100 protein-coding genes, 1 tRNA gene and 1 pseudogene (1 of these 102 running past the window's edge) are annotated in these 115343 nt (G+C 40.1%); 36 read left to right on the forward strand and 66 right to left on the reverse strand.

The features are described 5' to 3' along the window. Positions 1–28: 28 nt before the first annotated feature. A tRNA-Val gene (locus L2740_RS13285) sits at positions 29–104 on the forward strand. A gap of 129 nt (positions 105–233) precedes the next feature. After that, a complete protein-coding gene (locus L2740_RS13290; RefSeq protein WP_248468542.1) occupies positions 234–461 on the forward strand; it encodes a hypothetical protein in 228 nt (75 codons plus the stop codon). 354 nt (positions 462–815) lie between these two features. Here L2740_RS13290 and L2740_RS13295 read toward each other — a convergent pair whose 3' ends face one another. Next, the gene (locus L2740_RS13295) at positions 816–2039 is read right to left on the reverse strand and encodes an MFS transporter (RefSeq protein ID WP_248950645.1); all 1224 of its coding nucleotides are present in this window, start codon (positions 2037–2039) and stop codon (positions 816–818) included. A 205-nt stretch (positions 2040–2244) separates the two neighbouring features. Between L2740_RS13295 and L2740_RS13300 the strand changes: the two genes are divergently transcribed. Beyond that, positions 2245–3126, forward strand: coding sequence for a LysR family transcriptional regulator (locus tag L2740_RS13300; RefSeq protein ID WP_248950646.1), 882 nt, complete (start codon positions 2245–2247; stop codon positions 3124–3126). On the opposite strand, the gene maiA is transcribed toward L2740_RS13300, so the two are convergent. From maiA to phhA, 5 genes are all read right to left on the reverse strand, one after another. Continuing rightward, positions 3123–3773, reverse strand: a complete 651-nt coding sequence (gene maiA, locus L2740_RS13305) for a maleylacetoacetate isomerase (RefSeq protein WP_248950829.1) — start codon at positions 3771–3773, stop codon at positions 3123–3125. The two genes, L2740_RS13300 and maiA, sit on opposite strands and share 4 nt — an antisense overlap. Positions 3774–3887: 114 nt before the next feature. Continuing rightward, positions 3888–4874: a fumarylacetoacetate hydrolase family protein gene (locus L2740_RS13310; protein ID WP_248950647.1), complete on the reverse strand. Its 987-nt coding sequence runs from the start codon at positions 4872–4874 to the stop codon at positions 3888–3890. Between the two features lie 257 nt (positions 4875–5131). Continuing rightward, the gene (gene tyrR, locus L2740_RS13315) at positions 5132–6679 is read right to left on the reverse strand and encodes a transcriptional regulator TyrR (RefSeq protein WP_248950648.1); all 1548 of its coding nucleotides are present in this window, start codon (positions 6677–6679) and stop codon (positions 5132–5134) included. A gap of 298 nt (positions 6680–6977) precedes the next feature. After that, positions 6978–7316, reverse strand: a complete 339-nt coding sequence (locus L2740_RS13320; RefSeq protein WP_248950649.1) for a 4a-hydroxytetrahydrobiopterin dehydratase — start codon at positions 7314–7316, stop codon at positions 6978–6980. A gap of 97 nt (positions 7317–7413) precedes the next feature. Continuing rightward, on the reverse strand, positions 7414–8205 hold the full coding sequence (phhA, locus tag L2740_RS13325) for a phenylalanine 4-monooxygenase (protein ID WP_248950650.1): 792 nt from the start codon (positions 8203–8205) through the stop codon (positions 7414–7416). Between the two features lie 534 nt (positions 8206–8739). On the opposite strand from phhA, the gene galU reads away from it, so the two are divergent. The 4 genes from galU (at position 8740) to L2740_RS13345 (ending at position 11910) form a co-directional block, all read left to right on the forward strand. Further along, positions 8740–9648: a UTP--glucose-1-phosphate uridylyltransferase GalU gene (gene galU / locus L2740_RS13330; RefSeq protein ID WP_248950651.1), complete on the forward strand. Its 909-nt coding sequence runs from the start codon at positions 8740–8742 to the stop codon at positions 9646–9648. Between the two features lie 36 nt (positions 9649–9684). Beyond that, complete coding sequence (gene galE / locus L2740_RS13335) at positions 9685–10707, forward strand: UDP-glucose 4-epimerase GalE (protein WP_248950652.1); 1023 nt, start codon at positions 9685–9687, stop codon at positions 10705–10707. Between the two features lie 116 nt (positions 10708–10823). Further along, on the forward strand, positions 10824–11315 hold the full coding sequence (gene napF / locus L2740_RS13340) for a ferredoxin-type protein NapF (RefSeq protein WP_248950653.1): 492 nt from the start codon (positions 10824–10826) through the stop codon (positions 11313–11315). A gap of 169 nt (positions 11316–11484) precedes the next feature. Next, complete coding sequence (locus tag L2740_RS13345) at positions 11485–11910, forward strand: bactofilin family protein (protein WP_248950654.1); 426 nt, start codon at positions 11485–11487, stop codon at positions 11908–11910. 76 nt (positions 11911–11986) lie between these two features. On the opposite strand, the gene L2740_RS13350 is transcribed toward L2740_RS13345, so the two are convergent. The 6 genes from L2740_RS13350 to L2740_RS13375 form a co-directional block, all read right to left on the reverse strand. Beyond that, on the reverse strand, positions 11987–12664 hold the full coding sequence (locus L2740_RS13350; RefSeq protein WP_248950830.1) for a DUF2982 domain-containing protein: 678 nt from the start codon (positions 12662–12664) through the stop codon (positions 11987–11989). Positions 12665–12710: 46 nt separating this feature from the next. Continuing rightward, positions 12711–13508, reverse strand: coding sequence for a YdcF family protein (locus tag L2740_RS13355; protein WP_248950655.1), 798 nt, complete (start codon positions 13506–13508; stop codon positions 12711–12713). 101 nt (positions 13509–13609) lie between these two features. Further along, positions 13610–14506 (reverse strand): fructokinase, encoded by an 897-nt coding sequence (gene mak / locus L2740_RS13360; RefSeq protein ID WP_248950656.1) that lies wholly within the window; start codon positions 14504–14506, stop codon positions 13610–13612. Positions 14507–14675: 169 nt separating this feature from the next. Next, positions 14676–15476, reverse strand: a complete 801-nt coding sequence (gene cysQ / locus L2740_RS13365) for a 3'(2'),5'-bisphosphate nucleotidase CysQ (RefSeq protein WP_248950657.1) — start codon at positions 15474–15476, stop codon at positions 14676–14678. 240 nt (positions 15477–15716) lie between these two features. Then, complete coding sequence (locus tag L2740_RS13370; RefSeq protein ID WP_248950658.1) at positions 15717–16682, reverse strand: glycoside hydrolase family 16 protein; 966 nt, start codon at positions 16680–16682, stop codon at positions 15717–15719. A gap of 108 nt (positions 16683–16790) precedes the next feature. Continuing rightward, positions 16791–19502: a glycoside hydrolase family 3 protein gene (locus L2740_RS13375; RefSeq protein ID WP_248950659.1), complete on the reverse strand. Its 2712-nt coding sequence runs from the start codon at positions 19500–19502 to the stop codon at positions 16791–16793. 272 nt (positions 19503–19774) lie between these two features. Between L2740_RS13375 and L2740_RS13380 the strand changes: the two genes are divergently transcribed. Then, on the forward strand, positions 19775–21241 hold the full coding sequence (locus L2740_RS13380; RefSeq protein WP_248950660.1) for a capsule assembly Wzi family protein: 1467 nt from the start codon (positions 19775–19777) through the stop codon (positions 21239–21241). A 96-nt stretch (positions 21242–21337) separates the two neighbouring features. On the opposite strand, the gene rfbD (L2740_RS13385) is transcribed toward L2740_RS13380, so the two are convergent. The 4 genes from rfbD (L2740_RS13385) to L2740_RS13400 form a co-directional block, all read right to left on the reverse strand. Continuing rightward, positions 21338–22414, reverse strand: a complete 1077-nt coding sequence (gene rfbD, locus L2740_RS13385; RefSeq protein ID WP_248950661.1) for a dTDP-4-dehydrorhamnose reductase — start codon at positions 22412–22414, stop codon at positions 21338–21340. A gap of 22 nt (positions 22415–22436) precedes the next feature. Further along, complete coding sequence (locus tag L2740_RS13390) at positions 22437–23186, reverse strand: phosphatase (protein WP_248950662.1); 750 nt, start codon at positions 23184–23186, stop codon at positions 22437–22439. A 105-nt stretch (positions 23187–23291) separates the two neighbouring features. Next, positions 23292–24815 carry a sigma-54-dependent transcriptional regulator gene (locus tag L2740_RS13395; protein WP_248950663.1) on the reverse strand — a complete coding sequence of 508 codons (1524 nt, stop codon included), beginning with the start codon at positions 24813–24815 and terminating at the stop codon, positions 23292–23294. Positions 24816–24922: 107 nt separating this feature from the next. Then, positions 24923–25282 (reverse strand): Hpt domain-containing protein, encoded by a 360-nt coding sequence (locus L2740_RS13400; protein ID WP_248950664.1) that lies wholly within the window; start codon positions 25280–25282, stop codon positions 24923–24925. A 586-nt stretch (positions 25283–25868) separates the two neighbouring features. Between L2740_RS13400 and L2740_RS13405 the strand changes: the two genes are divergently transcribed. The 12 genes from L2740_RS13405 (at position 25869) to L2740_RS13460 (ending at position 41463) form a co-directional block, all read left to right on the forward strand. Next, positions 25869–27167: a SpoIIE family protein phosphatase gene (locus L2740_RS13405; protein ID WP_248950665.1), complete on the forward strand. Its 1299-nt coding sequence runs from the start codon at positions 25869–25871 to the stop codon at positions 27165–27167. Positions 27168–27248: 81 nt separating this feature from the next. Next, positions 27249–27638 (forward strand): ATP-binding protein, encoded by a 390-nt coding sequence (locus tag L2740_RS13410; protein WP_248950666.1) that lies wholly within the window; start codon positions 27249–27251, stop codon positions 27636–27638. A gap of 497 nt (positions 27639–28135) precedes the next feature. Continuing rightward, complete coding sequence (locus L2740_RS13415; RefSeq protein ID WP_248950667.1) at positions 28136–28495, forward strand: STAS domain-containing protein; 360 nt, start codon at positions 28136–28138, stop codon at positions 28493–28495. A gap of 67 nt (positions 28496–28562) precedes the next feature. Next, positions 28563–29843 carry a polysaccharide biosynthesis/export family protein gene (locus tag L2740_RS13420; protein WP_338056258.1) on the forward strand — a complete coding sequence of 427 codons (1281 nt, stop codon included), beginning with the start codon at positions 28563–28565 and terminating at the stop codon, positions 29841–29843. A gap of 16 nt (positions 29844–29859) precedes the next feature. Then, on the forward strand, positions 29860–31269 hold the full coding sequence (locus L2740_RS13425) for a GumC domain-containing protein (protein WP_248950668.1): 1410 nt from the start codon (positions 29860–29862) through the stop codon (positions 31267–31269). After that, complete coding sequence (locus tag L2740_RS13430; RefSeq protein WP_248950669.1) at positions 31227–32540, forward strand: O-antigen ligase domain-containing protein; 1314 nt, start codon at positions 31227–31229, stop codon at positions 32538–32540. Before L2740_RS13425 ends, L2740_RS13430 begins: the two co-directional genes overlap by 43 nt. Before the next feature lie 405 nt (positions 32541–32945). Further along, positions 32946–34436 (forward strand): oligosaccharide flippase family protein, encoded by a 1491-nt coding sequence (locus tag L2740_RS13435; RefSeq protein WP_248950670.1) that lies wholly within the window; start codon positions 32946–32948, stop codon positions 34434–34436. 38 nt (positions 34437–34474) lie between these two features. Beyond that, positions 34475–35548 (forward strand): glycosyltransferase family 2 protein, encoded by a 1074-nt coding sequence (locus tag L2740_RS13440; RefSeq protein WP_248950671.1) that lies wholly within the window; start codon positions 34475–34477, stop codon positions 35546–35548. 327 nt (positions 35549–35875) lie between these two features. Next, a complete protein-coding gene (locus tag L2740_RS13445) occupies positions 35876–38020 on the forward strand; it encodes a WecB/TagA/CpsF family glycosyltransferase (RefSeq protein WP_248950672.1) in 2145 nt (714 codons plus the stop codon). A 10-nt stretch (positions 38021–38030) separates the two neighbouring features. Continuing rightward, entirely contained in the window at positions 38031–39575 is a 1545-nt protein-coding gene (locus L2740_RS13450) for a sugar phosphate nucleotidyltransferase (protein WP_248950673.1), read from the forward strand. A 77-nt stretch (positions 39576–39652) separates the two neighbouring features. Continuing rightward, a complete protein-coding gene (locus tag L2740_RS13455) occupies positions 39653–40111 on the forward strand; it encodes an adenylyltransferase/cytidyltransferase family protein (RefSeq protein ID WP_248950674.1) in 459 nt (152 codons plus the stop codon). A 14-nt stretch (positions 40112–40125) separates the two neighbouring features. Beyond that, positions 40126–41463, forward strand: a complete 1338-nt coding sequence (locus tag L2740_RS13460) for a CDP-glycerol glycerophosphotransferase family protein (RefSeq protein WP_248950675.1) — start codon at positions 40126–40128, stop codon at positions 41461–41463. A gap of 34 nt (positions 41464–41497) precedes the next feature. Here the strand turns inward: L2740_RS13460 and rfbC (L2740_RS13465) are convergent, their stop codons facing one another. From rfbC (L2740_RS13465) to L2740_RS13485, 5 genes are all read right to left on the reverse strand, one after another. Further along, positions 41498–42037: a dTDP-4-dehydrorhamnose 3,5-epimerase gene (gene rfbC, locus L2740_RS13465; protein WP_248950676.1), complete on the reverse strand. Its 540-nt coding sequence runs from the start codon at positions 42035–42037 to the stop codon at positions 41498–41500. A 65-nt stretch (positions 42038–42102) separates the two neighbouring features. Further along, positions 42103–43143: a dTDP-glucose 4,6-dehydratase gene (gene rfbB / locus L2740_RS13470; protein ID WP_248950677.1), complete on the reverse strand. Its 1041-nt coding sequence runs from the start codon at positions 43141–43143 to the stop codon at positions 42103–42105. Positions 43144–43158: 15 nt separating this feature from the next. Continuing rightward, entirely contained in the window at positions 43159–44055 is an 897-nt protein-coding gene (gene rfbA / locus L2740_RS13475; protein WP_248950678.1) for a glucose-1-phosphate thymidylyltransferase RfbA, read from the reverse strand. Positions 44056–44232: 177 nt separating this feature from the next. Next, positions 44233–46176, reverse strand: coding sequence for a polysaccharide biosynthesis protein (locus L2740_RS13480; RefSeq protein ID WP_248950679.1), 1944 nt, complete (start codon positions 46174–46176; stop codon positions 44233–44235). A gap of 762 nt (positions 46177–46938) precedes the next feature. After that, positions 46939–47301 carry a helix-turn-helix domain-containing protein gene (locus L2740_RS13485; RefSeq protein ID WP_248950680.1) on the reverse strand — a complete coding sequence of 121 codons (363 nt, stop codon included), beginning with the start codon at positions 47299–47301 and terminating at the stop codon, positions 46939–46941. A gap of 1894 nt (positions 47302–49195) precedes the next feature. On the opposite strand from L2740_RS13485, the pseudogene L2740_RS13490 reads away from it, so the two are divergent. From L2740_RS13490 to hepT, 5 genes and pseudogenes are all read left to right on the forward strand, one after another. Beyond that, positions 49196–49351 (forward strand): annotated as a pseudogene (locus L2740_RS13490) (type II toxin -antitoxin system TacA 1-like antitoxin); the annotation flags it as partial. A 122-nt stretch (positions 49352–49473) separates the two neighbouring features. Then, positions 49474–49722, forward strand: a complete 249-nt coding sequence (locus tag L2740_RS13495) for a type II toxin-antitoxin system Phd/YefM family antitoxin (RefSeq protein WP_239891619.1) — start codon at positions 49474–49476, stop codon at positions 49720–49722. Further along, positions 49712–49996 (forward strand): type II toxin-antitoxin system RelE family toxin, encoded by a 285-nt coding sequence (locus L2740_RS13500; protein ID WP_248950682.1) that lies wholly within the window; start codon positions 49712–49714, stop codon positions 49994–49996. The genes L2740_RS13495 and L2740_RS13500 overlap by 11 nt, the downstream gene beginning before the upstream one ends. 455 nt (positions 49997–50451) lie before the next feature. Further along, a complete protein-coding gene (gene mntA / locus L2740_RS13505) occupies positions 50452–50874 on the forward strand; it encodes a type VII toxin-antitoxin system MntA family adenylyltransferase antitoxin (RefSeq protein WP_248950683.1) in 423 nt (140 codons plus the stop codon). Beyond that, the gene (gene hepT / locus L2740_RS13510; RefSeq protein WP_248950684.1) at positions 50867–51271 is read left to right on the forward strand and encodes a type VII toxin-antitoxin system HepT family RNase toxin; all 405 of its coding nucleotides are present in this window, start codon (positions 50867–50869) and stop codon (positions 51269–51271) included. The genes mntA and hepT overlap by 8 nt, the downstream gene beginning before the upstream one ends. Before the next feature lie 373 nt (positions 51272–51644). Here the strand turns inward: hepT and L2740_RS13515 are convergent, their stop codons facing one another. Both L2740_RS13515 and L2740_RS13520 read right to left on the reverse strand, forming a co-directional pair. Continuing rightward, positions 51645–52034 carry a hypothetical protein gene (locus L2740_RS13515; protein WP_248950685.1) on the reverse strand — a complete coding sequence of 130 codons (390 nt, stop codon included), beginning with the start codon at positions 52032–52034 and terminating at the stop codon, positions 51645–51647. Positions 52035–52344: 310 nt separating this feature from the next. Next, the gene (locus L2740_RS13520) at positions 52345–54033 is read right to left on the reverse strand and encodes a hypothetical protein (RefSeq protein WP_248950686.1); all 1689 of its coding nucleotides are present in this window, start codon (positions 54031–54033) and stop codon (positions 52345–52347) included. A gap of 1351 nt (positions 54034–55384) precedes the next feature. On the opposite strand from L2740_RS13520, the gene L2740_RS13525 reads away from it, so the two are divergent. The 8 genes from L2740_RS13525 (at position 55385) to L2740_RS21510 (ending at position 66852) form a co-directional block, all read left to right on the forward strand. Next, entirely contained in the window at positions 55385–55942 is a 558-nt protein-coding gene (locus L2740_RS13525) for a hypothetical protein (protein WP_248950687.1), read from the forward strand. After that, entirely contained in the window at positions 55939–56250 is a 312-nt protein-coding gene (locus L2740_RS13530; RefSeq protein ID WP_248950688.1) for a hypothetical protein, read from the forward strand. The genes L2740_RS13525 and L2740_RS13530 overlap by 4 nt, the downstream gene beginning before the upstream one ends. 57 nt (positions 56251–56307) lie before the next feature. After that, positions 56308–57525 (forward strand): site-specific integrase, encoded by a 1218-nt coding sequence (locus tag L2740_RS13535; RefSeq protein WP_248950689.1) that lies wholly within the window; start codon positions 56308–56310, stop codon positions 57523–57525. A 1-nt stretch (position 57526) separates the two neighbouring features. Beyond that, a complete protein-coding gene (locus tag L2740_RS13540; RefSeq protein WP_248950690.1) occupies positions 57527–60517 on the forward strand; it encodes a site-specific integrase in 2991 nt (996 codons plus the stop codon). 12 nt (positions 60518–60529) lie between these two features. Then, on the forward strand, positions 60530–61786 hold the full coding sequence (locus L2740_RS13545) for a hypothetical protein (RefSeq protein WP_248950691.1): 1257 nt from the start codon (positions 60530–60532) through the stop codon (positions 61784–61786). Positions 61787–62654: 868 nt separating this feature from the next. Next, complete coding sequence (locus L2740_RS13550; protein WP_248950692.1) at positions 62655–63821, forward strand: Arm DNA-binding domain-containing protein; 1167 nt, start codon at positions 62655–62657, stop codon at positions 63819–63821. A 160-nt stretch (positions 63822–63981) separates the two neighbouring features. Beyond that, entirely contained in the window at positions 63982–65694 is a 1713-nt protein-coding gene (locus tag L2740_RS13555) for a formate--tetrahydrofolate ligase (RefSeq protein WP_248950693.1), read from the forward strand. Positions 65695–66696: 1002 nt separating this feature from the next. Beyond that, positions 66697–66852 carry an integrase core domain-containing protein gene (locus L2740_RS21510; RefSeq protein ID WP_420833533.1) on the forward strand — a complete coding sequence of 52 codons (156 nt, stop codon included), beginning with the start codon at positions 66697–66699 and terminating at the stop codon, positions 66850–66852. 184 nt (positions 66853–67036) lie between these two features. Here L2740_RS21510 and L2740_RS13560 read toward each other — a convergent pair whose 3' ends face one another. From L2740_RS13560 to rfaH, 34 genes are all read right to left on the reverse strand, one after another. Further along, positions 67037–67585 (reverse strand): sugar transferase, encoded by a 549-nt coding sequence (locus L2740_RS13560; protein WP_248950694.1) that lies wholly within the window; start codon positions 67583–67585, stop codon positions 67037–67039. Positions 67586–67594: 9 nt separating this feature from the next. Next, positions 67595–68536, reverse strand: a complete 942-nt coding sequence (locus L2740_RS13565) for a UDP-glucose 4-epimerase family protein (protein WP_248950695.1) — start codon at positions 68534–68536, stop codon at positions 67595–67597. Beyond that, positions 68533–69273, reverse strand: coding sequence for a glycosyltransferase family 2 protein (locus L2740_RS13570; RefSeq protein ID WP_248950696.1), 741 nt, complete (start codon positions 69271–69273; stop codon positions 68533–68535). The genes L2740_RS13565 and L2740_RS13570 overlap by 4 nt, the downstream gene beginning before the upstream one ends. 46 nt (positions 69274–69319) lie before the next feature. After that, entirely contained in the window at positions 69320–70744 is a 1425-nt protein-coding gene (locus L2740_RS13575) for a mannose-1-phosphate guanylyltransferase/mannose-6-phosphate isomerase (RefSeq protein ID WP_248950697.1), read from the reverse strand. A gap of 35 nt (positions 70745–70779) precedes the next feature. Then, positions 70780–72192 carry a phosphomannomutase gene (locus tag L2740_RS13580; protein WP_275974244.1) on the reverse strand — a complete coding sequence of 471 codons (1413 nt, stop codon included), beginning with the start codon at positions 72190–72192 and terminating at the stop codon, positions 70780–70782. Positions 72193–72214: 22 nt separating this feature from the next. Continuing rightward, entirely contained in the window at positions 72215–72688 is a 474-nt protein-coding gene (locus tag L2740_RS13585) for a GDP-mannose mannosyl hydrolase (RefSeq protein ID WP_248950699.1), read from the reverse strand. A 59-nt stretch (positions 72689–72747) separates the two neighbouring features. Continuing rightward, positions 72748–73713 carry a GDP-L-fucose synthase gene (gene fcl / locus L2740_RS13590; protein ID WP_248950700.1) on the reverse strand — a complete coding sequence of 322 codons (966 nt, stop codon included), beginning with the start codon at positions 73711–73713 and terminating at the stop codon, positions 72748–72750. 1 nt (position 73714) lies between these two features. Continuing rightward, on the reverse strand, positions 73715–74824 hold the full coding sequence (gene gmd, locus L2740_RS13595; protein WP_248950701.1) for a GDP-mannose 4,6-dehydratase: 1110 nt from the start codon (positions 74822–74824) through the stop codon (positions 73715–73717). Further along, on the reverse strand, positions 74825–75511 hold the full coding sequence (locus L2740_RS13600) for a glycosyltransferase family 2 protein (protein ID WP_248950702.1): 687 nt from the start codon (positions 75509–75511) through the stop codon (positions 74825–74827). It abuts the gene before it with no gap. A 143-nt stretch (positions 75512–75654) separates the two neighbouring features. Then, the gene (locus L2740_RS13605) at positions 75655–76521 is read right to left on the reverse strand and encodes a glycosyltransferase family 2 protein (protein WP_248950703.1); all 867 of its coding nucleotides are present in this window, start codon (positions 76519–76521) and stop codon (positions 75655–75657) included. Positions 76522–76534: 13 nt separating this feature from the next. Further along, a complete protein-coding gene (locus L2740_RS13610; protein WP_248950704.1) occupies positions 76535–77638 on the reverse strand; it encodes a hypothetical protein in 1104 nt (367 codons plus the stop codon). A gap of 70 nt (positions 77639–77708) precedes the next feature. Then, a complete protein-coding gene (gene rfbC / locus L2740_RS13615; protein WP_248950705.1) occupies positions 77709–78257 on the reverse strand; it encodes a dTDP-4-dehydrorhamnose 3,5-epimerase in 549 nt (182 codons plus the stop codon). A 4-nt stretch (positions 78258–78261) separates the two neighbouring features. Further along, the gene (rfbD, locus tag L2740_RS13620; RefSeq protein WP_248950706.1) at positions 78262–79143 is read right to left on the reverse strand and encodes a dTDP-4-dehydrorhamnose reductase; all 882 of its coding nucleotides are present in this window, start codon (positions 79141–79143) and stop codon (positions 78262–78264) included. Beyond that, positions 79143–80036: a glucose-1-phosphate thymidylyltransferase RfbA gene (gene rfbA / locus L2740_RS13625; protein WP_248950707.1), complete on the reverse strand. Its 894-nt coding sequence runs from the start codon at positions 80034–80036 to the stop codon at positions 79143–79145. Before rfbA (L2740_RS13625) ends, rfbD (L2740_RS13620) begins: the two co-directional genes overlap by 1 nt. Next, positions 80036–81142 (reverse strand): dTDP-glucose 4,6-dehydratase, encoded by a 1107-nt coding sequence (rfbB, locus tag L2740_RS13630; protein ID WP_248950708.1) that lies wholly within the window; start codon positions 81140–81142, stop codon positions 80036–80038. Before rfbB (L2740_RS13630) ends, rfbA (L2740_RS13625) begins: the two co-directional genes overlap by 1 nt. Before the next feature lie 40 nt (positions 81143–81182). After that, positions 81183–82763 (reverse strand): capsular polysaccharide export protein, LipB/KpsS family, encoded by a 1581-nt coding sequence (locus L2740_RS13635; RefSeq protein WP_248950709.1) that lies wholly within the window; start codon positions 82761–82763, stop codon positions 81183–81185. A gap of 3 nt (positions 82764–82766) precedes the next feature. Continuing rightward, positions 82767–83348 carry a serine acetyltransferase gene (locus tag L2740_RS13640; RefSeq protein ID WP_248950710.1) on the reverse strand — a complete coding sequence of 194 codons (582 nt, stop codon included), beginning with the start codon at positions 83346–83348 and terminating at the stop codon, positions 82767–82769. Then, complete coding sequence (gene rffA, locus L2740_RS13645; RefSeq protein WP_248950711.1) at positions 83341–84489, reverse strand: dTDP-4-amino-4,6-dideoxygalactose transaminase; 1149 nt, start codon at positions 84487–84489, stop codon at positions 83341–83343. The genes L2740_RS13640 and rffA overlap by 8 nt, the downstream gene beginning before the upstream one ends. A gap of 4 nt (positions 84490–84493) precedes the next feature. Next, complete coding sequence (locus L2740_RS13650; RefSeq protein ID WP_248950712.1) at positions 84494–85054, reverse strand: acyltransferase; 561 nt, start codon at positions 85052–85054, stop codon at positions 84494–84496. A 1-nt stretch (position 85055) separates the two neighbouring features. Continuing rightward, the gene (locus L2740_RS13655; protein ID WP_248950713.1) at positions 85056–86156 is read right to left on the reverse strand and encodes a TDP-N-acetylfucosamine:lipid II N-acetylfucosaminyltransferase family protein; all 1101 of its coding nucleotides are present in this window, start codon (positions 86154–86156) and stop codon (positions 85056–85058) included. A gap of 45 nt (positions 86157–86201) precedes the next feature. Further along, positions 86202–87446, reverse strand: a complete 1245-nt coding sequence (locus L2740_RS13660; RefSeq protein ID WP_248950714.1) for a lipopolysaccharide biosynthesis protein — start codon at positions 87444–87446, stop codon at positions 86202–86204. 59 nt (positions 87447–87505) lie between these two features. After that, positions 87506–88195 (reverse strand): acylneuraminate cytidylyltransferase family protein, encoded by a 690-nt coding sequence (locus tag L2740_RS13665; RefSeq protein ID WP_248950715.1) that lies wholly within the window; start codon positions 88193–88195, stop codon positions 87506–87508. Then, on the reverse strand, positions 88188–89234 hold the full coding sequence (locus L2740_RS13670; RefSeq protein WP_248950716.1) for a nucleotidyltransferase family protein: 1047 nt from the start codon (positions 89232–89234) through the stop codon (positions 88188–88190). The genes L2740_RS13665 and L2740_RS13670 overlap by 8 nt, the downstream gene beginning before the upstream one ends. Position 89235: 1 nt before the next feature. Further along, positions 89236–89865 carry a NeuD/PglB/VioB family sugar acetyltransferase gene (locus L2740_RS13675; RefSeq protein WP_248950717.1) on the reverse strand — a complete coding sequence of 210 codons (630 nt, stop codon included), beginning with the start codon at positions 89863–89865 and terminating at the stop codon, positions 89236–89238. Beyond that, a complete protein-coding gene (neuB, locus tag L2740_RS13680) occupies positions 89858–90931 on the reverse strand; it encodes an N-acetylneuraminate synthase (protein WP_248950718.1) in 1074 nt (357 codons plus the stop codon). The genes L2740_RS13675 and neuB overlap by 8 nt, the downstream gene beginning before the upstream one ends. After that, positions 90928–91596, reverse strand: a complete 669-nt coding sequence (locus tag L2740_RS13685) for a PIG-L deacetylase family protein (protein ID WP_248950719.1) — start codon at positions 91594–91596, stop codon at positions 90928–90930. The genes neuB and L2740_RS13685 overlap by 4 nt, the downstream gene beginning before the upstream one ends. Then, entirely contained in the window at positions 91593–92480 is an 888-nt protein-coding gene (locus tag L2740_RS13690; protein WP_248950720.1) for a formyltransferase family protein, read from the reverse strand. Before L2740_RS13690 ends, L2740_RS13685 begins: the two co-directional genes overlap by 4 nt. A 7-nt stretch (positions 92481–92487) precedes the next feature. Beyond that, a complete protein-coding gene (gene neuC / locus L2740_RS13695) occupies positions 92488–93648 on the reverse strand; it encodes a UDP-N-acetylglucosamine 2-epimerase (protein ID WP_248950721.1) in 1161 nt (386 codons plus the stop codon). Further along, the gene (locus L2740_RS13700; protein WP_248950722.1) at positions 93649–94797 is read right to left on the reverse strand and encodes a LegC family aminotransferase; all 1149 of its coding nucleotides are present in this window, start codon (positions 94795–94797) and stop codon (positions 93649–93651) included. A gap of 66 nt (positions 94798–94863) precedes the next feature. Further along, entirely contained in the window at positions 94864–96054 is a 1191-nt protein-coding gene (locus tag L2740_RS13705) for a UDP-N-acetylglucosamine 4,6-dehydratase (RefSeq protein ID WP_248950723.1), read from the reverse strand. Positions 96055–96268: 214 nt separating this feature from the next. Continuing rightward, on the reverse strand, positions 96269–97231 hold the full coding sequence (locus tag L2740_RS13710; protein ID WP_248950724.1) for a Wzz/FepE/Etk N-terminal domain-containing protein: 963 nt from the start codon (positions 97229–97231) through the stop codon (positions 96269–96271). Between the two features lie 96 nt (positions 97232–97327). Continuing rightward, positions 97328–97684 (reverse strand): four helix bundle protein, encoded by a 357-nt coding sequence (locus L2740_RS13715; protein WP_248950725.1) that lies wholly within the window; start codon positions 97682–97684, stop codon positions 97328–97330. Between the two features lie 159 nt (positions 97685–97843). After that, positions 97844–100600, reverse strand: coding sequence for an SLBB domain-containing protein (locus L2740_RS13720; protein ID WP_248950726.1), 2757 nt, complete (start codon positions 100598–100600; stop codon positions 97844–97846). Between the two features lie 1002 nt (positions 100601–101602). Further along, positions 101603–102121, reverse strand: coding sequence for a transcription/translation regulatory transformer protein RfaH (rfaH, locus tag L2740_RS13725; RefSeq protein WP_248950727.1), 519 nt, complete (start codon positions 102119–102121; stop codon positions 101603–101605). 428 nt (positions 102122–102549) lie between these two features. On the opposite strand from rfaH, the gene L2740_RS13730 reads away from it, so the two are divergent. Next, the gene (locus L2740_RS13730) at positions 102550–104058 is read left to right on the forward strand and encodes a peptide MFS transporter (RefSeq protein ID WP_248950728.1); all 1509 of its coding nucleotides are present in this window, start codon (positions 102550–102552) and stop codon (positions 104056–104058) included. 255 nt (positions 104059–104313) lie between these two features. Here L2740_RS13730 and L2740_RS13735 read toward each other — a convergent pair whose 3' ends face one another. Then, entirely contained in the window at positions 104314–105420 is a 1107-nt protein-coding gene (locus tag L2740_RS13735) for a response regulator (RefSeq protein ID WP_248950729.1), read from the reverse strand. 94 nt (positions 105421–105514) lie between these two features. Beyond that, positions 105515–106315 carry an MlaA family lipoprotein gene (locus tag L2740_RS13740; RefSeq protein ID WP_248950730.1) on the reverse strand — a complete coding sequence of 267 codons (801 nt, stop codon included), beginning with the start codon at positions 106313–106315 and terminating at the stop codon, positions 105515–105517. 445 nt (positions 106316–106760) lie between these two features. Between L2740_RS13740 and L2740_RS13745 the strand changes: the two genes are divergently transcribed. Continuing rightward, positions 106761–108392 carry a hypothetical protein gene (locus L2740_RS13745; RefSeq protein WP_248950731.1) on the forward strand — a complete coding sequence of 544 codons (1632 nt, stop codon included), beginning with the start codon at positions 106761–106763 and terminating at the stop codon, positions 108390–108392. 1 nt (position 108393) lies between these two features. Next, entirely contained in the window at positions 108394–108702 is a 309-nt protein-coding gene (locus L2740_RS13750; RefSeq protein WP_248950732.1) for an EscU/YscU/HrcU family type III secretion system export apparatus switch protein, read from the forward strand. A 62-nt stretch (positions 108703–108764) separates the two neighbouring features. Here the strand turns inward: L2740_RS13750 and L2740_RS13755 are convergent, their stop codons facing one another. The 7 genes from L2740_RS13755 to L2740_RS13785 form a co-directional block, all read right to left on the reverse strand. Further along, positions 108765–109172, reverse strand: a complete 408-nt coding sequence (locus L2740_RS13755) for a DUF2802 domain-containing protein (RefSeq protein ID WP_248950733.1) — start codon at positions 109170–109172, stop codon at positions 108765–108767. Between the two features lie 149 nt (positions 109173–109321). Next, positions 109322–109813: a chemotaxis protein CheW gene (locus tag L2740_RS13760; RefSeq protein ID WP_248468603.1), complete on the reverse strand. Its 492-nt coding sequence runs from the start codon at positions 109811–109813 to the stop codon at positions 109322–109324. A gap of 241 nt (positions 109814–110054) precedes the next feature. Next, positions 110055–111047: a chemotaxis protein CheW gene (locus tag L2740_RS13765; protein WP_248950734.1), complete on the reverse strand. Its 993-nt coding sequence runs from the start codon at positions 111045–111047 to the stop codon at positions 110055–110057. Beyond that, complete coding sequence (locus tag L2740_RS13770) at positions 111031–111822, reverse strand: ParA family protein (protein WP_248950735.1); 792 nt, start codon at positions 111820–111822, stop codon at positions 111031–111033. Before L2740_RS13770 ends, L2740_RS13765 begins: the two co-directional genes overlap by 17 nt. Positions 111823–111909: 87 nt before the next feature. After that, a complete protein-coding gene (locus L2740_RS13775; RefSeq protein WP_248950736.1) occupies positions 111910–112593 on the reverse strand; it encodes a hypothetical protein in 684 nt (227 codons plus the stop codon). After that, positions 112586–113737 carry a protein-glutamate methylesterase/protein-glutamine glutaminase gene (locus tag L2740_RS13780; RefSeq protein WP_248950737.1) on the reverse strand — a complete coding sequence of 384 codons (1152 nt, stop codon included), beginning with the start codon at positions 113735–113737 and terminating at the stop codon, positions 112586–112588. The genes L2740_RS13775 and L2740_RS13780 overlap by 8 nt, the downstream gene beginning before the upstream one ends. A gap of 92 nt (positions 113738–113829) precedes the next feature. Further along, positions 113830–115343, reverse strand: partial view of a chemotaxis protein CheA gene (locus tag L2740_RS13785; RefSeq protein ID WP_248950738.1) — the 3' portion only. The gene runs 754 nt beyond the window's last position; only the last 1514 of its 2268 coding nucleotides appear in the window; its start codon lies beyond the right edge, outside the window; it ends in the stop codon at positions 113830–113832.

A 115343-nucleotide genomic window follows, 5' to 3' on the forward strand; every position in this document is an offset into this window, starting at 1 on the left:
TAAAGAATTAAAACATTATGAAATCCCAGGTCGATTAGCTCAGCTGGGAGAGCACCTCCCTTACAAGGAGGGGGTCACTGGTTCGAGCCCAGTATCGACCACCATTCTTTTTCTAAGAATGATCAAACTCCTAATCTAGCTTTAGTAAAATCAATCTTTTTACACCCGAATATTTTGTCAGTTAATTCTGTCTCAACTATGCTTTTAGAATCACTCATTACTGGAAAAACGCTATGGCAGATGTCAGTCAATCCGCATCCTTAGCCAGTATCGCAGCATATTTGAAACTCACTTATCAATACGATCAAGAAACGGCTCTGGTTGAAGCAAAGTCGGTTATGCATAATCTGGTTAAAATGCGTCAGAAAGGATTTATTACTGGTTGGTATTTTGATGAGAACGGCCAGTTAGAACTTTTACCTAGCGATTATGTAATGCACCAGATCGCACCGAATAAGTAATACACAAATAAACCGAAGCGATATAATATAAACGCAATATCGCTTCAAGTGCCGAACAGGCTATACATGCTTTCCACGAGATACCAATCCCATCTTTCTGTAATATCCTTTGCCTCCAAGCAAAAACTAACGTTCAGAAATTCAAGTTATTCGTTGCTTTAACAGCGACCATCCATGGCCTCTTAAATCTTAAACGAAATTGGTCATTTTAAGGCCGCGAAAGTCGTCTACTTCTGCGTTTAAGGGAATAACTACTATCCAAGCTATTCGCCTTGAATTAGTTTGCCAAAACTCACTCTGAATAGATCAAATTTCCATACTGATTAGTATTCAGAACTTGTCACTAAATAAACATCAAGCAGTGACTAATGGCTCGGCATCAGGTTTGGCATGTAATACTTTAACGATCACGAACGACATAAGTGTTAAAGCAAGTAGCGAAGCCAACACTACCCCACTCCATCCCCACTGATGCCAAAACGGTAGTAAGTATGGTCCACCAACCGCGGCACCTAAATAATAGCTGCACAAATACAGTGATGTGGCTTTAGCTCTATGATGTTCAGCTCTATTCGCCACCCACGCATTACAACTACTATGCAATAAGAAAAAACCAAATGCTGACAGCAAGAACCCTACGTAGATTGACAACAAGGTATCCTGAATCGTTAATAGACTGCCAGCAAACATCAACAATGTCGCACCTTTAAAAACCCCATTTAGACCATGACTAGTCACCCATTTAGCAGAGTGATACGAAGCATAGGTACCGCTTAAGTAACAGAGAAAAATCAAGGTCACTTCAAACCGCCCCATATTAAAAGGCGCCTGCATAAGATGTAACTGGATATAGCTAAACTGATTAACCATAACCATAAAAGCGATACCGCCAACTAAATAAATTAGCCTCATCTTTGCATCACCTAAGTGAAGGCAAAAACCATTAAAATCTGTTCTTCTGAAAAAGCGTTTTTTTGAGATGTTTTCCGGCTTACAAAAATGACTTACAGGCAACAAATAGTAGGCAAGCGCGGTCCCTATTAAAGTAATACCTGTTAGTAATAACATGGCTTGTTGCCAATCAAGGTATTGTGCCATCACTCCACCAAGTAAACGCCCTGCTATGCCACCTAAGCTGTTCGCAGCAATATAGATAGCACCAGCCTTTAATAAACCGTGCCCGGCGAGTTCATCTTTAAAGTATGCCATCGCCATAGCAGGAACAGATGCAAGTAAAACCCCTTGCACCAATCTTAAGCTAAGCAGCTGATTAAAATCAGCAATAAAGTAAGCAAACACATCAGTGACACATAATAAAATCAAGCTCACTAAAATGGGCTTTTTACGACCGACTCTATCTGACATCACAGCAAAAATTAACAATGAAAATGCCATCGTAAAGCTAGTTGCTGATAGCAATAAGGTGGCATGACTCATTGTGATCTCAAAAGAGGTGGAGATCAGCGGTAACATACCCTGAACAAGATATAAATTGATGAAAATAACCATAGATGCAAGTGATAGCCCGGCGATCAATCTAGCTTCACTGCGTTTAAGTGGTTGTATTACGGCCTTCATGTAAAAATTCTGTTTAGTTTAGATAACTGAGAGCATAACAAGAGCCTGATCATAATTATAATAACTAGAAAGCGGTTAACCCATAATTTTTTGTTATGCTAAATCAAAATGATTGCTATATCTTTAGATTAATCTACCCCATATAAAACACCCGCGATTAGTTGAATCCAACCGCGCGGCCAGTAAAAGGTAATGGCTCAGAATTATGGATATTAAACAGCTCAAATATCTAGACACATTAGTGCAAACAGGCAATTTTACTAAAGCAGCCGAGCGTCTCAATATTGCCCAGCCAGCATTAAGCCAGAGTATTAAAAGGTTAGAGCAGGAATTGGGGGTGACACTTGTTGATAGAGGCGCCAATCGCATCACCAAATCCCTTTCTTTAACCGCTGAGGGACAAGCATTACATCAGCACGCAAAACTGATTATTAATCAACTCGCGCAGGCTGAGGCGCATATAAAAGCAATGGCCAATCTGACTAAAGGTGAAGTGCGCCTCGCGGTGCCTGGAATGCTAGGCTCTTTTTACTTACCGAGCCGGTTAATGGCTTTTCGCCATAAGTATCCCGATCTCAAATTATCACTTTTTGAGGGCGGCACTCGAGATACCCTGCGTATGCTACAACAAGAAGAAGTCGACATCGCGATCATTACCGCTAAAGATTTAACTGATGAATTTGATAGTCATTTATTACTAAAAGAACAAATGGTAGTGGCTGTAGGTAAACATCACCCGCTGGCAAAATGCACTAGCGTTTCCTTAGAGGCTTTTTTCGAACATGAATTAGTACTGTTTAAGCAAGGATACTTTCATAGGGAGTGGATGTTAAAGCAAGCAGAACGTTTAGGACTTGAAGTCAATATTGCTTTTGAAACCAATCTAATCAATCTGATAAAACAAGTTGTGGCACAGGAATACGGTATAACCAGTGTGCTTGAAATGGCGATTGAGTCACACGATAATATCTGTACTAAACCCTTTTCTCCCCCGGTATTTTTAGACTTACACATAGCGTGGAAAAAACAACGCCCTATCGATCAAGCCGATAAGGCATTTGTGTCATTTCTATTGCAAAACCGCTAAGTTGCGTCTGCTTGGCGCTCAGGTGTCGCTTCAGCAAAGGCTTTTAGGCTTAAGCAATGTTCATTCACTCGCTGAATATTCGGATAAGCTGTCATATCTACATTAAAGCGTTTTGCATTATAGACTTGAGGCACTAAGCAGAGATCTGCCAAAGTAGGCTCATCGCCAAAACAACACTTGCCGCTATGCCTCTCAAGCATTTTTTCTAGGGCTGTAAAACCTTCATTTATCCAGTGGTGATACCAAACAGCTTTAGTGTCAGGCTCAATAGATAATTCATTTGCCAAATATTGCAGAACTTTTAGGTTATTTAGCGGGTGCACTTCACAAGCTACCAGCATTGCCATTGAACGAACAATTGATTTTTCATACATATCTGATGGTAAGAGAGCAACTTGAGGAAAAGCCTCTTCCAGATACTCTAAAATAGCCAATGACTGAGTTAATACCTGCTGCTGATCGCCTTGCTCAATAACAAGGCTAGGTACTAGTTCTTGTGCATTTAAATTAGCGTAAGCTTGGCTATGCTGCTCCCCCCCATCTTTAACTAAATGCACAGATATATGTTCAGCTGTTAACGACTTTAAGTTTAGCGCGATTCGCACTCGATATGCAGCGCTTGAACGCCAATAGCCATAAAGTTTCATATTAGTTGTTGGCATTATCTTAATCCTTTAAAACGGTTTAGCTTTATCTAAAAGTTATAAAAAAGGCTAACCCAAGAGGTCAGCCTTCTAGCAATTACCAGCCTAACTTAGGACTTACACTTTATATTCGACAACTTGCTGATCGATTGAGCCGAAAATACTGTTGTTCTCTTCATCAAGCATTTCGATACGCACACGATCACCAAAACGCATAAATGAAGTCGAAGGTTTACCGTCAGCAATGGTTTCCAGCATACGTGTTTCAGCAAGGCAGCTAGAGCCCGCACTACGATCGTAGTTTGAAATCGTACCTGAGCCAATAATCGCACCAGCGCCTAGCGGACGCGTTTTAGCAACATGAGATACCAACTGACTAAAGTTGAATGTCATATCAACACCCGCATTAGGGCGACCAAATAGCTCACTATTAAGATGAGTAATTAAAGGCAAATGTACTTTGCTATCTTGCCACTTATCATTTAGCTCATCCGGTGTTACCGCTACAGGAGAAAAGCTACTCGATGGTTTTGCTTGGAAAAAGCCAAAACCTTTGGCTAACTCACCAGGGATCAGGTTACGCAGTGAGACATCATTCACAAGCATCAATAACTTAATATGCTGCTCCGCGTTATCAGCGCTAACACCCATTGGCACATCGTCAGTGATCACAGCAATTTCAGATTCGAAATCGATGCCCCACTCTTCACTTGCTAACGGAATATCGGCTTTAGGTGCAATAAAGCAATCTGATCCACCTTGGTATACTAGCGGGTCAGTCCAAAATGTCTCTGGCATCTCGGCACCACGGGCTTTACGTACTAGCTCAACATGGTTTACGTATGCGCTGCCGTCTGCCCACTGGTAAGCACGTGGTAACGGTGATAAGCACTTTGATTCATCAAAATCAACGGCGTTATCCATCAAGCCTTTATTAAGCGCATCGTAAAGTTCGACAAGCTGAGGGTTCAAAAGATCCCATGCATCAATAAGCTGCTGCATAGTATGCGCGATTGCAGGTACCGCAACCGCTTTAGTCAAGTCCTTGCTAACTAACATTAATTGACCGTCACGACGACCATTATCATAACTTGCTAACTTCATACTTACTCCTAATCGTTTGTAACCAAGCAATCAATCTAATTCTATTTTTTGATGACAGCAGGTATATCAATCTGGGTCGAAATTTGCCATAGAATGACACCACTTATCGGGATACGAAATAGCGTGAGCTGAATCACATTCATCAGACTTAACCATAGTTTTGTAAATAAAAGATTACAGTCTAAACAATTGTCGAGCTACACGCTGTTTTACGTCCAAAGTTGCTTATCTATACAGCAACCATCGGCAAGCTAGTTTTACACTTCTTTTTGTTTACTGATCTTATATTCACGCAGTTTGTTGGCAATTGCAGTGTGAGACACCCCAAGTTTTTTAGCCAATTGCCGCGTACTTGGGTAAGCTGGATAAAGCCTACGCAATAGGCTCGATTCAAATTGCTTCATTGCTTGCTCGAGACTGCCTTCAAATTGATGGTCAAAGTAACCAAAACCTTCGGCATAAGATGGCAGTTTTAACTGCTCGACCGTTAACTCTGCACTACCATCCCACATAGATACCGCTCTAAAAATGGCGTTCTTTAATTGGCGAACATTACCCGGCCAAGCGTAACCTAAAAGGTGTTCACGGCACTCGCCAGAAATACGGCGAATAGGAATGGATAATTGCTGACTATAATGCTCTAAGAACATTTCAGTTAACGGAATAATATCAACTTTCCGCTCCCGCAGAGATGGAACATGGAAACTTAATACATGAATACGGTAATAAAGATCTTCTCTAAATTCACCGCTTTGACATAACTCGGCTAGATTTTTTTGGGTAGAACAAATGATACGTACATCGCTGCGGATCTCTTCATCACCGCCTACCCGTCTGAATGTGCCATCTTGTAAAAACCGTAATAGTTTTACTTGAGCAGACTTTGACATTTCGGCGATTTCATCAAGAAATACAGTGCCACCTTTAGCTTCTTCAATAAAACCGCGTTTAATAACATTGCCGTTATTAACAAAACCAAAAAGCTCTTCTTCTGCAGCGCTATCAGGCATTGCCGCACAGTTAATAGCAATAAACGGCTGCTCACGTCGCATGCTTGCATCGTGACATGCGCGCGACATTAACTCTTTACCCGTGCCGGTTTCACCTGTGATAAGTAATGGCGCATCGAGTTGTGCCATTCTTCGTGCTTGCACCAACACTTCTTTCATTTTGTCACTGGTTGCCAAGACATTCTCAAAACCACTCGACTGGTTCTGCAATGCATTAAACTGTTTACCTAAGCGCGCGGGCGACTTTAGTGATACCACTGCACCAGCCAAAATAGGTGTGTCACTGCCGCTATCCGGTAAGTAAATTGGTAACATCTCAGCAAGGTATTCATTTTCGCCAATATTGACACGAGTAGCTTGAGCTAAGACAGTTGATTCACTTAACCAACGGCCAAAATTAAATCCTTGTACCCAATGGTTTATCGACTCATCTAGGATCTCATGCTCAGCCATACCAATAGTGTGCAACGCCGACTCATTGACAATACGCACACGCCCTTTCACATCGAGGGAAAAGACTGAATCAGGTAAAGTTTTTAATAAGGTCTTTAAGGCGTAATGTTCCTGCTCTGATGGCATAAAAGAAACCGTTCTGACATCATGAACGCCTTCTACTTTACGAATAAGTGGCAATAATTCACTGAGCGTGTCAAAACTTACTTCAGCAAATTGTAGGTACAGAAAGCCTTGATTACTTGCATCGATAGCAAACAAGTTAATCCCATAGCCTTCCATAATAGTTAAGATATCTTTAGCTAGACCGACACGATCTAAACAGCTGACTTCCAAGCGCATACTATTGCAATTCCCTTTTTTAGATACTCGTTATTGGGACAAAACAATCGACAGGTGGGACATGCCTTGCTTACCGTTCGCAGCGACACTTTTACTGGCACCTGTAATTTGCCTATACGTTAGAAGTTTATTTTAGTTGTGGCAAGGCTTGTTTACAGGGGATTTGTAACATTAAGAAAATAAAAGCGTGTTAGTCAGGCCAACACGCTCAATTAATGCAGTTTATTCATCTATCAACATTGAGCAAAATTGCGCAGCAATGCTGTTAATAATATAGGAAAAAGCATAAACCTAGTGATTACGAATAAAGCGTGTCTGTTTTAGCCGCCATAATAAAATCGTTCTTGTGTAAGCCTTTTATTGAGTGAGACCACCAAGTCACCGTCACCTTGCCCCACTCTGTTAATATTCCTGGGTGATGAAAATCTGCTTCAGCAAGCTCAGCTAATTTATTAGTAAACTCCATCGCCAACTTAAAGTTCTTAAATTTATAAACTCGCTCCAACTGCATAATGCCGTCACGCACTTCTACGCCCCAATCAGGGATCATTTTCACAAGCTGTGCCAGTTCTTCATCGCTAACCTTTGGAGCATCTGCTTGGCAAGCTTCACATTTCATTTGCGCTAATTCTGTCATCTTTTATTCCTTTACTTGTTCGTTTACTTAACTGTAAAAAGAGGTTGTAATTACGAGTCAAACCACTCAATCTCATCCACTCTAAAAAACTAAATTTTTAACCCGCTTTTGCTGGAAACGCAGCTTCAAACAACCCTAACTGCTGTGCCTTGGTCACTGCAGCCATAATGTCCATTTCAGCAATCTCGTCTAACTGGCCAATATTATCGATGGCATAGTAAATAGGTTGCATGATATCAATGCGGTAAGGCGTTCTAAGTACATCAATTAAATCAAAAGGCCGAATTTCTGGCTCATCTCCCATAACATATAAGGTTTCACCAGGTGAGCTCAAAATACCGCCACCGTATATGCTAAGGTCATTGTTTTTGTTACGTAGCACACCAAACTCAACCGTAAACCAATAAAGTCTTGCCAAGAATACACGTTGCTCTTTGGTCGCTGCTAACCCTAGCTGGCCGTAAAGATGTGAAAAGTGAGCAAAAGAAGGATTCGTCAGCAGCGGACAATGACCAAAGACTTCATGAAATATATCAGGTTCTTGTAAGTAATCGAACTCCTCACGACTTCTAATAAAGGTCGCTACGGGAAATGATTTATTCGCCAGCAATTCAAAAAATTTACCGAATGAAATTAAAGCAGGTACAGCAGCGGTCTTCCAACCCGTTGTTTGAAGTAATACCTCATCAATTTCTGGTAACTGCGGGATCCTGTCGGTAGGCAAAGCCAATTTATCTAAACCTTGTAAATACTCAGGGCATGCTCGCCCAGGTAGATTAACTAACTGACGCGCATAAAGTTCAGACCAGATATCATTTTCGGCTTTTGGGTAATCAATACACCCATTGCTATCAGGCTCATATGCTATGTAATTTTGTTGCTTACTCATAGTACTAAACAGTTATCCTAAACATGGATGTAAATTCTGTATCCATAGTTAACCAAGCCTACAAAATTGTTAAGTAGATCACGTTTTATAGTTTAAGCCTTTGGTGCTAATAAGTGTAATTAAAATGATACAGGCCAATATCGAGTTACCTGTAAACTCATATAAATAAGGCATTTTATATGTATTACAAAATTTACAACAAAACGTAGACATAAAGCGTAAGCCCATACTTCTGATAAAGACTGCCTGCTCACCGAGCCTCAATATGATGAACTCATGCTAGCAAGCCCTGATTTAACAAATATAAAGTCATCCCATGACACAACTAATTTAGATAAAACCAACTGATACAGCACTCGGCTTTGTCACCTAACCAACGGATTTACCGTCACACAGTATAAATTTCCTACTCCAATTGAAGAAAAACACCACATTCGGCTCATAGCGAATCAAATCTTGCCCAATACAAATGCTTTTCGGTATACAATGATGAATTATTTGCCGACTCCTCGATTAGGAACGAATAGGACTAGAATGAAACAACATAAAATTCGCAAAGCAGTCATCCCAGTAGCAGGTTTAGGGACGCGTATGCTTCCTGCAACTAAAGCTATCCCAAAAGAGATGCTACCAGTTATGGATAAACCGCTGATTCAATATGTTGTTAATGAAGCAATTGCTGCAGGGATTAAAGAAATTGTTTTAGTGACTCACGCAAGTAAAAACTCAGTAGAAAATCATTTCGATACCAGCTTTGAGTTAGAAACGCAGCTCGAGCGTCGTGTAAAGCGCCAACTTCTAGCCGAAGTACAAGGTATTTGCCCAGAAGACGTGACTATTATCAGTGTGCGTCAATCTCAAGCTAAAGGACTAGGTCACGCTATTTTATGCGCTAAAAGCATTATCGGTGATGCACCATTTGCAGTGCTTTTACCTGATGTATTAGTTGACAGTGCCGCTAGCGATCTCACTCAAGATAACTTAGCGCACATGGTTAAGCTGTATGATGAAACTGAAATTGGCCAAATTATGGTTGAAGGTGTACCTCATGAAATGGTTAATCAATACGGTATTGCCGACATCAATGGCGAAGAATTACAACCAGGTGAATCGCTACCATTAAGCCAACTGGTAGAAAAACCAAGTATTGATGCAGCACCATCAAACCTTGCCGTGGTTGGCCGCTATGTTTTACCTGCTGAAATTTGGGGTTACTTAGCGAAAACTCCGGCAGGTGCAGGCGATGAGATTCAATTAACTGACGCAATTGCTATGCTAATGGAAAACCAAACCGTTAACGCCTATTACATGCAAGGCAAGAGTCATGATTGCGGTAATAAACTAGGTTATATGCAAGCCAATGTTGAGCATGCACTGCGTCACAGCGAAATTGGTGAAGAATTTGCTGAGTACTTAAAAGCAATCGTTAAAACACTTAACTAATTACTTTTAAAAACCAACGAATTACAGGATACCATTATGACCATATTAGTAACCGGCGGCGCTGGCTATATTGGCACTCACACAGTTGTAGAGCTTCTTAATAACGGCAATGATGTTGTTATTCTAGATAACTTGAGCAACTCTTGCGTTACCGCTCTTGAGCGTGTTGAAAAAATTACCGGGAAATCAGTCACGTTTTATCAAGGTGATGTACTAAATCGAGCTTTTTTACAAAAACTGTTCACTGACCACGAAATCAAGTCTGTTATTCATTTCGCTGGCTTAAAAGCCGTTGGTGAATCAGTTGAGCAACCGCTGCGTTATTATGAAAATAACGTCACTGGCACAATCGTTTTATGTGAAGTGATGAGCGAGTTCAATGTTAAAAACTTAGTGTTTAGCTCATCGGCTACTGTATACGGCGATCCTGCAAGCCTACCTATTACCGAAGATTTTCCAACAGGTGCAACTAACCCATATGGGCAATCTAAACTAATGGTCGAGCACATCCTAAGCGATCTATACCACTCGGATAACAGTTGGAATATTGCACGTCTACGTTACTTTAACCCTGTTGGTGCCCATCACAGTGGTTTAATCGGTGAAGATCCAAATGATATTCCAAACAACTTAATGCCTTTTATCACCCAAGTTGCAGTAGGAAAAAGAGAGCAATTGAGTGTATTTGGTAGTGATTACGATACCGTTGATGGTACAGGGGTGAGAGATTATATCCATGTGGTAGATCTTGCTATTGGCCACTTAAGAGCATTAGATAAACTACAAACGCAATGTGGTTTAGTCACATATAATTTAGGAACCGGTCAAGGCTATAGTGTACTAGAAATGGTTGCTGCGTTTGAAAAAGCAAGCAACACTCAGATCCAGTATCAACTAGTTGCCAGAAGACCGGGTGATATTGCTGCATGTTACGCCAACCCTGATAAAGCTCAGCAAGAGCTAGGCTGGCAAGCTAGCCATACCATTGACGACATGGCGCAAAGCAGCTGGCACTGGCAGTCAAATAACCCTAACGGCTATAAAGCTGACTACGAGTAATTGTTTAATGTTTCGGCATTAGTGACTGATAGCAGTTAAAGAGTTATCTATATGACATATGGAACGCTAGGGAGTTTAACTATACCCTCCCTTTCGTTCTTGTTTAGAGGATTACAATGAGCAGTATTAATCAAAGTAGAAGGCGTCTTTTTAGTCGTAAAAAGGCTCAAGCGATTCATCTACCATGGGTTGATCCTAACATTGAATTTACCGACCTTTGTACCCGCTGTAATAAATGCATTGAAACCTGTGAAACACAAATCCTTATCAAAGGGGATGGAGGTTTCCCTGAAGTAGACTTTTCAATTGATGAATGCACTTTTTGCCAAAAATGTATCCAAGTCTGCGCAGAACCTCTCTTCGATCTTTCCACCTTACAAGCATGGAAAGCTAAAGCCAAAATCTTAGATACATGCATGGCACATCAAGGTATTTGGTGCCAAAGCTGCAAAGATGCCTGTGATAGCCGAGCAATCAGTTTTAGTCTAGCAATAGGTCAAGCCCCGCTACCCAATATTGATATTGAAGCTTGCACTGGCTGCGGAGCCTGCGTATCCCCCTGCCCTAGTAATGCGATTCGTATTCAAGAAACCGAATCCACCTCATAATCAGCCACAAACGTTAGCTCTAAATATTCATTCGCTTGGGCAATATCATTCGTTTTTCATCACAACTGCACGCGCCAAAATTATGGCAACCAGCGCCAATTTAAAGTGGTTTTGTTCTGTAGAAAATAGAGGTAACATCTATGCAACTTAGTCTGGTTAAGGCAGAAAAATGTTTAGAAAAAAAAGAAGCGGCGGACTTACCTTTATCGCGCAAAGCTCTACATTTACCGGTGATACCGAATTTACTGCAGAAGCACTTATCGCTGGCACTTTAAAGGGTAATGTTTCCTCTAGCCACAATATAACCATAGAGCAGGATGGGCTTATTGAAGGCAAGCTCCACTGTATTGAGCTGCGAGTATCAGGGACTTTTAAAGGAAAACTTAACTGTGAAAAGCTCAATATTACCAGTACAGGTCTAGTTGATGGCGAAGTGAACTGCCAATCAATGGAGATATTTGAAGGCGGTCAATTCATAGGTATGCGAGTGAGAGACGAAATTGCATTTTTGCCCTCAAACAAAGAAAAAAAGCCGGAAATAAAGCAATCAATTAGCAACGACAAAATTGAAGATGCTGAGTTAACCGCAAGCTAACTTCATGACAAAATCCTCTACATAATAGCCTCCTCTCAAGAGGCTATTATTATCACTAAACTATTTGCCCAAAAGACTAAGCTACCACCACAGCGGCTTGCTTAGATTTATTCATCAACGCAATAAATTCATCTACCGGTCTATCTAATGCGTCTGTTGAAATATAAAGATGATAACCAAGATGGTTGCCCAATAATTTACTACGATGGCCAAACATCGCTAACACGCCTTTAAAACGATCATTATCTTCAATAAAAGGCGTAAATTCGGCGCTCATTTGATTTTCAAGCACTGATAAATCTTCATCTTGTGTCGATGCCGTCATTAATAATGGACGTTGTTCAGTAAGCAGCCCAGCAGCAAGTCTCAGCGATATCGTTTCTAAAACTGGACTCATGTGTTTTATCTTTACCCCAATATAGGGCAAAGACACAGTATCAATTCCTTGAGTTACACGTGGCTGATCCATGCGTTGTACATTATCCCATGAAACACTGACTTGACCACGGCGATGAAAATAGGTGAAGCCTTCATCTGAAAGCTTTAGTGATACTTCTGGCTCCGCAAGCTTGGAAAAACCTAACACCAAAGCGATTATTCCTAAAGCAAAACAAATAATCCCAGGTGCAAAGAACTCACTACCCAATAAAAAAAGACTCACACCACACACCACACCTATACAACCGAAAACACTGAAGGTGATTCCGTTTCTTTTAATCACAGGTTTAATCAAAATCTCATTATCTTTCAATATTCTGCACTCTACTTATTGAGATAAAATCCTTAATTCATCGAATATATCAAAATGACGACAATGTGCTTTCATCATTATCCACATTACTGCTCGCTTCCGTTACTGTTCTACCTTGATGTTTAATCTTAAACCAAGCTAAGCCTAAATACTCGTGAATCGCCCGCTGCGAATTTAACAAACTCATGGCATCAAAGCGCCACCAGTAAGATCTTCTTTGTGCAAAATCAGTCGGCGCAGCTGAGACATTTAGATCTTCATTTTCAAAAATAGCCATTGCCCTCGGCATGTGACTTGCTGACGTCACTAACCTAAAAGGAGCATCTGCCACTTCCCAGCGCATAAACTGCGCTTCCTCAATGGTATCTTTAGCGAGAGGAAACTTGATGATCACGCTCGGATCAACACCTAACTCAACAGCAGCATCAAACATAACATCCGCGTGGGAGCGTGTTGCAAGTCCACCACTCCAACCACTAACGACCAATTTACAATCTTGTCCTAACGACAGTTGTCTAAGCCCTTCTGTGAGCCGCGCTAATGCTGTTGTTGAGAGTTGCTGAACCGCAGTTAAACTTGGGTTTTCATCATGACCGCTGCCTAAAACTATCACCAGACAACCTTGCTCTATAGGTGAATTGTTCACGGCATAACTGTTTTCAAGTGGCTTCAATAGCGCATTACTGCCGCTGCCACTGCTTAATATGATTAAAAGACTAGCAGCCATAACTAATAACAGGCGACTGCGCTGACGATTGCGGATAACGATAAAAGCCAATAGTAAAATAAATAATACTAACGGTATCGGCATAAATAGCTGAGAAACAATTTTTTTTAACCAGAACATAAAAATGGAGGCCCAAAGCGATAAATATCAAAGCAAGTGTAGCATGCATTGATATCGGTAATTTGCTGCTTTATCTCGATAAAGGCTTAATTTGCAAGGTTTCAGCTTTGCCAAAGCCAAGCCGCGCCACGAACACCGGAAGAACCACCATACATATTTTGTACAACAGGCGTACGGCACTCCCCGCCAACAACATATTTTGGCAGAGCTTTTGGCAATAGCTGATATATCTCATCGATATTAGAGATCCCACCACCAAGAACAATCATATCTGGGTCGAGAATATTAATAACATGAGCTAAAGAACGTGCCAGTCGGTCGATATAGCGTTCAAATACTAATCTCGCTAGCTTTTCACCTGCTTCGATTTTTAGCGAAAGCTCCATACCACTCTCAGCCTGGCCACCAGCAAGTTTGTAGTCACGAACTAACCCAGTACCTGACACAAAGGTTTCAATACAATCATTATTGCCGCAAAAACAATGAGTTGAGTTTAGTTCACTCGTATCCATCCAAGGTAGTGGATTATGACCCCACTCACCAGCAATACGGTTTTGGCCACCATGCACTTTGCCATTAATTGCAATCCCTGCGCCGCAACCAGTACCTAAGATCACACCAAATACAATAAACTCGCCTGCTGCAGCACCATCAATTGCCTCTGATACTGCAAAACAATTCGCATCATTAGCGACCTTAACTTCACGACTTAATCGCCTACCTAAATCGATATCAAGCGGATGACCGTTTATCCATGTCGAATTAGCATTTTTAACCAAACCAGAAAAAGGTGAAACAACGCCTGGGATACCTATGCCCACAGTACCTGTTTGATTAAGTATTGACTCAGCTTCAAAGACTAACGCCTCAATAACATCAAGCGTTGCAACATACTCTTTAGGGGTTGCTACACGTTTACGAAAAAGCTCTTCGCCCTGCTCGTTAAGAGCAACCACTTCAGTTTTGGTTCCACCTAGATCAATACCGATCCTTAACATTGTCTCATCCTTAAGTGTTACTCAATATCAAGTAAACCTGTAGCTTTAAGCCGATTTATCATCATTTGTGACTGTATATCTATTTACTTGTGCATTCAGCAATCAAAGGTATTAGCCTGAGGAAGCGGTTAACGATGATAAAATGACATTTAGCAGTCAAACATCGCCCTTAATCACTGGCTCGCCAATGCGGAGCGTAAGCAATAAAATACGGATTCAATATATCTTCTTTTTGGTTGTAATCAAGACGCTTGCCGGTATCAAATTGTACAACTTTACCACCAGCACTTTCTAAAACAGCTTGCGCGGCTGCAGTATCCCATTCACTCGTTAACCCTAAGCGCGGATAAATGTCAGCTTCTCCCTCAGCTAACAAACAAAACTTAAGCGAACTCCCCACACTTTTCATTTGATGTTCACCAATATCTTGCAAATACGCCTCTAGCCCTGGGCTAATATGCGAACGACTACCGACAATTCGTGGTGCTCCGTCATAATCGCTTTTAGCACCACAAAGTTGCTGCTTAGTTCCAGCCTGCTCAACCCAAGCTCCACGTTCTAATGCCCCATAAAAACATTTATCCAAGACGGGCGCGTATACAACACCTGCCACGGCTCTATCTTCAACAATGAAAGCAATATTTACGGTAAACTCACCGTTACGCTTAATAAACTCTTTGGTACCATCAAGGGGATCAATCAGCCAATAGGCAGGCCAGTGTCGTCTTTCATTCCAGTCAATATCTGTCGACTCTTCAGACATCACAGGAATATCAGGAGTTAGCAGCTTCAATCGTTTAACTATCACTTCATGACTCGCAAGATCTGCTGCAGTAACAGGACTCGCATCATCTTTAGTCTCAACGCCAAATTCATCACTAGCATAAACAGTCATAATCTGCTCGCCAGCTTCAATTGCAATAGCAACTGCGGACTCTAACCATTCTTGTTTAAACATAGGAGTAATCATTAAAGCTCTCTTAAATATTTATAGGTAGTCAGATCTATTATGCCAGTAGTTAATAGTTAAAATTAATAACCAATTGTTCATTCAATGACTAAAAAAAACTAAGCTTAATCAATTGCAAACATCTCATAATCAAACAGCAGCCTAAATCTAGCTTTTAATTATTCAGGAGGAGTATTAAACGATAAATGCCAGTGTTTAACTAAGAGGCTCCGTGCCTGTGATTAAGTTAGCACCAGCTTGCTAGTTTTGTTTTTGGTAAACACGTACATAATCAACCAACAACGTCTGAGGAAACGCCTCCAGATCAACTCCTTTATCATTGGCATTTTCAGCCCAATCACCACCAACGGCTAAATTTAGCAGCAAATGGAATCGTTTATTAAAAGGCGCATCTTGTTTGGCTAAGACATGCTGCTCTTTTATAATGATTTTCGTAAACCAAGTCTTTGAGGTTTGGGTGGCATAATGAATGTTATCAACATACCAGCGGATCTCATCTGGCTGCCATTCCAATGCGTATAGATGAAAACCAGCTGCAGGACTTTGCCCATTAGGCAACTGAAATGATTGACCAGAGTAAACATTATTTGGCCAAGGCTGACCATAATGCAGTGTTCCGTGTATTCGTGTTTCAAGCTCACCTTTCAAGGCACCTACTCTATCTGAAGCCGTACCTAAGTTAATCGCTTCTACAATGTCTATTTCACCTGAACCGGACCATTCCCCATAGTGCCAATCAGTGGGTAACATCCATACTGCTCCCCAAGTTCCCTGACCTTTAGGAAATTTTGCCCGCACCTCAAACCGACCATATGACCAATCACCTTTATATACAGTGCGCATTCGAGCAGAGGTAAAGGGTTTACTGACAGAAACATCACTGCGCTGGTAAAGCAAATGGTCATCTTTAAGAGCTGGCCCGGAAAACGACTCTAGCCGCGCGACAATATGCAAATGTCCATTGTTAACGAAGGCATTTTCAGCGCGGTCTGTATAGCACTGGTGCTCATTATTACCACCACCATAACAGTTGTACTCAAAGCTCCATTTAGTAAGGTCGATGTGTTTGTCATTGAACTCATCTTGCCAAACCAGTTGCCAATCACTGCTCATTGCAGAAACGTTGGTTTCGTTTACTTGAGCAGCAGAGTTATTATGGAAAGCAGCAAAAGCATATCCAAGTACAGTAATAAAAAATAGCCACAAGAAATAGCGTAAATAAGCTCTGATATCTTGCCTCAGCCTCATGCAAAATTAAAAATAAGCGCTCATAGTCAAGCAGTTATAAACACGAAATAGAAACACAAATAGGACCTACAACACATTAGTACACAGAATATTTACTGGCTGGTCGGCTCTAGTCTCATGCTCGTGTTTATGCTCATAGTCATCTCCTTTCTTTCCCCAAGAGGCTGCTTTCATTTGTAGAACTGCGATATCCATGACTAATTGACCTTTAGTTTTAAGGCTAAATGGCGAACTAATATCAGCAAAATGCATCCCCTGTTGAATAAAACAGTTAGAGTCAACATTCATCGTCTGCCAGCCTTTGCCGTTGATACTTTTCAATGCTTGAGTGATATCAACAGCCTTTTGGCCATATTTATCACTTTGCATAATTAACTGCACTTGAGTGCTCGGTAATTTATCTAGCTTAACTGCAAAACTCAGCATACTCTCTTGCTCAGAATAAGAACGTAGATCTCGTGGGAAAGCACTTTTAAAGCTCAGCTTAGCTTTAGCATTCCCCTCAAAGTCTATTGTTAACGCATCACCTTGTGTCTGATAAGTCGCTAAGGTAAGCATTACACCTTTGACTCGCTTTGCTTTATCACTGCTCTCCCTATCACTTAACTTTCTGTCACTTAACTTCCTGTCACTTTTCTGCTCATCGTGGTTAGATAATTGCGGCTTCATATTCAGCCTCCAGGGCTGATATGTTTTACTGTCATAAATAATTAAAGGAGCTAAAGCCTCTGCTGCAACATACTTTTCTTCAAGTTCAGGCAGGTTTACACTCTTTTGATCATTGCCTTGATAACCTTTTTGATAATCGCCTTGATAGCGTAAGCCGTATCCATAGGTAAATAACGGTTTATAGTCAGCATCATTGAGATTAAGCCGCGTTTGTTCGGGATGATTGGGCCAAGAGAACGATAACTTGCCTAAAAAATCATACTGAACATTATCGGCGCTATCCCTAAACAATACTTGAGCAATACCATCGCCCTCACTTCCCGGTAGCCAGCTAGCCACAAATGCATCTGATGCATTAAGCTCTGCATTTACCCATAGCGGGCGGCCACTAATAAAAACTGAAATAACCGGTATACCTGCGGCTTTAAGCCTTCTCAGCAAGGCTAAATCACGCTTATCGCCCCTTTGATATTCAAGATTATCTAAATCTCCGTAACCTTCAGCATAAGGCTCTTCACCAAATACCACTATCGCCACATCCGGCTTAATTGCATAACGACCATTCACACTCAGAAACGCCTTACCACCAGCTTGATTAACTTGCGCTTTGATCCCTGAAAATATCGATGTTGCATTAGGGAAATCACTATTTTGATTACTGCTCCCTTGCCAACTAACCGACCAACCACCTGCTTGCTTCGCTAAGTTATCAGCGCCATCTCCTGCAACCATCACAATCTGTTTGCCTGACAAGGGCAATAAATTGTTGTTATTTTTAAGAAGTACTAAGGACTCTCGAACCGCTTGCCTTGCTAGATCACGGTGTTCATTCGCACCGATAAGCTCCACTTGATTAGCATACTGACGATTTGCAGGACTTGGCTTGGTAAATAGATCAGCGCGGAACTTCACTCTCAGCACCCGGCTTACCGCATCGTCGAGCCTTTGCATGGTAATTTCGCCACTTTTGACTTGCGCAACTAAGTTATCAAAAAGCGGCTTCCAGCTTTTACTTGGTGCCATAAAAATGTCAATTCCAGCGTTAAATGCCTGAGGACAGCTTTCATTGCTACATCCAGCAACCTGACCATGGCCATTCCAGTCACCGACTACGATACCGTCAAATCCTAGCCTTTCCTTGAGCACTTGAGTCAGTAAATATTCACTGCCGTGAATTTTGACACCTTGCCAGCTATTAAATGATGCCATTACCACTTGAGCGCCGGCGCTTAATCCCGAAATGTATCCCTGAGCATGAATATCAAATAAAGCTTGCTCGGAATCAAGGTTATCGCCTTGGTCGACTCCATTATGCGTGCCACCGTCACCTAAAAAATGTTTTGTGGTAGCAATCACCCGCGACTCAGATAAGAAATCGTCATTTACGTCCCCTTGTAAACCTTTAACTATGGCGCTGGCATAAGACTTAACGATATTGGGATCTTCTGAATAACTCTCATAAGTTCTTCCCCAGCGATCATCTCTTGCAACAGCAACTGTAGGTGCAAATACCCAATCTATACCAGTTACCTTAACTTCCTTGGCTGTAACCTTTGCAATCTGCTCTATTAATTTAGCGTTATTAGCAGCGCCTAAACCGATATTATGTGGAAACAAAGTCGCGCCAATGACATTATTATGCCCATGCACAGCGTCTGTGCCCCACATAGTTGGAATGCTCGAACCGTCGAGCTCATCATCAATAGATGCTTGATACATGGCTTCAGCAAATGTCACCCAATCATTAATTGACAGATGTTTATTACCATTAGGAAATGAGCCACCGCCATTAAGATATGATCCAAAACCGTACTCGCGCATATCCTCAAGGGTAAAGTCACCAATTTCTGGTTGAATCACCTGCGCAACCTTTTGTCTTAAGGTCATTTCACCCACTAAATCCGCGACCTTTTGCTCAAGCTCTATATCCGGTTTAACCTCAAAGTTGAGTTCAGGCCATATGCTGATGTTTTGGCTTAAGCTATCGCTAGTCACAGACGGCTCTGAATGTCCTGAGCTGCAGCCGCAAACGAGTAACAAGGCGCAACAAAGTAGCTTAGTTTTACGTAAGAAAGAGCAAGACTGAAAGGCAAAAACAGCAGTTAACATGTCAACATTCCTTGTAAACAGTTATATGGGGTCATCATGGTGGCCCCAATTGCAACTAACAGATAAATACTACTGTTAAAAATAGAACATACTTTGCTAACTCGCATAAAAATAAAGACTTTTAAGCCTCAATTAATTCTGCCGTCAATAAATTATCTCCTTTATAAATCAAATTCTTGATATGTCACATTTTGTGGCAAATTAACGACTCAACCGACTATCCGCTAACAGTGAAATCCTCTAAAATGCGCCCAATAACCAAAGGGAATACCATGAAACTCAAATTATTATCTGGATTATTACTACTCGCGAGTCAATCAGTGCATGCTGCTTGGTGGGTAGAGCCAACTGACTTAGCACTAAGAGCCGATATTCAGCTATTATCTGATACAGGCGTTATTGTGCAGCCGATTACAACCTACCCGCTAATGTGGGATGGTTTAAAGCAAGATATGGATAAAGCTGATCAAAGCACTCTGTCAAATGCTCAGCGCGACGCGTTTGATCGAGTAACTCAGGCTTACTTGCAAGATCACCGTGGTATGAGCGCAAAAATAAAGCTTGCTGGCGGCTCAGATACCACACGTTTTATTGGTTTTGGCCAAGACTACCGTGATAAGGCTGAAGCTGAAGTCTCTGCTGAAATCACTAAAGATTGGTTTAGCGGGCGTTTATCAACCAGTTATCACTATGATCCTATTGACGGTAATAGTACCCGTTTAGATGATAGTTTTGCCGCCGTTATGCTAGGTAACTGGATTGTTAGCGCTGGTGCGCAGCAAAAATACTGGGGACCAGGCTGGGATAGCGGATTAATTCAAACCACCAATGCTAGACCTATGCCTGGGGTGACCTTTTCACGTAACAACAGCCAAGCATTTGAGACTCCTTGGTTAAACTGGATTGGCCCATGGACATTTACCACAGCATTTAGCCAAATGGAAAGTGGACGCCATGTTCCTGATGCAAAACATTGGGGAGCCCGAGGAACACTAAGACCCATTTCACAACTTGAAGTCGGTTTTTCATGGACCATGCAATGGGGCGGTGAAGGCTATGGTAATAGCTTAGGTGATTGGTGGGATGGTCTGTTTAATGGTGGCATGAGTGAAGGCGACGTGACAAACGGCCAAGAAAATATGCTAGCCGGTTATGACTTCCGCTGGTCTGATACAGCGTTCGGTATTCCTTACGGCATTTACTATGAGCGCATTCATGAAGACTATCACAATGGTAAAAACAAGCTGATTAACTCTGCCAATATGGGTGGTGTTGACTTTGTTTTAGCCAATATTAATACCCGTGTTTTTGTTGAGTATTCAGATACCCAAGTTGCTTGCGGCATAGATTCAAGTTATTACAACTGCTTGTATGAACATGGTTTTTATCAAGATGGCTACCGTTATTACGGTAAAAGCTTAGGTAGCACCTATGACAATGACGCAACGACTTTCGTTGTTGGCGGTATTACTCAGTTAGGTGGCGGTCAAAATATCACTAACAAGTTCCGTTGGTTAAGACTAAACACTGACGGCACAGATACAGGAAATCCTTCTGGTGGCAACCCTGTATCACCGGGTGAATACGAGCGCGTTTATCAGTTTGATACCAGTTACCATAGACCACTATATCAAGGTACCTTGAAGGTGGGTGGCACAGTTGGTTACAGTAAGTATGTAACATCAGGTGGCAACGACTGGGATACAACTATTTATGCAGGCTGGGAACGCAGTTTCTAGCAATAGCTCGGCAAGCTAACCAACTAAAAGGCAAACCTCAGCACGAGGTTTGCCTTTTGTGTTTTATATCTTTTCAACTGCCAAGACAGCAATTATTTATAAATTTAACAAAGCTTGATACTTCAGCATGGCTTGCAGCTGTTGCGGCCATGGGGCTGTCAACATACTGTGTTCACTGACCATTAATTGGCTATTTATTTTGGCTGCACATAAAGCACTTTGAACAGGCCTAGTCGCTAGCCTAGCTTGATGCCAAGATTGCCATATTTCACTAGTTATCGGTTCAAGCTCGCAAGTAAGACTTGCTCTATGACTAGAATGAATCGCACACATCAGCTTTTGGATCTGCTTAGTCAATTCAAACCAAGTACAGCTTTCAGCTGCTGCATAATGATATAGCTCGGCATTGTTTAGTAAGTGACTTGCAACATCATTGCGTCGTGCAGGTGCAGGCATTTTGCTAGCAGCAGATACTTCCGAGTCAGCCTTTTGTTTAATGAGTTTAAAAATAACGACTGCCAGCGCTTCACACCATGTTGGACTGCCTGTCTGATCATCAATAATAGCTAGCCGCTCCTTGGTCGCCAATAGTCTCTGCATAGTTGTTACAAAATTAGTCCCCCAACAGCTGTATAACCATGAGGTACGAATAATCATCGCATCAGAGCCTAAGACTTCAGCTACCGCACGCTCGCCATTAAGCTTACTTTGACCATAGACAGATAGAGGTGATGGCAGATCTTGCTCCGTATAAGCAGTAGATAAAGCTCCATCGAACACGAAATCTGTCGAGATATGGACCAACTTGATGTTGCGAGCCTTACACTCAAGAGCCAATAATTTAGGCCCTTGTTCATTGATAGCTATCGCCTGAGTTGGCTTCTGCTCTGCATTATCAACCGCATTATATGCCGCACAATTAATCACAACATCTGGTGCAAACTCATCAAATGCGCTCTGAATAGACTCTTGACAACAAATATTCAGTTGCTCTTTAACAAAGCCTTTTACGTTATCGTCAACTTCAATACACTCTGTGATTTCAGGTAACATATCGAGCAATAACTGCTGGGATGTATTACATGTATTAAGCCTAGCATCAGTCGCGACCTGAACTACCGACAATAAAGCCTGTGCCAGTTGCCCACCTGCACCTGTAATTAACACTCGCACTTAGCAAGCTCCCTAAACATTGTTATTCCTCAACCAGCACAGAATAAGCATCAAGAGCACCATGACCACGAGCCGACAAAAAAGATAACAAGGCTTCAGGGGAGCGATTAAGTAAACGGTCTTGCGGAAATTCTGCCTGCTCAACGATGCTAATTGCTTGTTCAAAATCACCTAAGCTATACGCGATATGGGAATCAGAGCCCATCACTAATAATCCACCAGCTTTTTTTACTGCTTTGGCAATCGCTAAACAGTTATGCTCACTGCCTTTACGCGATGTTAAAAATGAGGAGTTATTAATTTCAAGGGCGACATTGTATTCTGCAGCAGCCTTAGCAACAGCTTCAATATCTATCGGATAAGCTGGGTTACCAGGATGAGTGATAATATCAACGTTGCCGCTTTTTATGCAGTTGAGCAATGCCTGGGTATGAGTTGCTTTATCAACAGGTGCAAAAACAGGCTCGTGAAATCCCGCTAGAACAATATCTAATTCAGCTAAGTAATCGCCGAAGAAATCTATTTCACCTTGTTCATTTTTTATATTCGCTTCAATGCCACGTAACACTCCAACCCCATCAACAACTCTTGGGATCACCCGCAAATTAACAAAATGCCAAAAATGCGGAGCGTCAGCCATATCAGGGCCATGATCTGTTGTAGCAAATAACTTAATGCCTTTTTGTTTAGCCATTGCAATATATTCTTGCAAGGTACTATAGGCATGGGTGGAAGCAACGGTATGAGTATGGGTATCAACAAGGTATTTCATTTTGACCTCATTTCTAACGCAAAAAGGAGTAGCGCTAAGTCTACTCCTTTGATCAATATAGCTCTATCACTTACCTAAAACATAAGCATATTTTTATCAGCCTATTTAGCTAGTGGTTAAACTATTTTCCAACTCTTCCCATGTTTGACGTTTACGGTAAATCGTTGAGGCACTAATATCCAGTAATGCCGCAGCTTTAGGAACATTCCCATCACAGCGTGCAATCGCACCTTCAATGGTGCGCTTTTCGGTTAACCATAATGGTTCTATCTCATTATCTTTGCCACCAACAGCATTTTCATCAAGCTTTTGTTGAGAGGAGCCATAAGCGCTACCTTGCTCAATGCTACCCATAAATGAGGAACTCTCTTTGGGTTGAGATTGAGACTGGTATTGATTTTGGGGTTGCAGTTCAGGCTGAGGTTTACTGTGAGCCTGTTTTGTTTCAACTGCAGTTAACTGTAGCGGCAACATATCCAGTTCTACCAGTTCTCCATCATTTAGCACGACAACCTGACGGATCACATTTTGCAATTGCCTCACATTCCCTGGCCAAGCGTAATTTTTTAAGCATTGCTTAGCATCAGAGCTAAAGCCTTTGAACTTCTTACCTTCTTCTTTGTTGTACTCTTTAAGTAGGTTAGCAGCGAGCAGCAGAATATCTTTACCACGTACACGTAACGGCGGTAATTCAATAGGGATAACATGTAATCGATAAAACAAATCTTCTCTAAAACGCCCAGCTTTGACTTCTTCCCATGGGATCCTGTTTGTGGCACTGACAAATCGAACATCGACTTTTTCTTCTTTAGTGCCACCAACACGCTGGAACACACCAGTTTGAATAAAGCGGAGTAACTTGCTTTGTAACTCAAGATCCATTTCGCAAATTTCATCAAGAAACAAAGTACCGTTATGCGCTCGAGTAGCTGCGCCATCTCGGTTTGCAACCGCGCCAGTAAAGGCGCCTTTGGTGTGGCCAAAAATCTCACTCTCAATTAAGTCTTTAGGAATAGACGCGCAGTTTAGTGCAACAAAAGGGCCATCACATCGATACCCTGCATGGTGAATAGCATTGGCACATACTTCTTTACCTGTACCACTTTCGCCAACAATAAATGCCGACGCTTTACTGTTGGCAACACAATCAATCGTTTTATAAACGGTTTGCATTGCTAAAGACTCGCCCACAAATCCCATAAAGCGTGGTTTAGGCAAACTGCTTTCGTACTTAGCAACTAAATTGACCAATTGGCGTTGTTTTAGGGCATTACGAACCGTAATAGAAAGGCGCTTAGCATCAAAAGGTTTAACCAGAAAATCGAAGGCTCCTGAACGCATTGCATCCACAGCGATATCGATAGTGCCATGAGCGGTGATCATAATAACGGTAACATCAGGGTATTCTTTCTGCACAACCGCTAAAATATCCATCCCTGACATATCAGGCAATTGAATATCAAGTACCAGTAGATCAGGTTGCCATTGCTTCAATTCGTTTAAAGCATCTTCACCATGATTAACGTGAGTAACCCTACCTCCATCTGCGCGCAAATACTCCGTGTAAAGCGCACCTAAAGACATGCTGTCTTCTACAAGTAATGTGGTAAATGAGCTTGTTATATCCATATAAATCAGCCTATTGATAAATACATCTGATGTTCAATGAGTTGTATTATGGGTTTAGGGCACACAACATTGAACCTGCGTTAGCTAATAGTAGCAGTAAACCGTATTCAGCCTTGTGGCGCAAGACGTTGAGAATAAAAGCTAAGAGTTTTAGTGCCAACGTCGTTTACAACCCTAAGTTGCTCTATCACTGTGCTAAAATCATGTGCTTTAGCTGCATGCTCAAGTATTTCGGCTTGAGATGAAAACTCAATTGCACCGAAACTTGCAGAACTACTCTTCAAGGTATGAGCCTGAATTTCCACTTCAGCAAAATCAACAGCGTTAGCAGACTCAGCAGCTTGCAACACCTGGGTTAAAACTTGCAAACGTTCTTCGACTTCGGTTGTATAAACAATCAACATCCTTTGTATTGATTCTTCGCCCAGCATGCTAGTTAACTCATTTAAAATGGTTTCATCTATCATGTTTAACTACTCCTCGACTGTCTATGTGCTGTTATCCATAAACTATCTACCTGATTATGTATACAATTTTTGATAACAGCCCAATAAGCAATGTTGATTCTGTTTACTCGATTGAACATCCCCTAATTGTGCTTACGGTTTTATTCGTATCGTTGTAATAAGTTTAGCTTTCAAATCTGTTAGTTGCCGTAATTCCTCAAAATAACTGATTTGGTTGTTAGTCGCTATCTAGCAGCTTAACAACAATGCCTAATAGCTAATGGGTATGCAGAGTGACTCATAAAAACATTTTCATTTTGCGAATCAAATTGCACCTTGTCGCATTAATCAAAATTTACCAAACACATGCGGTATGGCGTCACAAATAAAAAGCTAATAAAAACAGATGACAAACGACAACACCTCTGTATGGCACACACTTTGCTCATATCTCGAATTGTAACGCCCCATATCGAGATGCCCGGTATCGAGACGTCCAGTATTGAAACGCCGATACCGATACATCGCGTATTGAGATCCAGCCATTGGTCTAACTCTATAGTTAGCGCTAAATGAACTGATTCAATTATAAAAAGTGAGCCAGCATATGTCATTAACTCAAAACCTGAGGCAACAATGCACTCAACAGCAGACTATCGTAGTCGTAGAGGACTGTGACAGCGAGCGTCTACTACTCGCAAATTTATTGAGATCATTGAATCATAAGGTAAGCAGCTTTTGTAACGCAAAAGATGCCCTTAATTACCTAAGAACTCATCAAGTTGATATGTTAATTACCGACTGGATGATGCCAAACATGAGCGGAATTGAACTCTGTAAAGCTATAAAGTCAAACAACAATCCGCCCTACACGATTTTACTCACAGGTAAGAATGAAAATGACAGCATTATTGAAGGATTAAACTCAGGAGCCGATGACTTTATTTCTAAGCCTTTTCACGCAGGAGTGTTAAAAGTAAGGGTTTTGGCTGGACTTAGAATAATACAAATGCAGCAGCAATTAACTATTCATAACCAAACGTTAAACTTGCTACTTGCTAAAGAACAAGAATACCTTAAAACGTTAAAACAAGATCTGCAGAGTGCTGCTCAGTTGCAACAGGCATTGCTACCACAAAACAACCAGCTTAATCAGGGCTGGCGAGTCAACACCACCTTTAAACCAGCGCAAGAGTTAGCTGGCGATCTGTTCCAGTGCTTTGAAATAGATGAACATCGTATTGGCTTTTATCTACTTGATGTCAGTGGTCATGGCACCGCCGCATCAATGCTAAGTTTTACCTTAGCCCATTATTTATCCCCAAACCAAAATGCTTGGCAAACAGGAGATATCTGCGGCTTAGTTAATCTGCTAAATCAACAATTTGACGATCCACAACAAGCTGGGCGTTTTGCTACTTTGCTCATAGGCATAATCAATACCAAGCTAAATACCGTTGAGTTAGTGAATGCAGGCCATCCAGCGCCTATTGTTGTAACAGAGCAAGCAGCTCACTTTCTTGATGCTAATAGCCTGGTAAATGATGAGCTTAACTGCAGCGCCGCTAGCAATACCGAGATTCGTCAACATAGCGCCAATAACCAATTACCTATTGGGTTAGATCCTCAATATCTGTATCAAAGCTATTGCGTTAATTTACCGAAACAGAGCCAACTATTACTCTACTCTGACGGGATTTATGAATGCCGCAACAGCAAATTTGGATGCTTTGGTCTGCAAAAATTACTGAAAAATATTAATGAGGCTAGAGAATTACCTGCCGAACAACTACTGCATTTTTTAAGCTATAGCGCCGATTTGTGGCAAGAAAAACAAGCCCAAGATGATATTTCTCTGATGCTGATCTCGAGTTGCCCGCAGCCTACTAATACTCGGCAGCATTAATAGTGGGACTTTAGCAGAGAGAAGATACTAAAGAGGCGCCTATATTTTCTAATAAAACAGGTAATAAAAGGATTAGTAAACATGAATAGCTTACAACTTAACCTAGATAGAAACGTGATGCAGAGTCACTCAATTAGCAAAGAGATCGATCAATTTATGCAGCAAAACCAAGTTGGCGATGGCACACGGTTTAAGATTATTACCTGCACATTAGAGGCTATCGCCAATGTGTTTGAACATGCAACTCCGCCCCTAAAACGCATGATAGTTATCCTACACTGTGACAGCCATAAAGTGATTGTAGATTTACTTGATAACTCGCCCCACAAAACGGTTCTACAACCCACATCATGCCCAGCAACAAATGCATCGTCTGGCCGCGGCCTCTGGATAATCAACAACTGGATGGATAGCGTGCGCAGTCAGCAAACCGTTGCTGGCACACACTTACAATTAACTCTAGCGATATAATTGCTGCTACGCACAATTAAGCATTAAGCTATTCTTCTTGGATAAAAAATGATACCTGCTTGAAATTGAAAAAAGTAAATAGGTAAAAGCTAAAACAGATAAAGTAGATAAAGTAGATAAAGTCAGCGTTTATAAATGCACTGAGCTAAAACGGTACTCAACGCGAATTCCAACCTTGCAAAAGGTGTACTCGACTCTCAATACTCTCAATACTCTCAATACTCTCAATACATCTAATATTGAGACTTCTATATCCCTAAGTTTTTAATTTTAGCAAAAAAATCTAATCGAAACTCAAACAGGTTTTACGCTTATCCATTTTGCATCGCAAATTCAAAATGCCTTTGCAGCAGTTCAAAATATACACATCAAAATAGAATTAAAAGATAACAAACAACAACTTAAAAGTTGGCCTTGTAATTGCTTCCTATTAACTATCAGAACGAAAATTTCAGTCCATCAAGCAAAATGCCTTTGGCGTTTTTAAGGATAGCAATATGACCTTCTCTCAATTACCACAGTATAACGCATGCAAAGTCACGCTACCGCTAGAGGTCGTTATGACACAGACTCCGACTCTCAGAGCGGCGATTCTTCAGAAAATTAATGCAGGTATGACTCAATTAGTCATTGACCTGCACCAAGTTGAATACATCGACTCAAGCGGCCTTTCAGTGCTTATTTCTGCATTAAAGCGCATTGAGCAGCTTGATGGCGATATTGTGCTGCTATCACCAACAGCTGGTGTGAGATCGTTAATCGAGCTAACTCGCCTGCATCAAATTTTCGCTATTTATGAAGATGAAGCAGCTGCAATTGAGTACATCTGTAACGAAACAGAGGAAGAGCTACTTTAATCAGTACCACTGTTCTGTAATAAATCGTCACTTATGTCGTCGCATTAGTAAACGAGAGGATAAGGCTATGAACCCCAATCACAGCATCCTAACAAAGCTAAGTTATAAACAGATAGCCGCAGCAGTTAAAACGACAATCGCTATGCTGCCGTTAATCATGCTATCTGCTTGTGTCACGCCACACGCACCAGAGCAAAAAGCTGTGTGTGATGCCGAAAATAATGATATGACACAATGCCACTTCTACGACCGTGATACCCCCTATTTACGCAGTAAAACAGATAAAAGACAGCCGCAATCACAAACACTAACCAATATGACTGGTAACACTTACCTGATGCACACAGGTCAAGCTCAGCAATCTCTGCATCTGCCGCAAAATATTCGCCTTTCTGTGGGAGACAGGTTGAAAGTGCGCGTACTCAACGGGGAAGAGTTTAGCGGAACAGTTGAGGTGAATAATGATGGCTATATCTACCTGCCCTATCTCGCGCCTATTCATGCTAAAGGCCTAGATGTTCAAGCTTTATCAACTAAGATTAAGCAGCACCTTGTAGATGAGCAATTTATGCTTGCAAACAGCGTAAAGCTAAGCATTACGCCACTCAAATGGGCGCCGGTGCAAATAACCGTTTCAGGCGGTGTATTTGAACCAGGGCAACATCAAATAAACCAAAAATCAGATACTGAAATCATCGATGATGACGGTGATCATAGTGGTGACCAAGCCGATAGACGCAGCATAGCTGCAGCACTGAGAGCATCAGGTGGAGTACGTCCAGATGCCAATATCTCAGAAATAATGGTCATTCGTGAACAACATAGCTTCACCCTTGATCTGTCAGGCGTGATCCATGGCTTTCCAGTGCCTAGTATGACCTTAATGTCTGGCGATCATATCCATGTACCTCAGCATGATTACTTCGATGACGCCCTAGCCCGCCCATCACAGATTACTGCCCCGGGTATTCGAGTCTTTTTATCAAACTTAACTCAACCCGCAAGTAGTAACTCACAATCAGCTGTCGATACTGATGCCACACGTTTTCCCTATGGTACTCGTTTACTTAATGGGGCTATCGCAGCTAACTGTGTCGGCGGAGCACAATCAACTAACGCCAGCAGACATCTTTTATTGATCACCAAAAATCCACTAACAGCACAAGTTGATGTCATTGAAAGGTCAATGGATGAGCTTATCAGGCATTCATGGGAAACCGGCATGAATCCGATTTTAATGCCCGGCGATGGTATCGCTTGTTACGACTCTCGCGTAACCAATATTCGAGAAATTGCTCGCTCAATTACCGAAGTATTAGTTCCCGCAACATTATTGGAATTACTTTAAGTAATAGGGGGCGAACATGAAATCAAAACACGCCTATAGGCCACTTCTTTGGCTTCAACGCTACTTTGTTAATGGTAGTCAACTAAGCGTAAAACAAAGACAACAAGCATACTTACGTGCAACCCTATTACTAATACTGCTTATTTGGTTATTAGTGCTGTTGTTTATCTTTGCAAGCCCTAATCGATACGTGAGCCAATGGACACTCATTTTACCAGGCTCAGGTACTGGCGCTAATGTTACTCTCGATAGTGTTGGTCAAGCTAATAGCTCTACAACATCGCCTTATACCAGTAGTGCCATTGACCCTAGAATTAACTACAAAACTATCGCCAGTAGCAAATCATTACTGGCAAGTGCAGCCAAAACGCTGCAATTAACAGCGGGAGAATTTGGTAACCCTAAACTCAAGCTGCCTAATCAAACTGGTATTATGCAATTTAGTATCAAAGCACAATCAGCAAAGGCTGCCCAACAGAAAGCCTGGGCGCATTATCACAGTTTGCAGGCCATATTATCTGAGCTTAGAAGCGATGAAATCGAGCAGCGTGAAGATGCCATTCGTGTTGGGATGGCAAGCTTTGCCAATAAAGTCAGCCATACTCAAGAGAAACTCTTAGAATTCCAATCTGAACATGGTTTAGTGTCGCTAGAACAATTTAAAGAACTTGCTTTAACAATGGAAAGGTTAAGACACAATAAAGTTAACTTAGTGTCTGAGTTACAAGGGGTTAAAGCAAGTCAAAAAATGCTCGAGATCCACCTTTCACTCACGCCAAAACAGGCCGCTGGGCTATTAACTCTAAAAAACGATCAACTGTTTCAACAGTTACTTATAAGCTACACCCGTGTGACCGCCTCTTTGGCTGAATATCGCAGTCGCTTTGGTAAGCGTCACCCTAAAGTGGTGACCTATCGCGATGAACAAACATCAATTTTAAGTGCATTAAGCAAGCGCTGTAAAACGCTATTAGGCTATACAGACAAACGCCTCATGCTAATGCTATCTGCCGATGATTTGGATGGCAGAGCCCAACTCATGCAGCAATTACTGACGCTAAATACCGAAGCGGAGGGGTTAAGGCACCAAATAGACACACTTACTCAGCAGATCCATGACTGGAACCATAGATTTACTGATAGTAATGATGATGCCGCAAAGCTTGAAGATCTGCAGCGTGAACACCAAGTTGCAACCGCAGTATTTACCTCTGCTTTAGCCAAAATGGACATAGGTAAGGCCGACATCTACGCCGCTTATCCGTTACTACAACTTATGGCTGCGCCGAGTTTGGCTGAAGAGCCAGACAACTTATTAGTACTGCTGGCGCTGGTGGGCGGTATTGCCGCTTCAATTTCAATTATTGCAGGGATGGGGATGCTATGGATCCGCAAACCTATACTCCAGAAAATTCTGACGAAGTAATCGTCTGGCGTGCCATAACGGGTACTTACCTGTTTTGGCTAGTAGGCGCAATGTACCTTATTGCGCCCGTCATTGCCTGGATCTTATTACTAAGAATGGTTAAGCGCCGCATGGTGGATAAAGTGATGTATCCATTAAGCAAAGCGCAAACCACTTGGGTTATCGCAATGGCTGTAATGTTACTTGCGCTGGTCATTGGCCACTTAACTCACGAGCTTGGCGCGGCTAAACTGATAAAATCTAGCATAGGTTGGGCAAAAGGCTGGGCGCTACTGGCTATATTTCCACTACTGGGCTCGCTCAATATTCGCCCACAACTCATGTATCGTGCTTGCTGTATTGTGTGTAAACACACACTGTTGTTATTACCAATATTCATTCTCGCTTGGGGTATCGGCGCTCCGAGTACTCTCTATACTTCACCGCTAAGCATTATTGGTGGGCCGGGGCCAGAGTTTTTTAGTGTTAGCTTGTATGAAATCGACCCCGCTAGCGGTTTGCCACGCTGGCGTTTATTTACCCCTTGGGCACCAGCCTTAGGTATGGTCGGTAACTTATTCTTTATATTTGCAATTCAAGAGCAATCAAAGCGTTATAAGTTCTACGGTATACTAGGTAGCCTGTCTATGGTGCTGCTCTCTCAATCTCGTCTGGCATTAGTCTGTTACCTATTATTAGGGTCTTGGTTTATGTTTATCCGCCTACACCGTAGCCCTTGGTTATACTTTATCGCCAGCCCAATTCTATTGTTATTCGGCATATTTGGTATTGAAGTCGTAGAGAAAATCCAACTGAGTATCGACGCCTTTAAAAGCGCTAGAGCGGGCTCTACGCGAGTAAGGCAAGAACTCGCCAATATCGCCATTGAGCGTTGGAGCAATGAAGCTATATATTGGGGCCACGGTATTGTGGAACGTGGCCCTCACCTTGTTGAGTACATGCCTATTGGCTCGCATCATACTTGGTATGGTTTACTATTTGTAAAAGGTATTTTTGGCGCAATTGCGCTTGCTCTGCCAATGCTTGTTAGCCTACTTTCACTTATCGGCAATGTATTTAGCTCGAAGTTATCAGCCACTGCTGTCGCCATTTTATTACAACTATTTATATACACCTTTGGCGAAAATTTAGAGATCTTAGCCTATCTGTTTTGGCCAGGATTAATCGTTATTGGTATTGCCCATAAAGCGCGGGTAAATCCCCAAATCACAAGTTCAAGTAAACCACAGAGTTCTGCTATATTGCTGCCCCATGACATACCTGCTAGTTAGACTGCTTGAGCTACAGAGCTTAAGCGGTAACGCTTTCCATCTTTTACTTCTCTATTTAGCAACAAATAGCGTTGAGTCAGTCCTTCTATCAAACTTAATACCTATATTGCATTAAACAGTACTCAATGTATGTGAATAGCTATCTGACTCGCATTTTGCAATACCAATTTGCAATTAACTTAATGACCAAGAAAACAGTCGCACAACTGCGCTTTACACAAACAATAAAGCACATATTTTCATAGTCTTATTTAAAATTGCATTAATCTGAAAACTTGGCATGAACTCTGTATTAAATCTAATCAACAACGCTAATACACAAATTTACTCACTCATTAAAACCGAAGCAAAAATGCAGTAAGTACTAGAGTCACTATCTCAATAGAAACTAATTACGGAGGATATATGCAAAGCTTAATGCAATACCAGCATGCCCTGACTACATCCTTCAGCAGCGCCCTAGGCAAAAGTCTTTTTTGGCTAGGCTCAGCACAAGTACTTGGTCGTATTGTTCGCTTAGCATCAAGTATTATTATTGCCCGTTTGTTGACTCCGGAGATCTTCGGTCAAGTCGCCATTATTCTCACTTGTTTTGAAATCATCTGTACACCAACCCGCAGGATCTCATCTGCAGCCTTAATAAAAATGGATGATGAACAACTGAAACACTCTTTGCATGCTGCTAGCCAAGTTAATTGGCTGGCAGCAATTATCGCCTTCGTTGCCATGAGCTTACTCAGCTGGCCGCTTGCCATCTATTTTGATGACATGCAGCTAATACTTCCTATGATACTTATGGCAACAAGCTATTTATTACTACCACTAGGTATGCTTTACGCTGCAATCAACTTGCGCGCTAACAAAATGCGTATTGTTGGCCGTGCAGTACTTTGGCAAACATTATTTGATGGCTTACTCACCGCCACATTCGCTTTACTCGGGTTAGGGATCTGGGCAATTATTTTGCCAAAGATCATTGTGATATTTATTTGGATTGGGGTTCATAGATATCGCAATCCCCTACCCGAGACTTTATCAAACGCTAAAGCTTTATCAGACGCGAAACCATTGGACTCAATGCCTTTGCAGCCTGCACAGTCAGAACCTGTATCGACAACATCTGAAAATGCCACCAGCAATAAACGCCTTTCAACTGCAGTTTGGTACAAACGATTGCTACCATCAGTCAACTTATTCACTCTGCTTATTTCACCGCGCGCTAGGGCAATATTGAGTTTTGGCTTTCAGGTAGGCCTTAGTGATCTGGCCATCGTTCTTAGGCAGAATATTGACTATATCTTAGTGGGCTATTTTCTTGGAATTGAAGCCCTAGGTGTTTACTTCTTCGCTTTTAATGCAAGCCTTGGGATCAGCTTAGGGTTAGTACAAAGCTATGGCACCGCGCTGTATTCCCACTTATGCCAAAGTTCAAATAAACAAAATCAAGCACAAGCACTAAAGACTCATGAGCCCGCTAACAAGAGTAGCGATACTCAACAAAAGTATGTTCAATCGCTCAAGTTCATTATGTTACTTACTTTGCCCATTATCGGTATTCAGGCTTTGTTTGCGCCTATTTATGTTCCTTTTGTGTATGGACAAAAGTGGCTCGATGCCGGCGCGCTACCAATCTTTATTTTGCTGTGTTTAAGCGGCCTAGTTCGCCCGCTGGGCGAAGCAGCTAGCCAATACTTAATTAGTATCGGCAAAAGCCAATTTAATCTCGCCTGCAATAGTGCATTTACCTTGGTGTTAATCATGTCGATTTCGCTTGCAAGTCAGTTCGGATTACAAGCCGTTGCTTTAAGTGTTCTGCTGGTTCATTTAGCTTTAATGCCAGCACTCACCCTTTATTTACATTCAACCTTTACGACTTTGTCAAAGCCTAATCACTAGTTAACCACAGCCCAATTAAGCATCATCAGGAGGCTATTATGAACAACCACCAGTGCCCTAATCAGCCCGTTACCGTCTCTGTTGTTATGCCAATTTATGATGTAGAGGCATTTGTCACTCAGGCTATCGCGTCAGTATTAGCGCAAAGTTTCACTCATTTTGAATTACTGTTAGTCAACGATTGCTCACCTGATAATAGCTTAGCTCTATGCCAACAATTTGATGATCCTAGGATCCAGATTATCAATCATGCACAAAATCAGGGGCTTTCTGCAGCCAGAAATACCGGCATTCGTCATGCTAAAGGTCGATATGTCGCTTTTATTGATTCTGACGATATGTGGCATAGCGAAAAGCTACAGCAGCATGTGGCACACCTAGATGCAGCTCCAGAGGTTGGGATCAGTTTCTCACGCTCTCTTTTTATGGATTATAACGGCGACAAAACTCAGTTTTACCAAATGCCGCAGCTTAATAGTATTGATGCCAAGCACTTGTTGTGCAGAAATCCAGTCGGCAATGGCTCAGCACCAGTATTACGTAAAGAGACCTTAAGCGATATCCAGTATCGCGGTACAGCAGGTCACCTTTGCTACTTTGACGAAGCGTTCCGACAATCAGAAGATATTGAGTGTTGGTTAAGAATTATCACAACAACTCATTGGCAAATAGAAGGGATCCCCGCTCCATTAACGTTCTACCGCCTCAATGAACAAGGCTTATCCGCAGATCTGGTTAAGCAATATCAGTCGTGGGAAAAAATGATCGATAAAGCCCGTGGATATGCCCCCCGCTTAGTTGAGCAATACGAGAAAAAAGCGCGTGCTTTTCAGTTACGTTATATTGCTAGGCAGGCTATTCGTAATAAAAATGGTCAGCAAGCAGTAAAACACCTCCATCAAGCGCTAATGACATGCCCAAGTATTCTACAAGCAGAAACAGGGCGAACGCTAGCGACTATGGCTGCAGCTTATTCGCTAAAGTTATTGCCTTTATCTATTTATAATCAAGTCGAATCAGCGGCGCAATCGCTATTGGGGCGAATACAAGGTGCTCTCATAAGTAAGGATGGAGTGAGCGATAATTTGTTAAAACATAAACCCAATGCTTAAAAGCTAGCAGTTAAGTAAACAGATTAATGCTATCAACTAATAGTTAATAACCCCTTTCAGCGTCGCATAGTTAGCTCGCGACTTAGCCTAATCCTTTTTAAACACTATTTGCAGCCTGCCTTGCAAGTTGCAAATAGCCTCTCTATTTGTTTCAAAACATCCAGTATTACAACCAACAAAATAAGCTAATAAACTGTATTTAAATGAATTTAAAAACTGGCAAGCTATATGCATTTCTATATTTGAAAACATTTATACAAGTCCCGTTATAACTAGGCAGAAATAATAAAGCCGTAATCGTTCGCTGAATAAATGGAAGGAAAGATTATGCCAAATAACCCAACTGGTAAGATTAGAACACCATTTAGCATTTGCTGCTTTGACAGTGTAAGCGGGATTATTTCATTAGTTATCGTCAGCCCCTTGATGGTCTATGGCTATTTAAGAAGCCTATTTATCTCAAACTGTGCATTTGAAAGTGTTTATATCAAAGGTAGTTCAACGCAGGTCATTGAACTGCTGCAATTTAGCTACAACGGCTGGTACAAAAAGCTGCCGATACTGCTCAACTTAATCAAAGGTGATATCGCTATTATTGGCGCCCCGACAGAATTTGTCTTAACCGATATCAATACTGCTCCTGTTTCAGATAAACAAAAGCCTAACCAAAATATCAAGCCTGGTTTGATGTCGATGGAGCAGCTTAATGCACTTACAGGTTTACATTTTGAAGACAGCGCTAACGCCTTAACTAAAGCCCACAGCAACTTGGCTCGTTATCTAATGGCAATTGTGAGAAGCCTTGTACTACGTGCCGCTATGGCGCTATTTTTTAGTCATACACCGAAGTCGAGTAAATCCATTTCACTGTTTGGGATCTCGCTTAACAACTGGACCATGCAACAACTGCTGGATGAGATCTTACTGCAATGCCAAAAAAGTTCGGCAAGTGCCGTTTCACTGAATGTTGAGTTACCTAGATCCAAAGCATCTAGTGCTAATACTCCAAGTAATCAATCTGCAGGCATGCAGCAATACGCTTTTATCAATGCGGACTGCCTAAATATCAGCACTCAAAATGAACACTATCGTCAATGTCTACAACAAAGCCAGCGCATATTTGCCGACGGTATCGGGTTAAGAGTCGCCTGCTTAAGTAAAGGTGAAGCATTACGTGCAAATTTAAATGGTACAGATCTGTTTCCTCGACTATGCCAACTTGCGGCACAGCAGGAGTTATCAATTTATATGCTCGGTGGCGCAGCAGATGTGGCACAAACTGCTGCGCAAAATATGCAAGCATGCTATCCAAATCTTAAGATAGCGGGTACTCATCACGGTTATTTCAACACTGCAGCAAACAGTCAAGATAATCAACAAGTCATACAAGCAATAAACAGCGTCAATGCCGACATACTATTAGTCGCAATGGGCGCACCAACTCAAGAGCTTTGGCTTGCGCAAAACAAATCTCAACTTAACTGCGCGATCGGTATAGGTGTTGGCGGGCTATTTGATTTTTATTCAAATCGGATTAAACGCGCACCGTTGTGGCTAAGGCAAATGGGGTTGGAGTGGACTTTTAGGTTACTGCAAGAGCCCACAAGAATGTGGAAACGCTACATCATTGGCAACCCGGTATTTTTGTACCGTGTATGGCGTGAAAACCGTCAACTTAAAAAGCGTATAACCCAACAAAGTACGCCGCAAAAAACCAATACTCAGCAAGGAACGCCCTTAACCGATGCGCAGCTAACCACCCAGTTACAGGCGCAACTTGGCAAGGCCAACAGACGCCAAGCCGAACTACCTAGTTTTGATTGTAAACGTGCCAATGTACGTCGAGCGCAATTTGATTTGGCGATGCGCTGCAGTAAAGCAGCAAAACGTAGCTTAGATCTCGTTGGAGCCGCAATCTTACTCTTATTACTCAGCCCCATTTTTGCTCTAACCGCAATAGCAATAAAAGTGAGTTCTCGCGGCCCAGTACTTTATAGCCAACCTCGTTGTGGTCTATACAACCGCCCATTTACCATGTGGAAGTTTCGTTCTATGTACCAAGATGCCGATAAGCGACTTACAGCACTCGCCAGCAATAACGAAATGAATGGCGGCGTAATTTTTAAGATGAAAGCCGATCCAAGAATTACATTTATTGGTCGCTGTATACGCAAAACCTCAATTGATGAATTACCACAACTGTGGAATGTACTAAAAGGCGAGATGTCGCTTGTTGGGCCACGCCCAGCACTTATCTCAGAGGTCGAACAATACAAACAGCATCACCGTAATAGGCTCGCAGTCAAACCTGGCATTACCTGTATTTGGCAAGTATCAGGCCGCTCAACCATTCCATTTGAGCAACAAGTAGAACTTGATATTGAGTATATCTACAAACAATCGTTAGTTGCCGATCTATGGCTACTGCTTAAAACGATTCCGGCGGTGATTTTTGCCCGCGGTGCATACTAAGGAGCGTCCTATGCAAGCAGTGGTATTTGCAAACCGTAATGGCGAAGAATTAATGCCTTTAAATGGCTTTTACTGCCCAGCATTGCTGCCAGTTAGCAATAAAAGTGTTATTGAGTACACCTTAGAGGACTTAGCTGAGGCAGGAGTAAAACAGGTCAAGCTTGTTGTCTCTAATCAAGTTAGCCAACTCAAAGCATTAATTGGTAGCGGCGAGCGTTGGGGCCTAAGCGTAGATTACTTTTTAAGTCGTGATCAAGAACTTGCATCTGAAGTGCTCAAACGAATGTCGCTTGATAAGTCTCAATCTATCTTATTGGCTCGGGCTGATATTCTACGTAGCCCAAGCATTAAGTCATTTGTTGCTTTCAGCCTACAAATGCCCGCTAGTTTAGTTATCGCAAAAATCAATAATCAAAATGCAGGGCTAATGATGCTGCCGGCGGCAGCTGACTACACCAGTGCAATGAATTGGCCGTTGATCCCAAGTGAGCGACTCATTGAAAAAACACATTGCGATAGTGTAACCCAAGTGCTTCACGGTGACTGTTTTATGCTGGACAGTATAGATAACTACGTGCAGGCAAACTATTCAATGGCAATAGCTAAAGTGATTGGTAGCAGTCCGCAAGGTCGATTTTTAAGTGCGGCTAGCCAAGGTTGTGGTTTTTATATCGGTGCAAAAACTAAAACAGGCCAACTAAGAAATCAACATGCTTGGGGGGTGATCGGTGAGAATAGCTGGATTGATGAAAGCGCTACTATGCAGCAAAACATAGTGGTGGGAAGAAACTGTTTAGTCGACAAAAACTGTACTCTTAAAAACTGCATTATTTTAGATGACAGCTATGTTGGTCAAAACCTAAATGTAAGCAATGCGATAATCTGCAACTCATTACTGATCTCAGTTAATACTGGCGGCTATATCAAGCTTGATGACAAAAGCCTGCTAGCAAGAAACCAAAATTCTCTTGTTGATAACACTGAAGTCAGTGCAAGCGAGCAATCCATCGCTCTTGTCATGTTGGTCAGCGCTTTACTATTTAGCCCTTTATTATTCGTCGCGGCATTACTACATAACCGTAAGCAGCCGTTATATAAAGAATTAGTAACAGTTGATGCAAAAACATATTCAAGCTGGCGTCTAAATTTAGGCTCGCCATTTATCAGCCGCCTACCTCAACTAATACTCGTAGTGCGCGGCAAACTGAACTTGCTGGGTTGTAATCCATTTAAGCGTTCAACACAAACAAAGGATAACGAGCACAAGCAACAATCCAGTCAAGTTGCATCAGAGAGTAACGAAAAAATTCAGCCTCTTGATAACAGCCTGTTTAATCCGAGTCCGTTGGTTCTCCCCCCTGAGCAGTCAGCTCCTTTCGGGGTATATGGTCCACTGCAGTTGCAAGATAGCCGCTCCATTCCAGAAGAAGAGCAACAACTTATTGAAGCTGAATTTACTCAGCTCACCATCAAACAACAGCTAATTAAGCTGATAACAACCCTATCACCCACGAAATCAGCAAAACACGCTAAAACACAGCCACACATTAGTTAAACTTAAACGAAAATAACATTACCTAACAATGGGTTAGTCAATGCAAATGAAAAAATAGCGCACAGGAGAATATCGTTATGAAGACTATTATCACTTACGGTACATTCGATCTATTCCATTACGGTCACGTTCGCTTGTTTAAACGCCTCAGAGCATTAGGCGATAAGTTGATTGTGGCAGTGTCGACTGATGAATTTAACGCCAAAAAAGGCAAAGCAGCTTTTTTTAGTTACCTGCAGCGCAGTGAGATTGTCGAAGCATGCCAATACGTTGATATGGTAGTACCTGAAAGCAGCTGGGATCAAAAAGCCAAAGATATTTGCCGTTACGATGTAAGCGTATTTGGGATGGGAGATGATTGGCGCGGCGAATTTGACGAACTGCGCTTGTTATGTGACGTTGTCTATTTAGACAGAACTGGTGAGATCTCATCGACTGAAATCAAAAACAGTTTAGCTAAAAAGCCACGTGTGCAACAAGAAAGCATACAGGACACAAATAAGCCCTGTGCGCCAAATAACAAAGCAAACAAATAACAAAGAACCGAATAATGGCATTAACACTAAGACATAAATTAAAAGTAACAGATTACTTAAAGGCCTGCGTAAGAAAGCTGATTTATACCTTAGTGGCTGTTTTTCCTCGAAGTAACCATAAAGCCGTATTTGGTAGCTATAAAGATAGCTTTAGCGACAACAGCAAATACCTATACTTACACTGGCAGCATACTCAATTTATCCGCACCATTTGGATTAGCGGTAATAAAGACGTTGTACGCCAACGGAAAAAGTCTGGCCAAGAAGCCTATTATCGCTGGTCTCTAAAAGGGATATTCCATTGCCTCAGTGCAAAGTATTATTTTTACAACAGCTATATTGGCGACATTAACCAATGGCTTGCTAACGGTGCAACTAAAGTAAACTTGTGGCACGGTTTACCAATGAAAAAAATTGAGTTTGATATCAATAACGGACCAATGACAGAGGTGTTTAACCCTCAAGGAAAGTTGAATCAACTCAAGCAATGGTTAGTCAGCCACCAGCAATTAATCAAACCGGACTTAATGCTGAGCCCTAGCCCATTAATGGATGACATTTTCAGTAGTGCTTTTAGGCTTAACTCAATCAACAACGTTAGTGTTACAGGCTTTAGTTCCCAAAACAGTGCGCATTCAATAAAGGAGGCTTCAAACAAAAATCAAGGCTCTGTGTTAGTGCGCTCGGGGAGTCCACGAACCGACTACTATCACCAGCATCCTGAGCAGAAAATTGATTTACGTTACTTAATAAATGATTCTGTGACTGGCATAAATTCAGGTTTAGCTACACAGCCACAATACATTCTTTATGCGCCATCATGGCGGGATAATAAGCAGCAAAAAAATCCATATTTACACGCTTTTGACTGGCAACAATTATCAGACCATCTTGTACAAAATAATCAAATTTTACTGCTGCGATTACACCCTAATGAGCTTGCATTAGCTGCTGACTTTGTCGACTTTCCCAATATCGTCAACCTCTCTCATCTGGAAGATGTTTACGGTATTTTAGGGCAAATACATCTACTGATCACCGATTATTCATCGCTATTTATCGATGTATTGCCGCTCGGGACTGCAGTTTGTTTTTACCGCTTTGACGAGCAAGATTACCTACAAGATTGTCGAAACATGTACGACTACACTAATAAGCTGCCAAGTTTCGCGCCTATATGTAAAAGCTTTAACCACTTACTTGAGTGTCTTCAGCCTCAAGCAATTAGTAGCCAAACAGAGCTGTATACACAAACATATCACGAGGTAAGCCAGTTATTTTGGGGTAAAGGTATGATAAATCGAGTGAGTGCTTTTAGCGCATTAGAAGCAGCGCTAAAGCAACAAAGATAGAGCTAACTAAAAACAATTAGAAAACCATAGAGAATTAAGCCATTGCAGCTCTATCTTTATCAGACAATATAGGCTCAATGCCCTGCTCTATCGGCCAATCAATAGCAAGCTCAGGATCATTCCAGGCAAGCGTTTGTTCAAACTCAGGCGCATAGTAATCGGTACACTTATAAATGATGTCGGCATAATCACTCAAGGTATAAAAACCATGAGCAAAGCCTGGCGGAATATACATCTGCAACTTATTTTCAGCCGATAATACCTGCGAGAAGCATCGACCATATGTTTTTGAGTCTTTGCGAATATCCACTGCAACATCAAAAATACTCCCCGCTGTAACCCTAATTAGCTTACCTTGGGCTTGTTGTACTTGATAATGCAAGCCACGTAACACATGTTTTTGCGAACGGCTCATGTTCTCTTGTACAAAAAATGGGCAAACGTACCCAGCCTGAGTAAACAAAGATTCAAACTCAGATTGACGAAAGGTTTCCATAAAAAAGCCACGATCATCGCCAAAGACTTGCGGCTCAAACAACAGCACATCAGGAATTGAACTAGGTATTATTTTCATAGGAATTGCTAATTTTCATCTCGGAATAAATCGACACTATTGCCATACTTAGCATTATGGTTTTTTTACAATTTTGGAGCATCGAAACTAGAAATGTACCACTCTACAGTTTTTCGCAGCCCTGACTCAAACGACTCTATAGGCTTCCACCCCAACTCTTTTTGAATTTTTGTAGAGTCAATTGCATATCTTCTATCGTGTCCAGGCCTATCAGCTACATAAGTAATCAATTCTTTAAATCCGCGAATATTACTTTGAGACTTTAATGAATTAGGACTACTTGGTACTAATTCCTCTAACAAATCACAGATAGCATTAACGACATCTATATTGTGTTTTTCGCAACTTCCACCAATGTTATATGTTTGCCCAACTGCACCATTAACTAATACGCAATAAAGGGCTTTTACGTGGTCTTCAACAAATAACCAGTCTCGAACTTGCAAACCATTACCATAAACAGGAATAGGTTTACCTTGTAGCGCATTGAGTATCGTTTGCGGGATAAGCTTTTCTCTATGTTGAAAAGGACCATAATTATTAGAGCAGTTACTCACAACTACAGGTAATCCATAAGTTCTATGCCAAGCACGAACTAAATGATCTGATGCAGCTTTGCTCGCTGAATAAGGAGAACTAGGATCATAGCGGCTTTCTTCAGAAAACAGCCCTTCATCTTCTAAATCGCCATAGACTTCATCTGTAGAAATATGATGAAAACGAAAACACTCTTTTTGTGCAGTACTGATAGAGGCGCAATATTCACGAGCGACTTCAAGTAACGTATATGTGCCCATAATATTGGTTTGCATAAACTCAGCAGAACCATTGATTGAGCGATCAACGTGACTTTCTGCAGCTAGGTGCATAATACAATCAGGTTGATACTCTTTTAACAGTCTAACCATTAAAGCACGATCGCAAATATCACCATGAATGAAAGAATAGCGCTCTAAAGATGTTAACTCTGCTAAGCTATTTTCATTGCTAGCATAGGTAAGTTTATCAAGATTAATCACTCTATTATCTGTGTGATCAATCAAAAAACGTATCAATGCCGACCCAATAAAACCTGAGCCGCCCGTGACTAATATGATTTTACTCATCACAAAATCTCATCACTAATCTTCTACCAAATTAAGCAAATATTGCCCATAACTATTGTGAACCATTGATTTTGCTATTCGAACAATATCAGCACTAGATAACCAACCACTTCTCCAGCCAATCTCTTCTAAACACGCGACTTTTAAACCTTGAACTGTTTCAATCGTTTGCACAAAAGATGATGCTTGCTGCAAGCTATCAAATGTACCTGTATCTAACCAAGCAAATCCACGACCTAACTTTTCAACCTTTAGTTGGCCCAACAGCAGATAAGCTTGGTTGATATCAGTGATCTCTAACTCTTTTCGGGCTGATGGTTTTAAGTTCTTTGCAATACTTACCACTTTGCTATCGTAAAAATACAACCCCGTTACAGCCCAATTTGATTGAGGCTTTAGAGGCTTTTCTTCAATAGACCGCGCCTTAAAGTCTTTATCAAATTCAACAACCCCAAATCTTTCAGCTTGATCAACTTGGTAAGCAAAAATAGTAGAACCTGTTTCACGCTTTCTTGCTGTATTTAATAACTGACTAAACCCTTGCCCATAAAAAACGTTATCCCCCAAAATCAGGCAAACATTATCATCGCCAATAAAGTCTTCAGCGATAATGAATGCTTGGGCTATCCCTTCTGGCTTTTCTTGAACAGCAAACAACAAATTAATACCAAAGTCACTACCATCGCCAAGTAGCCTTTTAAATAAAGGTAATTCTTCAGGTGCAGTGATGATTAGGATCTCCCTAATCCCCGCCAACATCAAAACAGATAACGGATAGTAGATCATGGGTTTGTCGTAAACGGGTAATAGCTGCTTCGATACGCCACGGGTGATTGGATACAGACGAGATCCTGCACCGCCAGCTAATACAATCCCTTTGGTAGCAGTTTGGTTACTAGTAATATTTTTCAAAAGAAACACCAACCAATAAGCACAATTAAACCATATGCCAACAATTATTAGCTAAGCCGAAAATTAATTTATGACCCATATTAAAATTTCAATAAAGTAATTCAGGTAAAATGAAGTATGGCTTAAAAACAAGAAAACCAGCTCAACGAGCTGGCTTTCAGAGATCAGGCTATCTAGTTAAGAGACTATTGACACAACTTTTTTATTTTCAGTTTCTAATTCAACTTCGTTTGTGCGTTGTTGCCAAACTAAGTCACAGATCCCATCTGTTGGGTTGAAGCCAGTCGGAGCACTAAGCAAAATATCTCTAATCGCTTCATGTTGGAACTGATGACATGCTGAGTCTAATTTATTAAGGATAACCTCAAGCTCCTGCCAAGGTAGGTATTGTTCATTAGCTGTCATGATGCGCTCATGATCCGTACCTGTCACATCATCACCGATCAATAACTCCTCATATAGCTTCTCGCCTGGACGAAGACCACTGTACTCGATACTGATATCACCTTCAGGATTAATATCATCTTTAACTTCAAATCCGCTCAAGCGGATCATTTTTGCAGCAAGGTCGACGATCTTAACAGAGCTTCCCATATCTAGAACAAATACATCCCCACCTTTACCCATTGCACCAGCTTGAATAACTAATTGTGAAGCCTCTGGTATCGTCATGAAGAAACGGGTGATTTCTGGATGTGTTACCGTTACAGGACCACCAGCTGCAATCTGCTTTCTGAACAATGGAACAACAGAGCCTGATGAACCCAGCACGTTACCAAAACGAACCATACAAAAACGTGTTGAATGTGATTCATTCGCCAGAGCTTGTAACGCTAGTTCTGCTAAACGCTTAGTCGTACCCATTACGTTAGTTGGACGAACCGCTTTATCGGTAGAGATCAGAACAAATGTCTCTACTTTAGCCGCTACCGCAGCTTGAGCAGTATAGAGAGTACCAAACACATTGTTTCTAACGCCTTCGACTACGTTATGCTCAACTAGTGGAACGTGCTTGTAGGCTGCAGCATGGTAAACCGTTTGCACCTCAAAAGCTTCCATTACAGCTTTAATGCGATTCTTTCGCTGAACTGAACCTAACATTGGATAAATTTCAACATCAAGCGCTAAACTCGCAGCCAAAGCAGCAAGCTCTCGTTCAATTGAATATAAACCAAACTCTGATAGCTCAAATAACACCAGCTTTTTAGGTGATTGCTTAATGATCTGACGACACAGCTCAGAACCAATAGAGCCACCTGCACCAGTAACCATAACGACTTTGCCTTTAATATTAGCAGTCATTAAATCTTCTCGAGGCCTAACACTATCACGACCTAGCAGATCATCAATTTCAACTTCTTTAATATCGGTGTAAAGCTTATTACCGCTAACTAAGTCAGCCATAGCTGGCAAAGTAAGTACTTGTACTGCTAGTTGTTCTAAAGATAACAAAATCTCTTTTCTACGAGATCTTGAAGCACTTGGCAGTGCTAATAGCACTTTAGTTGCCTGCTTCTCTCTGATCAATTTGCGCATAATCGATGGCGAGTGCACGTGTACGCCTTGGATCACTGTTCCATGAAGTGTTGTATCGTCATCGACAAAAGCGAAAGGATAGTATTCATGGCTTTGGACTAAAGCTGTAACTAGTTGGCGACCACTTACACCAGCACCATAAATTATCACGGGTTCACCGACGCGCTTCATTCCTGTGCCAACAAAAGCACGCACCATAGTGCGCGTACCGCCAATAAAAACGATAGAAAATGCGGCGTAGATAATAGGTACCGTTCTAGGAAGTTGAGATTCAAAATAGTAGGCAAATAAAACTAAGCTTATGGTTGAAACGAGCACACCCAACAAAATTGCCGTCAGTGCTTGTAATCCCATATAACGCAATACCGCACGATATAGACCGAGTTTAGCAAAACCAAGAATACTAATCGGAACCACACTGACAGCAAGTAACCAGTAGCTACCATTTGCTAATGCGTTAATATCGTCAACACGCACGAGTACTGCGCCCCAAAACGCTATGACTAAGAATAAAGAGTCGATTAAGACACTAACAATTCGTTTTTCCACTCGCTTTAGCGAAAACAAACACTGCAAAAAATCCATTTTTTGATCCATTTGGCTCTGAGGCTTCATAAAATACGACTACTTAATAACTGAAGAAATAATGATATAACGGGGCGGATAATAGCATATTTCAATACCAAAGTGCTGTAAGCTCTCAACTAAAAATGACCCACTTAGCTAAAAAAGTCGCAACCTAAGTTAGGCAAGAATCGCGGGGAAGTAAACAGTACACTTTTCCAACGATGATTGGGGATCCGCTATCCTCTGGTTCACTTGCTATAATACCAATAAACTCAAACCTCTGCGCTGACAAGCTAATAACCTCTTTGCTAAGCGAAACGCTGAAGTATGAAGCGCCCATAGGTAACAACATAAACATTAATTTAAGCAAATAGCGATATATCTATGAATTAGTATAGGCCTTATTATAGCAACACCGTGCTGGTTACATACAATATGAGCCAATCGCCTACACAGCTTAGAGAAGAAGTCTTACTATTTCAGCTGCTTTAATGAGGAGTAATCTCGACCGCTTGAATGATTAAACGTAGTCAAAACCACTTTTTGATTTAACTTGAAGCTCATATTCGCAGAGCTTTAGAAAATAAGCATACACAAGGCTCACCACTTATCGACTTTTCGTCTATCAGCATGTTGAACCATTTGCGTTTAATTTTCGCTTGGTTAATCAAAATCGTCCTAGATTAAGGCAACTTAAGGACATGTGTACTCTTGCTCAATATGACATAAAACATGTTATCCCGATTCAACCGAATAGCGTTAATGACATCAGTCTCCAAGTTATTCGATATATTTGAACTCTTTAAATAGTTCACCTTTTATGAAATTGTCACGCGGTAAAATAGCGGCATATAAACCAACACCTCTTAACACCCTGTTGAGCACATAAACATTCGCTTTTGACCTATCACTTTCTATTTCGGAGAGTATTTTTCTAGTGACACCGACCATCCGCGCATATTGCTCTTGGTTAAGCGACAACAGTTCAACCCGTAAAAACCTCAGAGCCTGTCCAGTTGTTTTTGTCCCTGTTAGCAAATCCCGACTCACAGCTAACATCAGTGCATCTTTTTCATTAGGGCCCATTTTTGAACGTTTAGCACTCAAAGTAGGGCGCCCTGCATTACCCGATGACTTTTCCATTGTTAACAACACTCTCATCAATCATTTTCTAATTTATACATCCGAAATGCGGTACTCTCGCACAATTTGTGGGATCCCACTTTCATATATGAACGAGTTGTTAAGCCCTCAATTGCCGGCGAGCAAAATGAAAGTGCTTATGGGTAAAACAAATATGTCGAGTCAGTGTAAAACGTCTTCAAATTATATTATACCCCTCCACATTATTGTTCCCATAACCGCGCATTAATTGACAACAAATCGAATTACTGAGTCATTTTAAGAACATTAAGTCAGTTTCTATAGATTTAATGAACCTAAAATAGCTCATTAAATATTGTGAACACGCACTCAAAATAGCGCTAAGGCGTTTTGACTATGCCTGATTTGAAAAGCAGCGCATTATAAGCGTGCAATAAAAACACCATTATTTCCCTTTAAGCTCTGGGAGCTTAGCAAACTCCAGTGCTTAAAACTGAACAGTCTTTAACTATAGAACCATCTGAGGCTATGTTGACTAACATATAAAATAACTTTATTTATCCCATGTGACGTTTTAATTCAGATCAACTAGTCATGTTGCTTTGTTAACGACCCAAAATCAGGCTCTTGTACCGATAGAAGAGGTATCAAGCATACTTTGCCTATACTCTAATGACTTAGCTGATAGTCGCCGCAACAAAGTCCCCAGTTCAAGCCAGCTCGCTCGGAGGAAGCCTCAATGCGGACTTTGCCCTGGTAAATCCAGGTTATTTTGTTTGCTCCCATATCCACATAGACTGTCTTTTGATTCGATTAAACACTCTATTCGGATCACAGTATGATGCGATTAGAAGGGGATCAAATCATCAAAAGTCTGCCCATTGACAGGTTAACAGTTGTCACCCGCAACAAAGCACACCGTAATCAATTGAAATAAATAACAATTAAAAACTAAATGGTTATACATTATTAGTTATATGTGCTCCCTCTGTGTCGATATTTAATAACTTAATCTCCCCCTCAACAAGTAATAACCCAGCGACTACCTGAAGTAACCATCGCATCAAGGTGCAACAAAGTATTACTAAGAGTAACCATCAAGTTGCTACTGCGAGCTTTTACTAAAAACAATGCGCATTGCTACGACCTATAGTAAGAACAAACCGTTGAGAAGGTCACGGTATGGCGTACAAATATTATTGATGGGGGGTGCAGTGGTGAACTAAAATTGCCAAAGGAATAGCCAAAATTATCCTGAATAACTTTGCCACCAGAAAGTGCATTACTTGGTGTTACGTTCACCACTGGAACTGCTACAGCGGCAGGAGATGCCTTTCAAGATAGCGAGAGTTTCGATTGGTAATGCAGGTAAATGGTTAGCGCTATTCTACCGCACTCAGCAAATGCCAATATTACCCTTTAAATTTAAGGATTTTCTGCGCCCCGCCCCATCTGCATGAGACTGAAAACGGTCAATATCACTGCCTTTTGAGACAGTGTTAACTGAGATGAAAAAGCGATAACACTCACGCTAACTGCCGCTTGTAGAGCTGACAATGTCCGTGAACAACAGCAGAAAAGCACTATTTAGGCAGGGATGGCTCATCGAGTTAGGTTTTAATTTTGATGCGCCTTTTTAGTCGTCAGCATGGCTATTGTTTGCGAACGCATGCTTAGCCATTATTGCCGACCCGTCCCCTCTCGGCGGTGTCAACATCATGACCGAATGTCGAGCAGACTTCCTGAAGTAACAGCAGTGTCTTTACCATACTAAAAATTATCTGAACTCCGAACCCGACCATTTTACGAGTCTCAAGATCAAATCGAAATCATTACCTTTTAAGTCCATAACCTTTCCGTACAAGTTGAATGTAATCATTATTTGAATGATTGTTTCTGATGTTACGAAATACGTCCGTACATAGGAGGAATGATGGCAACAGCACGTTTAGATCTCCGTCTTGATGAAGAAATAAAAGCAAAAGCTAAAAAAGCATCTGCATTGCTTGGTATGAAATGTTTAACTGAATATATCGTTAGGCTTACGAACGAGGATGCAACACGCGTAATTGAAGAGCACGAAAGTATCGTTCCTAAACAAACCTAATAATAAACCTACAATGTCGAATGTAATAAACTGCTGGGTTCGCTTTGTCCAAAAAGCAATGACACGCTATAATGACCGAATAAACAACCTAATTAGAGACCGCTATGACGACAAGAATTTTAGCTGATGTAGCAGCAAGTATTACCGAGTTTAAAGCTAATCCAATGAAAGTTGCCTCAAGTGCATATGGTGAAGCAGTTGCTGTTCTGAACAGAAATGAGCCAGCATTTTATTGTGTACCAGCAGAAGCTTATGAGTTATTGATGGATCGTCTTGAAGATTTAGAATTGTTATCTCTTGCTGCGGAGCGAGAAAATGAAGAAACGATTTCGGTAAACATCCATGACTTATAAGCTAGATTTCAAAAAGAGCGCATATAAAGAGTGGAGTAAGCTAGGTGCAACGCTTCGTGAACAATTTAAGAAAAAATTAATTGAATGCTTAGAAAACCCTCACATTCAGGCATCTAAACTATCAGGAGCTGATAATTTATACCAAATCAAACTAAGACAGTCAGGCTACCGCTTAGTATACAAAGTCGAAGATAATGTAATCACAGTCACCGTCTTAGCTGTTGGTAAAAGAGAGCGCAGTGACGTTTACAAGAAAGCGATGCACAGGAATTGACTATAGCGTGTTATCGCCCCAATCTGCGTAATAGAAATCCACATCAAAATCATCAAGTACAATATCGTAGGCTTCAGCCTTTAGGTCTCTGTAGTGATAAACGACCTAAAAAGAAGTCACGGGGAATTCGGCCCGGCTTGAAATTTGTCCCTGCGCCTTTCGTTGCTTGCTCCCTAGCCCTCTCTTGCTGGATAGTTATCTACACACTCAAAACGGTAGGATTGATATTCGCTCATGCTAACCTGCTAGTGCTATGTATTAAATTGAAAGGTCTGAGCTACTGCACGCTTTACCTTCTTAGTCTTTTCTGTCAGTGTGGCGTTCCGTCAACCGTAAGCCAAAGGCCGTTCCGCTTTTCCGTCTTCGCTTACTCGGCTTTAACTTCTTAGCTTCAACCCACTGTGATACACTTAATTGAGCAAAACCATAAAGTCACATGGGCATTTTTTATAATTATGTTTAATTTAAATAAAACATTTTTGATTAATTCTATTCTCACTAAAGTCCCAGATGTAAAACTTATCTATTTATTTGGTTCCTTCGCTAGTGGTGAACAACATTCTGAAAGTGATTTAGATATTGCTATATTGCCAGCTAAGGCACTAGATAACCTTGACCGTTGGCAAATTGCGCAAACATTAGCATGTGAACTCAATATCGATGTCGATTTAATTGATTTAAATACCGCATCAACCGTATTGTGCCAACAGGTTATTACTCAGGGAAAATTGCTATGGGGAAGCCAGAATGATGATAATTATTTTACGGTTAAAACCATGTCCATGTACCAACACCTGCAAGCGGAAAGAAGTATGATATTAGCCGATTTCACTTCTAATAAAGTGGCGCATAGCAGTAAGGGAACAACTAATGAATGATATTCTCATCAATAAAATAGCCACGATCAAACGCTGTCTAAAACGTATAAATGATGTGTATGGTGATGGAACGTTATTTAAGCAAGATTTTACACTACAAGACAGTGTGATACTCAACCTACAACGTAGTTGTGAAGCTTGCATTGATATAGCCAATCATTTAAACCGCCAACATCAATACGGTATCCCGCAAAGCAGCCGAGATAGCTTAACCTTGTTAGCACAAAACAATGTACTGAACGAAGAGTTAGCTAATAACCTAAAAAAAATGGTGGGTCTAAGAAATATAGCGGTACACGACTATCAAGAGCTTAACCTTGACATTGTGATTCATGTTATCAAGCATCATTTAAGTGACTTCGAAGGCTTTATTGAAGCAATTAAAAGAAGGTCTTAGATTCTAGGAGGAGTAGATCTAGCCACTACATTTTAACCAGGCAACATAAATACAGAACACTAAATTTTGCTAATATTTAGTGACTAGATTATGTGATACCAAACTTTGGCGGCAAAGCAGGGAGAGGAGCCTTACTTTTTCGATTAGAGCCTGCCCTAGAAGAGCGACTTGCATTAGCAGGGAACTTGTTCTCAATTATCTTTTGAACGTACCGAAGTTGGCGGGCCGCTTTTTCAGCCTTAAGCTCTTCATAGCTATCACTCATCATAAGCCCCTAATTATTCGTTCGCTTAAATTATACTCAGCACAGTTCATTCGAAGCAAACTCCTAGACTTAACGTAAGCGAGTTACCGTTCTCCAGACGATAACCGATTACGCATTAATAAGCCCATCAATGTACGCTTGAAGGCGTTGCAAGCATTGACGATCACCATTACAAATGAAATCAATTGGCAGCATCCCATTAAAGGGTGAAGCATGATTAACCATGCTCATAAAGCCGTAGACGTTTTTTTGATTACTAAATGCTACGCGCAACCCAGCATGTATATTCAAAATATAACTAACTCTTTCGACTTGCTCGTCACTAAAGCTCATCTCTTCAAAACTCGAAGCTTCAACACTCAAAGCATCAAAATTTTCAGGTAATTTAAGTAAGGCTTGAATTTGCTGCTGGTTGCAATTCCACTTTGCTAGGAGATCCAATACTGTTTTCAAGCCAACTCGAACAACTCTTGGCTCGGTACAATCGATATTTTGCATATAAACTCCTAAATATAGTGGTACTGAGAGCTAACTTATGGCACCCAAATTAATGCTATTGAAGACTATTCCACTTTTCTGTCATATGATTATCAATGCTCGTCAGTAATTGATCCGGGCCCCCTAGTTTTTTCTTCTTGAACAAACCTTCTGGTCTTAATAGAAGAGTAATTTGTTCTAGTTAATAGCTTATAAGCATCTGATAAGTCATTGTTATTAAATTCACAACTTGTAAATTTTGAGCTTGTCTGTGTTACTCAAACATTAAAGCTGGCTCATCTAAGTTAATTGATAAGCCAGGTTGCTCTATTTAATAAAAACTTCTCTCAAATTGAGTTAGTCTGGAGTTATCAATCATACGAAATGGATTTAACAAAAAATCATCAGGTAACTTAAAAGAGTTAAGCATAGAGGACTCATTTTTGGGTAAAAGAGGTAAACTTTCGAGAAATCCGTTTAAGTTCTCTTCTAGACTTGAAAATGTACCTTCCTCTGCTTGGTAAACTAGGCCATTTTTCATTGACTTAATTAACTTATCCTTTCCTAGGATGCGCAATGCATTGATAAAACGATCTGATATGCAAATAAATATTGTCCAATCATTCTCTTTTCCACAGCTAAACATATTTGAATCCAAATTAACGAATTTCTGAGAGTCATCACTGAAGATTTCTATACGCAAGGAAAGATCAGGCGACTCATCCCAGTCGCCTGACACCTTACAGATAACCTCTTTAGTGCCATATTCATTTTCGTGAATAAAAATATTTCTATTGCATATTTTGCTGATAACCTGCTCGGCTAACAAAGAATTTTCTACTTTCACAAACCACGTTTCATAGCCTTCTTCAATATGCGGCTTTAATTCAAGCTCTCGCCTTATTAAAGTGTCACAAGCAGGCTTAATAAAAAGCAATTTATGCACTCCGTTTTGTTCTTCGAGGTTAGGAACAAAGCCTTCCTGCTTTGAGCAAAGCGCATAAATTGACTCAAAGTGATCACTATCCTCACTATTGTGCTCTAGAGTAGTTGGATTAACAGATATCCACTCCATAGATAATGGAAGCCCATCGAGAAGGAAAACCTGAGAATCATTAAAGTGATATTTATCACTACCCATGATCCATTTGTTGTTAGGTAATCCACTTATGTCATCTACAGGATAACCAAAAACAAGATAACTATTTGAAAGCATATCTTTATTGTTAAAACTAAAACCAATAGGTAAATCATCAGCCTCGTCCCTACCATCAAGTCCAGAGATATTCAGCAGGCTTTGCATATCTTGTTCTATTACTTTTTCTGAGTTGGTTAGCTTAGATTGTGGCAGTTTAAACTCAATAGAGTCATCATCAGGGTTACTTAATCTTGCTTGAATATAGCCATAAACCGCAGCTCGTAACTTTTCTGGTTTTACTACATTTAGTTTAAACTCATCCGAATATGTTGGGGCAATCTCTGCTGCGATACTAATAAACTCTTCTTTAAGAGGCCAATTAGCAGGCATGAATGTATTAATGGCAAGCAAACGATAGCAAATATTGTTGATTTTTATGTGGTTTACCAACACGGTGCAGGGAGAGTCCACTGAATTTATTAGTACTTCCCAGGTGCTAGTTTGCCTGATCTTAAAAAAAAGCGAACCAAAAGAATCCTCTTGTTTGGGTAGGCCAAAAATTTGATATACCATATTTGTCAAGCCTAAGCGGTTTGTATTAGATAGTACACGTGAACTCAGTCTGTCGACGAGAATAGGAATAACACTTTTTAGCTTATCCACCTCGATTTCAGTAGATAAATGATTAATTCTAGCTAATTCAAACCAGCGTGACTTCTGCTCTGGCTCTGCAAGTCTGGTAAGCAAATCTTCGTAGCTGGGACAATGATAAAAGGCCCAAGCTATTATCTTATATGCATCGCTCAGTTGAATATCTAGAAGATTAAAAAGGTTGTAAACTTGCTGTTTAACATTAGCTACTAGTGGGTTTTCTTTAGACATAATTATCTCCAACATGTATTTTCTCAACACAGAAATCCGCCCGATCTATGTTGAATTACATTATTGCAGAAATTATAAAATTGATTTTATTCTATCATCTTAAGAGAAGGATTCGCCGGATAAGTGCGCGGATACAAGTAGTCTCTTATCTACTTACTTTCGATACTAAGGAATAGAGTCTAGATTTGCAACTTATAATTTTATAAAATTAAAGGGATCCAAAGCTATAGTTTATCTAGTCATTGATGTTCAAAACAGCTCTAGAGCCCTACCCAATGGACACATTACAAGCTTTAACTCTAACAAGCACTCCTCAGTTAATGAATTCATTTTGAAACTTAACGCCTCATTTACTTCACTAACCAGCTATTATAACTTCGTAAAGTAAATGTCGAGTCTATCAACCCTGCGTAACGATCCATGTAACGTTTTACGGAGTGACCCATCAATTTAACATTGTTCTAATTAGCCTTAAATGTAATGCCTCAATCGTTTTATTATCTCGGATGATAGACTTCTTATTATGCTGAATTTAACTATGGCAGCTTAATGGCTTTGTACCACTACACAACAGACCGAATTCACAGACTTTCCACGCATTGGATTAAGTCATATTATAACTACCTCCTTTTCATCTACGATAGCCAAAGATCGTGCCACTCCAAGCCTTTCTATCTACTTCCACGCACTAATCACGCCAAGTTCATCGCCTATTAGTGCAGTGTTTACAAGCTTTTTACTTACAATTACCAAATACTTTTAATTCAATAAAGTCATGGAGATACAGTGCATCCCCTAGGGGCTATACAGATACAGCCCGGTACTTTTTAATCACGTTTTCGACAATCCCATCCTATGAACTCATGTATTTAGAGAGCAGAACGATGAAGCAAAGAAATTACTCAAATGGCGATTAAAGCGTTTATCAGAAGCTAGCAGTACACAGAGATAAGCCAGAAAAGCAAACCCAACCAAAACTTGTATAAGACTAGCATAAGCATCAAATAACCTGATAAAAGTCCGCTCTAGTAAGCCAGCCCTTAAGTCGCGTTAAGTTATTAAGCGTTAAGCCTCCACTGAATATTTAGTTGCTTATTAAATTTCAATCGTGTTATCAATAAAATAAGTCATCATGTTCAATTAATGAACAGCAATAATCTGACTAACAAGCACTGTTCTGAGATTTTTAGTATTTCAGAAACAGCAGACTCTGCGCCTTGCTTACCCGTAACTCGCTGAGCCATAACTAGCAGTCACGTAAATGGTTGACCCATAAATAGTCTCTCTAAGGTTTATATGAAATAACAATCAAACAACAAAAGGATGCAGGCAAAAATATTGCCCAGTAGATATGAAAACAAAGCAGCGCCTAATTAGTAGCTTTACCCTCGAGTACCACCCGTTGGTCGCAAGTTTACTCAGCGATGAGCTAACGGTGCAGTTCCCGCCCTGCGTAGTTGAATATCTTCACGAGCACCAAATACACATCTTACTGCAAACAATAACCCTTCATGTCATACCAATAACGCCAGAACACTATCAGCTTTTAAGCCCCGAACCACTGTTTGCATTGTTGCGACAGCATCCCTGTGTTCAATCACAAAAAGTCAGGCTCTGTGAATACCAACATTCAGCGGATAACATCGAGCAGGTCATCACAACATTAATGCTCACGCTGCCTGCATTGCAATACAGCCATCAATCTTCAACACTAAAAACGCTGGCCTCTCGACTTAATACCGCTAAATCCAACCCTTCGCTACCCGTCCTGTCACAACTAAACGAGTCTCCAACAAAAAAGTCACTGCCAAAGAAAAGCCAATTAGCATTATTTGCAGGGGTATCACCATCGGCAATACGGCTTGACAGCAACAAGCGAGCCCACAATGACGATAAGGGCAAAGCATGAGTAAACTAAGTGCCATCAAACGCAATACCCGTCAACGTAATAGCGGCGGTGTTTACCCAGAGCCCATGAGTGTTGCCTTAACACTCCTTACCGCCCTGCATCGATTAAAATCACGTAAACGCCCTACCGCGAGCAAAAAAATCAGCAGTTACGACCGACAGTTGTTTTATTTTGTTTATCTATGGCTAACAGGCGAGCTTGCAGATTGCCGGACGACTAACGATATCCCCACAATAGACATACTGACAGGCAGTGAGCCATGCAAAGCCAATGCACTGCGGCGAGTAAGGATGAATAATATTTCCTGAGTCGAGTATGCATTAGCGCACCAGACTCATCATGGTATTAAATGGCAGTGGCAGCCTTTGCCAAATGGACTCAATGCCTACTTTAGCCATGCATTAACCCAGTCTACCGAGCATTGGCAACTGTCTATTCAGGAAAAAGAGACGTTCATTGATTGGTTGACGACAAAATGGCGCACACCAAGCTCGTTGTTAGGCCGATACCGCATGCGCCGTGATGGACTTTTTGGTTACTTCAAAACGTTAGCCAATCTTGATAGTGGCCTATCGACACTCAGCAAACGTGCATTGCTCGGTGAAGAAGGTTTACATCATCACTCCGCCAGTGCTTATCAATCCCAAGACAGCGAGCAGCTACGTTATGAGATCTTTCACGCCCAAACCCGCTATCTAGACAGGCTACGACAAGTATTGATGGAGCCAAAGCTTGAACCCATGCTCAATGTCCCCCTTCCCATCACAGCCAATCAGCGCTCACTGCTACATAAAAATGATCCGCTACCAGCGTACTTATCAGAGCCTGGCCGGATTGCAGAATTTCACCTCGATCTCACTGAGGCGACCAAAACCTATATCAAAACGCCACCGCTTGCCATTGGCTCACAGCGTATGTTGCAGGTAGACAAAGTCCGATCTTTTTTCCGTCATATACACCAACAAGGGAAACAGCTAACTCGCCCGCAGTGCACCGCCACCGCCTTACGTGAGTTAGTTAATTTTCGTGCCAGTGAACTCGCATTATTGTTTATTGTATTAACTGGCGTTCGCCCAACTCATGCAATTACGCTTGAGCAAACTTATTGCTTTAACTTTAAGCACGCTATTGTTAGCGACAAAGGCCGTTGGCGCAGCGTGACACTACCTGACTATCTACAGCAAGCCATCCAGCGATTTGAACAGCTCAAACAGCAACTCAATCAACTTTTTCCGAAACATGCTCCCTCTGTATTGCTGTGGTATCAAATCAATGAGCTTGGTGAGCCGCTGCCGCTGACAGCAAAAACACTACGCCACTTTATGACGCATCATTGGTCTGAATGCTTCCCAAACGATCGAGTGGTGCCCTACCAGTTACGGCACTTTTTTGCTCAGCATGCGAGAGCGGCGCTCGATCCGGTGTTATCCACCCAAGATGTAGATCAACTAATGGGACATTCCTCTTTTGGTGAGCACCTCGGCAGTGACATGCATTTCCCAGCATCACAGAAAAAGCTCAACAAGCATCTGAATAGCATTAGTGATTTTTTACAGCTGCCACCTGTCATGGAGGATAATTGAGATGCTCGATTACAGCACGCTACAGCGCTACCATGACGATCAGGGACTCGCGATAGAAGCACGCAGTGAGATCGATTGGGTATGTTTGCAGATTGAGCAACACGCCAGCCAACGTCAACTCAGTGAAGTCCATCTCAAGCATATCAATCAGGCCATAAACGATATTCCCACAGGACGGCAACGTCGACTTAAGCGAGCACGAGATCAAGTCTTACAATATCTTTATGACGTCTGCGATTGGTCGCTACCGCAAAAACAGGAGACGCGTTGTCAAGACAGTGCACTAAAGTGGATGCATGAAATACAAGTCTTCAATGATAATGCTGGCACATTACTTCGAGGCTACCAACAGCAACGCCAGCTCTTTATCGCCGAACGACAGAGCAAACTTAAGAGCAACGCTAAAAACAACACTAGGAACAAAACTAGAAACAAAAATAACAGCGAGGTAAAAAGCGAATTAGCTTGGTTACTCACCGTACTCTGCATCGAGGTTGCTCCCCTGCCGTTAAGTTACTGGCAAGCGGTTCTCAGTAGTACTGATCCCATTGAATTTTTTGAAGGTCAATATACCCTTAAGGTGCCGCACCCAACGCCTATCGCTGCGTTTGCCAGCAACACTCAGCCAAGTTTTACCCGATTACCACTGCCGCTGTTTGCTTATCGCCTCTTACAACAATATTTGCTACAACAATCTTTACTACAGCAATCTTTACAACAACAATGTACGCTGCAGCAAGCTCAGGCGCCAACCACCAATGCACTGCTACAAGCGTTAAATCATGCGTTATCGGCGCAGCCTTATTACCTCACTCCGCGCTCGGCAGCCCAGTGGCAACGGACGTTTCAATCTTTGTGGCATCATCATTATCAAGTGCCTGCCGAGCTATTGCGTGATATTTCCGATCCTCAACGCCATGTCGCAACATTGGCGTACACCTACAACCCGACTCTACCTGTTTCAGTCAAAAACTCGCTTTATCAGCCTATTGTATTTTCTCAACTAGAAAAGCAAGGCGGCATTACATCAAAATCGAGCAAGCCTCATTGGCCTCACAGAGATTTAATCAAGTATTACCGCCGTAAAAGCAACACATCCTCATCAGCCGTCATGCCATTAGTGCCCAATTGGACTCAAGATAACGTCCTTCCCAAACTGCTGTTTCACTTTTGTGAATCGCTATTTATTGAGGGCGGAATTAAACGTGACAACCTACCTGCGGATACCGTCGACCGCTACAGCAACTTTTACAAAAACCTTGCTCCGTTATCATATCAAGCAGCCTGCGAACCCGATAAATTAGTCGAATGGGCGCAACAAGCATTTGCAATGCTTGAGAGCAAAGACTCTCAGGCGTGGCATTTCTACCAATTTTTGCGCAGCGTGGCGCAGCAGCCATTAACCGACCACCTTAATTTGAGTCAATTTGAAAAGCCAAGCTTACCTGCTCGTATTGATCCTTTTAGGCTCAGCGTCTCGCAGTTACACCAGGTTATCGAGCACTTACTATCATCCAACAATGGTAACGCGCTGCAACGGCTATTTGCCAGTGTTGCAGCCTTACTTGGGTTTTACGGCGCTTTACGTCGAGGCGAGGTATTGCGTCTTCGAGTCGGCGATATTCGTCAATTCGGCAATCAAAACAACCGTTTTCAGCTGACGATTACACGGACTACTGAGGGCCAAACAAAAAGCCGGCAAACTCGCCACGTGTATATCGTTATGCCTGAAGTCGCTGCAAAGCTCATACGAATCGTCATTAAAATGCATGCAGAAAGTGATAACGCCCAACCATTATTGGCCTTATGTGGTGAATCGATTGCTTCACGCGCCAGTCACTATCTATATCCAGTGACGCAAGTGCTCAAAGGGTTGTTTGGTCAGCAAGTACGTTTTCATCATTTACGCCACTCAGGTGTAGAACTCACCTATCTGCAAGGATTGCATTTGGCCTATGAGCGAGAAGATAACCATTTAGCCTCGTTGCTCGATGATAACGCCATGCAAACGATGCTGACTAAACAGAGCTGCTTAGCACGCTTTAGTTTTTGGTTAGAAGGCCGAGATTTTAGCGAGATAAACGACAGCTTGCTTTTTGATGTGATTAGCGCTCAATTTGGCCATGCACACTATGCCACCACACGGCGTCATTACCTGCATGGTCTTGAGCGGATCATTCCGCTATTTAAACCACATAAACGCAACTACAGCCGGGATGAGTTGCGCTACCTTTTAGATATACCCACTGGGTCAAATGACATCTCCAGAGTGCTTACTGAGCTTAGCCCTGAGTATGCAGCGTTGCCTGAACAAGCCAAAAAATACCATCAACCCAGCTTTAGTGAGGCGCAACTCCTAAAAAGGATGGTACCCAAACAGGTCGTTTCTAAGCATAAACAGCAATGGTGTGATGATGAATGGTTTAAACGATGGAGTGAGCACATACCAAAACAATGGCATAGCAGACAAACTTTTTATCTGATGAATACCCAGGCAATACGCATGTTAACAACGGGCGAGCTTACCATGAAAGCCCTTAGCCAAGCGTGGTTGCAGTTAGGACAGCACCAGCGGTTAGTGCTGGATAAAAAGCAACGCACTGCGATTAAGCACTTAGGCGGAGCAAGAGTTATTGAAGCAAAGGCGAGTAAAATTTCGGCAAAACAGGATGAGCCTAGCCAGCTCGATATGGTCTTTAATTGCCCCTGTAACCAACGCACACTTAAGGCGTTTCAAAGCTTATGCCATCAAGGCGCAATGAAATCATTCGATGCCACACTGACCTTAGTGCAAAACCGAAAAAGCCTTAATAGCAATAAGCTCGCATTAATTAAAAGCCGCTTTGCGCGCAAACAAGACAAAGTGCAGCATAACGTTATACCTGTTGGTGACACCCGCCTTAATATCACGCTGCACACGCCATTTTCCACCGCAATATTCAAACATCCACTCGCCCAATATTTTGATGATTTATCAACTATCACCGCTTAAGAGGATCCCACCATGCCAAAAATTGAATTTAATGCAGACAGTAAACAAGGCATAAGCCACCTGGTAGATACCATCAGCGACAAAGATCCTATTCCATATGTCACCGTGGTGATAGAGACCAAAGAGGTCGGCTATTTAATTGGTGGGCAGAGCGACTTTCCCTCTATGGTTAAGTTGCCACTTAACAGCGACTGGGGGCTCAAAAAAGGTCAATGGTCATTATGTGCCAGTAGCTTTAGTACATGGTGGCGAGCTGAGTCAAAAAACACCTTAGATGAAACCCCAATCACTATCGAAGTGGAATATGGCAAACAGCAAAAACTACCACTGCTCAATGGCCTGATGGCGCAAGTATCTCGTCTCTATATTCAAGCCAAACCGCCAATAGAGGCTCATCTTGCCTTTCTTGAACAACATAAAAATCAAACTTACCAAGTATTACCAACAGATTCAGCGAGGGTGATCCTTGAAGTCGCAGATTCTCATCAACCTTTTGATGTGTTTGAACTCATTAAAGAGCAGCAAAAAGTCCGTATTGAGCGTGACAACAACATTCAAACCTGTGCGCTACCAGAGAATATGAAAGCAACACATGGCATATTGCTCAACAAAGAAAGCGTGTTACAACTGGAAAGGATCTGCCATAACACTGATGCAGAGCAGATCCAGTATTATTTGGATGATGAACGCGCGATATTTAGTGATGGGAACTGCGTGAGCTCCAGCTCGTTAGCATCGCTGCGTGAATATCGATTAAAAAAAGAAACTGTGTATCGAACCGAAGTGAAAATTATCATCAACATTTACGATTTTAAGGAAGATCTTAAAAAGTACTTGTCGATTACGCCATTAAAGAAAGCGAATCAAGCGCTACTCTATATTGATGCAGACTATGTCATGCTTGCCAGCTTAGTTGAAGAAACCGGCAGTAACCGTTTTATCCGTACCAAACATATCGAATGTGATAAGCCTTCGCTATACAGCATCAACCTCAGTCAGCTTAGTCGTGTGCAGATCAAAGATATTACCAGTGCAGAACAAATGAAAATCGCAGTTTTAATTAATGAGCAAGGCGAATTAAAGCTGGGATTTTATAACGACAGAGATAACAGCGATCCTTACCAAAGCATCACAGATATCGAATATGCGTCCCCCAAAATGGAGCTGGTGCTACAGTCAAAAGCCAAGCTAGAGATAATGTTAAAACAACAAGATGCAACAGGGGATGAAGATAGCCAAGATGATTTGTTTGGTTTTGAGGATGTGTGATTATTTGGCCGGTATCAACTCAGGCTGTCTTTAGGCACTTCACAGTAGAGCACTGCTCCAAACAGCAATCGAGACGCTGAAAGTAGCAGCGTGTTTCAAGCTAGCTTGCAATACCGACACAGGGGGCCTGACTACCTTAAAAAACACTGAACGTATCAAGTTGATAATGGCTACTCTATATCCACTGTGTGACCAAAACGTTTGGCAGTCATAAAGCATTGTCTGTACTGAACGATTTAGATTACTGTTAGCATCAATTAGCACTAGTACTGACAACTATGCTGAAACAGGGTTTATCTTGAAGCCCTACTATCATCAGTCAGCCGCATTAACAACGTAAGTAAGTGTTGATTCATTTTTGATAAAAGCACGTACTGATTAACACTATGACGACTAGCACTTATGAGCTGCACTTATGAGCAGCACTTGTGGTTAGTACTTGTAGCGATGTTTTTCAGGTAGTTAGTGCTTACGATTAGTACTTGTGAACAGTACCTCTGAGTAGCACTTTTGATTAGTACTGGACAAATATACAGTTACAGCTATAGTAATAGATGTGTTTTTAACCAATAGCCCTATTTTAAGCAATATTGGTTATTAGCAATGAAGGAAAGAAACTAAGTAAGATTGGTTAGCTTTTGCTGTGAGAAAGCGTGTTTAACAAGCGAGACAGGCAAACGCGACTGACAAGCGAGAAGTAGGAACTAAGTTAACCTATAAAAAGCAGTTGGGGCAGAGTGGCGGCAACCACCCTACCCCGTACCGGCTACGATGACTATTAACCAGACCCAGCCGATGGATAAATTCTAACGAATTCCATTGGTAAGGGACAGATCTATTTAACGATCTGCAATCAATGGAGGCCACTATGGTTCATATTCGTATCCGCCCCAATGGGCGCATTCAGTTCGATCTACATCTCTATGGCTGCCGTTTTCGTGAAGGCACCAAGCTCATGGCAACCCCTAAAAACCTCGCTAGTGCCAAAGCCACCCTCAAACAAATGAATGCTGAAATTGATTTAGGCAGTTTTCAATATCGCGATTATTTTCCGAAAAGTAAGAAAGTCACCAAGTTTGAGAAGCTACAACGAAATAAATATCCCGACCGCCAATATCCATTTTTTGATACGTTTTCTAATCAATGGTTTGAACGACAAAAAGCCAAATGGAAGAACAGTTATCGTGATACGGTGCGCAATACCTTAGATAAATACTTAATCCCGCAGTTTGGCAATACTTTGGTCAACGAAGTCACTCTAGCGCAAGTTGATTTTTTCCGTCAGGGATTAATGGAAGGAGAGAAAAAGGATGGTTCACGACTGTTATCGAATAGGCGCATCAATAACATTCTGTGGCCGTTAGTGGCGATAGTCAGCCTTGCAGCAGAAGAGTGTAAGTTTGATTATTCATTAAGACGCTATCGCTGTCTCAAAGAAGAAAAAGCTGAATCCCACCCGATGACAATTGATGAGGTGCGCCAATTTTTAGCGAACGTGCCAAAACAATGGAAGGATTACTTTATCGTCCGCTTTTGGACAGGGATGAGAAGCTGTGAAGTGCATGGATTAGAATGGCAGCATATTGATTTTGACCATCGGCTCATCCGGATTAGACAGAACTGGGTCAATGGCGAAACATGTGATGTGAAAACACCGAAATCGCGCCGTGAGCTTAAAATGTGTGATTCCGTATTTGAGGCATTTAAACGGGTAAAAGAGGCAAATCGACCAGATTCTAACTTTGTGTTTATCGGACCTTCTGGAACGCCATTAGAAACCCACTTTGTGAGTAGAAAACTCTGGTATCCGACACTTAAAAAAGCAGGGTTAAGACTACGCCGACCTTATGAAACACGCCATACAGCTGCAGTTCTGCATATAGCAGCACATGAGAATCCACTATATGTTTCGCAAATGCTAGGCCACAGTGATACAAGACTGCTGTTTGATGTGTATGCGCCATATGTGGCTAATGCGTCTAGAACAGATGGTAATGCTTTTGATTCGTTGATGAGGGAACAAGGCTTAACGTAATATTCAAAATAAAAACCAAGGAAGGTTTATTATATATAATGTTTTATCGCATCTTGCTTAAGTTAAGAACCTGCACAGAGACTGACTTTACCCCATAAAATAATTACTTTAATATGCCGCCTTTCATAATAGATACTCAATAAAACAGCGATTCTAATTAATGCTTACTGACATAGAAATTTCTCATAATGCTCAACTTAAACCAATTACTGAAATTGCCGAAAATCTCGGTCTATTACCAACCGAATTGGTCACTCATGGAGAAGCCAAAGCCAAAGTAAATCTATCCATATTAGAACGCCTAAAAGACTCCCCTAAAGGCAAGATGGTCATCGTAACAGCTGTCACACCTACACCTTATGGAGAGGGAAAAACAGTCACAAGCATAGGACTTACACAAGGGTTACAAAAATTAGGATTTAAAGCCTGTGCCTGTTTAAGACAACCAAGCATGGGACCAATCTTTGGAATCAAAGGTGGCGCAGCTGGCGGTGGATATGCTCAAGTTGTACCAATGGAAGAGCTTAACTTCCATCTGACCGGTGATATTCACGCTGTTAGTAGTGCACATAACCTCGCGGCGGCGGCTATCGATGCCAGACTGCACCACGAACAAAGATTAGGAGAAAAAGAGTTTAAGAGGCAGTCAGAACTTAAACCACTGCATATCGACCCACAAAAAGTACTATGGAAACGCGTAGTAGACCATAATGACAGAAGCTTGAGGGAAATAACTGTCGGGCAAGGGGATATAAATGGTCCTCAGCATAGCTCAAGTTTTGATATTACAGCAGCTTCCGAATTGATGGCTATTCTTGCACTAAGTAAAAACCTCCAAGATATGCGTAAAAGAATTGGAAAGGTACATTTAGCGCTGGATAAATTCGGCTCTCCTATTACCGCAGAGATGCTAGGCGTTGCTGGTGCTATGACTGCAATTATGGCAGAAGCAATTAAGCCGACCTTAATGCAAACCCTTTCTGGTGCGCCTTGTTTCATTCATGCTGGACCTTTCGCAAATATTGCACATGGGAACTCATCAATCATTGCAGACAACATAGCTTTAGGATTAGCAGATATTGTAGTGACTGAAGGTGGTTTTGGTTCAGATATGGGATTTGAAAAGTACTGTAACATTAAAGTCCCTCAAGCCGGGAAGGTTCCAGACGCAGCAGTACTAGTAGTGACCTTAAAGGCACTGAAAGCAAATGGAGTGTTAGTGAATGATAGCGAAACTAAAAGCGTTGAACATCAGGCTCTTGAAAGTGGATATGAAAACCTTCGTTGGCATATCTTAAATATAATACAATATGGTATCCCAGTGGTCGTTGCGATCAATAAATTTGCAACAGACAATGATGATGAGATTGAATGGTTAAAATCAAAGTCTTTACAAGATGGGGCTTTTGCGTGTGAAGTAAGCGAAGCATTTGCAAAGGGTGACCAAGGTGCAGAACAGTTAGCTAAAGAAGTAATTAAGGCTACTAAAGAGCAGAATAAGTTTAAAACACTTTATGATAATGAAATGGGTCTTGAAGCAAAGCTGTCCACATTAGTAGAGTTAGGTTACGGGGCATCTGGGGTAGAGCTTTCTGAAACTGCAAAAAAACAGCTAAATGAAATCAAGCTATTAGCTTATGACCATTTACCGATTTGCATGGCTAAAACGCCACTATCGATTAGTCATAACCCAGAGTTAAAAGGCGCACCAAAAAACTTTATTATTCCAATAAAAGAATTTAGATTAAATGCTGGAGCTGGATTCATTACAGCAATAGCAGGTAATGTGATGACTATGCCTGGTTTAGGTGTGAAGCCTGCATACCTTAATATTGACGTAAATGAAGAAGGTCATATTGTGGGGGTAAGTTAAATCGCCACCTAGGTGAGATTAATCAATCCGCAATTTTAGATTATGCTCCTAATTAGAACTGACATATCAAGTTGATTTCTTAAGAGTTACCTATCTTGACTGGAGCAATGCAATTTTCAATCAAAATAAAAAGGTAACTCTCGTGTTGAATACTAATAATCCTATAATTAAACACAAAGCAGGTTTATTTAATTCAGCCGTAAAATTCGGTAATACAACTAAAACTTCTACCGTTATAGTCTTGCATCAAGAGATATATTTTACCATTATTGGGAAGTTTTAAGGACGGTAGAATACACAAGTAAATAAAAATGTGTTTTCTGCCTCGATATTGCAAATGATATTATCGATAACGAGATTGGTTTGAGCCAATGCATTCTGAATCCTCATTTATGTGACTCATACACATCCTTTCTGTATATTTGCGTATTATGAATGATGAAATTCAACAACATGTTTATGTAAATCGAGCTATTTAAGAGACGAAGGGGGCAGGTCAAATTTGCTAAAGTGCAGTATTTATAGGGCATGATGGCGACGCTATCAAGGGGTTAATAAGGATGGATTCGTCAGCCAACGTCCTCACTCGCGACCAAACCTAAAAGTGCGGACAAAGTAGAAGCTTTACTCATGGAATTGCGTGTAACAATATACCTAGGTGCTTGGAGACTTCAAAGTGAAATACCTAGGCTTCATGACATATCATTAACCTTTGCTACAGTCCAAAAAAATTCTTAAAAAAACACCAAATCAAGCCAATTCAAAAATTCAGACGAAAGTGGATTTCATTAATTACGAATGTCCTTTCCTTAGGTATAGACTTCTAATACCTTAGATTTCATTGATGATGTTATTGAAGATATGCCACTTCCAATACAACGCTTCCTGAACGAGCGGGGGGGAGTTTTTTTTGCCGGAAAGTACAGAAAAAGATGATGGTATTAAGTATCAAATTTCACTTAAATAAACCGCTTATCCAGATTTAAATGGTAAAGTTGAACCTTGTCAAAAACGGATAAAACCGAGTTTTACGCAACTGTAGATGTCAATTCAGATGATTTGGATAACCAGCTCTCTGAGTGGAGGCATTATTACAACTGGGATCGACCTCATAGTGCCCTCAAAGCCAAAACGTCAATGGAGAAGTATTGTACATAGAAAATGAAACGCCATTCTCTGATGAGGTAATGAGTGGCTATGATATTAAAAACGAAAGGCTTCAGGACGCAAATTACAAGCAGGATTTAGAGATCGTCAGATTAGAACGATCTCTATGAATCACACAAATTGCCTTGGTACGGCTATTCTATCCTTATCTAGCTCAATGGGACCGATAGAGCCCCTATTTTACAGCATCACCGCTGCCACTGCCAGTGACAGTCATCATGATGTACTTAAAGTAATCTTTAATGGATAGACTATCAATCATCTGCTTATCAGTTTTTGCTAATAAAGCTGGTGTAGACATATCAATGTTTTGAACTTGAGCTAAACCTGTTACACCAGGTAAAACATCGTAAACACCTAAAGCATCACGCTCTTTAATTAATTCTTCTTGGTTAAATAAGTTTGGGCGTGGACCAACCAAGCTCATTTCACCTTTAATCACATTAATTAGTTGCGGTAATTCATCAATCTTAGTTTTGCGCAAAAAATTACCTAGTTTAGTAATTGAAGAATTACTAGCTAAATGGCTTGCAACTGATTTTGTTTCAACAGACATAGTCCGGAACTTAATAAGTTTAAAAGCCTTCTTATTCTTTCCCACGCGAGTCTGAACAAAAATTGGAGAACCTGTATCAAACATGCCAATGACAGTAACAATGAGTAACACAGGCCATAGTAACAACAAGCCAACAAAGGCTGCTAAAAAATCAATGAGACGGATCATGTAAATACTCTATTTGTTTTTATTAATAAAAGCTTCTGCGGTTTCTTTAAAACCCTGTTCAAGCGTTTGTGGAGGAACCCAGCCTAACGTATCTTTAGTATGTGTGATATCAACCTCTAGAGATCCTAATAGCCTATTAACTACATCAGTCTTACCTGCTAACTTACCAACTAAGCGATAACACCATAAAGGTACAGGCAGTAATCTACTCGATTTTCCAAGCGCTTGTGACATATTCTTTACCATTGAGGCTGTAGATACATCATGATCATCAGAAACCAAAAATACCTGATTAGCAGCTTTTGGGTGGTCGATACAGGTAACAATTAGATCGACAAGGTTTTTTACTGAAACCAAGCTGCGTTTGTTATCAGTAATACAACCAAATGGTAACGGTAAACCTTTGGAGGTTAATTTTAATAACGAAGCGAAATTAGCCTTAACCCCAGGACCATAAACCAATGTTGGTCGTATAATGACTACCTCTAAACCAGTTTCCTCAGCATATTGTAATAGTTGTACTTCTGCTTCTGATTTAGACTGCCCGTAGAATTCTTCTGGATTCCGAGTATCATTTGAGCAAAAAGGTTGACCAATCAAAGTTGATTCGCCATTCACTTTTATTGAGCTAATAAAGATAAAACGTTTAACACCTGCTTGAAATGCCTGACGAGCAAGATTCATGGTCCCTGCGGTATTTACTTCGCGATAGCTGCTTAAGGGGTCATCAGAAGCATCATTCATTACATGAACACGTGCTGCACAATGAACCACTGTTTTTATACCTATTAAAGCATCCGTATAAGACGCGCAGCTATCTATACTTGCTTGAAAAAATTCATAATTAGGATGGTTACTATTGTTCCTATCCATCAAGCGAACTTTTAAATGAGGATTTCCCTTCAAAAAATATGAGCCTAAGAATCCATTAGAACCTGTGATTAATATCATTTAAATATATACCCCAACATTTTGGACGGGTACTTAGATAAAACTGAGAACCAAGATGCAGAGATTGAATTAGCTCGACATGCTTTTAAAATCTCTTGGTTTAAGAGTATATTTGAAGATAAACCTGAAGTACTAACTCCACCAACCCTCATCTTAACGGACTCTTGATTTATATATTTAAAACGACTATTGGCCAAATTAAACATACGAATTAACATTTCAAAGTCAGCAGCTATTTTATAGCTAGAGTCATACTCACCTACTTTTTCGTAACAAGCTCTTCGTGCATAGAAAGAGGGATGGGCGGGCATAAATCCACGAGAAAACATTTCCTTTTTAAAACTAGAAGAAGAGTAATGGCGCTTTTTCACTGAAAGATTAGTATCATAAAATCCAACATCCGCATACACGCCATCACAATCCATTATCTGTTCAGAAATGCATTGAATGACATTATTGTCAAATAGAACATCATCAGAGTTTAAGATACCTATCACATCTCCTGTCGCTAACTTTATTCCTTTATTCATAGCATCATATAAGCCCTTATCGGGCTCACTTACATGAACAGCCACAGAATCAGAGTAACGACTGATAATCGTATTGGTATTATCAGTAGAGTTACCATCGATAACTATATGTTCAATATTATGATAGGTTTGTTGAGCAATAGACTTTAGTGTATCTTCGATCGTCTTTTCTGAATTAAAGCATACTGTCACAATACTAATTTTCACGAATTAACCACCATGTAGTTCAACAACAATGTTACGTTTCCAACCATCAATTTGAACGACCATATTTATCTTCAAACCTAACGATGTCATCTTCACCTAAATAACCACCAGTTTGAACTTCAATAATTTCTAGATCGATTTTCCCTGGATTTTCCATACAGTGAGTGGCAGTAATTGGGATATAAGCTGCTTCATTTTCTGAATATAATCTACCTTCACCATTAATGGTAATTAGTGCAGTACCTTTAACGACGATCCAATGCTCCGCACGGTGGTGATGCATTTGAATCGATACTCTTTCCCCTGGCTTTACCGTGATGCGTTTAACCTGAAAACGATCACCGGTATCGATTGAGTCGTACTTGCCCCACGGGCGATATACTTCACGAGCGAGCTTATGTTCCGTTCGCCCATCAGCCTTAATTTGATTAACAATCTCCTTAACGTCTTGAACATTATCTTTATGTGCAACAAGTAAAGCATCTTTGGTATCGATAACAACTAAGTCATCTACCCCTAGTAGCGAAACAAGTTTATAGCCTGAGTGAATATGGTTATTATTAGCCTGCTTAACTATTACATCACCATGAGTCACATTACCGCACTCATCTTTATCTGACACTTCCCATAATGATGACCAAGAGCCTACATCGCTCCAACCAGCATCTAATGGGATCACTGAGATGCTGCCTGATTCATTATTTGATAATGGCTCCATCACGGCATAATCTACCGATTCATCAGGGCAAGCAGCAAACGCTTCATTGTTGAGGCGAATAAAGTCAAAATCTAATTTCGGGTTTGCAATGGATGCTTGGCAAGCTGTTAGCATCTCTGGCTGGTACTTACTCAATAGCTCAAGGTAACGACTAGCTTTGACCATGAACATGCCACTGTTCCAGTAGTAATTACCACTAGCTACATAAGATTCTGCGGTTGCCAAGTCAGGTTTTTCAACGAACTGTTGCACTGAGTAGCCTTGCGCTTGTTTGCTGCCCGCATGTATATAACCATACCCGGTTTCTGGTGCACTTGGTACGATACCAAATGTTGCAACACCACCATTTTCCGATACTTGTTTTGCTTCTGCGATAGCTTGGGTAAATGCTGCAGTATCTTGGATAACATGGTCAGCGGCCAATATCAATAAATTAGCATTGTCATCGATTATTTGTGCTTGAATAGCTGCAAGGGCAATTGCTGGTGCAGTATTGCGTCCAAATGGCTCTAAAATAATGCCACTGTTATCCATACCTAAAGCACGAATTTGTTCTGCAGCAATGAAACGATGTTCTTCGTTACAAATTAACATTGGCGCGGCAGTTTTTACACCAGTTAAGCGCAACAACGTGTTTTGAAGCATGGTCTCTGTATCACTTACCAACGATAAAAACTGTTTTGGATACATACTACGCGATAATGGCCACATACGGGTGCCATTACCTCCAGCCATAATAACGGGAATAATCATTATAAAACCTTTTTAAATCAATTTGTATTTGAATACTATTTAATTATGTTCGTAAGCACTTGAATCACTAATTGTTGGGCGACTACCATACTACTCGATTCTGCATAGCAGCGAAGCTCGGGGGCGTTACCTGATGGCCGAAGATGTATAACATCATCATTGCTTAATGTGATACGCAGCCCATCCGTTGTATCCATTGATACTATGGACTCCATTATGCCTAACTTCGTTAATAAAGCCTGTGGCAGCTCCTCTGCTTCAGCTATGATTTTTTGACTTGTTTCGGTTGAAAAACTTTGCATACGGTCGCTATAAGTAAAGCGCTGCGGTAACTTATCTACTACTTGTGAAATTGTTGTGTTTTGTGCCGCGCTTAATAACATGAAGAATGGTAGTAATGCGTCACGGGTTGGTAAGGCCTTCAAAGTACTAGCAGCTACTTGTACATCACTACCAAGCAAGAATCCGCCATTGGCTTCAAAGCCCGCTACGCTATCAAACTGAGCACTCAACTTTTCAAACTCAGCAATAACATAAGGAGAGCCAATTTTTGTGCGAGTCACTTGTTTGAATGCTGCGCTTTTTTCTATCGCTGTATTACAGCTTACAGGTACAGCTAATGCGTCAATGTTTAATTCGTTTGCACATAATAATCCCAAAATGTCGCCACGCAGCCAATCACCATTCTCATCCGCCACTAATGGACGATCACCATCGCCATCGGTTGAAAAAATAGCATCAAAACCATATTGTTTTGACCATGCCTTTGCTTTCGCGATATCTTCAATTGACACAGCTTCTGTATCGATAGGCACAAACTCATCACTACGACCTAGCGAAATAACTTCAGCACCTAAGCTCGAAAACAAATTTGCATATAAATCACGACCAGCACTTGAATGCTCGTAGATACCAATTTTCTTTCCTATAAGCAAGTTGGCATCAAATAAGGAAGCATAACGTTCTATATAGCTTTGTCTTGCATACTCGTTTTTTTTTAAAACTGGCAATTCGAAAATCGGTTCAAATAAAGCTCGTGACTCCAAAATTGCCACTTCATCAGCTTTCGTAATCTCGCCATCAGGTCGGTAAAACTTTAGTCCGTTACGGTCAAAAGGTATATGACTGCCTGTTACCATAATGCATGGTATATCATCTTGCATGGCACGATAAGCGAGAGCTGGTGTTGGGACGACTCCGTAATATACTGGAGTAAGACCAAGTTGCTTAATGGCAGCAACACAAGCCATTGCCATTGACGGGCTACTGGGACGATTGTCAATAGCAACAGCAACGCACTCAAAAGTAAACTGTGGCTGAATACCAGTTAGAAAGGCGTGAACAAAAGCTGCACATACGTCGTTAGAAAACTGAGTAACAAGTCCACGAGCACCACTAGTGCCAAACTTTACGCCAGATGAAGCTAAAACATCTTTGCTCAGTAACATCATACATCCTGGATTTCATTGATTAAATGGTTTTATTTGATGAAGACAAAAAATATGCCTTAGTATTATCGTGTACAATATTTGAATTAAGTAGCTTATTTACATCCCACCACCGATAATCGCTATGTTGTTCTTCAGGCAAACCTGACAAATCCTCGTTTAATGTCAACTCGTAGGCTAAAACTACATAATGCGTGGTAAAGTCATCCCCAGAAAAGCAATCGCAATATAAATGCTCATAAGGACCTAAGAACATCGCACTTGTCAAACTATAAGCTTTTCCAAGCTCAAACAGTGTTAATCGTGAAAATGCATTATCGAAAGTTTCATCTTTGACAATTCTCCCGCCGGGCACGAACCAATAACCTTGCGCCGGACGATTATTGCGTTTTCCCAGTAAAACCTGACCTAATTTGTTTTTAATGATTAAATCGATAGATATTAGCGGAGTGTTTTTAACAACTTTCTTAAAATCTTCTTGAGGTAAATGAGACATATTAGCCTTAATAAGTACCCAGAGGCTTAGCCTGCTGAGTACATCTACTTAATTACTAGTTACTTACGAAAATTATCCTGATTAGCTAAGAACCAATCGTAAGTTGACGCTAAACCATCTTTTAACGATATTGAATAGCTCCAACCTAACGCCTTTAAACGATCTACGTCCATTAGTTTACGCGGTGCACCATCTGGTTTTGTAGCGTCAAATATAACCTTACCTTCAAAACCTACGACTTCAGCAACCGTTTCCACCAACTGACGAATAGTGCAGTCAATGCCTGTTCCAACGTTAATATGACTTAACATTGGTTCGGTATTAGCCTCGTAAGTTGCTTCGTCTAAGTTCATAACATGAATACTCGCTGCAGCCATATCGTCTACATGTAAAAATTCACGCATTGGTGTACCACTCCCCCACGCAACAACTTCTGAATCTCCAGCAAGCTTCGCGTCATGAAAACGGCGTAACAATGCAGGAATAACATGAGAGTTTTGTGGATGAAAGTTGTCATTTTCACCATATAAATTTGTCGGCATGACACTTCGGTAATCACGACCGTACTGTCTATTGTAGCTTTCGCACATTTTAATGCCGGCTATCTTGGCGACAGCATAAGGCTCGTTAGTTGGCTCAAGTGTACCCGTTAATAACTCATGCTCAGACATTGGTTGAACTGCAAGTTTTGGATAAATACAAGACGAGCCTAAGAAGAGTAATTTTTGTATGCCATGAACATGAGCACTATGAATTATATTATTTTGGATCGTCAGGTTTTCATAAATAAATTCAGCAGGGTAAGTATTGTTACCCACGATACCACCTACTTTCGCCGCAGCTAAATACACTTCATCAATTTTCGCCGTTTCAAAAAAAGTACTTACATCAGCTTGTGACAATAAATTAAGTTCTTTGCGCGTACGGGTTATAACCTCTATCCCGCCCTTTGATATAAGCTGCCTAACAATAGCACTGCCTACCATACCACGATGACCAGCGACAAAAACTCGTTTTAGATTCATCTTAACTTTCCAAAGATATTGACACGTCAAAGCCATGGGATTTCAATAACATATGTTGCTTTGCAATAGACATATCAGATTGAACCATTTCCTGGCACATTTCTTCAACGGTAATTTCGGGTACCCAGCCTAATTTTTGTTTGGCTTTAGTTGGGTCACCCAATAATGTTTCAACTTCTGCAGGACGGAAAAACTTGGGATTGACTTTAACAATGATATCACCAACCGATACAGCAGGAGCTTTGTCACGATCGACTGCTGACACAGTGGCGACTTCGTCAACACCTTCCCCAGTAAACACAAGGCTAATGCCTGCTTCAAGAGCTGACATTCTTACAAACTCACGAACTGAAATCTGCTTACCTGTCGCGATGACAAAATCATCCGCCACTTTTTGTTGAAGCATCATCCACTGCATACGGACGTAATCTTTAGCGTGGCCCCAATCACGAAGTGCATCCATATTACCAAGCTCTAACTGACTTTCTAAACCCTGAGAGATATTTGCAAGGGACCGAGTAATTTTACGAGTGACAAAGGTCTCACCACGACGTGGAGATTCATGGTTAAACAAAATGCCATTACACGCATACATACCATAAGATTCACGGTAGTTAACAGTAATCCAATAAGCATACATTTTTGCTACAGCATAAGGAGAACGAGGGTGAAATGGCGTTGTTTCCTTTTGAGGGATCTCTCGAACTTCGCCATAAAGTTCTGAAGTAGATGCTTGATAGAAACGCGTTTTTTTCTCTAAACCATTAATCCGAATCGCTTCAAGCAAACGCATAGTACCCATACCATCGATATCTGCAACATATTCAGGAGATTCAAATGAAACAGCAACATGGGACATTGCACCTAAATTATAAATTTCATCAGGTTGAATCTCCTTGACTAAACGAATTAAATTAGTTGAGTCAGACAAATCACCGTAGTGCAAATGCAAATGTTCACTACTATTTAAAGCAGAATCTATACGCACTGTATTATAAGAAGATGCACGACGAATTAAGCCATGTACTTTATAACCTTTTTCTAGTAATAGTTCAGCAAGATATGAACCATCTTGACCTGTAATACCCGTAATCAATGCCACTTTATTCATTTATATATATCTCTTTAATAAGTTTAAACATAATGTAATTCTGAAACTGAATTTCTTAAACATACTGTATCTAGATTTTTCAGCAGTCGATGATGCATTACCTCCATGACGGCGATACTTAATTAAACGTTCAGGGATAAACTTCACTGAGTACCGGCATTCTGCAATCAACCCTATCCACCAGTCATGCATAGCGATATTCGAGGGAAAGGGAAGTATATCTTTTAAAAGTTCCGCTCTAAATGCCATACAGCAACCAAGATAAGAATTTTTGTACATGTTTTTAAACAATCCACTCTTAGAACCGTTCAACGCAAAAAAACTCTCACTAATAATACCTAGATTTTCATCATTAACGGAACAATCAGAAACAACCAATACGGTATTTTCCAAATGTTTCAAAATAGTAGTTACTTTGTTACCCTCCCAAACATCATCTTGATCAGCAAGAAATATATAATCACCTTGTGCTTGTTTTATCGCATACTCAAAATTTGAGATAAGCCCTTTTTGTGGACCTCTAAATAACTTTATACGACTATCTCTTACAGTTAAATCTTGGATTATGTCAAGAGTACCATCGTTACTACCATCATCAGAAATGATCAATTCGTCATTATGAGACAATTGCTTTATAATGCTGGAAATTTGCTCACCTATAAAAGGCTGACCATTATATGACGCCATACATACGCTAATCAAAATATCTCCTAACCCCAATAAATAAAAAACCTAAATAATACTTAACCACCATCTATAAATAGAGAACTTAAATGACACTTAATTATCCTCTATAAATAGAGAATAATGTAAATTTCATCTAGCAAAATTCAACTTCCATTTTTATGATTTACTAAGTATTTAAAACCATCCCTCACGGCAGCTACCAATGAATCTAAATATGCTTTTGACTGCTTTTGACTGATTATCATAATCAGTGACTGTAGAGTCGAAACAAGAATCAAATATAATGCGTAACTCTTAGGTACATAATTATAAGCCAAAAGGTAGAACGGGTTTCTTTGCTTGTAATAGTTCCTAATAGGGTTATGAATGATTCCGGTTATAGGCCCTTTTTTTAAACCAATAGAATGTTTCATTATTACAGAGGTTACACATGTAATAGGAATACTGCATTTCAAACATTTAAAACACCAATCAAAATCAACTAAATCAATAAATAAGTCTTCGTTCATATCACCGACTGTAGAAAAAGTTTGCGCTGTAACAACAGTACCAGAGGAAATAGCTAATTCGACTAAAAACTCCTTTTCCTGTCCATTGCTAAACACTTTCTTCGGTATCCCTATCTTATTAAGCTTAAACGCGGGCAATTCTTCACCGGAGTCTTCATCGATAACCAAAGGAAGATAAACGGCGCTAGCATTGCTGCATCTATTATTTATCAATCCTGCAGCATAATTGGAAGGTATATAGCTGTCTTGGTCAAAAAAACAAATGAATTTAGCTTGACTATCTAGCGCATATTTAATACCAATATTTTGAGCTTTAGCTATACCTAGATTCTTTTTATTAGCGATAACTTTTACATTTTCAATCTTAAAAAAATTTTCTACGATATCAATACTATTATCAACGATTACAACACTAAGTCCCTGTTCTTTTAATGAAGAAACCAAATTAAGTAATCTGTCTACATCTGGATGATACGTCACAACGATAGCAATTGCATTCATTCTACACTTCTCTTCACTTGACATTTAAAACGTTTGACCAATACCACAAAACAACAATAAAACCGAATGAATTAACTAGCATAGGATTTGTCATCGACATAAGTATGTAGATAAACATCACTGCAAAGTAAAAGCCTCCATCAACTTTATATGCTAATTTCTTGTAATTAGGAAATAATATAGCCGAGTAAAAGACTATTGTTAATATCAACCCGAAATATCGTATATTATCGAGAAGAGTTATTTCCGTTTGAGCAACAAAATAACCTCGTCCACCTGAGTAATACAAACTAGCTAAGCCTTCGCCAAAGAGGATATTCGTTACATTAGCCCAATCAAGAAATGATAGCGCATCCTTGATCTTAATAGCATTACCAAAATCATTAGTGTCAAAAAATCCACCTGCTGGGTCAAATTTAACCAAAAGATAAGCAAGTGCTATAAACAACAAATATATAGATAGGATGATATGTTTTCTACCGAACATAAAGAAAAGTATCAGAATACAACCAACTAATACTGAACGGGTAGAGCTTAAAATTATAAAAAATGATATTAGAAAAAAATAAAACACATTCCAAAAATCAAATTTCAAGGACAAATTCCTAACTACTACTGAAAAACTTATAAATAAAAACGGCAAGCCTCCCAATCTATAAAAATCCTGCACTCCATTGCCAACATCTCTACTACCAGCAGCTATAGAGCCATAATTGTCAAAAACTGTTTGAAGAGAATCAATCTCAAATACTACAGACAAAAACAATATAAGTGTGGATAAGGACAGTACAACTCCTGAAAACAAAGCGACACTATCCATACAAACATCTGTATATTTAATGTAATAAATTAAAAGTAAAGATAAACAAACAAGCATTAGTTGTTGCCTTAAACCTTCAGCAACACCCGTTGTCATGGATATAAGAAATGAATACAAAAATATGATAATTATTAAAAATGGTGAAAACGTGATAACTTTTACATTGCCAAATACAACACCGATAAACAGCATTACAAGCATAAGCATAAAAACCAGCTTATTAACAAAGAGCACTGGTAGTACAAGTGAAAAACAAGTGTAAATCGTTACCAACATTAAAGCTAAGTATTTATACAAACCCCCTCCTTAATAGAACCTTTATTAAAGCCATAATCCAACTTCAAATAGTTAATCACCATATAAGGAGTTATAAATATATAGAACTATCGAATAGCTCTCCTTTTTTATCTTTATCAGAAAGTATTGGAAGGTTATCCATTATAGGCCATTTAATACCAAGTACGCTATCATCCCACAAAATCGAAACCTCACTTGCTGGATGATAGTAATCTGTACATTTATATAAGAACTCTGCCTCATCACTAACAACATAAAAACCATGAGCAAAACCTTCTGGCACCCAAAGCTGACGCTTATTAGTAGCTGATAAATATTCACCCACCCACTGACCATAAGTCGGAGAGTCTTTTCTGATATCAACTACAACATCGAATACTTCACCAACTGTAACGCGAACAAGTTTGCCCTGAGTTTGTTCAGTTTGGTAGTGCAATCCACGTAAAATGCCTTTCTTAGACTTTGAATGATTATCTTGTACAAATTGGGTTGGCTTACCTGTTACGAGCTCTTCAAACTGCTTTTGGTTCCAGGTTTCCATAAAGAAACCGCGCTCATCACCAAAAACTATTGGCTCTAAAATTTTCACATCAGGAATTCGGGTATCGACTACTTTCATCGTCTTAGCCTTTATATGCTTGGATATTGTTTAATGCAGCAGTCCAATCACTTGCTTTAATAGCAAAACGATTTGTGATTTTATCGGTACTTAATCGAGAATTACTTGGACGTTTTGCTGGTGTTGGATATTGGTCAGTTGTGATACTTGTTAAGCTTGGCTTATTTGAAAGAACAGTTTGTTTAACCGCTATATCAAAAATAGTTTCGGCAAATTCAAACCAACTGACATGAGGTAAACCTGCATAATGATAAACACCATATTCAACCGTATCACCTTCTGCAATTCGTTTCGATATTAGAATCAACGCATGAGCAATATCACCTGCATATGTGGGCCCACCAAATTGATCCCCTACCACGCTTAGTTCATTTCGGGCAGCACCTAAACGCAACATGGTTTTCACAAAGTTATTGCCATTTTCACCAAATACCCATGAGGTTCGAAGAATAATATGTTTATCACATGCATTAGCAACTGCAATTTCACCAGCTAATTTACTTTCACCATAAACCCCTTGCGGGTTTGTGGCATCACTCTCTACATACTCACCAGTTTTATTGCCTTCAAAGACATAATCCGTTGAGATGTGCAGTATTGCCGCACCAACACTTTGTGCTGCTTGCGCTAGATAATTAGGACCATCACGATTAATCACATAGGAGAGCTCAACTTCTTCTTCCGCCTTATCTACCGCAGTATGTGCAGCAGCATTAATGATGATGCTTGGCTGGAATTCAGTCACGGCAGAATTTACAGCATCTTGATTAGCAATATCAAGATGTTCTTTATCGAGCGCTAATACTATCGCGTTTTCATTCATAGATAATTGTTGGGTCAGGCAGCAACCTACCTGTCCATTACAACCTGTAATTAATACACGCATTAGCTCGTGACCTTCTTCTGGTTTTCATTAACTAAACGAGTTAAATATTGACCATATTCATTTTTCATCATTGGCTTTGCAAGTGTTAATACTTTCTCTTCACTTAACCAACCATTACGCCAAGAAATCTCTTCTAAACACGCAACTTTTAGTCCTTGTACATTTTCAATGGTCTGTACAAATGACGATGCTTCATGCAGACTTTCGTGAGTACCAGTATCTAACCACGCAAAACCACGACCTAATAATTCTACATTTAACGACCCATCATTTAGGTACATTTCATTTAATGTCGTAATTTCAAGCTCACCGCGATGGGAAGGTTTTACATGCTTTGCCATTTCTACCACTCGGTTGTCATAGAAGTACAACCCTGTTACGGCATAATTTGATTTCGGCGTTTCTGGTTTTTCTTCAATTGAAAGCGCTTTCATCTCTTCATCAAATTCAACCACACCAAAACGCTCTGGGTCTTTTACTTGATAACCAAATACTGTCGCGAGCCCTTGAGATGTTAACTCTCGAGATCGAGTCAGTTGTTGAGTAAAAGATTGACCATAAAAAATATTATCACCAAGCACCAAACAGACACTATCACTACCAATGAATTCTTCACCAATAATGAACGCTTGCGCTAAACCATCAGGATTTGGTTGAATTGCATACTCTAGGTTAATGCCAAAATCAGAGCCATCGCCTAACAAACGCTTAAAACCAGCATTATCTTCAGGAGTTGTGATAATTAGAATGTCTTTTATTCCCGCAAGCATTAACGTTGAAATCGGATAAAAGACCATTGGCTTATCATAAATAGGCAAAAGCTGTTTTGATACACCACGTGTCAATGGGTATAAACGCGTACCAGAGCCGCCTGCAAGTACAATTCCTTTCATTATCTAATCGCCTTTTCAATTACATCTGATTCTGAAGATACACCTAAGCGCTCACCAGCATAAGAGCCATCTAACACGCGTGACCACCATTGTTTGTTATCTAAATACCATTCAACCGTTTTGCGAATACCTGATTCAAATGTTTCTTCTGGTTTCCAACCAAGTTCACGCTCAATTTTCGAAGCATCGATTGCGTAACGAACATCATGTCCAGGTCGGTCTTTTACATAGGTAATCAAATCAAGGTATTGATTAACACCTTCAGGTTTATTAGGGACCAACTCTTCAAGTAATGAACAAATGATATTAACAACGTCAATGTTCGCTTTTTCATTATGACCACCAATGTTGTAGGTTTCACCTACTATTCCTTCTGTTACGACTTTATATAATGCGCGCGCATGGTCTTCGACAAACAACCAATCACGAATCTGCATACCATTACCGTAAACCGGTAATGATTTACCGTCTAAGGCATTCAAAATCATTAATGGAATTAATTTTTCTGGGAAGTGATATGGCCCATAATTATTTGAGCAATTAGTTACGATTGTTGGTAAGCCATAGGTACGTAACCAAGCTCTAACTAAGTGATCAGAAGAGGCTTTTGAAGCTGAGTATGGACTTGATGGCTCATACGATGTTGTTTCTGTGAACAAATCATCAGTACCTTCTAGGTCGCCATATACCTCATCTGTTGAGATATGGTGAAAACGAAATTTCTGTTTTTTACCATCAGACAAGGTATTCCAATAAGAGCGCGTTGCTTCAAGTAAAGTATATGTACCTACAATGTTAGTTTCAATAAAAGCTGCAGGACCATCTATAGAACGGTCAACATGAGATTCAGCCGCCAAATGCATAATATAATCTGGTTGATATTTACTGAATAGTTCGCTTAACTTATCTTGATCACAAATATCACCCTTAACAAAATGGTATCGCTTACTTGACTGAATTGATGAAAGCGACTCTAAATTTCCAGCATAAGTTAACTTATCAAAGTTAACTACTTTGCAATCTGTGTTTTCAATTAAGTAGCGTGTTAACGCTGAGCCAATGAAACCCGCACCACCAGTTACGAAAAAAACTTTACCTTTATCCAAAACTATCTCCCACGATAGGTATAAAATTTAAACTGATATATTAATTAAACTTATTCAACATTGCTAAAGTCGATTTATATAAAACATTTTCACAAACTCGTTCTGAATCATTATTCCTTAGGATATTATCCAAAACCCTATTGTAATCACTCATGTTATTTTCAATATCATCCATAAGGTAATCAAGCTTGGCATTCAACTTAATAAATAAATAGTAAAAAACCATTTTAGCATTCCTAATTTGTATATCATCTAGCCTGTAAACATCATCAAGGTTATTGATTATTTTAAAATAATCTTGCTTTGTAGCGGCTTCAATATCTATGCCATAGCCTGAGTAACAGCCTTTACCTGCTGTGACTACAGGTATACCAAATGTAGCAAATTCTAAACCTGGCGTACCTCTAACTGTTAATATGACATCGGCTATATCTTTGACCGATGCCGTATTCATATCCTTAGGAACAACCTTTACATTACTTGCTCCTAAATCATTCAATAAGCTCTCGACAACACCGATTTCATTAAAGACATAAGAAGTTGGGTGTGGCTTTATTAACCAATTGACGTTGTGTATATCTTTTACCATTTTCAACAACTCAACTAACCAAACGTAATAGTCATTGTATAAACCTTCGGCTATATGTGGAAAGTCACTAAACGCATGCGGCATAATAATAACATTTTTTTTTGTTCTATCGAGACTCATAATAGTAATAAGTTCTTCGGAACTATAAACTCTTTTATTCCGATATGAAGTTAACACATCAATCTGGTTTATCTCCCCAGAAAATCTCTTATCAAAATATAAAGCGACTTCACTTTCAATATCAATACCTTTGAAATCTAACTCCATTTTTTCAAGTGAAATTTCAGGATGATAAAAATGAGTTTTTATATTATCTTTATGTAAATACTTCAACTCTTTCGTCGGCATTAACACCTTAATGCTACGTTCTATCGCTACTCTATATAACACACCATGTTTTAAGTAACATTTGTCCGCTACAATTACGTACCCGACATTTTTTTCATCAAACAAGCCACTAACTATCTTATAATTAAATATGGCAGTTACTATATACTTGAAAAGCTGAAAATCTTTATTCGGACTATACTTACCATCTAACATTCGGATATAAGTATCGTATATCAAGTCTCCTATCAATATACCTTCATATTTGATAGATTCAATATCATCAAGAGACTTAATTTTCCAGTACAAATTTAGCCCTTCAAATAGGCTACAGGTTAATCGAAATATATTAACTAAAGACAGCGCATATAAAGTGATACTTTTTGATATATTATAAGATTCAACTAAGTTAACATAGGGTTCTCGAAATTTAAAAGTACATGCAACTAATGCCTCAATGACCATACTAGTATTACGCTCAATTGACTTTGCAACTCTCATATTTGACTCTAATTCAAAAGGATTCTTTTCAGAAATCTCTACTAAAACAACCTTTTCAGATCCTTTTGAAGTTTCAACCTCACCCCTCGCCCCTGCACTATCCCAAAAAGCTCGATTATTAATAGAGAATCTTTTTATAATATTTCTGTTTGATATAGAACGCTTTACCCTATTAGTAAGTTTATTAATGATTTTCTTTAACATCGCTTATTCACCTAAATACAAATTATGGACGGCAGATACCTTACTATTCAGAAACTTAGCAGGAACTCCGCCAACAACTTGATCATCTCCAACATTCTTCGTTACAACAGAATTCGCACCAATAGTTACATTATTACCGATAACACAAGGTCCTATAATTTTTGCACCAGCACTAATTTGGACGTTATCCCCGATTTTGGATAATGCATTCAAGCCTTTAAAACTATTATTACCAATCGTAACCTGATGCAAAATCGAGCAATTATCACCAATAATTACTTCGGGGTTTATAACTATTCCATTTGGATGTGGTAGAAAGAGCCCCTTACCAATACGAGTTCTAGGTTCGATTTCAATACCTAATCTCAATTGATAACGATTGTAGACAGAATATAAAACCTTATAATTAACTTTATAAAAAAAACTGCCATCGCGCTTATTATAAAAATAGCCGCAAAGCCTGAGCAACAACAAAAACTTATACTTAATATTGAAGATCTTAAATAATAAAGAACTGCTTTCCGTTCCAAAGTTACGAAAATGATCAGTTCGCAAATTGATCTTTAATTTTTCAAATTCATTCATTAGTAATTTCGCATGTGAAAAAATCATGTATCTTTCTAATGACATAATCAACATCGTCTTTTGTAAGACCATAATACATCGGAAGTCTTATTAATCTCTCACTTTGTGTAGTAGTAAATTCATCCTTACCTTCGAAGCGAGAAAACCGTACACCTGCAGTAGAGCTATGTAGTGGAACATAATGGAATACGCTTAATACTTCATTTTTTTTCAAATAGTCAATCAATGATGTTCTTACATTAATATCTTTAACTTTTATATAAAACATATGGGCATTGTGGGAGCACCCTTCAGGGATTGAAGGCATATCGAGAAATCCCGTATCTTCTAGTAATTTTAAACCATTGAAATATCTAGACCAGCTACTTAATCTATCCTCATTGATCGTTTGGGCATGATTTAACTGCCCCCATAAATAAGCTGCACTGATATCATTCATTAGGTAGCTACTTCCAAGATCAACCCAAGAGTACTTATCTACCATTCCTCGAAAAAATAAACTTCTATCAGTTCCTTTCTCTCTAATGATTTCAGCCCTAATAGTAAACCGTTCATCATTAACGATGAGTAAACCACCTTCACCAGCACTGGTATAATTTTTAGTTTCATGGAAACTAAAAGCCCCCAAATGTCCTATCGTGCCAAGTGGTTTTCCTTTGTATGTACTCATCATGCCTTGCGCTGCATCTTCAACGACAAAGAGACCATATCTATTTGCAATTTCCATAATAGCGTCCATTTCACAAGGAACGCCAGCATAATGTACAGGTACAATAGCCTTAGTTTTATTGGTAATAGCACTCTCAATTTTGGACTCATCAATATTCATTGTATCTTTTCTAACGTCCACAAATACGATTTTGGCACCTCTTAAAACAAAGGCATTTGCTGTCGAAACAAAAGTAAATGAGGGCATTATAATTTCATCACCTTCTTCTATATCAAGAAGAATAGCCGCCATTTCTAAAGCGTGTGTACAAGAAGTCGTCAAAAGAGCTTTATTACATTTTAATACTCGTTCGAACCAATTATGACATTTTTTAGTGAATTCACCATCACCTGAAATTTTTTTGCTTAGCATGGAAGCTAAGATAAATGATTCTTCCTTGCCTGTGATACATGGCTCATTAAACGAAATCATTACTTTATTCCTCACTTTCTAAATATTGTTCTTTTAGATTTAATAGATCTTTTGATCTATCTTTAATTTTTACTGCAGGATTACCAACATATATACTCCAATTTAGTGTAGGCTTAAGTACTAATGATTTTGCACCAACAGAAGTACCTACCGCAAGGTTGGCTCCTGGCATGATAATTGCGCCAGCACCAACAATAGAGTATTTACCAATAACGACCTCACGTTTTAGTTCAGATTTATATTTCTCAGGTACAGTGGAATTTGTCATTGTCATTCCGGAATAATCATCTGATTGCGTGAAAACTTGGACTCCATATGCAATCGTACTAAAATCTTCAAAAGTAATGCCTTTTTCCCCTCCAGCTACTAAACACATAGGTGTGATGTGAACATTCCGTCCAATATTAACTAATCCAGATATGATACAGAAATCATCAATCCTTGAATTATCACCGATGGATATATCGCCTATGTTATATATACTGGCCTTATCACTAATTTTGACGTTCTTACCGACTTTTTTAAAACCCATTAAAAGTAATTGCTCACGAGAATAATAAGCCACATCACACCTCATATAAACTGTTTAGTTGCTGCATATACTTAGACTTTGAAAAATGAGATTTTATTATCATGAAATTTTCTAAACTTTCTTCTGCACTTAACCTCGTAAGGTTTAAATGGTTCACATCAAAAATATTAAGCCCTAAAGACTTAAATAAGTCCCATGACGTGATGTCACTTCTAATGTATACCTTCTTCCCTAAGCCTAATAGATTAATTGTGTTCCCCATTCCTTGTTGTCTTTTGTGAGCAAATATAGCCACATCGATTTTTTTTAGGAAATCATTATATTCACAAATAGACATAAATGTTGTTATAGGTATAAATTTTTCACCAAATATAGCATAACCTTTGTCAATTACTTTATTCGTCCAACCTCTTGACCAAGGCTTTTCTCCATATGATAAAATACAGTACACTTTAATATTTTTTTCTTTATGTTTTCGTAGCTCGTTAAAAATGTCTAAATGATTGTTTGCACAATCAGCTGAATTACCAACTAATATACGAATCACACTATCAACATTTTGGTTGGTAGGAGCTTTATATTTAAAGACATTACTCTCATACATAAGAGCTTCATGATAAGTTCCTTTTGCATTATAAAGCTTTTTTACTAAAACATAATCTCCAGGCAAATATGTGACATAGCCTTTGAAATTACCTTTTACTACCTTTTCAATATAATACCAAATAGTTTTACGTTTTATTTCAGAAGGTATATCAATGTCCCCCCCGCCCCATAAATACCAATAAGTTTTTTTTGAAAAGTTTCTAAAAAAGTAAAGAAATATAATTATTTTTTTATCAAAAAGCCCATGCAAATGAATTTTTTTTGATCTAAAAAAGAATATAAAAAGCGTTAATAATGACGCTGGAAATTTATAAAAAAGGAATATTTTCCGTAGAATTGAATTCTGATTGTCAAATGGTTTAAGTATTTTTACATTACTAAAAGCACTCATATCAACCGCGGCTATTTTTGTTGAATTTAATATCAAAAAAACATGCTCGTTCTCATCAAAGTTTTCATTAACAAAATGTATTAATGGTTTAATAAATTTAACTTCGTTACCAATAATATGAAGATGTTTAATAGACAATTTATAGCCTCTTAGTGTACCACTATATGAACAAAACGTATAAAATCAAATACACTCTTTACGCTTCAAAAGTATATTCACAAGGACGACATTGGTTAACATTGCCGTTATACTCCCCAGTAAAATTGAATAAGATGAAGCCATTACCCCAAAATTTGGCACAAAATATGCGGAAAAAGAAACAACAATAAGTGCACTGAAGCTTGTAATATACAAGGTATATTTAGGTTTGTTAAAGTAAAGAAACAAAGTAGCTTCTACACTTCTAAAGTTGTAAATAAAAGCACTAATAAGTAAGACCCTCAATGCATCTTCACTTTTTAAAAAATCATCTGGCGCAAAAAATAAAATAACCCTCTCAGAAAAAACAAATATAACGATAAAAAGAGTAAATATTGTTAATTTGTAATAACGGGCTAAATTTATTGAAGTACCAATTACTTGCGTTTCTGGTAATTTATATAATGCAGGCTGTATAGCTTTACCTGCTGCCCCTGCAACAATCATTAATATAGAGGATAACTGTAGTGCAAAGTTAAAGTAAGCTACTTGATTTTCATCTACATGATTCTGCAAAAATAAAACATTGTATTTGTTTAAACAAAAATATAAAAGATAAGCTATCAAAATTGGCAACGAGAATTTCATAGTTGCTATGCTCACATTAACAATGCCTTTCAGCTGCAGTGTAAAAGGCAAAAAGTATATAGATACAAGCCACATCAATGTAGTACTAATCAATAAGGCAAAAATAACTGCATCTAATGCTTCGAAACCTAACTGCCTTAATATAAATATGAAAAAAACATAAAGAAACACCGCTGACAACTGAAATAAAATAAATAACTTTGGTTTTTCTGTAACCCTCAAATACCCAGAGTAAATTGCTACAACAAAACTGAATGATGATATTGCTACAATAATATACAAATACCTATCATTTTTTATCGAACTTAACCACTCACTTAATATATAACCCTTAATTAAATAAATAAATAAAACAAAAAACAAAACAATAAAACAATGAATAATCAGAAGTTGCCCTGTATATACATTACGTTCTTTTTCTGAGTTTTTTGTGAAATACATGCGAGAAAAGGTTGAAACTATCCCAAAATGAACTATAAATGTAACTAATCCAATTGCTGCGATAAAAACACTATAGACACTATATTCTGAAATACTCATCGCCCTAGTGTAATAAGGCAATAGAAATATACCACTAACGGCGACCACTAAAAAATCACCGATAGTGTAAATTACTGAGCTTTTTAAAATATTTTTAATCAAAATATACACTCAACTTCGATAAATAAATGTTAGCTTAAAAAGACAAAGTTATAATATTGCTACCCCTTTAATAATAAATACTCTGCATAATCAAAATCATCTTTCGTATCTATATCCACTGAACTGTATCTATCCATAAAATAGGGGAAAATATTGTTTTTATAATTTATCCCATTATTTAGAATGAGATTTTCAACTTTATAACAGAAAATAGCTCCATTTAGTCTGTAAAAATTAGGTAACTCTTGTGATCTCCGATTTGCATTAACGTCAAGAAAATCAGTCAATGAGCCATCAGAAGATAATGTGCCTGCCCATAAAGGGCTATGCTCACAAGGCGTAACGGACACAATGCCATCAGCCTGATTATTAAGCATAGTTTCGAGACTTTCATCAATATGCATAAAGCTACGCATTGGCGATGTTGGTTGAAGCATAACTACAACATCATATTGTACATCCAACTTTTGTAACACATGCAGTATGACTTCGCTACTACTTGAGTCATCAGCCGCTAATTCAGGAGGCCTAATGAATGGCACATCGGCTCCATAGCTTTCTGATATCTGTTTTATGTCATATGAATCAGTTGAGACAATCACTCTATCAATGTATTGACTCAATAACGCAGCTTCAATAGTCCAACTAATAAGAGGCTTGTCAACCAGCATCATAAGATTCTTATTAGGTAGCCTTTTACTCCCACCTCTAGCAGGGATAATTGCTAAAACTTTATTCTGGTTAAACAAAATTTAAATCCTTAACATCTTGCTGCGCTTTTTCAAAATCATCCATTTTACCTATATCTAACCAATAATCATGAAAAACAGCCGCATGTATTCCAAACGAAAAGTTATTTTCTAACAGAGTCGGCATATCTATTTTTTCTTGATGATTTAACTTGGATAATAACTTTGGGTCAACCACATATATTCCAGCATTCACTTGGAAATGATAAGTTGGCTTTTCGATAAATCCTACAATTTTCCCGTTATTAGATTCAACTACACCATAGGGAATTTTATATTCATACTCTCTTACACACATAGTGGCGATAGAATTACTTTCGTTATGAGCTTGCAACAGTTGTTCAAAATTTAATTTAGTAAGAACATCACCGTTAATCATAAGCAAAGGTTCGGTAATTTTACCTTTTGGAAGCAAGCTTAATGCCCCTCCGGTTCCCAAAGGAGTTTCCTCATGTACATATTCAATATCTACGCCCCACTTGTCACCAGAACCAAAATAGTTTTTAATAATCTCTGGCAGATAGTGAGTAGAGATATAGAATTTTTCGAAGCCGTAGTCTTTAAACTGTTCAATTAGACGTTCAAGCATCGGCTTACCTCCAATATTCAACATCGGCTTTGGGCATGTATCCGTTAGAGGTTTTAATCTAGTTCCAAACCCTCCAGCCATTATAAATACTGGATTAGATTTTCGATTGCTAACACTAAGAGACTGTAAAGTATGTAATCCAACTACAACATTATTATCTACTAATGGTACCGCTAATAGTGAATTTTTAAGTAAATATGCTTTTATTTCAGCGACATTAGTTTGAGAACAAACCCAATAAGGCGACGGGTTGTATGTCCCGTCAATATCTTCTTGTAACGTCTTACCTGCAATTAGCGATCTACGAATATCACCATCAGTAACCGTTCCAAGTAAGTGGCCACTTTCATCTGTTACAATTGCGAATCGCAATGCACCAGCATCAATTTTCAGCATAGTCGTACGAATTGAATCGTTCGGGCCTACAACAATTTCTTTCCAATTAAACACACTAATTCCTTTTTAGTGAGATAAAGCTATTTTCACTCACTGTTTCTAGCAGCGTAACACCTGCGCCAATTATACTGTGGCAACCAACTTCAAGACCTTGTATTATCGTAGCGCTAGAACCAATAAAACAATGTGCACCAATAATACTATTACCACATATTGTAGTATTAGGAGCTAAATGCGTATGCTCTTTGATAACACTATCATGTTCAACAATTGCTGCGGTATTAATAATTGTATTTCTTCCGATCGAAGCACCTCCATTTACAATTGCACCTGTCAGTATCTGAGCATCACCTGCAATAGATGCATACTTTGAGATAACAGCACTATCAGCAATTACCGACGTAAATTTAAAGCCGCTATTAACGAATTTTGTATAAACCTTTGAGCGTAGGTTATTTTTTGGCATATGCCCTAAGCCATTAACGATTAAAACTTTACTAGCATCATAAAGATTTATATCTTCATCGCTCTTGTGGTGGGTTATTCCTTTAAATAAAGCCATATTAGAAGCATTTTGAGGACTAATATAAGCTATCACGTTTTTTCCTTGCGACAACAAAATATCAAGCAACACACTTGCATGCCCTCCCCCACCAATGAGAATTAGGTTGTGATATTTACTCACTAATCAATTCCCCGGCTTTATAAGCCTTTGTAGCCTGTTTGTTAAGATAGCTCCAGTACTGACTAGGACTTATTCCCGTACCTGGGCGCTTAATCGCAATATTTTCATGCGAGAATACTTCACCGATTTTTATATTTGCATTCGCTACGAGACTTTTACGAACAACCGATTTATTTTTGACTTCGGATAATGTCGGGCACTTCACACCACTGCCTAATGCAATTTCAATTCTGCGTATTGCGGACACCATTTCTTTAAGTTCAAAAGGATCAAGGGATGCTTTATGATCAGGTCCATCCATGCTTTTGTCTAAAGTGAAATGTTTCTCTATTACTGTGGCACCACGTGCAACAGCAGCAATAGGAATAGCAATTCCTTCACTATGGTCAGAATATCCTGCAGTCAGCTCAAATGCCCGCCTAAGTGTATCCATCGCTTTCAAATTTATCTCACTCATTGGCGCTGGATACTCTGTTGTACAGTGTAAAATAGTCACTTTTTCTTTTAAGGCTTTTTGACCTATATCGCTTGCATAGGCCTGCTCAAAAGCTAGTGTACTAGGACTCATATTTTTATCTTCGGTATAGCCAAATGCAATGATACCTAAAACAGCTTCGATTTCAGCTAATGTAGCCATACCAGTAGATACAATCAAATCACAGCCTGTGCGAGCATGCTCTAAAACAAGTGGCGCATTGGTTATTTCACCTGATGGGATTTTTAAACGCGTTAACCCTAAGTCATTAACTAAAAAATTTAGGCTTTCAGAATCAAATGCAGTTGAGAGGAACTCAATACCTAAGGATTCACAATGTTTAATTAACTGATGATGAGCATCATAAGAAAGCTCCAATCGACTCAACATCGCTAATTGTGATTCTTGTTTTTTAGTATTAGTAATTTGATACTCTGCTTGAGCAGCATCTTCCGTTACTAGATTTTTCGCTTTAAAGGTTTGGAATTTAACGATGTCTGCACCAGCATGGTATGCCGCATCTACAAGTTGAAAAGCAAGGTTCTCGTCACCGTTATGATTAACGCCTGCTTCAGCAATAACTAATGTCATAGAATTTCCTTTATTAACATAAATGCTTCCGCTGCTTCAGCATTACATTGAGAACCGCGAACATAAGCAAGGGATTCTAAGGCTTTGCGTGAACGAGGAAATGGGAACTGACTCACTTCTGATTCGAATATTTCTAAAATATCTAATTTTTTTGTTAGAAAACCATCAATATCAACATACACATTAGGTCTAAAGCCACCATCTTCTGGTTTCATTCCAAAATCTGTTTCTGACATTGTTTCATAAACCAAAATTCTCTTGATAAAAGGATAGCGGAAAGACTTAGTTGCAGACATAACAGCATCAAACACAATTTCATGATCACTATGTGCATCGTTACGATAGACAGTTAAAACTTGCTCCGGTTGAATTTCAGAAATAACTTTTGAGACTGGAGTGATAACATCTCCCATAGGTAACGTTTCCAAACGAGCGGGAGGAAGCATCAACTGGTGTACCCCAGTGAATCCATATATCTCTGTTACTTTTTTGATTTCAGAGTCTCGTTTTTCAATCTGGGCTTGTGTAAAGCCAGATTGAATACTCATTCCTGTAACAAGGAGCCAGTGAACTTTGTAACCTTGCTTAACTAACTTAAGAATTGTACCACCACATCCGAGAGTCTCATCATCAGCATGAGGAGCAACTACTAGTACAGTCTTCATAGATAATCCCCTACAACTATATTGTGATTTTCTACCACATAAAGCCAAATAGCCTCATTTCCCGCAGTTTTGACCAACAAGCCGTCATCGCTTTTGGATAAAACCTTGCCGGGTTCGATATTTAAAGGGTAACTATCAGAAGATATAAAACTACTTTGAACTAAAATGGTTTTTCCGTTAAAGATAAACTCTGCACTAGGGTACGGTGGCGCGAGAGCCCTAACTAAATTGTGAATCGAAAAAGCTGCCATTCGAAAATCAATAGTGCCATCTTTACGACTTCTTTTTCGCCAGTATGTAGCCTTACTATGATCTTGCTCTTTAAAGACAGCTGTGCCGCTTACTAAAGCTGAGGCTAAGTGTGCTAACTGTACTTGAGATACTTGCAAGATTTTTTCATATAGACTTGTCGCATTATCACTGTCTTCGATTGTAATTGGAGCCTGACTGACAATAGGACCTGAATCTGCACCTTCATCCATAAGAAAAAATGTTGATGCTGTTTCCCCCAAACCTAAGGTCAATGCCCAAATTATGGGGTGCCGACCTCTATTACTCGGTAGTTTAGCAGGGTGAAAACCAATAACTCCTTGACGGGGTAGAGCTAACATCTTTTCATTGAGCAAATAACTCCAACCAATACAAAATATAACGTCAAGTTCGAAAGTTTCTAAAAAGTAGACAGAAGCTTCACGAGCCTTAGGATTCTCAAAGTGAAAAGGTATCCCATTATCATTACAAAGATCGGTTAAATCACAAAAATCAGCATTAACAGCGGATTGTTCTCTTGTAACAACAGCAGCTACCGTTAGCCCTTCTACACCTAACAACGTTTGGAGTGCAGCTCGACTCGAATCGACACACCCAATAAAACCTACTCGCATAATGCCTCTACTTAATATCAAAAAATGATTTAAAGACTAAACCATCTAAGTTTGCAGTAAGAATAGTGTTAAGAATTTTTCTGGAACTATCACCTTCCCCGTAAGGGTTTTTAGAACGAAGGCATTTTTCTCTAAATGATACACTCAGAGCTTCAGCAATAGCACCTTGAATAGAATCCTTGTCCCCATCACAGTTAATTACTGTATCACCAGTTAATCGCCCTTTTTGACGATTACCTATATTAATGGTAGGCACCTTAAATGTTGGTACTTCAATTAAGCCACTCGATGAATTACCAATAACCAAATCACAATGTTTAAGTGCACTCAGGTATCTCAATTGTCCAAGCGATTGGATTAATAAAACTCGCCCTTGTAATTCTCTCTCAAACTCCTCCAAAAGGGGGATCAATGCACGACCATGTGTATCTGCATTCGGGTATGTAATTAAAAATTTATAATCTGGGTACTCACGCAAGGCTATAAGTAATTGCTTTAAATCCTCAACTGCCCCATCACTACTAAGTGTCACAGGGTGATAAGTCACTACCATATATGGATTATTTATAACATCAAAATCAATGGATATAGATAGTTCTTCACGTGATAATAAGTTTAGAGTTTTGATACTATCAATTCCAGGCGCTCCAAAATTAAAAACATTAGATGGCTGCTCACCTAGCTGTATAACTCGATGTCTATACTCTTCCGTTGCTGTAAAATGCAAATGAGACATTTTTGTAATTGAATGGCGTACGGCCTCATCAATTAGACCTTCGGTCGTTTCTCCTCCATGAATATGCGCAATTGGAATTTGAGCAACCATTGCTGCCTGACAAATTGCCATAGACTCAAAACGGTCACCTAATACAACCAATAAATCAGGTTTTGTTCTTTCAAATGAATCTGCTGCACTAATTAAAGCTAAACCCATTGACTTTGTGATACCAACAGCTGTATCTGATGATAATAAAAACTCCAACCTTTCCGCTATAGGAAAGCCATCATTCTCTATCTGCTGTACTGTTTTACCAAATTCAGGAGATAAATGCATACCACCAACATAAAGCTGAAGCTCAGCTTCTTTTGATTCAGCTAAACCTTTAATAACCCAATATAACAGTCCATATTCAGCTCTAGTTCCGGTAAAAACAGCTATCTTTTTCATCTATTTTATATCTCTTGGGGTACTAGGTAAATTGATCAAACGTGCTTCAATATGCTCTGACTGAGTTAATTCACCACGAGGCGCATCACAAAACATTGGTAATCTATGCATTAACTGCCAAATTGGACGAGTCATGACACCTGCATCATTGGTTTTTTTCAACAATTCATCACGAACTTGTGCTGATGGGCAAATTATCGCATTTAGCCAGTAGTTTGATTGTGCATATTCAGGCTCCAATACAAATTGATAATCACTTTTTGCAAAAAACTCACTGTAGTGATTAGCTAATGCCCGTTTTTGTACTAAATAGTCCTCTAATACTTCCATCTGAGCACAACCTAACGCCGCGTTTAGATTTGGCATACGGTAGTTAAAACCTGCTTCATCATGATAAAATTCATAAGGATGCGGTACTTTTGCCGTAGTAGTCACATGTTTTGTTCGAGCACCAGATGTAAGTGATTTACATAAAACCATTCCACCGCCACCGGTGGTAATTACTTTATTACCGTTAAAACTAACAGCGCCAAAATCACCTAAAGTACCAGTGTGTTTTCCTTTATAGAAAGAACCCAAACTTTCTGCGGCGTCCTCAACAAGTACAATGTTCCATTTAAGACATACAGCAATAAGTTCATCCAATTCAACAGGGTGACCAAAAGTATGCATTGGTACTACAGCGCGGATAGGACGCTTAGTTGTCTTATGAATACAACCAGAATCAGTCAATTGTGCGTGTTGTTCTAAAAACTCATCCATTGCTTTTGGACAAAGCCCTAAGCTAACAGGCGAAACATCAACAAAAATAGGCACTGCTCCCATATGGTGTAAAGCATTGCATGTTGCAACAAAGGTTAGAGCTTGAGTTATTACAAAGTCACCGGGCTTAACGCCTGCCATATAAAGTGCAGCATGAAGTGCAGCGGTACCATTTACAGTCGCAACCGCTTTTGCTGTTCCTGTGTAGGATTCTATTTTTTGCTCAAACTGGTCAACAAACTTTCCTACACTTGAAACAAAAGTACTTTGAATAGTTTCAAGAACATACTTTTGCTCGTTGCCATTAAATATTGGCGCATGTAGTGGAATAAATTCATTGGTTTGGTATATATCACGAACAAACTTAACTAACGAAGATTGGCTCATTATAAACTCACAACTTTATATGTTCTTGTGTTCAATTCAAAATATCTATTACTACGATAGGAAGTTTTACATTTTGCTATCGAGATATTTACCAGTTTCTTTGTGACCAAAGTCTGGGATCATACTAAAGAACAGCTTAACGATATCCTCTTTGCTCCATTCACAATCAGTTTTCATTTGAGTAATTTTCTGTTCGAATAACTCTAATAACTCTTGCTGATAAAGTGGATCGTTTTTAATAATACCTAAATTTGTAAAATGCTCCATATCAAGTTTTTCTTTATCCGTAAAGAACTCTTCAAAGTCCTTTTCTCCAGTCGTATCACTTGATGTAAATAAGCATGGCCACTTCCCTTGTGCAGGTAGCGTTTTAACAAGCTCTCTAGCTTCATCTTCAGAAGCGCATAAATGTGGTTCAAATCCTAGTTGCTCTAGATACTTAACAGCAATATCTGCAAACGTGATCAGGTGTAGTGCTTCACTTAATTTAGGGAAGAAAATGTCACGATTTTCACCAAAGATACAGGACATTAAACATAATTCACCAGACTCTTGTGGAGTTACAAAATAACGCTTAATGTCATTAGGTGCGACAATTGGCTGTCCCTTCTGAATACGTTGATTAAAGCCATGCAAAAGTGAACCGTCAGAAAAAGCAACATTGGCAAAGCGAGCCGTTGAAATAGCAATCTGTTCACTTTTACGCATTAGGAACATCTCCATAATGCGCTTAGAAGCTCCCATCATGTTAACTGGGTTTGCAGCTTTATCTGTCGACACACAGAAGTACTTCTTAACACCAGAGTCGATAGACTGCTGAATCGTTTTATCTGTGTTGAACACATTGACATCTATCATTCGCATCAACGTAAATGGGTCTTTTTCACTACGTACATGCTTAAGTGCTGATAAGTTCAACACGTAATCATATTCACCATCAGCCTTAATAAATGCATCATATTCAATAGAGCCGATATCTAAAGCAAAGGTCTGAAAATCACCATTGATGTAACCAAATGAACTGCGGATATCTCGAACCAACTCAACCATGTTGTTTTCACTAATATCAACAACATGTAGTTTCTGAGGATTACGCTTAAAAATTTCTTTCGTTACGGCTTGACCAATCGAGCCTGCACCACCTAAAACGAGGAACTTAGAACCTGATACAATGCGCTGTAACTCTTGGTCATGTTGATTAATATCGGATACAAATAGTTCTTTATCACGACCAATTAACGGCAATATATTGTTCATATACTTCGATTCCTAATTCACTTTAATTGAGTAATTACAACTTCTAATCTCAGCCTCTAAAATCAAGCTGGGACACTTTTAATCCATTTTGAGACAGTCGCTTTTATTTATAAGTAAACGCTATCCCTTGTAAGCCTTGGGTTTCGTTGTTTTTCTGCTCTTTAGCTTAAAACAGTCCCAATAGGCTTTTAAACTATCTCGACTAACCTTTGGGTTAATCTTCTTTTTTAATGAAATGCCTTATTAATACAATCATTACAGCTAACATGCCGCCTAGCATAGTGCCAAGTACACATATTAGCGCCCTTTTAGGGCCTGCTTTTTCTTCTGGAGCTAATGCAGGATCGATTGTTTTAAATACGTATTCGTCACGTACTTCAGCAAACATAATCGTTTTAGCTTGTTCTTCAATAAGTTTGTAAAGAATTGAACGAATATCTGCTACGTTTGTAAGTGCAATTTGTTTATTCAAAAATTCACTACTTTTAATCGCCTCAGCGACATCGCGATCTTTCATAACTTTATTAATGTCTTGAATTAACCAATCAACCCATTGTTTCGCAACAGATGGAGATAGATGTTCAACAGAAATAGTCACCATTCCCGTATCTTTGGCAGAGTTAACTGAAATAACTTTACTGAATTCTTTATAAGCTTCTTGCATCGAAGGTTCAGGCTTAAATGGCGCTTTAACCTCACGTACCCATGCTTTACTTTGGGCATTATAAACTGCAGCATCGTAAGCTAGTGTATCAGTTGACCTATCCCATTTATCAGCAGCCATTAAGTCCGGCAAGATATTGTGAGATTGAATAAAATCACTTGCGAATTGACGTGACTTTATTACCTCTATTGCCATCTGAGTTTTATCAACGCCACCACCTGCTCCTAAGTTAATACCCGCCATGCTTGCTAAACCACCAAACTGACCTGCTAAAGCACTTAGTCCGCCGCCTTGCTCCTCGCTTGCTGGTGCTAGTAATGCTTGAGATTTATAGGTATTTGGCTGTGAAAGAGCAAAAATAACAGAGCCGATAGCAAAAAAAGCTGTAACAGCAACGATTAACCATTTTCCTTGCCAGATGACAGAGAATAGTTCGCGAAGATCGATTTCATCGTCTTGCGAAGATGGCGCAAACTGATGATCTTGTGTGTATTTATTTATTTCGTTGGACATTTAAAACTTATCTCATTGTTTAAGTTTTCGAATACGGTTGACGGAACGCTCGCAAGCTCTCTTACAGAACGCTTCGCTTACAGAAAAAGATTTAAGCTAAGATGTTAGATTGCGGGCTTTTATGCTTTTAATTAAACCAGCAAGCATTGCCGATACTCTCTCAGATTTTGTCAGTAGCTCATCCACAAACCCAGCTTCTAGGTAACCTATATCTTTACCTATCATGGCCTGTGTCATAACTTCCGCTAGCGATGCTTTAGCAATATATAAAAACTGTACTTGCTCTTTTGCCCCCTGACGTTCAATTCCCTCAGCTATGTTTGAAGGTACAGAAAGACCTGAGCGAGTAATTTGGTCTTTGAATCCCCAATCTCGCAGTTCTTTAGTCTCTATGTAGATTGAACATGAGAGTTGATAGCTTAACTGCCACAATTCGAGCTTTTGAAACTTCATAACCATCCTTGGTTGAGGAAAGCAAACGCTACGCCTACAAAAATGGAACATTCGCAAGCTCACTCACTGTAAACGGAATGCCCTTCGGCCTAAAGAACGCTTTGCTTACGGAAAAATAATCAAAGCGTTCCATAGCCACTTGTGGCGGTCGTCTTAGCTTTATAAGTTAGCAACTGTGGCGAATGCGACTGCTGTGTTGTAGATGATGCTTGTTACTTGCGTCCAAAGCGTTAGGTTGTCTTTGTACTCAGTATCAAGTGGAACAATGATGGTGTCACCTGGTTGCAAGCTGGTTTCACTGCTAAACCAAACCGAGCGACTTGGGATCATTACGGAACCGTCAGCTTTGATAACATAAGTTCTATCATCATCGGCTCGTTCTCTAGCACCACCAGACATCGCTAGGTATTGCTCAACTGTTTGGCCTTCTTTAAACCTATGAGTCGCTGCGTGCTGAACTTCACCCATTACTGCGATCGTTTGCTTAGTAGATGGGATATATAGGACATCTTGATCTTCTAACTGCAGATCTGCTTGCTTAATTCCAACAGAGATAGCTGATAAATCTACAACTAAACGGCCAACTGCTTTAATTGTTTCTAGATCGGTGAGCATCATTTGGGCGTCAGAGTAATTAACTACATTACCGTCTTTAGATACACCACGAGTAGCAATATCACGGCGCAATTGATCAGCAAGTTTTTTAATCTCTAACTGCTCTTGCTGACGCACTGATTCACGTACAAATACCGATGACGGTAAATAGGCATACTCAGTAAATCCGCCGGCACGTTGCAATACATCAGCTAATGTTTCGCCACGACGAATGTTGTAGGTACCCGGGAACTTTACCTCACCGCGAATTTCAACCGACTTATTTTCTTGCCAGTCTGGTGTAGTCATCACGGTTAAAATATCGCGGCCTTTAATGACGATGTTTTGCGTCTCGTCACCATTTAATGCAGCTTCTAGCCCAATATTGGTATGCTTTATCGCTGAACCATCAACTGTGGTATAAGTACTTGTTAGCTCAGCACGGGTTGTATACGCGCCTTCTTCCAGCCCACCTGCAGCTACCACTAAATCTTTAATGCGAGCGTTAACCGTTAACGGATAAATACCTGGATTATTTACGCGACCATTAATCGCAACTGCTTGAACACCAGCGCCGGCTCTACCTTGGCTATTGAGCTTCATAATAATAGGGTAAAGCAATTCACCTCGATTCATCACACCGCTTAACTCAATTAGTGCGCGATCTTCAAAAAGGTTAATCAACATTTTGTTGACTTCCCCCTTAACAGCCTTAGCAACAGGGTCAGTCTCTTGAACCTTACTATTAATTGCTACACCACCTAACTCAGAGCGCTCAGCAAATTTTTGCTGACTTAACTGTGAAAAGCCTGCTTCGAATAAATCATTACCTATTAGCGAATTACCAGCTAAAGATTGTACTTTCTCTACACGTTTTTTAACTAACTTGTTCAGCTCGTAGCGGTTTTGCGTCAAGTCACTAAAATTAAAGAAAATGACTTTATCGCGCGCTTGAAGCGCTAAGTTTTGTGAAGCTTCTTTGGTGTTAATCGCTTTTACTGGCGAGAACTGATAAACCTGAATATCACCTTGTTTGTTTATTTCGCGTACAACAATCGCATATTCAAGATCAACCGATACATTTAAATCGCCCCAAATAGACGGCACCAAATCACTAATCTTTTGTCCTTGGTACCATTGATATTTACCTGGACGAACCGCTGCACCAACCACTGTGATAGCATCTTCGTATTGGGTTGTTGCACTCTTAACTTGAATAAAATCACCAGCAAGCGCTTTAGTCGCTTTTCCTGCTTTAGTTGTTAAATCAACATTCAAAATAGACTTCAGGCTATTATCGTTAAAACGCTCAACACTACTTTGTCTTGGGTAAGCACCAGGCTTAATACCTGCTGCCATTTCAATAACCTGAGCCATAGTTTCATTTTGCTTTAGCTCATAAATAGCAGGACGACGTACTTCACCGGTAACGCTAACTAAACCGCCTACTGAAGGAATAAAAACCACATCACCTGAACGAAGGTTAATATCGCCTGACGCGTCACCACGTAATAGCAAATCATACAGGTCCATGCTACCTACAAGCTTGCCTTTACGCTTTACTTGGATATTACGCAGAGAACCAATTTCATTTACACCACCTGCAACAAACAAAGCTTGTGTAATCGTTGAAAGGCTAGAAACTGTGTAAGAGCCTGGTTTGTACGCATCACCTGCGACAAAAATACGAATTGAGCGCAACTCACCCATAGTGATATTAGATTCAATACCGATCATCTGTTGGGTAATGCGGCTTGAAAGCGTATGGCGCACTTCACTAAAGGTTAAACCCGCTACAGAAATTGGACCAAGTTCAGGGAATTGAATTACGCCCTCGCGATTAATAACAAGGTCGTATTCTTTGTTATCTTTACCGTAAAGCTGCACCTTAATATTATCGCCTGGACCAACTAAGTATTCGCTCGGTACCGGCACATCAGAAACAGGTGCAAAAGTTGTCGGTTCGCCTTGAAACAGCTCATAACCAAAACGTTTCAATTCGTTTTTATTGTTATTTTGCTCAAAATCCAATTCATTTTTGGCATCCGCTGACTGGTCGATAACTTGTAAGTCTTGAACTTGTGTACCTGTTGTACGCTGTTGCACAACCTCTGGGTTCTCAATCGGTGCTTGTGCTGATGTTCCACCCAGCATAGAAGGATCGATGCCATATTGCTTAGCTAAGCGTTGTTGCTCCGATGCTGGAAGATTTTTAAATTGCTCAATCATTTGTGGGGAAGGCGCGATTGCGTGTGCCTGCCCTGACAATAAGATCAGCGCCGACATACCAGCTATGATGAGTTTTTTAGTCTTGTTTAGCACCGGTGTTCTCCGAAAAAGGACTTAGAATAAAAAGGTAATATTGTTTATTTAATACGTAGCTCTTAAATAATGCTTTAAAAATTGTTTTAGCACGAGATTAGGCTGCGAACGGACAAAATAAGAGTATTATTGTTTATAACATTTTGTTAGTGAGACAAGAAGTTAGCTAACTGCAGAAAATCGCAGCAGTTGATCCAACATTAAACGCACAAAGTACACGCCTCAAAAATGGCGTAAACCATTCGAATATCTAATATTTAAACCTAATTTACAATCAGGATACTTGCTTTTAGACACGCTACCGCCCATGGATTACGGCTTCCAACATGCCCGTCTGCGGCGCAGACACTCCCAAAAGAGGATTAATTTTTCCATCGGATTAAGCTCATAAACTAAATGACTTAATGCCAAATTTACTTTCCACGCTAAAAACACCCAAAGCTTTCACAAATGGTTAAGTTGTCAATATACGAATCGACTGAGATTTAAAAAGCTCTCATTTAACTTTGGTTGGATAGCTTTTGCTGGGTGATTTTCACACAAAGCAATAACATCGCTAAATACTACCGCGGCGTATTATACATAAGAAGCAGTGCCTAAGCAGCAGTTACTCAGCTTTAACCACAATGACTGCTGAAAGTTTCTGCACTTACTAAAACTTTTCAAACCACACTGCTAGCCCAGATTAAAAATAACGCCAGTAAAAAATGATCATAAAAAAGGTGATTAATAACGAAACCCTATATAACGCCTGAGGTTGCTCTCACTAACAATCCACTGTATATAAGGTAAATTAGCGCATATAAATGCAATCATTCTTTAATTATTAATGAATATTTTTTATATAAAATATTCCAAAAACTGACTGACTATGGCAAATATCCTACACGGCTATCAAGTAATTTCTTACTCTACAACCTATAGTTTTATCTTGGGTCCTAAAAAGATGTAAAAGCCGCAAAGTCGTAACGATTTAGCTACAACCCACAAGGATGGGTCACACTAAATCAGCTTTAAAGCGCTACGTTCAACTACGACCTTCTGTTGTTTCCCCATTAATTCAAACAAAACAAAGCAGCGCTTTTCGCCATTCTGTTCACCAAATATTCCCTCTAGTTCTACAAATGGCCCTTCAGTAAAACGCACTTTATCTCCGGTGCTAAATTGTGGTTCTACGATTTTTTCTGAATTTTCAGAAGACTCTAGCGACAGCATTTTATGTTCACGCATTTTGATTGCATGAATAACGCTATCGTCAATTGCAGTCATGACCTCTTTACAGCCGACAATTCTCACTACGCCCCGAGTATTATGGATTTTTGACACGCTCGTGATCAAGGGATCAAAATAAGCAAAAAGATAACTAGGAAATAGGGATACCCGTTTAACAACACTTTGCCCTTTAACCTTCTTTTCTTCAGGATAGGTGGGTAAATAGGTTTCAATTTGCTGAAGTGCTAGATTTTGCTGTGCTCGAGCTTCTCCTCGAGATTTACAATAAATCAAATACCATGCCTTCATACCAATACTTCTTCCTTCAGTTAATATAGGTTCGTGATGTCCTATCCACAGCAGGCATACTAGCAAACTCGGCCCATTTTTTAAAACCAGAACCGCGTCAAAATGCTGGCGCTAACGCATTTCCAGTGAGTATGGGTATGTATACCCAGCAACTGTTCACTAAGCCACCAATTACACGTTCAAAATTGACTTTCTCGCCCCATAAAGGGTATATAAGGTAGGCTTTATCGCATTTGGCGCTATTTTTTGCGGCAGATCAGAAAAAACAAAATACAAGCCAACAATAAAACAGTTAAACACGCTACAAATCATCATGGAAATTTACATTCCTAGTCGATTGCATCGTGTTTAATCGAAATAATTTAAGAAAATAAATTTCTGTAACGAAAATTTCAGTTGCAGGCAATCACAAGTGAAGGTGGAAAAACATGAACGTAGCAAAACCTCCGGGGACAATGCTCGGCCATCCGAAAGGACTGTTCCTGTTGTTTACAACAGAATTATGGGAACGCTTTAGTTATTATGCGATGCGGGCTATCTTGGTTCTTTATCTAGTAGACCAAGTTAACCATCAAGGCGGCGGTGGTTTAGGTTGGACTCAAGCTGACGCACTTTCGCTTTACGGTACATTTACAGCTCTAGTTTATTTAACTCCACTATTTGGTGGCTGGTTAGCAGACAACGTTTTAGGTCAACGCAAATCAATTTACATCGGTGGTGCATTAATGGCAGCAGGACAATTCCTGTTAGCTGCGCCGCACGAGTGGGTACCGGGTTCTGCGACCATGGTATTTTATATCGGTCTAGGCACACTTATTATTGGTAACGGTCTATTTAAGCCAAATATCTCTACTATGGTTGGTGACCTTTATGAAGAAGGTGATCACCGTCGTGATGGCGCGTTCACTATTTTCTACATGGGTATCAACCTAGGTGCTGCACTTTCTGGTTTCGTTGTTGCTTGGGCTTATACAAGCTTTGGTCACAACGCAATTGTTGATGGTAAAGAAGTCTTTATCAACAACTGGCAAGCAGGTTTCTTCTGTGCTGGTGTTGGTATGGTTATCTCGCTAATCATTCAATTCATGTTCGCTCAAAAGCTACTTGGTGACATCGGTACTGTTCCTGCTGCAAAGCTTGAAAAACAAAAAGCGGCTGAGTCTGGCCAAGTACGTAAAGAGCCACTAACTAAAGTTGAACGTGACCGTATTAAAGTGATTATGATCATGGGTCTATTCACTATTATCTTCTGGGCTGGTTTTGAGCAAGCTGGCGGTCTAATGAACTTGTTCACCAACGACTTTACTGATCGTATGATTGGTGGCTGGGAAGTTCCAACGACTTACTTCCAATCACTAAACGCTATCTTTATTGTTATCTTTGCGCCTGTAATTGCGTCTATCTGGATCCGTTTAGGTAAGAACGAGCCTAACTCTCCGGTTAAGTTTGCATTAGGTCTTTTCCTCCTTGCTGTTGGCTTCCTATTTATGATTGGTGCCGTGCTGCAAATGGACGGTGACGCTAGTGCTAAATCAAGCATGTGGTGGTTAGTCGGTGCATACTTCTTCCATACAATGGGTGAACTATGTTTATCACCTATCGGTCTATCTATGGTAACTAAGCTTGCTCCACTGCGTATCGCCTCTCTAATGATGGGTGCATGGTTCCTATTTATTGCTGCAGCAAACAAGATTGGCGGTGTTGTTGGTTCGTTTATCGGCCATGGCGGTGCGAAAGAAGAACAACTTGCAAACGCAATGTCTATCTTCGCAGGTATCGCAATCACTGCAGCCATTTCAGGTGTTATCCTATACTTCATGGCCGACAAGCTAGTTGACTGGATGCATGGTGCTGAAGACAGCACTCGACATACGGAAGAACAAGCTCTAGAAGAAGAAATTGCGGTAACTGCTGAGCATGAAGCAATTAGACGTTAATAACTTATCTAAAGTAGCTTATCTAAAATAATGAGGTCTCTCACGACTAAGTTACATTAGAGTCAAATTAGATCTAAAAAGCCTCGTATATACGAGGCTTTTTTATTATTCGATTTGTTCAGTGAAGTAAGTCATCTTTAACTTATAAACTCAACATTGCGCACAAAGTTAGCAGCGGTCTATCCCCTTGACAGATACACGAACCCTATTATTTCCAAAGTACGGACCACTAGAATTGACACAATTAAAATAACCCTACCTTAAAGATAATTGGATAAAGCCACCAGGAGTGACATTGGGTTTGTGCACTAAACCATAAAATTCATCATCAATTAGCTGTTGTTTGTGCTCATAAACCTGAGTTGATATACAAAGTTTATCGCCATATACCAAGGTTCTAAAATGAATACTTGGTTTGCTCCACTGTGCCATACCAATTTGCAATGCTTCTTGTAGCGCGATAGGAGATAGTCCTTCGGCATTTTTTAAATAACATCTAAATTCACTTCCTGCTTGAGCAATAGCCGCCCTAAAATGTTTTAGTTCAACCACAACGTAAGTTAGGTCAACCAGTAAACCTAATCCAGAATTAGTCATTCTGTCATTTAGATAAACCAACATATTAAACGGCTCTGTAATTACATTCGACACACCATTTCTATATAGCTTTAGCTTGTGATTGACGAAGCTTTTCAGTAACACAGATGCAAATGCGGCACGATTATCATGAGGAGCAAAATGCGCCATATACATCATCACATGCTCATCATCCAACATTGCAGTATCAATAAAGTGGGCACTTACTTCATCAGTATTAAACAAGCTGTAATCAATAATAACACTTGGATATTCAATACTGCTTGGCGGGAATAGTTGTTGCTGAACGCTCTTTGCAGCTTCACTGCATTGCTCAAGTAACGCGAGATTATCATTTAGCTCTAAATAAGATAACGACTCTTGCTCATCAATATTGAGTGAGTCTTCTAGTGAATGGTTTAAGCACTCGTGAATAGCATTTTCAATAAAATATAGGTCAGTTACCGGTTTAACAAGGTAGTCGCTAGCACCTTGTCTGAGCGCCTCAACAACATCAGTCATCGCTTGATTACCTGAGATAATAATTGTTGGGATCCCAGGTTTGAACTGATTCATTGCTTTGAGCATATCCAAACCACCAAGTTTAGGCATACTTAAATCTGCGATAACGATATCAAAGCTTTGTTTTTTAAACAGCTCGAGGCCAAACTCGCCGTTATCAGCCTCAATAACCCTCGCGCCTCTACTATCTAGATAAGACGTGACAAGCTTGCGGAAAACGGGGTCGTCTTCCACAAAAAGTACAGTTAAGTTTGTTAGCGCCATAATTGCCCTTTAATGACAATAGCGAAAACACACATCCTTGTTTTAGTTCACGCTGCAGCGAAGCCGTTGTTGTTATTAATCCGCTGGTTAAATGCTATTCCAATTCTTGCATATACTCATCGAGTAACTCGTCATCATCGTCACTTTGTGGAATGTCACCATCATAAACTTTGTAATCCATATGCTGAAAATAAGCATCCTTTACAAAAGTGTATGGATCCAAGGCATTGTCAACTAATCGCTCCTGATCAATTGCCGACGCCCTATTATGCAAGTTTTTCAGACCCCATTTTAATGCTGACTGCCAAAATGTCAGCTCAGATAGAGGGAAGTATAGATCATCAATCCAATCTGTAGCGAGTTCTCGCGTAACATAGGGACCGATAAACGGTGCCATAAAGTAAGGTCCATTTGGTACACCGTAATAACCCAAAACCTCGTTAAACGCGTCTTGCTTACGGCTCATACCCATCATTTCAGCGACATCTATGACGCCAAGCAAGCCGAGTGTGCTATTTACGGTAAAACGTCCGCCTGCGTTCGCAGCCCAGCCCCACTTCCCTTGTAACGTATTATTTACAAGAGTTGATGGTTCTTCTAGATTTAACACAAAATTATTGATCCCTGTTTTCACAGGGCTTGGAACGTAATCGTTGTAACCGTGGGCTACTGGTCGGTAAAAATAACGGTCAAGAAAAAGGTAGTTGAAATCCCACATAGTGCGGTTGAAGCCCTCGATAGGATCTCGGGGGTCATTATAAGTAACTGTTACTTGTGGCTCACGCTTTTCGGCCACAGCAGAAGTTGTACTATCAGAAGAACTCTTCTGCTCTGTATCCGCCGCAGCGGGCATTCCATAAATCGCCAGAGAAAGCACAATCCATTTAAACTTCATAATTGTCTCTTTGAAATGTTTCCGGTTACCCAAAATCTATACGTAGAACCAGAACGGGATATAAAACTGTTATAAATACAAATTTAGGCTTTGCCAACAAAGTGCCCCATCGGCAACCTGTTGTCAGGCTCACACTTAAGCCGCAATATCAATCAAGACTTGCGGCCTTTACCGACAAAAAACAGCTTTCGCTAAAGTCTTTCATGCCCCTGCCGATATAATCGACAGTGTTATTCAATAAAGCTGCATCACTTTAAAGACTAAAGTCTTTAAATTTACGGTAAAGATGGCTAAGGATACTGAGTAACTCAGTAAGATCAAATAGAAATTTGTGAACAAACATATCTAAATTTTCGTCTGATCTTTTGCCACGCTAACCAATTTTGCTGCAACCGATTAACTATTCACCAATGACTTATGAGCTGTTTTTCAATACGGGCTGAATATGCAAAATGTTCAAACTTTTACAGTTATTTCTTCTGCTAGTTCACAACTAGCCGATACTGCTGTTAAATTCAGCCAATTATTGCTACCTGTGTCGTTGCAAGGTAACGAACAAGGTGCAAAGCTCTGCTTCTCGCAGCAGCAGTACCTACTTAACCCTTTACCTCTTAGCACGCTACATCAATTACAAAGTGCGCAACGGTTAATATTAAATATAGTGCAAACTCAAGCGGCAACAAGAATAGCTAGCCTGATTGGGCTTGGGCAAACCTATCAACTCCCCTTACCTACAGCACTGTTACATATGCAGGGCTCAAGCCTAGCTCAAATCAAAAGACTCGAGCAACTTGCCGCCCGCAAAGAGGGTTACTCATTAGGAAAAGCTCGGGTTAAAAACAATATATTGGCTTTTGATGCAGGCTCAAGCATTTCACTGCCCACCACAATTATTGACGGACGCTATACAGCGGCGATTGTATTAAAAAATGGCCAGTTGCTGCTGTCCCTTAGTCAGATAGAGATTGAACAAACGGTTCAGCTAGCCCAAGAGCCGCATTCGCTAGTTGAAGAAGCTTGTGATCAAGCTGATGAAACCATCCCCACAAGCAGCCCACTTAATATGGCTGCAAGCTATAAAAACCTGTTTTCACAACTAGCAGCCGTAACACTTGCACATCAATCAGCTTCTTCTAGCGCAGAGTTGACGGCTCAAGCAGGTAGCAATAATCAAAATCATTATAAAAACCTGCCCTCTAGTGACTCAAGCAGAACTAAAGCGCTAACAGCCACTCATCAGTCACTGAATAATGCACTTTTTAAAGCCGGTGGCTTGCCTGTTACCTGTCAACCTCCTGCGCCATCACATAGTGATCTAGCCGCTGAGTTAACTAAGTACCTGTCATCAATTAGAAGTGATGCGATAACTGAGCTTGCTCAGCCACAAAAACTCAAGCAAACCCTGATTGAAATGGGTAAGCTAGCCTTTGCTCCTTCTCAATGGCAACAAGCTGCCAGCCATGCTCACAGTCACAGCCATATCACAACAATCAGTCTTATCACTCAGTTGTTAATTGGACTAAATAGTAAATCTAATATTTCTCCAGAGTTAAGTAAGCAGCTTATTGCACTTCAAGATAAACTAGCCTTACCCGAGCCACTACAGAAACTGTTGCAGACAGCGGTAAAAGTAGATGCTTTTGCCGATATTCTGCGCAGTATTTCGCTATATCAACAAGCTTCTGACTTCTCAGAGCAAACAACTAACTTCTATTTTGTTATTCCCTATTCGATTAACCATTATCAAGAACAACTTGAGGGGCAGATCAGTAAGCATGGTGCAGAGGGCAGCGACAATAGCAGTTTGTGGCAGTTACAACTTAAATTCAATTTGTCTGCAGCAGCTTTACTTATTAATGGACAAATACAGCAAACAGCAAATCAAAAACCAACACTCAAACTTAGCTTTAGCTCAGATGATGCTGCAACAACCAATAAAATAAAGCTATTGAGCACTTCTCTCAGGTACAAACTCATTGAGCTAGGTTTTGAAAGTGTGGCTTTAGAAAGTAAAACCGCTGTCATTGCCGCATCGATTTTGCCCGGACAGCATTACTTAGTGAAAACCAAGGTATAACATGACATCAAAGACAAAAGCTAAACAAGCCGCAGCACTAAGCTATAAAGACGGAGCAGCTCCCATTGTCGTAGCCAAAGGTGAAGATGCACTCGCTGAAGAGATCATTGCCCTAGCGGAGCAAGCAGGTGTTCACATTCATCAAGATGAGCATTTGGCCAACTTTTTACAGCATTTAGAAGTGGGAGAAGCGATCCCAAGCGAACTTTATGGCTTAATTGCCGAACTCATTGCATTTGTATATGTACTGGAAGGTAAGTTTCCCGAGAAATGGGACAATATGCATAATAAAATTATGCAGCAGGTTTAGGGGGGAGTAGTTTAATCATTTGCGCCGGCTTGCCCCGATTAGCAAGCAGGAGTGACGTTAAGTTAATTTTTTCCGTGTAAGCGGATCAACAACTCTGCTTCCGCCTTTGGTAGTTCACACTCCTCGATAAGTTCTTCAACTCCCGCACCTAAGGCAACCATTTTCATTGCTCTAGAATACAATCTCGCTTGCGGATCTTGCTGACTTCCCTCTTCGAGTTTAGCGTCTTGCTGAGCTAGTTTTTTTTCAAGCTCTAGCATACGCCTGCCAACGCCAATAGTGCCGCTTCTTAGCTCTTGCAACTCGCGCTTAACGGTATCTCTTTGTTTATCACTTTCTTTAACCAAAACTGTAAGAGCATCCACTGTTGAGCGCAGCTTAGTCGTTTGCTTTTGCAAATAAACAATCAAAGCGCAAAAAACAACAGCTAAAACTAGCATCGCAACAATTAAAATTTCTTCAACAGTCATTAACATATCTTCTAAAAGGGGTAAGTTACCGCAATAATCAGTGTCAGGTAGCTTAACTAGATTATGCTACCTGAAACTGCGAACAGCGCAGCTAAAATCATTAGCTAGAATGACTAACTAAGAGTCATAAACCAAGAGTCGTTAACAGGTTAGATTTGAGTTAACTCCATCCACTCTTCATCAGAAAGTAACTTATCTAAATCAACCAAAATAAGCAGCTCATTTTCACGGTTGCTGACACCTTGAATGAATTTAGCGCTCTCTTCTGTTCCAACATTTGGCGCATTATCGATTTCAGAGCGGCGTAGATAAACCACTTCAGCAACACTGTCGACCAAAATACCAATGACTTGTTTTTCAGCTTCGATGATCACGATACGCGTTGAATCATTAACATCTGCTGAAGCTAAACCAAAGCGTGAACGGGTGTCGATAACTGTGACTACGTTACCACGTAGATTAATGATCCCTAACACGTAATGAGGCGCACCCGGAACCGGTGCAATTTCAGTATAACGTAATACTTCTTGAACCTGCATAACGTTAATGCCATAGGTTTCATTATCAAGCTTAAATGTTACCCATTGTAATACTGCATCATCATTACCTGCCGCAACGGCCACACTATTTGAACTTGTCATAAATCCCTCAATCAATAGCTCAGTGGCTATCTAATAAAACCTAGTAACCCGTATAACGAGTTACTGATATAATTCATTTCAGAAATGCTAGCCTATTAAATTTATGGCTATTTATTTTTAAGCTTAAGCATATCTTGCTCTATGTTGAGATCCAATACTCTTGCTTGCTCAATTTATTATATCGACCAGTTATCTCTAGTCTTTATAGCGTACATCACACCTTAAACTGCCACTCTTTTAACTAGGCAATACTATCTTGGTGCCCTAAACCGGCTTGAAGCATTTGTACTAATGCAGGAATATTTAAAATACCGCACATCTGCTCTTTCACAACGCCCGCTAACCAAGGACGTTTACCGGCTTGGCTACGCCAATTAACTGCTGACTTTTTGATACTGATAGTATCTACCAGTGACTCACAGCTTAAGCCCCAATTACTATCTTGTAGTGCAACCACATATTGATAATTGACCTGCTCTGCTAACTCTTGATTATATTTTTCAGGCATTACCCAAGCGCCAGTATCAACCACATTAAGTTGTGAGCCTCTGTGTTGTTGCACGCCTTTGTACCAAACTGGACGGCCAATTAATGGCGTTAATGGCTGTAAATTGACTATGCCACCAAGACTCACTAGCGGCACAGCTAACGTTAAACCTGCAACTTTGAAAAACAACACTTGAAACTCTTCTTCTAAGTTTTCGAGTAATGCTTGAGTCGATACTAAATCGATTGCTGTTGGCAGCGTTTTAGAGTCAATTGCGTTAGCACTTACTTCTGTTCTGTTCTCTGCCAAGCCTGATTTATTTGCTAAGCTTAAGCTATTTGCTAAGTCTGACTGCTGGGCTAAACCTACTTGACTTGTTAACACGGAAGCGATTAAAGGCTCGCCCGGCAAACTCTCATAATTAGTTACTAATTTATCTTCGCTTACTGGCGTTACTTGCTCTGTCGTTTGCTGTAGCTCTGATGCGGTATCATTCTCTACCTTCGTTACACTTGTAACGTCTGTATCTGCGCTTGTTCTGCTTGCAGAAGTTGTGACAGAGTCAACTTCAGACAAGCGATTCGAGTTAGCAAATAATTGCTCTAGTGATTGTCTACTAACAAGCGTCTGCGGCTCTTCAACTGGCATAAAAGGCTTGTTGTCGACTGTATTATCTACATCAGCTTTAGGTTCAGTTAACAACAAAGCAAAATAATCAGAGACTGCTTCATCAACTAATTTTGACATGACAGGCCCCTTTATTGATGATGTAACTCAATAAGCGCTCGTAGGCTTTAACGCCACGACTACTTGGAGCATAATGAGATGCAGGTAAATGACTCAAGCTTGCATCTCTAAATTTTGTATCCACGGGAATAACGTCTTGCCAAAGTTCATCACTATAATCTTGACTCAATTGTAATAACGCTGCGGTTGCTGCACGAGTGCGTTTATCGTACATGGTTGGCACTATAGTATAGCTGTATTGAATACGCTTCGAACGCCCCATTAACAACATGGTTTTGACCATTCGGTCTAGACCTTTTAGTGCCAAGAACTCAGTTTGTACTGGCACAATAATATGCTCACTTGCAGCTAGAGCATTAACCATTAATACGCCTAACACTGGTGGGCAATCAATAAGCACCACATCATATCTATCTGCGACTAGTTGCAATGCTTTTTTAAGAATTAAGCCCATGCCCTCTTGATGCCCAAGACTACGATCTAATGTTGCTAACGCCATTGTGGCAGGCATCAAATCAAGGTTTTCAACATTAGTAGGCACAATGTGCGTTTGCACGCTATCTGCAGTTAAGCTTTTATTATTTAAAAACAAGTTATATAAAGAACTAGGCAGTTGCTCGCTATCAATTCCAAGATAATAACCAAGCGATGCATGTGGATCAGTATCCACCATAAGTACTCTTTGACCCCGTTTAACAAACGCACCAGCTAGACTGGCAACAGTTGTTGTCTTTCCCACTCCGCCTTTTTGGTTTGCTATCGTCCAGATCTTCAACTGGTGATCCTCTATCTCTTTATATACTGGTTTTTATGTGTGATGGTTAAAATAGCTGTAAGCAAAATATTCAAGTAGCAACCGAGCTTATGAGTCAGGCTCTCTCGTGGTCACTCTAACACCGCCATGGGGTAAACGGATTAACTTAACACCATCTTCAGACTCGACTACTGTGACAGCTTTGCTTGGTTCATCCTGTCTAACATTTCTTAATCCAGCATTAGACTTAACGCTTACGGTACTGACTTTTTCAGTATTCGGCTTTGCTACATTTGTATTTGGCTGCAGTACTTCTTGGTTGGAAAGCTTTGATTGCAACACAACTTGATCTTCTACTTGTTCCTGAGCTTGCTTTTTAGGTTGAGCCTGCCTTTGAGAGCTAGCTTGCGCGGCATGATTGTTCCGCTCAGTTGCACCGCTGTTATTAGCGCTGTTTTTACTAACTCCTGGACCAATCGGTAATACTGTCGACTCACCTTTTCTAGCTTTTTCGACAAAAGATTGGACAAACTGCGGATTGTTCGCCATCCAATCAGCCATGACTGCAGCTTGCTCATCAGGCACCATCAGCAACACTTGTGAGTTTTTAAGCTCTGTCACTTCTGCAGATAACAGCTTGTTTTTATGTTGACTATCAAAATAAAGAGAGCCGAAACTGACAGCTGTAACACTGAGCAAAAATATTGTCAGTAGCGAAAAGGTATTGATTTCTCCGCGCTGACAAACCATACCTAAGCCATGCTTAAAACGCTTACCAATGGCCTTAGCCATTAGCAGTCTCTTTTAAAATGGCATCAGCCATCTGCTCTAGCGCTATAGACTTAGTAGCAATACCAGATGTTGTCACAGCTTGTGGCATACCATACACTACACAACTCGCTTCATCTTGTGCCCAGATAGTTGCACCTACCGATTTCAACATTCTTGCGCCTTCACGTCCATCAGCGCCCATGCCCGTTAGTACAACGGCTAATACATCACCACCAATAACCTTCGAGGTTGACGCAAAAGTGATATCAACGCTTGGCTTATAATTCATATCAGGCTTACCCGCAATCACTTTGATCCGCCCGTATGCGCCGCCTCGCTCTAACATCATCTGCATGCCGCCAGGAGCCAAGTATGCACAACCTGGCTTAAGCACATCACCACTAACAGCCTCTTTAACTTCAATTTTGCATAAACTATTTAAACGAGTCGCAAATGTTGGTGTAAAAGCCGCTGGCATATGCTGGATTAATAAAATCGGATGCGGATAATTCGCCGGCAATTGCGTTAGCACTTTCTGCAATGCGACTGGGCCACCGGTAGAGGTGCCAATTAGCAAGGCTTTGTATTTTTTACCACTCGCCCGAGTTACGCTAGATGTTCTGCCAACCTTTTCGGCTACTGCAGCATTTGCAGCAACATGCGCTGGCTGGCGTAAAGTATGGCTAGCTAAACTTGGGCGCTTAAGCTCACTGCTTAACGAAGCCTTATCCGTTGTGGCTATCCCTCTAGCGATTGGTCTAAATAAGCGTCTACGTCCTAGCGCCTTAATACGCTGCTGCAATAATAAAATTGCGTCATCTTTATTGCTGGCGATATCTTCAAAACGCTTAGGTAAAAAATCTAATGCTCCCGCTTCTAACGCGTCTAACGTGGCTTTAGCACCATCATGGGTTAGAGAAGAGAACATTAAAATAGGAATAGGTTTACTCGCCATGATCTGCTTTACTGCAGTGATGCCATCCATTACTGGCATCTCTATATCCATGGTGATCACTTGCGGATTTAACTCAGCAGCCATTTTAACCGCTTCAACACCATTGCTTGCGGTGCCAATAACTTCTAGTTCAGCGTCTTGATTAACAATTTCACTTACACGTCGTCGGAAAAAACTTGAATCATCAACGACTAAAACTTTTATGCCCATTAAAATTCCTATACCGCATTTCAGGACTGCTCAATGCTGTATGCAAAAAGGAATAACAAAGCACCGCGCTTTGTTATTCCTGTAACATCCTATTAGCTCTTATTGCGTGCGTAATACTTAAGTAAGCCCGGCACATCAAGAATAAGCGCTATACCACCATCAGAAGTAATCGTTGCCCCAGCCATACCAGGCGTGCCGTGCAATAATGTACCTAATGGCTTAATCACCACTTCTTCTTGGCCTATTAGCGAGTCAACTACAAAACCAATTTGCATTGTGCCTAATTGCACAATAACCACATGACCATGCTGCTTGTCGCCATGGCTAAAGCCTGATTTACGTGATAACCATTGCTCTAGATAAAACAACGGCACCGCTTTATCGCGCACAATCACGGTAAGCTGACCGTCTACCACATTGGTTTTAGTCAAGTCTAAATGGAAGATTTCATTCACACTTGAAAGTGGCAACGCAAACACTTGCTCGGCAACTTCGACCATTAGCGTAGGCATAATGGCTAATGTCAGTGGAACCTTAATTTCTAAGCGAGTGCCCTTGCCTTGCTGAGAGTCGATATAGACAGAGCCATTAAGCTGAGTAATACGGGTTTTAACCACATCCATACCCACGCCGCGGCCTGAAATATCAGAAATCTCAACCTTAGTTGAAAAGCCTGGGGCGAAAATAAGGTTATATGCTTCTTCATCGGTCATTCGCGCAGCGGCATCTTCATCAAGTACGCCGCGGCTTATGGCAATAGACTTTAACTTCTCAGGATCCATACCGGCACCATCATCCTCAATTTTTAAGAGGATGTGGTCGCCTTCTTGGCTAGCTGATAGGGTAATAGTACCTGTACGCTGTTTACCGTTCGCTTCACGAAGATCCGGCATTTCAATACCGTGATCCACTGAGTTTCTCACCAAGTGAACTAATGGGTCAGCTAAGGCTTCAACCAAATTTTTATCAAGATCAGTGTCTTCACCAACCATGACTAAATCAATCTCTTTGTTGAGCGTACGCGCAAGATCTCGAACAACACGAGGGAAGCGGCCAAATACCTTTTTAATTGGCTGCATGCGCGTTTTCATTACCGCGCCCTGCAAGTCAGCGGTTACTAGATCAAGGTTTGCCAATGCCTTTGACATCTCTTCATCTTCACGGGCAACCCCAAGACTTAATAAACGATTTCGAACCAGTACCAGTTCACCAACCATATTCATAATTTGGTCGAGTCTTGATGTATCAACACGTACTGTGGTTTCGGCTTGTGGCATATTGTTGCCAGTAGGCTTAACAGGGGCTTTTGCCACCGGCTTAAGTTCAGGCTGAGCTTGTGATTGCACAACCGCTTGCGGCTGGGTTGACTCAACTTGCTGTGATGTCGTGATAGCTTGTACCACTGAAGCCGAATCGCTAGCTTGCGGAGTACTTTGACTCGCCAGCGCTGGAGTATGTTGCACCGGCGTTGAATTAGTCTCTACTGAAAGGTTTTGACTTGCACTTCCCGGTCCGGCACCTGAGCCATGAAGCTCATCTAATAACTTCTCAAACTCATCATCGGTAATTTCATCTGAATCAACATCATTACCAACAGGCTCTGCGC

This window comes from Shewanella pneumatophori, assembly GCF_023283895.1.
GTDB lineage: Bacteria > Pseudomonadota > Gammaproteobacteria > Enterobacterales > Shewanellaceae > Shewanella > Shewanella pneumatophori.

Coding starts and splice junctions, on each gene's coding strand:
- L2740_RS13290 (WP_248468542.1), top strand. CDS start 234: ATGGCAGATGTCAGTCAATCCGCATCCTTAGCCAGTATCGCAGCATAT.
- L2740_RS13295 (WP_248950645.1), bottom strand. CDS start 2,039: ATGAAGGCCGTAATACAACCACTTAAACGCAGTGAAGCTAGATTGATC.
- L2740_RS13300 (WP_248950646.1), top strand. CDS start 2,245: ATGGATATTAAACAGCTCAAATATCTAGACACATTAGTGCAAACAGGC.
- maiA (WP_248950829.1), bottom strand. CDS start 3,773: ATGAAACTTTATGGCTATTGGCGTTCAAGCGCTGCATATCGAGTGCGA.
- L2740_RS13310 (WP_248950647.1), bottom strand. CDS start 4,874: ATGAAGTTAGCAAGTTATGATAATGGTCGTCGTGACGGTCAATTAATG.
- tyrR (WP_248950648.1), bottom strand. CDS start 6,679: ATGCGCTTGGAAGTCAGCTGTTTAGATCGTGTCGGTCTAGCTAAAGAT.
- L2740_RS13320 (WP_248950649.1), bottom strand. CDS start 7,316: ATGACAGAATTAGCGCAAATGAAATGTGAAGCTTGCCAAGCAGATGCT.
- phhA (WP_248950650.1), bottom strand. CDS start 8,205: ATGAGTAAGCAACAAAATTACATAGCATATGAGCCTGATAGCAATGGG.
- galU (WP_248950651.1), top strand. CDS start 8,740: ATGAAACAACATAAAATTCGCAAAGCAGTCATCCCAGTAGCAGGTTTA.
- galE (WP_248950652.1), top strand. CDS start 9,685: ATGACCATATTAGTAACCGGCGGCGCTGGCTATATTGGCACTCACACA.
- napF (WP_248950653.1), top strand. CDS start 10,824: ATGAGCAGTATTAATCAAAGTAGAAGGCGTCTTTTTAGTCGTAAAAAG.
- L2740_RS13345 (WP_248950654.1), top strand. CDS start 11,485: ATGTTTAGAAAAAAAAGAAGCGGCGGACTTACCTTTATCGCGCAAAGC.
- L2740_RS13355 (WP_248950655.1), bottom strand. CDS start 13,508: ATGTTCTGGTTAAAAAAAATTGTTTCTCAGCTATTTATGCCGATACCG.
- mak (WP_248950656.1), bottom strand. CDS start 14,506: ATGTTAAGGATCGGTATTGATCTAGGTGGAACCAAAACTGAAGTGGTT.
- cysQ (WP_248950657.1), bottom strand. CDS start 15,476: ATGATTACTCCTATGTTTAAACAAGAATGGTTAGAGTCCGCAGTTGCT.
- L2740_RS13375 (WP_248950659.1), bottom strand. CDS start 19,502: ATGTTAACTGCTGTTTTTGCCTTTCAGTCTTGCTCTTTCTTACGTAAA.
- L2740_RS13380 (WP_248950660.1), top strand. CDS start 19,775: ATGAAACTCAAATTATTATCTGGATTATTACTACTCGCGAGTCAATCA.
- L2740_RS13390 (WP_248950662.1), bottom strand. CDS start 23,186: ATGAAATACCTTGTTGATACCCATACTCATACCGTTGCTTCCACCCAT.
- L2740_RS13395 (WP_248950663.1), bottom strand. CDS start 24,815: ATGGATATAACAAGCTCATTTACCACATTACTTGTAGAAGACAGCATG.
- L2740_RS13400 (WP_248950664.1), bottom strand. CDS start 25,282: ATGATAGATGAAACCATTTTAAATGAGTTAACTAGCATGCTGGGCGAA.
- L2740_RS13405 (WP_248950665.1), top strand. CDS start 25,869: ATGTCATTAACTCAAAACCTGAGGCAACAATGCACTCAACAGCAGACT.
- L2740_RS13410 (WP_248950666.1), top strand. CDS start 27,249: ATGAATAGCTTACAACTTAACCTAGATAGAAACGTGATGCAGAGTCAC.
- L2740_RS13415 (WP_248950667.1), top strand. CDS start 28,136: ATGACCTTCTCTCAATTACCACAGTATAACGCATGCAAAGTCACGCTA.
- L2740_RS13420 (WP_338056258.1), top strand. CDS start 28,563: ATGAACCCCAATCACAGCATCCTAACAAAGCTAAGTTATAAACAGATA.
- L2740_RS13425 (WP_248950668.1), top strand. CDS start 29,860: ATGAAATCAAAACACGCCTATAGGCCACTTCTTTGGCTTCAACGCTAC.
- L2740_RS13430 (WP_248950669.1), top strand. CDS start 31,227: ATGGATCCGCAAACCTATACTCCAGAAAATTCTGACGAAGTAATCGTC.
- L2740_RS13435 (WP_248950670.1), top strand. CDS start 32,946: ATGCAAAGCTTAATGCAATACCAGCATGCCCTGACTACATCCTTCAGC.
- L2740_RS13440 (WP_248950671.1), top strand. CDS start 34,475: ATGAACAACCACCAGTGCCCTAATCAGCCCGTTACCGTCTCTGTTGTT.
- L2740_RS13445 (WP_248950672.1), top strand. CDS start 35,876: ATGCCAAATAACCCAACTGGTAAGATTAGAACACCATTTAGCATTTGC.
- L2740_RS13450 (WP_248950673.1), top strand. CDS start 38,031: ATGCAAGCAGTGGTATTTGCAAACCGTAATGGCGAAGAATTAATGCCT.
- L2740_RS13455 (WP_248950674.1), top strand. CDS start 39,653: ATGAAGACTATTATCACTTACGGTACATTCGATCTATTCCATTACGGT.
- L2740_RS13460 (WP_248950675.1), top strand. CDS start 40,126: ATGGCATTAACACTAAGACATAAATTAAAAGTAACAGATTACTTAAAG.
- rfbC (WP_248950676.1), bottom strand. CDS start 42,037: ATGAAAATAATACCTAGTTCAATTCCTGATGTGCTGTTGTTTGAGCCG.
- rfbB (WP_248950677.1), bottom strand. CDS start 43,143: ATGAGTAAAATCATATTAGTCACGGGCGGCTCAGGTTTTATTGGGTCG.
- L2740_RS13480 (WP_248950679.1), bottom strand. CDS start 46,176: ATGGATTTTTTGCAGTGTTTGTTTTCGCTAAAGCGAGTGGAAAAACGA.
- L2740_RS13485 (WP_248950680.1), bottom strand. CDS start 47,301: ATGGAAAAGTCATCGGGTAATGCAGGGCGCCCTACTTTGAGTGCTAAA.
- L2740_RS13495 (WP_239891619.1), top strand. CDS start 49,474: ATGACGACAAGAATTTTAGCTGATGTAGCAGCAAGTATTACCGAGTTT.
- L2740_RS13500 (WP_248950682.1), top strand. CDS start 49,712: ATGACTTATAAGCTAGATTTCAAAAAGAGCGCATATAAAGAGTGGAGT.
- mntA (WP_248950683.1), top strand. CDS start 50,452: ATGTTTAATTTAAATAAAACATTTTTGATTAATTCTATTCTCACTAAA.
- hepT (WP_248950684.1), top strand. CDS start 50,867: ATGAATGATATTCTCATCAATAAAATAGCCACGATCAAACGCTGTCTA.
- L2740_RS13515 (WP_248950685.1), bottom strand. CDS start 52,034: ATGCAAAATATCGATTGTACCGAGCCAAGAGTTGTTCGAGTTGGCTTG.
- L2740_RS13520 (WP_248950686.1), bottom strand. CDS start 54,033: ATGTCTAAAGAAAACCCACTAGTAGCTAATGTTAAACAGCAAGTTTAC.
- L2740_RS13525 (WP_248950687.1), top strand. CDS start 55,385: ATGAAAACAAAGCAGCGCCTAATTAGTAGCTTTACCCTCGAGTACCAC.
- L2740_RS13530 (WP_248950688.1), top strand. CDS start 55,939: ATGAGTAAACTAAGTGCCATCAAACGCAATACCCGTCAACGTAATAGC.
- L2740_RS13540 (WP_248950690.1), top strand. CDS start 57,527: ATGCTCGATTACAGCACGCTACAGCGCTACCATGACGATCAGGGACTC.
- L2740_RS13545 (WP_248950691.1), top strand. CDS start 60,530: ATGCCAAAAATTGAATTTAATGCAGACAGTAAACAAGGCATAAGCCAC.
- L2740_RS13550 (WP_248950692.1), top strand. CDS start 62,655: ATGGTTCATATTCGTATCCGCCCCAATGGGCGCATTCAGTTCGATCTA.
- L2740_RS13555 (WP_248950693.1), top strand. CDS start 63,982: ATGCTTACTGACATAGAAATTTCTCATAATGCTCAACTTAAACCAATT.
- L2740_RS13560 (WP_248950694.1), bottom strand. CDS start 67,585: ATGATCCGTCTCATTGATTTTTTAGCAGCCTTTGTTGGCTTGTTGTTA.
- L2740_RS13565 (WP_248950695.1), bottom strand. CDS start 68,536: ATGATATTAATCACAGGTTCTAATGGATTCTTAGGCTCATATTTTTTG.
- L2740_RS13575 (WP_248950697.1), bottom strand. CDS start 70,744: ATGATTATTCCCGTTATTATGGCTGGAGGTAATGGCACCCGTATGTGG.
- L2740_RS13580 (WP_275974244.1), bottom strand. CDS start 72,192: ATGTTACTGAGCAAAGATGTTTTAGCTTCATCTGGCGTAAAGTTTGGC.
- L2740_RS13585 (WP_248950699.1), bottom strand. CDS start 72,688: ATGTCTCATTTACCTCAAGAAGATTTTAAGAAAGTTGTTAAAAACACT.
- fcl (WP_248950700.1), bottom strand. CDS start 73,713: ATGAATCTAAAACGAGTTTTTGTCGCTGGTCATCGTGGTATGGTAGGC.
- gmd (WP_248950701.1), bottom strand. CDS start 74,824: ATGAATAAAGTGGCATTGATTACGGGTATTACAGGTCAAGATGGTTCA.
- L2740_RS13600 (WP_248950702.1), bottom strand. CDS start 75,511: ATGGCGTCATATAATGGTCAGCCTTTTATAGGTGAGCAAATTTCCAGC.
- L2740_RS13605 (WP_248950703.1), bottom strand. CDS start 76,521: ATGAATGCAATTGCTATCGTTGTGACGTATCATCCAGATGTAGACAGA.
- rfbC (WP_248950705.1), bottom strand. CDS start 78,257: ATGAAAGTAGTCGATACCCGAATTCCTGATGTGAAAATTTTAGAGCCA.
- rfbD (WP_248950706.1), bottom strand. CDS start 79,143: ATGCGTGTATTAATTACAGGTTGTAATGGACAGGTAGGTTGCTGCCTG.
- rfbA (WP_248950707.1), bottom strand. CDS start 80,036: ATGAAAGGAATTGTACTTGCAGGCGGCTCTGGTACGCGTTTATACCCA.
- L2740_RS13635 (WP_248950709.1), bottom strand. CDS start 82,763: ATGTTAAAGAAAATCATTAATAAACTTACTAATAGGGTAAAGCGTTCT.
- L2740_RS13640 (WP_248950710.1), bottom strand. CDS start 83,348: ATGAATGAATTTGAAAAATTAAAGATCAATTTGCGAACTGATCATTTT.
- rffA (WP_248950711.1), bottom strand. CDS start 84,489: ATGATTTCGTTTAATGAGCCATGTATCACAGGCAAGGAAGAATCATTT.
- neuB (WP_248950718.1), bottom strand. CDS start 90,931: ATGACATTAGTTATTGCTGAAGCAGGCGTTAATCATAACGGTGACGAG.
- L2740_RS13685 (WP_248950719.1), bottom strand. CDS start 91,596: ATGAAGACTGTACTAGTAGTTGCTCCTCATGCTGATGATGAGACTCTC.
- L2740_RS13690 (WP_248950720.1), bottom strand. CDS start 92,480: ATGCGAGTAGGTTTTATTGGGTGTGTCGATTCGAGTCGAGCTGCACTC.
- neuC (WP_248950721.1), bottom strand. CDS start 93,648: ATGAAAAAGATAGCTGTTTTTACCGGAACTAGAGCTGAATATGGACTG.
- L2740_RS13700 (WP_248950722.1), bottom strand. CDS start 94,797: ATGAGCCAATCTTCGTTAGTTAAGTTTGTTCGTGATATATACCAAACC.
- L2740_RS13705 (WP_248950723.1), bottom strand. CDS start 96,054: ATGAACAATATATTGCCGTTAATTGGTCGTGATAAAGAACTATTTGTA.
- L2740_RS13710 (WP_248950724.1), bottom strand. CDS start 97,231: ATGTCCAACGAAATAAATAAATACACACAAGATCATCAGTTTGCGCCA.
- L2740_RS13715 (WP_248950725.1), bottom strand. CDS start 97,684: ATGAAGTTTCAAAAGCTCGAATTGTGGCAGTTAAGCTATCAACTCTCA.
- rfaH (WP_248950727.1), bottom strand. CDS start 102,121: ATGAAGGCATGGTATTTGATTTATTGTAAATCTCGAGGAGAAGCTCGA.
- L2740_RS13730 (WP_248950728.1), top strand. CDS start 102,550: ATGAACGTAGCAAAACCTCCGGGGACAATGCTCGGCCATCCGAAAGGA.
- L2740_RS13735 (WP_248950729.1), bottom strand. CDS start 105,420: ATGGCGCTAACAAACTTAACTGTACTTTTTGTGGAAGACGACCCCGTT.
- L2740_RS13740 (WP_248950730.1), bottom strand. CDS start 106,315: ATGAAGTTTAAATGGATTGTGCTTTCTCTGGCGATTTATGGAATGCCC.
- L2740_RS13745 (WP_248950731.1), top strand. CDS start 106,761: ATGCAAAATGTTCAAACTTTTACAGTTATTTCTTCTGCTAGTTCACAA.
- L2740_RS13750 (WP_248950732.1), top strand. CDS start 108,394: ATGACATCAAAGACAAAAGCTAAACAAGCCGCAGCACTAAGCTATAAA.
- L2740_RS13755 (WP_248950733.1), bottom strand. CDS start 109,172: ATGACTGTTGAAGAAATTTTAATTGTTGCGATGCTAGTTTTAGCTGTT.
- L2740_RS13760 (WP_248468603.1), bottom strand. CDS start 109,813: ATGACAAGTTCAAATAGTGTGGCCGTTGCGGCAGGTAATGATGATGCA.
- L2740_RS13765 (WP_248950734.1), bottom strand. CDS start 111,047: ATGTCAAAATTAGTTGATGAAGCAGTCTCTGATTATTTTGCTTTGTTG.
- L2740_RS13775 (WP_248950736.1), bottom strand. CDS start 112,593: ATGGCTAAGGCCATTGGTAAGCGTTTTAAGCATGGCTTAGGTATGGTT.
- L2740_RS13780 (WP_248950737.1), bottom strand. CDS start 113,737: ATGGGCATAAAAGTTTTAGTCGTTGATGATTCAAGTTTTTTCCGACGA.